The organism is Photobacterium salinisoli, from assembly GCF_003614885.1.
GTDB classification, from domain to species: Bacteria; Pseudomonadota; Gammaproteobacteria; order Enterobacterales; family Vibrionaceae; genus Photobacterium; species Photobacterium salinisoli.
The window spans coordinates 1-115,343 of record NZ_QZMS01000015.1 but is presented as its reverse complement, the minus strand read 5'-3'; the positions used below and the strand labels follow the sequence as shown (position 1 = coordinate 115,343).

Here is a 115,343-nt window from a genome sequence, read left to right as displayed (position 1 = left end):
GCTGATCCCACTGGTGATCGTGTTCGCCATTACCTCACTGGAAGCCATTGGCGATATCACAGCCACCTCGGAAACGTCTGAACAACCCGTCAGTGGCCCTGTCTATCTCAAGCGCATCAAAGGCGGTGTACTGGCCGACGGTATCAACTCGGCCCTGGCGGCAGTGCTGAACAGCTTTCCGAATTCCACCTTCAGCCAGAACAACGGCATTATCCAGCTGACCGGCGTTGCCAGCCGTTACATCGGCTATTTTGTTGCAGGCATGCTGGTTCTGCTTGGCCTGTTCCCGGCCGTGGCCGGCCTGGTTCAGCTGATCCCGGAACCTGTACTGGGAGGCGCCACCATAGTGATGTTCGGTACCATTGCCGCCTCTGGGGTGCGTATCATCTCCCGCTGCGAACTGGATCGCCGGGCGATTCTGATCATGGCGCTGTCTTTCTCGATGGGCTTGGGGATTGCGCAGAAACCGGAAATTCTTCAGTTCATGCCGGATGTTGTGAAAAGCATTCTGTCATCAGGTATGGCGGCCGGTGGTCTGACTGCGATTTTGCTGAACCTGATCCTGCCGGAAGAAAAGAAAGCCTGAGTCTTGTCGGACGATTCGTCCTTCCAGCCTTCTCCTTCTTAGCCTCCCCCTTTTCAAGGGGAGGCCAGGAAGGGGTTTACGGGCACAGTTCCAAATCCAGGCGCGCAGCACGAACCCCACCCTCACCCTCCCCTTGCCAAGGGGAGGGAATATTCGTGGTTTCAGCTAGTTCAGAATGATCCCTCCCCCTTTCCAAGGGGGAGGCCAGGTGGGGGTTTCAGGGTAAAGAGCTTAAGACTTCACACTCCGCTTGCCATTGTGTTTACCGGTTCGCACCGGCAGGCTGATCTGGACTTTCAGTCCGCCGCTGCTGCGGTTACTGAACTGAATATCGCCCTGGTGCTGATCCACAATACGCTTCACTATCGCCAGCCCAAGGCCGGTGCCTTCTGCGTCGCTGCCCCGGGCACTGTCGCCACGGGTCAGCGGCTGCATCATTCTGGCTACCTGATCCGGCTCAATGCCCGGACCATCATCCTCAACACAGAACCAGGCCATCTGGCGATCGGCCGTCATGCCGCTGGTCACCCGCACCCAGCCGTTACCGTAACGAAGCGCATTCACCAGCAGGTTACTGATCAGCCGCTTAATGGCCACCCCGTTGGCATACACTTTGCCATTGATGGTACCCAGTGACTGTTCAATCCCGCGCTCAATGCCCCCTTCGGCTTCAGCCACATCTTCAAGCAGTATGTTCAGATCGAGTAATTCCTGCTCCAGCAACTGGGTGGATTTCAGGTACTCCATAAACTGGCTGATAATGGCATTACACTCTTCGGTGTCCTTAATCATACTTTCAGCCAGATAAGCATCTTCAGGCGACATCATTTCGGTCGCCAGGCGGATCCGGGTCAGTGGCGTACGCAAATCATGACTCACACCAGCCAGCAGCAATGCTCTGTCGTCTTCAAGCTGCTTGATCCCTTCGCCCATGCGATTAAAGGCTTTCGTGACCGCCCGGATCTCCGAGGCTCCCTGTACATCCAAGTGTGGCGGAGAACCGCCTTTGGCCACTTCCAGTGCCGCCTGCTCCAGGGCCACCAGGGGACGGTTCTGGATACGGATAAACAGCCAGCCCCCCGCAATCACCATCACTGCAATAAACAGGCTGTAACCAAACAGCGGTGCAAAGTCTTCTTCCTGCAATTCCGACAACGGGACCCGCATCAGGTAGCCCGGCATCGCATCACAGTCGAGCCACAGCACATAGCTGTCTGTTCCCAGTACCAGACGCACCTCAGTCGGTGTGTTCAGCTCTCGGGTCATTTCCTCACTGAGATAATCAATGCGGGTCGCTTCCCTGAATTCAGCCGATTCCGGACTGTCATCGGCATGAAGGGTCACACCCAACTGCTCCAGCAACTGTCGGCGCAGTGGAGTATCAAGGTGAAACTTGTGGCCATCGGCCAGCTCCACGTCTTCCTTGAGCATCAGTTTGACTTCATAAGCCATGATGCGGTTGAACTGCTGCAGGCTGGGTAACAGCGCATAATTCAGCACGGCCAGATAGGAAAAAATCTGGCTGGCTATCAGCAAGCCAGCCAGCAGGATCAGGGTGCGGGTAAACGTTGAGCGCGGCGACAGGCGCATCGGCATGACTTACGCCTCGCTGCCGTCTGGGACAAACACGTAACCCAGCCCCCAGACGGTCTGAATATAACGCGGGCGGCTCGGATCTTCTTCAATCATGCGACGAAGACGCGAGATCTGTACGTCAATCGAACGTTCCATCGCAGAATATTCGCGGCCACGGGCCATATTCATCAGCTTATCGCGCGACATCGGCTCACGGGCGTTAGTCACCAGGGCTTTGAGCACCGCAAATTCGCCGGAGGTCAGCGGCATGGCTTCCTCCCCGCGGAACATTTCCCGGGTACCCAGATTGAGGCGGAAATCACCAAAGGTGATGATTTTGCCTTCCACACTCGGCGCCCCTGGTGCTTCGACCGTCTGGCGGCGCAGTACCGCACGGATACGGGCCAGCAGTTCACGTGGGTTAAACGGCTTGGGCAGATAATCATCGGCGCCGACTTCCAGACCGACAATCCGGTCCACTTCATCGCCTTTGGCAGTGAGCATCAGGATAGGCAGCATGTTGTTCGCATTACGCAGACGACGGCAAATCGACAGGCCATCTTCGCCCGGCAACATCAAATCCAATACCATCAGGTGGAAATTTTCCCGGGCCAGCAGGCGATCCATCTGTTCGCCATTGGCCACACTGCGCACCTGAAAGCCCTGCTCAGACAGATAACGCTCCAGCAACGCACGCAGGCGCATGTCGTCATCGACCACTAAAATCTTGAAATTGTCTTGCATCGTTCCACCTTATGCTTCGAACTCTGGATGTCGCCGAGGCGCTATTTTACGCGACCGCTGCCTTTTCTGACTGATACAGTAAGCAAATGATCACAGTGAAATTGTTACCGAGTGTGTCCTCACAACTGGCACGCCCTTAGCGCTTAGTCTGTGACGTAAGTTATCGTATTGATGAACCAGACTTTATCACCCTCTGGCGTGCGTACCACCACTTCATCATCCACTTCTTTTTTCAGCAAGGCACGCGCCATCGGCGAATCGATAGAAATATAATCCCGGCGCCCGAAGATCTCGTCATACCCGACAATGCGGAACTTTTTGCTGTCACCGGCTTCGTTTTCCACCTCGACCCAGGCACCGAAAAACACCTTGCCTTCCTGCACCGGGGAGTAATCGACAATTTTTACTTTCTCTAAGGTTTTGCGCAGGTAACGCACCCGGCGGTCGATCTCCCGCAGACGTTTCTTGTTGTACTGATAATCGGCATTCTCCGAGCGATCGCCCAGACTGGCCGCCCAGGTGACTTTTTTGGTGACTTCCGGCCGCTCTTCCTGCCACAGAAAATCCAGCTCCTGCTTGAGCCGGTTATACCCTTCCCGGGTGATCAATGGGGTTCTCATTCCGCCTGTCTCTGCTTGCTGATAATGGCTTGATTATATGACGTTGTAGGGCCAGACGGCGAGTCGTTCGCATACACTGGCCTGTACCGAGATCACACCTGTCCGCACGGCTGGCAAACTCCTGACATTTAGCGGGGGCTTGGGCGCTGACTGACGGGCGGAATTGTGGTTAGATGGTCGGCCTGAGAAAACTGTAGCCAAAGGAATTCTATGACCGCGAGTATCCATCACCTGATTGCGTCTGAACTGAACGTCAAAACGCAGCAGGTTGCCGCAGCCGTGGCGCTACTCGATGACGGCAACACCGTCCCCTTTATTGCCCGTTACCGTAAAGAAGTGACCGACGGGCTGGACGATACCCAACTGCGTAATCTGGAGTCCCGCCTGGGCTACCTGCGCGAGCTGGAAGACCGCCGTCAGGTGATCCTCAAATCCATTTCCGAGCAGGACAAACTGACGCCTGAGCTGAAAGCTGAAATCTTATCAGCCGACAGCAAAACCCGTCTGGAAGACTTGTACCTGCCGTATAAACCCAAGCGCCGCACCAAGGGACAGATTGCAATTGAAGCCGGTCTGGAGCCGCTGGCAGACCTGCTGTGGTCACAGCCGGACAAGGATCCGGAAGCCACTGCGGCAAGCTATGTGTCCGCCGACAAAGGTGTCACCGATACCAAGGCGGCACTGGACGGCGCGCGCGCCATTCTGATGGAGCGTTTTGCCGAAGATGCGGCCTTGCTGGATAAAATCCGCCGCCACCTGCAGAGCAATGCTGAGCTGACCGCCCGCGTGGTGGAGGGCAAAGAGCAGGAAGGGGCGAAGTTCAAAGACTACTTCGAGCACAACGAGAAACTGACTCAGGTGCCGTCACACCGCGCGCTGGCGATGTTCCGCGGCCGCAATGAAGGTGTGCTGCAACTGGCACTCAATGCGGATCCGAATCAGGAAGAAGGCGTGCGCGGCTCTTACTGTGAAGTCATCATTGCCGATCACTATGGCGTGAACCTAGGCACTAAACCGGCAGACAGCTGGCGCAAGCAGGTGATCAGCTGGGCCTGGCGCATCAAGATTCTGATGCACATGGAAACCGAGTTAATGGCCGCCCTGCGCGAGAAAGCCGAAGACGGCGCGATGCAGGTGTTTGCCGATAACCTGAAAGATCTGCTGATGGCTGCCCCTGCCGGACCGCGCATGACACTGGCGCTCGATCCGGGCCTGCGTACCGGGTGTAAAGTGGCCGTTATCGACAGCACAGGTAAACTGGTCGATACCGCCACCATTTATCCGCACCAGCCGCAAAAACAGGTGGCCCAGTCCGCCGCCACTGTGCTGGCACTGCTGAAAAAACATAACGTTGATCTGATTGCAATCGGTAACGGGACTGCTTCACGTGAAACTGACAGCTTTGTGGCGCAGCTGCTCAAAGACAGCAATCTGAAGATTCAGAGCGTGATGGTCAGTGAAGCGGGTGCCTCTGTGTATTCCGCCTCTGAACTGGCGGCCAACGAGTTCCCGAATCTCGATGTGTCGCTGCGTGGTGCGGTTTCCATCGGCCGTCGCCTGCAGGATCCGCTGGCAGAACTGGTAAAAATCGATCCCAAATCCATCGGTGTGGGCCAGTATCAGCACGATGTCAGCCAGAGCAATCTGGCAAAACGTCTGGATGCCGTGGTGGAAGACTGTGTAAACGCCGTTGGTGTGGACGTCAATACCGCCTCGCCTGCCCTGCTGACCCGCGTAGCCGGTCTGACACCGGCAATTGCCAGCAACATCGTGGCCTACCGTGACGAACATGGTCGCTTTGATGCCCGCACCACACTGAAAAAAGTGTCTCGTCTGGGGCCAAAGGCTTTTGAGCAGTGTGCCGGTTTCCTGCGGATCATGAACGGTAAAAACCCGCTGGATGCGTCCGCGGTTCACCCGGAATCCTATGATGTGGTCAAAGCCATTGCCGCGAAAAACGGCAAGCCGCTCGATGCCCTAATCGGCAACAGCGAGTTCCTGCGCGGTTTGAAAGCAGCCGACTACACCACAGCAGAAGTTGGCCTGCCGACTGTGACCGACATCATTCGCGAGCTGGACAAACCGGGCCGTGACCCGCGCCCTGAGTTCAAGACGGCCACCTTTGCTGAAGGCATTCACGAAGTGAAAGATCTGGTGCCGGGCATGGTGCTGGAAGGGGTGATCACCAATGTGACCAATTTCGGTGCCTTCGTGGATGTCGGGGTTCACCAGGACGGCCTGGTTCACATTTCGGCGCTGTCGGACAAATTCATCTCCGATCCGCGCGAAGTGGTCAAAGCCGGTGACGTGGTGAAAGTCAAAGTGATGGAAGTGGATCTGCCACGCAAGCGTATTGCCCTGTCAATGCGACTGAGTGATGAGCCGGGTCAGGAAGCCAGCCACAGACCGCAAGGCGGCCAGCGTCAGAGCGATCAGGCGCGCCGGGCGCCTCGCCAGCAACGTGACAGCCAGCCGGACAACAATGCAATGGGCGGCGCGTTTGCCGCTGCGTTTGCCAAAGCCAAGAAGTAAACGCGATAAGCTGAACGACAAAGGCGGGTTGATACCCGCCTTTTTCTCTTCAATACAGCCTTTCGCTCAAAATATCATCACTCAGACAATCTTCAGCATTTCAGTGGGCGGATTCGGTACTGTGGCCTGGGCATATTTATAGCGGATCACGCTGCGGATGCGTTCCATCTTGCTGATCTGCGCCAGTTCTTCAAGTAGCGACCTTGGCAAGCGGATGTGCATGCTGTAACCCAGCTCGCTGACATCTTTCATATAACTGTCTGCCGACAGTGCCAGCACCAGTTGTTCAAATTCCTGCTGATAGCCGTAGCTTTTTTGCTGGGCGGCATCCAGTGAGGCGTAATCGGGGTGCTCACTGGGATCCCAGCCAGGCCGGCGCATTTGTTTATCATCGCCTTTGAGCGAGGGTTCGCTGCCTGAAGGCAAACTGGCGCTAGCCGGACGCACTTTTTCACGGATCTTGTTATCCCGTGCAGCCTGCTCCGTCATCGGATTCACCGATGGCGCCAGTGTCGGTATACCGGCATTCAGGGGCGACACAATCATGTTAAGGCGACTCCTACAGACAACGCTTTGAGCCACAGGCTCTACGCTGACGCACCCGAGCAACGGCTATCGTGCGCCTCATGAAATACTGCAAAGATGGCAGAAACCTCTGCCGCTACACACTGATTATCGGCCAATAAAAGAGTTACTTTAATATTTCTGTGCATTCTGTCGCCAGCGCTGCCGGGGCTTCACCATCAATAAACACTTGTAATGAATGCAGAAAGTCATGTGGATGAGAAATAAAAGGCGCATGGGACGCTTTCGGAAAAACCACTTTCTCTGACTGCGGTGCCAGTTTGTCCATGTCGCTGGCGACTTTTACCGGCACCAACCCGTCAAGCCGGCCATACAGGCGTAACCAGGGCTGTTGAATCTGGGCCGACTGCCGACGCAAATCCACATCCGCCAACATGTCCAGACCGGCAGCCAGAGCCGACGGCGTCGGCTGGGGCCGTGACAGAACGGCCTGCTTGAGCTGCTTGATATCCTGCCTTGCTGTCGGACTGCCCATGGCCTGCAGCGCCATGAAGCGCTCAACCGTCAGGCTGAAATCGTCACTGAGCTGTTGCTGGAAATCACTCAGCACCTGGGGCTTGATGCCGCGCCAGCTATCCATCGCGGCAAAACGCGGCGAACTGGCCACAGTGATCAGCTTACTGACCCGCTCGGGCGCCAGCAGCGCTGCCTGTTTGGCCACCAGTCCACCCAGCGACCAGCCCAGCCAGACCGCCCGCTCGGGCGCACCAGCCAGCAAGGCTTGCGCCATGTCTTCGACCGACTGCGCCCCGACACCGGCACTGTAACCATAGCCCGGCATGTCAACGACATGCACCCGGTATTGCGCTTCCAGTTGCGGCACCAGATGCTGCCAGACGGCACCATTCATGCCCCAGCCATGAATGAGAACCAGATCGGAACCCTGAGCCGGGTTCTGACCAAATGCTTGCCAGTAGACAGATGCCGTCATGTACACTTCCTTCACTTCAAACCGGATGGCAAGGATGTTATCCCCTGTGGCTGTAAGATCAATCTTTCGTTGGCCAAATCAGCGATGTGCCTTGTGCCGTTTACCGCTGCGTGACGGTGATCACTACTGGTGTCAGCACTGTCTGACCAGCCTGCCTGCACCGCCTTATTGCCAGTGCTGCGGGGCCACCACACTTGAGACCGTCAGCCACTGCGGCTACTGCCTGCGTCAGCCACCGCCCTGGGATCGGCTGGTGCGCCTCGGTGAATATGGCTTTCCGCTCAACCGCCTGATCCAGCAATATAAATTTCAGGGCAAGTTCTGGCTCAGCCAGCCACTGGCCCGCTTGTTAGCCAAGCAGATCACTGAGCCTGCCCCGCTGCTGCTGCCTGTGCCGCTGCATCCCTGGCGACGTTTCTTCCGTGGCTTCAATCAAAGTGCGCTGCTGGCGGACGCCCTGGCAGAGATCACAGGCAGCGAGAGCGATAACCGGGTGTTGCAACGGACCCAGTGGGCCCGTCCGCAGCATCAGCTATCAAGAAAAGCGCGCCAGCAGAATCTCCAGCAGGCATTTATACTTAACAAAAGGGTGTGGCCGGATCACGTTGCCATCGTCGATGATGTGGTGACCACGGGCAGTACCGTCTCCGTATTGTCTCAGCTGCTCAGGAAGCAGCAGGTTGCCAGAATTGATGTCTACTGTCTGGCCTTTACACCACATTCTCGCTGAGCGGTGACGGCTTGTTGTGACTGTTCAAAAAAACCACACAAGATTCAGGGGTGCGAGTTCTTCCGCCAAAGAGTAGAATAGGTTTAACGCTTACTAAGTCAGGTATTACGTCGTGTCTATGATTACTATTTCAGAAAATGCACAGCAGCATTTCGTTAAGCTGCTGGCCCAGCAGCCGGAAGGCACCAACATCCGTGTCTTCGTGGTCAACCCGGGTACCCCAAATGCTGAGTGCGGCGTGTCTTACTGCCCGCCAGAAGCCGTAGAAGCCAGTGACACCGAAATTAAGCTCGGTATGTTTTCCGCTTATGTTGATGAGCTGAGCCTGCCCTTTCTGGCCGACGCTGAGATTGATTTTGTCACCGACAAAATGGGTTCACAGCTGACACTGAAAGCGCCCAACGCCAAAGTACGCAAAGTGTCAGACGATGCGCCATTGATGGAGCGCGTGGATTATGTGATTCAGACTCAGGTCAACCCTCAGCTTGCAGGTCACGGCGGCCATGTGTCCCTGTCTGAAATCACCGAAGATGGCGTCGCTATTCTGCAGTTCGGTGGCGGCTGTAACGGCTGCTCAATGGTGGATGTGACCTTGAAAGAAGGGATTGAAAAACAACTGCTGGCCGAGTTTGAGGGCGAGCTGAAAGGTGTTCGCGACGTGACTGAACACGCCCGCGGTGACCATTCTTACTACTGATTTGTGCCTGCGCGGGATTTCCTCCCTACTCCCGCGTACCGGGACAAGCCATAAAAAAAGCCGCATTCGCGGCTTTTTTCATTCTTGTCTGTGCTTAATGCCTATCAGGATAATCAGGCTTTCGTGCGATTATTCGGCTAGGTATTGTGCAGTATCAGGCTTTTAAAACTGTGATAGTCACAGCGCGTCGGCCCCAGTTTTTAGCAGCCCGGACATCCCGGCCCATGTAGATATCAATTTTCTTTGACCAGCGGTGATGCATCTTATCCAGCACCACATACTCACCAGGCAGGCCTGAGATTTTTACTTTAGAGCCGTGTTTGAGGCCCATTTTCAAAAGGTCTCGAGATACTGCGATTGCCTTCATTCCCGGCTTAAGTCTGTCTCCCCAGGCAGCAATTGACGGACTGCTGTCGGTCTGGGCGGGTACGGAATTATACGCCGTTGCCGTCACCCGAACTTTGGCACCCGGAGCCACTGCACTAGCATTAAAACACCATCCTAAACCCATAAAAAGCAATAAAAAAACACCGATTTTTTGTTTCATTTTCAACCTGCTCAACTCAAAAACAGGTCATATTTTAAACACTATCAATGAGAAAGGATAGGGTTATTGGCCGCCGCTGGCTTATTGAACAGCATAAAATATGATAACTATTTGTTAGAACAGGCCTCTTCAAGGAAAATATTTTTTTGCCATTGATACGCAAAAATAGCCGCTAATAACACCCCTCGCATGGCCAGAAAACCTAACATCGCCGCCCACAGTGCGTGGTTGCCAAACTGACTGAACAGCTGCCATATCAGGAAGAAACTACAGGTTGCGACAAACATGCTGTTGCGCATCTCCTTGCCTCGGGTCGCGCCGATAAAAATGCCATCCAGCAAAAAACACCACATCGCCACCAGAGGCACAGCCGCCAGCCAGGGCAGATAACGACTTGCTTCACGCTGCACTGCAGGGATATCGGAGATCAAGGCGATAATCGCATCACCGAACAGCGCAAAGGCCAGCGTCATCAGTAAAGCAATCACCACACTCCAGAACGTGGTGCTGATCAGCGTCCGGCTCAGGGCTTCACGGTTTCTGGCACCTATGGCTTTACCCACCATGGCTTCCATGGCGTAGGCAAAGCCGTCCATCCCGTAAGACACCAGCATCAGGAAACTCATCAGCACCGCATTGGCAGCCACCACGTTATCACCCAGGCTGGCGCCCTGAAACGTCATAAAACTGAATGCCAACTGCAGGCATAAGCTGCGCAGAAAGATATCCCGATTCAGGCGCAACAAGCGGCCGATGCCCTGTCCGACCTGATTGAGCTGGCTACGCCAGGGCGGCAAATTCAGGGTTTTCCACTGGCAGGCAACAAAATACAGACCCAGTATCATGCCGCTGTATTCGGCGATCACCGAGGCGGCTGCCGCGCCAGCTACCTGCCAGCCCAGCCCGATGACAAACAGGACATCGAGCAGGATGTTGATGCTGTTGGTGATAATCAGCAGCCACATGGGCAGGCGGGCATTCTGACTGCCCAGCAGCCAGCCCATAATGACAAAATTGGCCAAAGCCGCCGGCGCCCCCCAGATACGAATCGAGTAATATTGCTCCGCATAGGTTTTGACTGCATCGCTGGCATCACTGAAGGAAAACACCGCATCCGCTATCAGGCCATGACTGAGGATCAGCAGCGCCGCCAGCCCCCAGGCCAGCGCTATCCCCTGCAGTAGCACAGTCGCCTGCGAAGACTTATTACTGGCGCCGTAAGCCTGCGCGCACAGCCCGGTTGTTGCCATGCGCAGAAAACCGAGCAGCCAGAAGGTCACGCTGATCATGGTGCCACCGACCGCCACCCCACCCAGATACCAGGCATGCTCAAGATGGCCGATCACAGCCGCATCCACCAACCCCAGCAAAGGGACAGTGATGTTGGACAGCACCATAGGAAGCGCCAGAGCAAAAACCTGGCGATGGAGGGAAATATCTTTTAATGCGGCCAGCACAGTTTCAACCTTATGATTCACACGCTTAAGCCGCACAGTGTAACAGCAGGACCCATGACTGCCAGCTGTTAGCATTTATCGGCCTGTGTTACGCCAGCAGTATTCCCAGCCAGTGGTCAGCCAGCAACGCCACAAACAGACCCAGCAAGTGCCAGATAGAAAACTTGAACGTGGCCCAGGCATGGCCAGGTTCATCGGCAAATTTGAGCTTAAAGGCGTAACCGACAAAGCCCAGATTCAGCATCAGGCTGCCGGCCAGATACAGCGCCCCACTCATACCTGTCAGCCAGGGTAACAGGCCGATCAGCGTCAGAATCAGGGTATAAAGCAGTACCATGGTCTTGGTAAAGGCAATCCCGTGCGTCACCGGCAGCATAGGAATATCGGCTTTGGCATAATCATCGCGGCGATGTATCGCCAGTGCCCAGAAGTGCGGCGGAGTCCAGGCGAATACCAGCATCACCAGTAACAGGGCATGAGGATCAAACTGTCCGGTCACTGCCGCCCAGCCGAGCAAAGGCGGCGCGGCGCCGGCCAGACCACCGATGACGATATTCTGCGGAGTGGCATGCTTGAGCCACACAGTGTAAACCAGCGCATAACCGACCAGACTGGCCAGCGTCAGCCAGGCCGTCAACGGATTCAACTGCCACAGTAAAGCAAAGCCCACTATCATCAGCACAGTGGCAAAAATCACCGCGTTGACAGTCGGCACCCGTCCGCGTGCCAAAGGTCTGTGATGGGTGCGGGCCATTTTGGCATCTAATTGCCGGTCGAGCACATGATTAAAGGCCGCCGCAGACGCCGACTGCAAACCGATCCCCAGCAACCCCAGCACCACGGCTTTGACGGGCGGGATCCCCGGCACCGCCAGGCACATGCCCACCAGCGCCGTCAGCAGTAACATTGCCACGACTTTTGGCTTGGTCATCATCAGATAATCGCGCCCCAGCTGGCGCCAGCTTCGGCCTGAATACGTTATCTGGCGCTGTTCCAGTGACTGTGATTTAGCCATATCGCCTACCTCCCTGAATTAGCCTGACTTGGGTGTCATACGGCCAAAATGCGTTTGCCTTCCATGTGTGCCGGCCTGCTCCTGAATCAGTGCATGACGGACCGTTTTCACTCGCGGTATACGTGCAACCCGGCCGACACTCACCGCAGCTGGATTGCTAAACAAAGCCCAGCTCGCCGCCAGTACGCTGAGCAGTAAACTCAATCCCCCCAGATTATGAGCCACAGCCACGGGCAGTGGCAGGCTGGCCAGTACATTCGTCACACCCAGCGCGATCTGCACTGAGAGCAGTGCCAGTATCAGCCCGGCGTAGCGCCGCCAGCCGATATGCCACAGCCGCCAGACAAGCAGCAGGATCACCAGGGTTGTCAGCATAGCCCCGATGCGGTGCGCAGCATGAATAGACACCCGCTGGTCAAAATTGAGTACGCCATATTGATAAGTCTGATAACCCGGTTGCCAGGGTTCAAACGCCCTGATATCGAATTTGTCCACCCAGTCCACTTCGCAGACAGGCAGCTGAGTGCAGACCAGAGCAGCATAGTTAGCTGCCGTCCAGCCACCCAGTGCAATCTGGGCCGCCACCACTATCAGCCCGGCTACGGCTAAGCGCCTGACACTGAGCAACTGAGGACAGGAAGCAACCGCTGTCGCTGGTCGCTTTCTGTACCTCAACAGCATCCGCAACCAGAGCACCAGCAACAGGCTGGCTGTAGTAAAACCGCCCAGCAGGTGGCCCATCACTATCACCGGCTTGAGCGACATAGTCACAGTCCACATACCCAGCATCGCCTGAAAAACCACTAAAGCCAGCAATACCAGAGGCAAGCGGCGTGGCCTGTCATTACGACGACGGGCCACGACATTCAGGACAACAATCAGCAACCCAAGTGCACCGGCCATGTAGCGGTGGATCATTTCATTCCAGGCCTTATGCACTTCCACCGGATGATCCGGGAAAGCCTGCTGAGCCAGTGCATGCTGAACGTCAGTTTTGGGGACTGTCATGAAACCATAGCAGCCAGGCCAGTCCGGACAGCCAAGCCCTGCTTCTGTCAACCGGGTATAGGCCCCCAGAGCGATGACAGCAACGGATAATAAGAGAGTCAGTCCCACCAGCCAGGTAAAGCGCCGGTCGGCCTGCAGGTAACGGGAAGAAGCCATTGATAACATCGCCACTCCTTAGCGCATGCGATTTGCAACATCAGCCTATCTTGGAAACCTTGAGTAAACGTTTGAGATCCCTCAGCATGTCCTTACCCTGAGCCAGTACCTGCGTCTGCCCTTCCACCAGAGGATAAGCCAGCATGACATTGCCCTGCGGGTCAGAGATATAAATAGCCTGGGCACCGAACTCCAACGCGCGGATCTGATGAAGGACAGGATCCGGTGCTGCCAGTACTGTACTGCCGCCGGCCTGCACCTGCTCTGCCGGGGGCAAGCCTGTATCCCCCTGACCTGATACCAGTACCAGACTGGCAATGCGTTCCTGCTCGGCGCCCATGGCCTGAGGCACCTGACGCAAATTAAACAGGGCGCCCTGACAACGGGCATCACACTCTTCCGGCAGCAGATACACCAATTGCCATTTGCCATGCATCCCCAGCCAGTCTGTCACCACTGGCTGCTCCAGTAACTGCCCCCGGTTGATGACCCCTCCCTGATACCAATGGTTGTCCAGCACCAGCTTAGCCACCACCACGGGCAGAACAAACAACAGTAACAACAACACTAAATTGATGTGTTTTTTCATCCCTGACTCCTGCTTCTCAGTGCGTACTGCGTTTCAGCCACCACCAGGCCAGTCCGGCGACCGCCAATGCCAGCAAAAACCACTGCACGGCATAGGCATAATGCTTTTCCGGCCCCATCACTACGGCCTGCCAGTTCTGCTTAAGCGCCAGCGGGTCATCCGGCGCTATCTGTATGACCCAATCTGGCAAGGGCAATCCCGTTGCCTCTGCCAATTCTGCTGGCTTGATGTTTTGCACCCGCCTTGGCCAGCCGCTTTCTGTCCCTGCCTCGCTCAGTTCCGGTAACTGAGTCGAGGGTGCTATCATGCCCGTCAACATGACCTGACCATGAAATTCGGGCAACACAGGCAACTCATCCCGGTATTGCGGGGCAGGCAACCAGCCCAAGTTCACCAGCACCCAGGCGCCGTTCTCCGTCCGGAACGGGTAAAACAGGTGATAACCCGGCCGGCCGCGATCCAGCTGGTTATCCAGTAAAATCGCTTTGCTGTGATCATATTCGCCGCTTAACCTGACCCGGTACCACAAAGGATCATCCGGCAAACTGGCGATACTGTAAAAAGTCTGCTCTGCCCTGAGCGTCAGTGCCGCTGTTAGTGTTTCTTTTTCCTGTCCCCGTGAGATCTGCCACATTCCCAGCTTGACCAACACCGACAGGACCACCAAAGTAAAAAGAATAAAACCTGTCCGTCTCATCGCGTCCTGTGCCTCACCCCTGACGCCCTGATTCAGCCAACCACGGAGCTGTCATGCTGCTGAAAATCCTGATTGTCTGCCTACTGTTCTTTATCTTGTTTAATTTGTTCCGTGCCTTGCCAGTGATGTTGAAAGGCAAGCAAAGCAAGCCTATGTCTCACTACCTTGGCCGGCGCGTGCTGTTTTCTGTCCTGCTGTTTGCCCTGTTGTTGCTGGCACTGGCGACCGGGCTCATCGAGCCGCATCCCCGGCCGTTCTGATACCCTCTGACATCAGAGGATATAAACAAAGACAAACAGCCCCAGCCACACCACGTCAACAAAGTGCCAGTACCAGGCACCGGCCTGAAAGGCAAAATGGTGCTCAGGTGAAAAGTGCCCTTTCAGCACCCGCAGCCAGACGATAAAAAGAATCAGGGTGCCCAGCGTCACGTGCAGGCCGTGGAAGCCGGTCAGCATAAAGAAGGTATTGCCGTAAACCCCGGCATCCAACGTCAGATCCATCTCTTGATAGGCATGGATATATTCGACACCCTGCAGGTAGACGAACAAGCTGCCCAGCAGCACAGTTAACAGCAGATAAAGAGTCAGGCGCGGGCGGTTACCTTTTTCCAGCGCCACATGGGCAAAATGTACCGTCACAGAAGAAGTCAGCAGAATCAGGGTATTGTAGAGCGGCAGACCAAGCGGTCCCATGGCCTGGGTTTCTGTACCACCAGGTGTCATGATCAAAGGCCACTGTGCGACAAACTCCGGCCACAGCACTTCATGCGTCATGGCATTATTACTCGCCCCGCCCAGCCAGGGCACGGCTATCATACGAGCGTAAAACAATGCCCCGAAAAAGGCGGCAAAAAACATCACTTCCGAGAAGATGAACCAGCTCATCCCCTGACGAAAGGAGCGGTCCATCTGTGAGCTGTACAAGCCGGTCATCGATTCGCGGATCACATCGCGGAACCAGCCCACCAGCATGATCAGCAGCAGCCCCACCCCGCTCATCAAAATCCAGGGACCATTGCCGCCGAACAGCCCACCGACAGTGGCACCGGCGCCCATGGCGATCAAAAAGAGCGCCACAGCACCCACTATCGGCCAGGCGCTGGCCGCCGGCACATAGTAATGCTCATGGGAGGGTTTCAGGGACTGATCATGTTCTGTGTACGGATTCGCCATGGTCGACCTCATTGCGTTTGCGCCGCAGGTTCCGGCTGAGCGTTAAACAAGGTATAAGCCAGTGTCAGTGTATTGATATCCTCGGGCAGCTTGGGATCAATATAGAAGAGCAAAGGCAGCTCTGCTGACGCCCCGGCAGCCAGTGGCTGACGGTTAAAGCAAAAACATTCAATCTTATTAAAATACTGCGCCCCCATCCCCGGAGAGACGGACGGCACCGCCTGGCCTACTGTGGCGGTCTGCGTCAGGTTCTGAGCCGAATACAGCACTTTATAGGTTTCACCTGGATGTACCACCAACCGGGTCACTTCCGGTTCAAACCGCCAGGCCATGCCCGGGTTGATATAGGCCATAAACTCCACGGTAACGGTTCGTTTGTCGTCTACCTGTTCACTGGCAATGGCCGCCTGGTTGGATGTTTTGCCATTGATGCCCGTGACTTCACAAAACACGTCATAAAGCGGCACCAGAGCAAAGGCGAAGCCAAACATCCCCAAAGACATGGCAACGAGTGACAGCAGCGATTTCTTCTTGCCTTTTTCCTTATCAGCGTCAGCCATATCGCCTCCTTAATCCACCTTAGGTGGCGTGGAGAAAGTATGATGAGGCGCCGGGGAAGGAACTGTCCATTCCAGTCCTTCGGCACCGTCCCAGGGTTTCGCACCTGCCGGCTCCCCGCCACGCACACACTTCACCACGACCGCCAGAAAAATCAGCTGCGACAAACCAAAGAGAAAACCGCCAATACTGACGATGGCGTTCACATCAGCAAACTGCAGCGCATAATCCGGAATCCGTCGCGGCATCCCTGCCAGCCCCAGGAAATGCATTGGGAAGAAAAGGATATTGACCGATACCACAGAGCACCAGAAGTGCCATTTCGCCAGGCGCTCATCGAACATGTGTCCCGTCCATTTTGGCAACCAGTAATAAGCCGCGGCCATGATGGAGAAGATCGCGCCTGACACCAGCACGTAATGGAAATGTGCCACCACAAAATAGGTATCGTGATACTGGAAGTCTGCCGGGGTGATCGCCAGCATCAGGCCCGAGAAGCCACCTATGGTAAAGAGGATAATGAAGGCAATGGCAAACAGCATAGGCACTTCAAAGGTCAGTGACCCCCGCCACATGGTCGCCACCCAGTTAAACACTTTCACCCCGGTCGGTACGGAGATCAGCATGGTGCAGTACATGAAAAACAGCTCGGCGGCCACCGGCATCCCTGTCGTAAACATGTGGTGGGCCCACACCAGGAAACTCAGGCCGGCAATCGATGCCGTTGCATAGACCATGGAACTGTAGCCAAACAGTCTTTTGCGCGAAAACGCCGGGATAATCGCCGAAACAATGCCAAAGCTCGGCAAAATCATGATGTACACTTCCGGATGGCCAAAGAACCAGAAGATATGCTGGAACATCACAGGATCCCCGCCACCGGCGGCATCAAAGAAACTGGTGCCAAAGTATTTGTCGGTCAGCACCATAGTCACTGCCCCTGCCAGCACCGGCATCACGGCGATCAGCAGAAACGCCGTAATTAACCAGGTCCAGACAAACAGCGGCATCTTCATGTAAGTCATGCCAGGCGCACGCAAGTTCATGATAGTGACGATGACGTTGATGGCCCCCATGATGGAACTGATGCCCATGATATGAATAGAGAAAACAAACAGGCCAGTGCTCTGCGGGCTGTAAGTTGTCGAGAGCGGGGCATAGAAAGTCCAGCCAAAGTTCGGGCCGCCGCCTTCCATAAACAGCGACCCCAGCAGCATGGCAAACGCAAACGGCAGAATCCAGAAGCTCCAGTTATTCATCCGTGGCAGCGCCATGTCCGGCGCCCCTATCATCAGAGGCACCATCCAGTTAGCCAGCCCGGTAAATGCTGGCATCACGGCCCCAAATACCATGATCAGGCCGTGCACTGTGGTCATCTGATTGAAAAAGTTAGGCTCTACCAGTTGCAAGCCAGGCTGGAACAATTCAGCCCGGATCACCATGGCCATCGCCCCGCCAACCAGGAACATAGTGAAGCTGAAAATCAGATACAGGCTCCCGATATCCTTATGGTTGGTAGTAAACAGCCAGCGCTTGATACCACTTTGATGATGATGTGCATCATGCTCAGTATGACTGGTCTCTTCCACTGCCTGTTCACGCATCATGTCCGTCATGACCTGTTACTCCCTAAAGCTGCTCGCCTTTAAGAACGGCCTGCACTTCGGCAGCCTGAACCATATCACCGGTATTGTTACCCCAGGCATTACGCTCATAGGTAATCACAGATGCCAGCTCTTTCAGGCTCAGCTGCGGGCCGAACGCCTGCATTGCCGTACCGTTACGTCCATGGACCACAATGCTGATGTGTTCCAGTTTTTTGGCCGGATCAACCGAAACGCCTGTCCCGGCCAGTGCAGGAAATGCGCCCGGCAAACCCTGGCCATTCACCTGGTGACACACAGCACAGCGGGTGTTATAGACTGCCTCACCCATCGCCATCAGCTCATCCATGGGCATCTGCATATCCAGCAGACGCAGCTCTTCAGCTTTTGCCTCCCGCTGGGCGGTTTTGGTGACCTGAAGCCATTCCTCAAAATCGGCCTGCGGCTTGGCTATCACCACAATTGGCATAAAGCCATGATCCTTGCCACACAGCTCAGCACATTGCCCGCGGTAGATACCCGGCTTATCAATCTTGGTCCAGGCTTCGTTGATAAAACCGGGATTGGCGTCTTTCTTGACGGCAAACGCGGGCACCCACCAGGAATGGATCACATCTTGTGAGGTCATCAGGAACCGGATTTTTTGCCCGACAGGCACCACCAGCGGGTGATCCACTTCCAGCAGGTAGTTATCGCGCTTTTGCCGCTCATTGTTAATTTGCGCCCGTGAGGTAGCTAAATTGGAGTAAAATTCAACATCTTCGCCGAAATAGCGATAATGCCACTTCCACTGTGAACCGGTTATCTGAATAGTGATATCCGATTTCGAGGTATCTTCCATCGCCAGCAGGGTTTGGGTCGCCGGGATGGCCATTACGATCAGAATGACGAAAGGAATCAGGGTCCAGAGCAACTCAACCCGGGTACTCTCATGAAAGGAAGCCGCCACAGCACCCCGTGATTTTCTGTGATGAATAATGGCCCAGAACATCACGCCAAAGACCACGATACCAATCGCAACACAGATATAAAAAATCGTCATGTGCAGTGAATAGACCTGCTGACTGACCCCGGTGACACCCTGGGTCATATTCAGCGACATCGACTGGGTTTCTGCCCATGCGGGCAGACTCAGCAAGCCCACTAATCCATAAAACAATTGCCGCATCATTCCGTGGCTCCCTCCCTCAGTCACCCTGACAGCCAAGTGCCAGTTACCGTCCCACGCCGGAGACAACAGACACCTGTCTCAGCCAGGATTCCCTAATCAGCGCAAAATAGCCATAACAGCTTGTTTACATTTAACTTAGGACAGATTTGCCGGAATGAACAAAATTTTGAGTGAGAAATAGTCAACGCCCACCAGAAATGGGCGCTGGTAGACATAAGCGGGAAGAAAGAGAAAAACGGGAGTTTAAAAACGAAGGTGCGACACTATCGGTGTCAGTCTGTGCCCGAACGAAGGCAAATGCGACAGCCAACGCTGCCAGGGGCGCCAGCGTGGACAAGGCACAGTCAGTGGCGAATGGCAGGATACCTGCTCTGCCCAGGGCAGCCATTGCAGTAACTGGCGGGCAGGATCGTCAAAACCATGTGCATAGTCCTGCGTCCCTAATTTATGGCCCAGGCCGCTGTCACAGCGATCGCCGGCCAGCACAAGGCACAATTCCAGCTGATTGAAATGACAGCCTATTCGCTGAACAAATTTCGCCACATCCTGCGCAGAAATCTGCAACAAAGCCTGATCACAAACCAGCATAACCGGTGAAGAAAAAGAGGTCGGCAGCTGGGATAACCAACTCAGATCGGTCACAGAACCCGGCCGCATCCGATATCGCTCACTGGCGTGAAACAACTTTTGCCGCCACAACAGGTTCTCATTACAATCCAGCTCCAGCCAGCGGCACCGGCCATTATCTAACCGATAGAAACGGGTATCCAGCCCCGCACCCACATTGATGACATGGCCATTAGGAAAGCGCCGCAGAAAATGCTGTACCCGCTGATCGACCAAGAGGGTCAGGGTCGCGTGCAGCAACTGATGTTGATCAACATTACCCACCAGGCAATCGGGTGCCAGATGGCATTGCTGGCAAGCCGCTGCAGCCAAGGGGTCATAAATCAAGCCACCGTCAGCCAGACTCTCGCGGCTACGCAGCCAGAGCGGCTGCAAGAGTGCAGCCGGAATATGATAGCGGGCAGATTTAGTCATTATCGTCATCGTCTACAAGGTGATACCTTGATGATAATGACTATCATTAGCTATTGCAAAGAATTCGTCGATTCTTTACACGCAATCAGGCCTCAGCCCCAGTCGCCGTTGCGAATCACACCCACAGCAATGCCTTCAATGGTCAGGTGCTGCTGAGTCAGATCGACCACAATCGGTGCAAATGCATCGTTTTCGGCATGCAGATATACCTGAGAGCCTTTCTTTTCAAGACGTTTTACCGTCACATCGTCATCGACACGGGCAACCACCACCTGGCCGTTACGGACATCCTGGGTTTTATGCACCGCTAGCAAATCGCCATCCATAATCCCTATGTCTTTCATGCTCATGCCATTCACACGCAGCAAGAAATCAGCCTGCGGTTTAAACATTGACGGGTCGACATCGTAATGAGTTTCAACATGCTCCTGAGCCAGAATCGGCTCACCGGCGGCAACACGCCCGATGAGCGGCAGACCACGTTCCTGTGTATCCTCTTCATTCACCAGCAGGCGAATACCACGTGATGCACCCGGTACAATTTCAATCACCTGCTTACGAGCCAGCGCTTTTAAATGCTCCTCTGCCGCGTTGGCAGATCGGAACCCCAGTTCACGGGCAATTTCCGCCCGAGTCGGCGGCATGCCGGCTTCTTCAATTTTTGCTTTGATCAGATCAAAGACTTCTTGTTGGCGTGGCGTTAACGGCTTCATGACATACCCTGTCTTTTTATACAGTTCACTGTGAGTATATCCAGTGTTCATGGTTTTGAAAAGACTATATTCAATGAAATGCTGGCCTGACTGACCCTGCTGTAACGCCAGCGAACAAAATTTTACTCTTTGCTATCCTGTATCGTATTTTTCGCAGCAATACCCGGCGCGTTTTCTGCTATCCTTGCCACGCATTAAGATTTCGAGGCTCGTTATAAACATGTCAAGTTGGCAGAAATTTTCGCAAAGTCTTCTGAATTTGCCGCTTTCTTTACTGGTTAAGACCCGTACAATCCCGTCCGATCCTGTTACTGAACTGGAACTGGATCTCGACCGCCCAATTATCTACACCCTGCCTTTCAGCTCGCAGACCGATCTGCTGACCCTGAGTGCAGCGACCCAGGCCGTCGGGCTGCCCGATCCGCTTGAACCTGTCGTCATCAATGGCCAGGTGTTTCCCCGCTATGTCTTTGTTGCCAACAGCCCGAGCATTTTCGGCAGTGACGGCCAGTTACCGGCCAAATCCTTAACGCTGTTTACCGACTTGCTGGCAGCCCACAAAGCTGATCAGCAGCTGGATGTTCAGCTGTTGCCCGCTTCGATATTGTGGGGCCGGAAGCCCGGCACTGAAGGTGAGCAAAAACCGATACTGAAAGCCTTAAATGGCCCGGAAAAATGCTTCGCCGTGCTGGCGCAGGGCCGGGATTGTATGGTCCGCCTCAGCCCGACCATGTCATTGCGCTTTATGGCCGACAAGCACGGCACAGATAACGCCATTGCCAATAAGCTGGCCAGGGTGGCGAAGATCCACTTCTCCCGCCAGAAGCTGGCGGCGGCCGGCCCTCGTCTGCCACAACGTCAGGCGCTGTTTAACCGCTTGCTGGCTTCCAAGGCAATAGAAAAAGTGGTCCGCGAAGAAGCGGAAAGCCGCGATGTACCTTTAGAAAAAGTGCGCAAAGAAGCCATTGATATGATGGAAGAAATTGCGGCCGACTTCTCCTACAGCCTGGTTCGTCACGGTGACCGCTTCCTGAGCTGGTTGTGGAACCGCCTCTATAAAGGGATCAATGTCAGCAATGCCCAGCGAGTCAGGCAATTAGCCCAGGATGGCCATGAGATTGTCTATGTGCCCTGCCACCGCAGCCATATGGATTACCTGCTGCTGTCTTACGTGCTCTATCAGGAAGGCATGGTGCCGCCGCACATTGCGGCAGGGATTAACCTGAACTTTTTCCCGGCCGGGCCGATTTTTCGCCGCGGCGGCGCGTTTTTCATTCGTCGCAGCTTTAAAGGTAACCGTCTCTACTCGACTGTGTTTCGTGAATACCTTGGCGAGTTGTTTGCCAAAGGCTATTCGGTGGAATATTTCAGTGAAGGCGGGCGTTCCCGTACCGGCCGCCTGCTGGCGCCAAAAACCGGTATGCTGTCGATGACCATTCAGGCCATGCTGCGCGGCCTCAACCGTCCGGTTACCCTGGTGCCTGTGTATATTGGCTACGAACACGTGATGGAAGTGGCCACTTACGCCAAAGAGTTGCGTGGAAAACGAAAAGAAAAAGAAAGCCTGGGTCAGGTACTGCGCACCTTGCGTAAATTGCGCAACTTTGGCCAGGGCTACGTCAACTTCGGTGAGCCTATCCCGCTCAATCAGTACCTGAATGAGCAGGTGCCAGAGTGGCGTCAGCATATCGACCCGATTGAGCCGGCCCGTCCGCAATGGCTCAATCCTGTGGTCAACAACCTGGCCGATAAGATGATGACCCACATCAATGATGCGGCAGCGACCAACGGCCTGACCCTCTGTGCACTGGCATTGCTGGCCTCTCGCCAGCGCGCACTGAGCCGTGAAGAGTTGGAGCAACAGATTGACTGTTACCTGCAGCTGCTCCATAACACGCCCTACTCGTCGGACTGTACCCAGCCGTCGGATAGCGCGGCTGAGCTGGTTGAGAATGCCATCAGCATGGATAAATTCATGGTTGAGCGTGACAGCCTGGGAGACATAGTGTCACTGGATCGGCAGCAGTCGCTGCTGATGACCTATTACCGCAATAACATCATCCACCTGTTTGCGCTGCCTTCGCTGATTGCCCACATAGTCGTCTCGCACCAGCGCCTGAGCCGGACCGAAATGCATCGTCAGATCAGCCTGCTGTATCCGTTTCTTAAGGCCGAGCTTTACCTGCGTTTTGACTGGGCGGACTTACCAGAAGCGATTGATGCCCTGATTGATGAGCTGATCCGTCAGCGACTGATCCTGAGCGACGGCAATGAACTGTCGCTGAACAGTGCCCGCATCGGCCCGCTTCAGTTACTGGGCAATACCATTACCGAAACCTTGCAGCGCTACGCCATTGCCCTGACTCTGCTGCGCAGCGAACCTCAGCTGATGAAGAGTGATCTGGAGCAGCAAAGCCAGATGATGGCACAGCGACTGAGCCGTCTTCACGGTATCAATGCACCGGAGTTCTTCGATAAAGGCGTTTTCTCTGCCATGGTCAAAACCCTGCGCCAGGAAGGCTACCTGAATCAGGACAACCATGCCGTGTCTCGTCCGGTGGCTACCCTGGCCGATTTACTGGCCGACCTGGTGTCTCCGGAAGTGAAGCTGACCATTCAGGCAGTGATGAACCGGGAAGAGAAAAAAGAGCCGGGGCCGGATTCAGCTGACGGATAATCCGACCGCTTACAATAACAAACGCCCGCTAGATGCGGGCGTTTTTACAACCGGAGCAGACTCACCGCCTCAGAACATTAAACCCGCGGTCATCCCCAGCCACACCAGCATGCCGACATAGTTGTTGTTGAGAAAGGCCTTAAAACAAGGTTCACGTTCCCTGCCGCGAATGAGCATCTGCTGGTAAACAAACAGGGCCGCCGCGCCCAGCAGACTCCAGTAGTACAGCTGAGATAGGCCCATCTGCATACCCACCAGAATCAGCAATCCTAACGTGCCCAACTGCAACAGACCGATAATACGCTTGTCATTGCGGCCAAACAGGATAGCCGTGGATTTGATCCCGATTTTGACATCATCATCCCTGTCGACCATGGCGTACTGGGTATCATAGGCAATGGTCCAGAGTATGTTGGCGACAAACAGCATCCAGGCCACTGGCGGTAAAGCGCCAGACTGCGCGGCATACGCCATTGGAATCGCCCAGCCAAAGGCCATACCCAGCACCAGCTGTGGCAGGTGGGTATAGCGCTTCATAAACGGATAAGCGGCCGCCAGCAACAGACCAACCACAGACAACTGAATGGTCAGTGTATTCATGGTCAGCACTAACGCAAAAGACACTAGTGACAACACAGCAAAAAAGCCCAGCGCTTCGCGTTCGCTGATCAAACCGGCAGGCAAAGGACGCTGCGCGGTACGTTTTACATACCCGTCAAAATGCCGGTCGGCGTAATCATTGATGACACAGCCCGCCGCCCGCATCGAGAATACGCCGAGCACGAACACCACCAGCACCTTGAGATCCGGCATGCCATCTGCGGCCAGAAACAAGGCCCACAAGGTTGGCCACATCAGTAACAAACTGCCAATCGGGCGATCCATACGCGCTAACTGCCAGAATGCCCTTGCCTTGGTCATCTCCAAACCTTCACTCTCCTACTTTTGTTCGTAATGGACAGCTTTCTCGCTGCCCGGTAGCGCGGTAATATGCCGCTGAATCGCGCTGTTTTCCTGGTAAAGCGGAGCGGGTGCCAGAAACAGCTCAGCCACCAGCATCGGCTTTTCCTTTACCCACAGGCGAGAGCGACGCGCCCATAACGCATCGTTATTGACAGTCATACGGGCCAGCTGCAGGGCGTCACGGCGCGCACTCTGATCGGTAAACACCCGGTAACCCAGCGGCGACTCTCCCAGCCGGGCGATGTCCTGCTCCTCTCCTGTCATGGTCGGCACAGGGATCAGCGTACGGCCAAACACCCAGGGGACACCGTCGCCATGCAAGAGTACGGTACGCTCCAGGCAATCCACTGAGCCCAGCATCGCCTGCTCATCGGGCTGTAAGCTGCTGGCTGTGATTGGCTCCTGCGCCAGCAGAAGCACACTGAACTGATGACAGTATCGGGCAAAACGGCGTGACAGCGAGCCATTTTCCTGCAACCAGCTTTGCAGTTCCGGCTGATTGAGGTGTATGTTTTCCGTCAGTTGCCAGTCGGCATTGTCCAGAGCGGACTTATATATCTGCTTGAATTTCGACATCTTCCCAATTCAATTCCTAGAAAGGGTGATAGAATGTGGCCAATTGATAACACTGAATGATGCCCTATTGTAGCAAGCCGTCACGGACAGGAATATCATTCCTCACCAAAGTAGGCACTTGGGTAACAGATTTTTCCCTGATACAGATGGATAGCAAGATGAAATCTCTACTCCTGACATTGGCGATGGTGCTGATTACCCTGACTCAGCCTGCGCTGGCACAATCTGCGCCGGCAAAGACCCCTGAATACAGTTATTTCACCCTGACGCCGGATATCACCACCAACTATATTACCCAAGGTAAAAAGCTGGGTTATCTGCGCCTGCAGGTCGATCTCATGGTCGCCGACCCCGACTATATCCCTCTGGTTGAACACCATGCACCGCTTATCCGCGATGCCATCATCCAGATCATTGGCGAACAGCCGGAAGTGAAAATCAAGTCTCTGGCTGGCCGCGAAGCAATACGCCAGCAATGCCTGGATAAAGTCAATGATCTCTTGATTGCGGAGACCAACCAAAAGCTATTAACTGAGCTGCTGTTTACCAAATATCTGTATCAGTAACCCCGAAAACAATCACCACCGTCCTAGGTGGTGGTTCAAAATGACAAAAAAAGCGCCCGGTGGGCGCTTTGGTCTTTTTCCCGTATTTCATTACCGTGTATCAGGCGGCAACATGGGCCTTGGCATGTTTCGAGGCGATATACTCTGACACCGCCTGTTGCTGCTCAACGTTCAGATACAACCCCAGCTTGCTGCGCCGCCACAGCGCATCGTCTGCGCTGACAACAAACTCACGGCTGATCAGGTAATCGAGTTCTCTGGCGTAAAAACCTTCGCCAAAATGCTGCCCCATCTCCGCTTCACTGCTGACACCATCCAGTATCTGCCAGCTCATGACACCGTAATTGGTTGCCATGCGATCGGCGGTAAACGCGCTCATCCAGCTAAAACGGTTACGTAAATCAGCACTGAGATGCTCACGGTCAAAACCGACTTCCCCGCCGGGCAGACAGGCTTGCGCCGTCCAGGCCGGTCCCATGTCCGGGAAGAAAGGCGCCAGCTTGCGCAGTGCCGATTCGGCCAGCTTGCGATAAGTGGTCAGCTTGCCGCCAAACACAGACAGCAAGGGCGGCTGAGAGCCTTCCTGTTCCAGCTCCAAAGTGTAATCACGGGTCACGGCTTGTGGTGAATCTGACTCATCATCACACAGCGGACGGACGCCGGAGTAAGTCCATACCACATCCTGGCGTTGCAGTTTGCGCTTAAAGTGATCGTTGTACACTTTGAGCAGATAGCGAATTTCGTCTTCATCAATCGCTACCTTACGCGGGTCGCCGTGGTATTCCACATCTGTGGTGCCGACAATGGAAAATCTGTCCAGGTACGGAATCACAAATACGATGCGGTTATCTTCGTTTTGCAGTATGTACGCCTGCGGCTCATCGTGCACCCGCGGCACCACTATGTGCGAGCCTTTGATTAGACGAATATTACGCGGCGACGGGGTATCCAGGCTGGTGTCGAAAAAGGTTTTCACCCAGGGGCCGGCCGCGTTGACCAGCGCATGTGAGCGACGGATGAAACGCTCGCCGGTCTGACTATCGAACACAGTAACTTGCCACAGTTCGCCATCACGCTCGGCCTTTTCAACACGGCAGCGGTTACGCACCTCGCCGCCACGGGCCGCGGTTTCCATCGCATTTAAGATAACCAGACGGGCATCATCGACCCAGCAGTCTGAATATTCAAAGCCACGGGTAATTTCCGGCACCAGCGCGGAATCCGCGCCAAAGCGTAATCCTTTACTGGCAGGCAGAGTGGTACGTTTGCCTAAATGATCATACAAAAACAAGCCGGCCCGAATCATCCAGGCTGGACGCAGATGCGGCCGGTGCGGCAGGCGAAAACGCATTGGCCGGGCAATATGCGGGATCTTACGCAGCAGGACTTCTCGCTCTGCCAGGGCTTCGCCAACCAGACGAAACTCGTAATGCTCAAGATAGCGCAATCCCCCGTGGATTAGCTTTGAGCTGGCAGACGACGTCGCAGAAGCAAAATCATCGGCTTCAAACAGCGCCACTTTCAATCCGCGACCTGCGGCATCAGCGGCAATTCCCGCACCGTTAATGCCCCCCCCTACGACGATAATATCCAGAATCTCATTTGCTGCTGTCATGCCTTTCACCTGTGCCTTAACTGCGCTGCGCTCTTACCGTATGCATTGCCTCTCTTGCTTATATTAGGACATGCATTCGAAAGTGTTCACTTTGTATAAATGTTCGATATCGCTCAATATAGCCAATTAAAAAGCGAATATCATCCTTTTTATGTTCGAAAAATGACACCTATTTGATCATACGCACAAAAAAAGCTGCCATATCAGGCAGCTTTCCGGGAATACGCAGGCAGATTAATGCTCGCTGTAACCTTTAATGAGCGAAAACGCTCATTATCAGTTCTGTCAGTCGATGATGATTTCGAGGTGGGTATCCAGCTCTGCCATCCGCTTGGCCAACGGTTCTGGCGGTGTTTTATTAGTGAACAGCATATCAATCTGGCTGATATCACCCAGATTCACCATGGCATTACGGCCGAATTTAGTGTGATCGACACCCAGCATGACGCAGCGGCTGTTTTCAATAATGGCTTGTTTTACCCGCACTTCATGATAATCAAAATCCAGCAGGGAGCCATCCAGATCAATACCGCTGATCCCTATGATGCCAAAGTCCAGACGGAACTGGGAGATGAAATCCAGAGTCGCCTCTCCCACTATGCCGCCGTCACGATTACGCACTTCACCACCGGCCAGAATCACCCGGAAATCATCTTTACCAGTCAGAATACCGGCCACGTTCAGGTTATTGGTCACGATCCGCAAGTCGGCGTGATCCAGCAAGGCGCGTGCAACCGCTTCCGGCGTAGTCCCTATATCAATAAACAGCGTGGCGCCGTCCGGGATATGCTTGACCATCGCCTGAGCGATGCGGTCTTTCTCGGCCAGCTGCATCACTTTCCGGGTTGTGTATGAGGTATTGACCGAACTGGACGGTACAGTCGCCCCGCCGTGATGGCGCCGAATTTTATTTTCTTCGGCCAACTCATTGAGATCCCTGCGGATCGTCTGCGGGCTGACATTAAAACGGGCAACCAGGTCATCGGTACTGACATAGCCCTGAGTTTTCACGAGATCGATGATCTCCTGATGACGTTTGCTTTGCTTCACTGCTGTTACTGCTCCTGATTGACGAAGATCCAATGACCGTAGTGGCCCGCTTTCCGGGCGTGCTCATCTTACTGGGCAATCGGTCTGGTTACTAGGTAAGTGATCCCACTCCTGGCCGAAACCTTACTGCGCAGAATCCGCCGGCTGTCTCAAGTGCGCATCGACAAAGGCCAGCAGACATCCTGAGATCAGCCCGAACAAATGCGCCATATTGGCCACTTCAAACCCCATCACACCAACGAAACCTAATACCAGCCAGACCAGCATAAAGACGACATAGCCATTGGGAATAGTGAGGCCCCGCGCAGGTGCCAGCCAGCCCAGCCACCACAGGTAACCCATCAGCGCATAGACCACCCCGGATAAGCCGCCGAAATTAGGGCCGTGGAACCAGAACTGTGCAAGGCCGGATACCAGAGCGGAAACGATGAAGACTTCCAGTAACTTGCCGCTGCCGCTGTGCTGCTCCAGCCGCCCGCCCAGCACCCACCACCACAGGCAATTGAATACCACATGCAGTACGGAGAAATGGATCAGACTGTGAGACACATAACGCCAGACTTCCCAGCTGTCGCCCTGCATGGTCGGAAAATGCAGCCAGTAAAAAAGCGGTGCCTGCCAGCCCAGCAGCCAGCCGCCGTAAATGCCGACCGCCAGCACCAGCACCAGCAGGCAGACAGGCCCGGCCCCCGATTTTACCATGTCAATCATACTGGGACTGTCGTAGCGAAATGCAGGCTGCTTGCGGCGGTTAACCACCTGCCAGGAGGCGGCCTGGTATTTCTGATCGTCAGGACGGCGGATAAACTGCTGCCACTCGGCTTCGGTTTCTACCTGGTGTGCTGGATCAGACAACCAAATGGCAAACTGGCCGCCGGGTTCAGCGGCCAGGGTAAGTTCAATACCACGGGAGGCCATGTAATCTATGAAGGCCTGTGCCATTCGGGGGTTATTGAGCACGGCGATACGCTGCATCTCAGACTCCCTGTTGAAATATGTGCGCCGGCAGGCGCAGGATGATCACCTGGGCGAAATTACTGCTCAACACACGGATAGGCCTGACGACGCCACGCTTCAAAGCCGCCGTCCATGCTGTACACGGTTTCATACCCCTGATTAATCAGATACTGGGCAGCACCCTGAGAGCTGATCCCATGGTAGCACATCACGATCACCGGCTGCTCGAAGTCAACATCATCCATAAAACTGACCATAGAGTCGTTGGTCAGATGAAAAGCAGACTCCGGATGAGATAAAGCGTGGGATTGAGGATCGCGTATATCAACCAGTACCGCCTTTGTGTCGGACTGTTGTAATAATGCGTACGCTTGCTCAACCGAGATATGTTCAAACTGCTCCATGATGACCTCATTTATTAATTATCAACCGGGGGCCAGCACCTCGCTGCAGCACCCCCTCATCACACGATCTTACGCGACACACGATCTACGCAAAAATCAGCCATGGTTTGTGGCAATAGTATGCCTGAGGGATCCTGGCTCATTCAGCGCGGTATCCCCAATGCTTTCAATGCCAGCCAGTATACTCAGTTACTCACAGCTTTGAAAAAAATCTGGCTGCCTTTTGCGTGTGGGTTTTGCCGAATATCCTTACAGGATCGAGAGTTAGTCAGACTGGCTGTCCCAGCCGGTACCGCACTGATCATAGTTTCGCCAGCTGTGGAAAAAACTGTGAATAGCGTTGATAATGTGTTTCTGCCCAAAAGGATCCACTAGATATAGTAAAGATCCGATCAAAGACTGTGGATAACATTTTCAGTCTCAGCCAAGTCGTCCTGTGCTCACTGAGCAAACCGCCATTCCATAGGTGTTCAGGCATAAAAAAACCGGCTCAAAGCCGGTTTCTTCAATCAATAAGTTTGTGGATAGAAAATCCAGCGGTCCACAGGGATCCTCCCCCCATGATCCTGCACCATGCGGATCGTTACAGCGCGTCACCGACGGCATCTTTCAATTTGCGCATCGCGTTTTTCTCCAGCTGGCGGATTCGCTCGGCTGAAACACCATAATGATCAGCCAGATCCTGCAATGTGGACTTATCGTCCTCCAGCCAGCGTGAACGCACTATATGCTGACTGCGATCGTCCAGGTTCGCCAGCGCCAGTGACAAACGATTGTTAGCATGATCTTCCCAATTATTCTCTTCATAACTGAGCGCCACGTCAGACGTCTTATCTTCCAGAAAATACACAGGTGCTGTGTAGCTGTTATCCCGCTCGTCATCGTCGGCCGGCATATCAAAGGTGGCATCCTGCGCTGCAAGACGGGATTCCATCTCACGCACTTCACTGGTTTCCACGCCCAGTTGCTCGGCCACCATTTCAACTTCTTCGTTGTTAAACCAGCCAAGGCGCTTTTTCGCCTTACGCAGGTTAAAGAACAGTTTACGCTGAGCCTTGGTGGTCGCGACTTTCACGATCCGCCAGTTACGCAGCACATACTCATGAATTTCAGCCTTGATCCAATGGACAGCAAACGATACCAGCCTGACCCCTACTTCCGGGTTGAAGCGTTTTACCGCCTTCATCAGACCAATATTGCCTTCCTGAACCAGATCAGCCATTGGCAGGCCATAACCTGTATAGCCGCGGGCAACATGGACTACAAAGCGCAGGTGCGACAATACCAGACTGCGGGCAGCCTCAATATCACCGTCATAATGCAGACGCTCAGCTAACTCCCGCTCCTGCTCGGCTGTCAGCATAGGATGGCTGTTTACAGACCGGATATAGCCTTCCAGGCTATCAGCAGAAACTAAAGCTAATGAAGTCATCTCTTTTGTCATTCAAGTAACCCCTGTGGATGCTTTGCCAGAGCCAAATACCCTGGACTTTCACGTCAATCTGGCAGCATTACACTACCAGACCGATAATAATGCCTTCAATACTGCACAAAATGCAAGCATACATAACCAATAGGTAGAGTCTGATTCCTCATATTGGTTCAATTTCTTTTAAATGTCTGCCGGCCGAAAGACGGGCCGCCAGTATGCCCAGTAAAGCGGATAACACGATCAGCAACAGGCATTCGTCCCATGCCAGACCGGTTAAGTGGAAATCACTGCCATACAAAGCCGCCAGTTTATCAACCGCACCTTCCAGTATAAAGCTTACCACCGTAGTGAGCACTAACGCCGACACCGAGGCCAGTAAGCCATACCAGGCACCTGTGTACAAAAAGGGCCGCAGAATATAGGTATTGGTCGCCCCGACCAGCTTCATAACCTGAACCGCTTCTTTCTGATTTTGCAGCTGAAGACGCAGTGTATTACCCACAATAAGAAACACAGCCAGCAGCATCAGGCCAGCCATTATCATGGTCAGCGTGACACTGAGTTGTTTGATGGCATCAAGACGCTTCAGCCAGTCGCTGTCGAGCCGGACATCATCCACACCGGCCTGGTCACTGAGCTTGCGAGCCAGTATTTCCGCCTGACTGCCCGACTGCCATTGCACCGACGGTTTAATAATCAGTACCGCTGGCAGGGGGTTTTCATCCAGCAGGCTCAGTGCCTTGGCAAAACCGGCATGCTCGCGAAATTCATCCAGTCCCTGTTGAGGAGAGACATAATCCGCCGAACTGATTTCCGTCCAGCCTGCCAGATTCTCTCTCAATGTACGAGCGTCTGAATCGCCGGCGCCAGGCGCCATGTAGACAGTCAACTGAGTCGGGTTCTGCCAGGCCTGACTGACAATCGCAATATTCTTGGCTGCCAGATAAAAACAGGTCGGCAAAGTCAGGGCAAACGCCAGTACGGCCAGCGTCAGCACATTCCCCACCGGACGTCGCCATAAGTCAGTGAGCGCCTGCTTACCAACCTGACGCTGGACAGAGAACCAGCTTTGAGCTTCACGCGCCATACGCCACCTCACGCAAACTGCCCTGGTGTAAATCCAGTCGTCTGTAACTGTGACGACTTAATAAAGAGGTGTCGTGCGTGGCCATCAGTACACTCACCCCGACCCGGTTAAATTCGGCAAACAATCCCATCATCTGCTGGGACAGATCGGCATCGAGATTACCGGTCGGTTCATCCGCCAGCACCACCAGCGGCTTGTTGACCACAGCCCGGGCAATACCGACCCGCTGCTGTTCACCGCCGGACAGCTGGATCGGCAGGCATTGTGCTTTATCCAGCAGGCCGACTTTGTCCAACGCCGCTGACACCCGCCGCTTCACATCACCGGCCGGAGACTGAGCGATTTGCAGCGGCAGCGCCACATTGTCAAACACGGTTCTGTCCATCAGCAAGCGGTGATCCTGAAAAATCATCCCGATATGACGGCGAAGAAAAGGGATCTGATGGCTGTCTATCCGGGTGATGTCATGATCATTGAAAAAAATCCGGCCATCACTCGGCCGCTCAACCGCAGCAATCAGTTTCAACAGCGTGCTTTTACCGGCACCGGAATGGCCGGTGAGAAAAGCCATCTCACCTTTTCCCAGATGGAAATCCACTTTTTGCAGGGCTTGGCGACCACCCCGATATGCTTTACTGACCTGTTGAAACCGAATCACAGTTAATCCTCGTCGCTAAACAGAGCCTCGATAAATTCCTGGGCGGCAAAAGGACGCAAATCTTCAATCCCTTCGCCAATACCAATGTAGCGGATAGGAATGTTAAATTGATCCGCGATGGCAAAAATTACCCCACCCTTAGCCGTGCCATCCAGTTTGGTCAGTGTAATACCAGACACTGGTGCCACTTCACTAAACAGTTTGGCCTGGCTGATCGCATTCTGGCCGGTACCGGCATCGACTGTCAGCATGATTTCGTGCGGCGCCAGCGGGTCGATTTTTTGCATCACCCGAACAATCTTACGCAGCTCTTCCATCAGATTGCCTTTGTTCTGCAGACGGCCGGCGGTATCGGCAATCACCACATCGACATTGCGCGCTTTGGCTGACTCAATCGCATCGTAGATCACAGACGCGCTGTCGGCGCCGGTATGCTGGGCGACAACAGGCACGTTATTGCGATCGCCCCACACCTGCAGCTGCTCTACCGCCGCGGCACGGAAGGTATCCCCGGCGGCCAGCATCACAGACAGTCCCTGCTGCTGAAATTGCTTGGCCAGCTTGCCGATGGTGGTGGTTTTACCCACGCCATTAACGCCTACCATTAAAATGACATAAGGCTTGCGGCTGGTATCGATCACCAGTGGCTGCTCGACTTTTGCCAGCATCTCACTCAGCTCGTCTTTCAGCAGACCGTACAGGGCCTCGCCGTCTTTGAGCTGTTTGCGGTCGGCTTTCTCGGTCAGGTTTTCGATAATCTTGAGTGTGGTGTCCATACCGACATCCGCCACCAGCAGCTGCTCTTCCAGCTCTTCAAACAGATCATCATCGATCTGCTTACCCCTGAATAAACCAAAGAAACCAGCCCCCAGATTGTTGCGGGTTTTCTTCAGCCCTTTCATCAGCCGGGCAAAGAACCCCTCGCGCTGCGGTTTTTCCTGCACCGCCGGCTCCTCAGAAACAGGGGCCGGTTCAGCAGAAGCTTGCTGGTTTGCTGGCTGTGGGTCATCTTCAACCGGCCGGATCTGAGTATCCGCCTCGACATCAAGATGCGCACTCTGCTCCGGTAATTCGGGCTCGGCGTCGCGGTGCGTCAGCGGAGCGTCTGCATCTGCCATGTCCTGATGAGGTTGAACCGGTTCCTCTGCGCGAGCAGACTGGGTTTGTGTCTCAGTAGCGCCATCCTGAACCTGTTCCGGCTCTGTCGTCTCTTCTTGCGGCTTATGCTGTTCTTTTTGCCCGGTGTGCTCTTCTTCACCAAACCCCAGCCATGAAAATAATCCGCGCTTCTTTTTTTCTGCCATTGGCAAATCCTAGACATTGATTGGTACAATTTACGGCCTGAAAATAAAGGGCCTGTTTATCTTTGGGCTTGCCAGCTTAGTGTGCCTGACGGACATAGCAATTCCCCTCAGACGACAACGAACAAACACAAAGATAATCAGGCCCATGTATACTACCACTTTCTCTACGGTCGAAGAAATGTATGACTAGACGTAAGACGCATTCCGGACACAAAGCTAACCCGCCCAGCCAGGCAGGCTTTGTGCGTATCATCAGTGGCCGCTGGCGAGGACGTAAACTGCCGGTCCACGATGTGGCCGGGTTACGCCCGACAACCGACCGTGTCAAAGAAACCGTGTTTAACTGGCTTGCCCCGGATATTCACGGCTCGCGATGTCTGGATCTCTTTGCCGGCAGCGGCAGCCTTGGCCTTGAAGCCTTATCGCGTGGTGCGGAGCACCTGACGCTGCTGGAGCTCGACACGAAAGCGGCCAGTCAGCTGAAGCGCAATCTGGATACCTTGGGGACAGACAAAGCTGAGCTGCATCAGACAGACAGCCTGTCTTTCCTCAACAAACCGGGATCGGCGTTTGATCTGGTGTTTATTGATCCGCCTTTTCGGCGCGACATGCTGCCGGAGGTGATCCGCCTGCTGGAAGCCAATGGCTGGCTGACCCCGCAAGCTCTGATTTATCTGGAAGCAGAAAAAGAACTGGGACTGCCTGATACCCCCGAACACTGGCAGCTCATCAAAGAAAAATCGGCGGGACAAGTTTGCTACCGCCTGTATCAAAGAGAGGAATTATGAAAGCGCTGATTTTACTGGCGAAAGTGGCGATCGGATTTGTCTGGGCGGTACTTCTGCTGAACCTGTTCCACCCTTTCCCGGGTGTGGCGGCGATCGCACTGTACATCATGACGGCGTTTCTGCTGGCGATGCACGGACTGCAAATGCTGATTTTCCTTGGTGCGTTTGGTGACAAACTGTCTCTGAGTCGCTGGGAAAAATGGTCGATATTGATTTTCGGCATCTTTGCTTTGCTGGATATTCGCCGCAAACACATGGTCTAAACCGACACATTACAGGGGCGCCCGGCTGGCGCCCTTAGTGTAATCAGACGTTGGTCTCGGGTTTGTCGGTACCGCATTGCCAGCACCAGTCAAACTGCCCCTCGTTCTCTTCGCCACAGGACGCACATCGCCAGTGCCCTTGATTTCCCTTCTCGTACCCGGCAAGTAACTGGCGCGCTTTGTCCGCATCCTGTTCTGATACCCAGACTGTCACCTGCAGCACATCCGCCGGTAATTCCCCGGCAGCCGAGCCGAGATTTTCCCCGGTCAGACGCACCGCCAGACCGGCATGTTCCAGCAGGCCTTTCAGAGTGTGCGCTTCCAGGCTGTTACCCGCCCGGTAGATCTGTTGCCAGCCAGCGGCCATCATCAACCTCTTCTCTTTATCATCAGCGTAGCAGCACACTGACCACTATAAGGGACTGGGCAAGATAATAGGTGGTCATGATACTGCCGGTGGCTGCTCTGAAATGGCCTCTGAACCGATCCAGGGCCAGCAAGGTATCGGATACCAGAAACACCAGCGCCCCGGCAAAGGCGGCGAGGCCGGCACCTGTGCGGGTAGTCAGCCAGTATTCACCCGCTGCCCAGGTCATTTGCACAATCACCGCTATGTATACTCCGACCGGCAGAGCCAAACGGCCCAGAGATGGCAGCAGCAGCAGATAAACGATAATACCGGCCCCCATCAGTAAGGCTGGCAGCCACCATACAATCGAACCGGACAACTCATTCCAGAAGGCCAGTGAATACACTATGTGCGCCAGCAGAAAACTGCTCAGGCCCGGCACAAACTTGTCTTTGGGCAACATAAGGAAAATGTCCCCGGCAACAGAGCACAGCAAACCGGCAATGATCCATTGCTGATATCCGTCATTCTGACCAAACTGCAGGATCGCTGCCAGCAGCAAGATAATCGTCAGCGGCTTAAACAAATAAAACTGCCACTGAGGACCGCGGTAAGCGGCATTGATATGTAACAAAGCAGAAAAAGAGACGGCTAACCAGACCCACATACGTTCACCCGAGTTATCAAAGCTGTGACAGTGTAAAAAGCAAACACAGTTTGTCTAGCTCAGATAGACCAGAAACCCGGTCAATTCTCACCTCTGTGATCCATCACACTTTCATATAACTTATTCCTTTACCGCCACTTTATATTCCTTTTCGTTCAATGCTACGGCTGCGATTCCCATACTGGTAACAAAAACAGTGCGCTTCCCCGGCCAAAAGTGCCAGGCGCTGACGAACGCGATAAATACCGCGTTGGCTTGGCTGAAAAGAGCATATAACAAACAGAAAACCCGCTCAAAAAACAAAAACAAAAACTATTAAAAACAAAAAGATAAGACAAAAACACCATTCAATAACAGCTCAGAGCAACCTTAGACTCTTTTATCGCTTCCCCACGCATTTAGAGCACCTTGAATGTCGATAAGTAACGGAAATCGTATGCAAAAGTCAGCCAAAGCTGTATACCTGAAGCAGTTTTCTTTAGTTTTACAACGAAAAACAACGACAGGCACTCCCTGTCAGCCCCAGCCTACAAAAGAACAACCAGAGATTTATCACCAATTAAAAACAAAACACAACAACACAAAAAATACTTTATATTCATAACCTTAAGTTAAAATTAAAACTTAAGAACTCAATCAGAACGTTTTTTGACCTCGTCATTTTCAGCAGTAAAACATCATCAACAAAGGGATTTAATGACAACTAAAAGTAAATTTATTGCTAAATATCACACTCTTCCTTTGATCAAGCGATAAAAAAAGTGCTATTCTTTTCTTAACAAATTTCCCAGCAACATAACAGGAGCCTATAACTATGTTATCACCCTCTCAAAAACAAGGGCTTGTCATGATCGCCGTCGTCGCCGGTCTCATGTTGCTGCCTGTGCTTTATTAAGCAAAAGATAAAATTAACCAATAAAAAAGGTGCCTGAGGCACCTTTTTTATTTTGTCGCTATCCTGCGCCGTCCGTTACGGATCCAGCTTTATATGGTGCCAATTGTTTGAATAAAACCACAGCGCCAGAGCAGTCATGCCTAACACTAACAAAACGGCAACCGCCCACACCCGGCGCGCACTTCGGGGCGTCAGCTCTTTTTCGCACTCCTGACAGGCACGACGAAAACCACGACTGTCATCCAGGATAAATCCTTCCTCGTGCACCACTTTATTGCGTATGGTGGCCACATAACGCAAAGTCGGGATGATCTCATGCGGCAAACGCTCTTCACAGCTGGTAATTAACTGATGCAACCCTTTACCTTCCGCATGATAATGGTGCCGCAGCAAATGCTCGAGTCGCCGGCTCCGGCTCACCACTAATTCAATCTCTGACACCCATATTTCTCCTGCTACCTGCTCATCTTTAACCTTACAGGGAGATCTGCCAGTTGCAAATCTACCGGCCGCGATCTCACCATAACCGCATTTTGTCACAGACAACCCGATATACACTCAAGCATAATAGCGGGCAGTTACCTAAGGAGCCTGCTATGCCTGTTACCCTTGTTCTGATTCTGCTGGTGTTGCTAGTTGTTGCTGTCGCCTCATTCGTTTACATCTACCGCCGTCATCTGTCGGGCAATGCAGCGATAGAAAAGAAAATAGAGGTACTGATACTCGATAAACAGAGTGTCGCTGTCGACCACACTCAGCCCGGTGGCGACAGTGAAGAATACTGGCTTTATGTCCAGCCGGTAAAAGGCGGTCCTAAACGTGATTTTCAAATAGGTCCGCACTACTTCCACGCCCTCAATCCCGGAGACTCAGGTACTCTGACCTACCGGGGCCGTCTGTTTCTGCACTTTGCGCTGAAACGCTAAAGGCTCCCGCCGCCGTCTCTCAGAACATGTCATCAGGGGACCAGCCAGGCAGTCAGCCGGTGACGGCTGAGCAGCCAGCTCGCCAGCAAAGCAAGCCCCCCGGCCACCAGGGTCCAGAATGGGATCATCAGGACAGGATGAATAAAGTACCAATCAAATGCCCTGACCGGCCACAGAAAAATCGGGTGCAGCAGGTAAATACCCAGACTGTAGCGGCTCACGAAGGCCAGCTTGGCAAGCGTCTCTTCACTGAAACGGTCCGCAATATGACGGCACACCACAAATACCATCGCGGCAATGAGCACGGTATTCAGGGTTTTGTAAGACAACCAGCGGCCCACAGTGTATTCATCTGCAGCAAAGCTGCGACTGAGTACCATATAATCCGTCAGTAACAGAGCCGCTATCCCCAGAGGCAGTAACCAGCCCAGCGTCGGCCAGGAATAACGATAAAGGCAATAGCCCAGCAGTAAATACCCGCTGTATAGCACCAGCTGGTGGCTCCAGGGGCCGTCGATGTAAAACAAAAACAGAGCCGTCAGCAGCATCCATACCAGCGTCACTCCTTTCACTGCCGTCGGATCGGCCCGCTTCACCCATGCCTGTAAAAACGGTATCACCAGATACAAAGGCAGAAAGTAATAGAAAAAGCCCAGGTGATAATAGGTTTCGTGTTCCGGCATGTTAGCCAATGTTGCTATCGCGGTACTGCTCTGGTAGCCATCTGGCGTCAGACCTGAAAAAAACGCATAAAACACCGACCACACCAGGAAAGGGATCAATACCTTACCCAGCCGCCGCCGAACATAATAGTTCAGCTCAAACGGCCGGGTGTCTGTCAGCATGAGTGCGCCACTGATCATAATAAAGACAGGAACAGCCCAACGGCTGAAGCTGTTATAACTCACCGCGGTTATCCAGGCATGATCCGGGATCTGCCCGATAAGTTCACGGTAAGGCCCCAGCACATGAATCACAACCACAGCAGTGGCGGCAACACAACGCAGTAAGTCGAAAAAGACTATTTTTTCCCGCATGGGATCTCCTCCACTTGTTACGGCCCTCTTTCAATACTAAAGCGCCATGCGTGCCCGTTCAGAATTTGTGCATGCCTCACTGGCGTGCCGTCTTCGCAAACTAGCGGCAGTCGCTTATCAGTATGTTATCAAATTGATAATTTGAATGATGTTTTATTAAATTCACACCAAAACGAGATATTGATCACACTTATATGGCCGTCACAGGCAGGAGGCCAACCAAAAATGCGCCCTTTATTCTCTGAGCCACTCGAACAAATAATCAACAACAGGCATATAAAAAAGTAAAAGGGTCCACCGGCAACACAAAAACACACACAAAAAACCAAGTTAAGCGTCAAAATACAGTCATAAAACATACAATCGAAACATTTAGACACATTTTTATCTTGTTTATGGCGTTAACAATAGCGTAACCTCCCGCACCGATTAAGATGCCCATTGACGGGTACATGACGTAAGAATGGAGGTCGTGATGCATTCGAGTGCTTCACAAAAACAGTTGAATACCAAAAAAACGCTCTTTACGCGTTTTCTGGATACCGTGGAGTGGCTGGGTAACCTGCTACCGCACCCAATCACCCTTTTCGCCCTGTTCAGCCTGGTAATACTGATTGCTTCTGGCATTGCCGGCTACTTTGGCGTTTCAGTGCCTGACCCGCGCCCGGAAGGCGCCCCGGGCCGTGCTGCCGACGGCATGATCCACGTTATCAGCCTGATGAACGCCGAAGGTCTGCAAATGATCGTGGCCAATCTGGTGAAAAACTTCACTGGCTTTGCCCCACTGGGCACTGTGCTGGTCGCTATGCTGGGCGTCGCGATTGCAGAACACTCTGGTTTACTTTCTGCTGCAATGCGCGGACTGGTCATGGGCGCGTCGCGCCGTATGGTGACTCTGGTTGTGGTGTTTGCCGGTATTATTTCCAATACAGCTTCTGAGCTGGGCTATGTGGTGCTGATCCCGCTGGCCGCTATGCTGTTCCACTCGCTGGGTCGTCACCCGCTGGCGGGTCTGGCCGCGGCCTTTGCCGGTGTTTCCGGTGGCTACAGTGCCAACCTGCTGCTGGGCACAGTGGATCCCCTGCTGTCCGGGATTACCCAAACTGCCGCGCAAATGATCGACCCGACCTACCTGGTTGGCCCGGAAGTGAACTGGTACTTCATGTTTGCGTCCACGTTCGCGATCACCATCATGGGTGCCTTCGTGACCGAGAAAATTGTTGAGCCCAAGCTGGGCAATTACAATGTCGAGGAAGCCAGCGACGATCTGGGCAAAGACAAAATGGGCAAGCTGACAGATCTGGAAAAGAAAGGTCTGAAAGTGGCGGGACTGGCAGCCCTGGCCGTGTCTGCCCTGCTGGCGCTGACCATAGTGCCGGAAAACGGCGTCCTGCGTCATCCTGATACCGGTCTGGTGGCGGGATCGCCTTTCCTGAAAGGCATTGTGGCTTTCATCTTCGTGTTCTTCGCCATCCCAGGCTTTGCTTACGGTAAAGTCGTTGGCACCATGAAGACAGATCGCGACGTGATCAGCGCGATGTCGGCTTCCATGTCATCCATGGGTATGTATATCGTCCTGGTGTTCTTCGCCGCCCAGTTCGTGGCATTCTTCAAGTGGACCAACTTTGGTCAGGTCTTTGCCGTGGCGGGTGCAGATATGCTGCAATCCATCGGTCTGACCGGTCCTATGCTGTTCTTCGCCTTTATCCTGATGTGTGGCTTCATCAACCTGATGATAGGTTCAGCCTCGGCACAGTGGGCCGTTACCGCGCCTATCTTCGTACCTATGCTGATGCTGGTCGGCTATGCGCCGGAAACCATTCAGGCGGCCTACCGTATCGGTGATTCAGTCACCAATATCATCACCCCTATGATGAGCTACTTCGGTATGATTCTGGCGGTGGCAACCCGTTACCAGAAGAATCTGGGACTGGGTACTCTGATTGCCACTATGCTGCCATATTCCATGGTCTTTGTGGTCGGCTGGAGCCTGATGTTCTATGTCTGGGTGTTTGTACTGGGTATCCCGGTCGGTCCGGGTGCAGCAACCTATTACAACATTGGCGGCTAATCCTGCCTCCCCCTGAAACGACAAACCGGGCAAACGCCCGGTTTTGTTTTTCCTCTTTTCCCCCAGCGGGATACACAGCTTATTTCTGATACGGGATCTGATAGCTGGTCAGCCAGCGCAGCGTCTGGTGATACACATTCGCGACCTGAACTTCATTCATACCCAGCCGCTGGCAATAGCGGGCGGTACTTTCCCAGTCAGCCTTATCATAGGCATCCAGCAGATTCAGAATATCGCCCAGCGGCCCTTGCCGCAGCAGCAAAGCACTGTGGACTTCCTCAGACAGGGGTAACAGCTCGAGCAATTTAGGCAGCGGCTTATCGAGCAAAGCATCCAGCAGCGAAAACATCCCGGCCAGAAACGCCTGATCACTGTTCAGGGCAATGCCGCTTCCCCTGGCCAGCTCTTCGCACATTCGCGCCCGCTGCAGCGACAGAATATACAGCTCGCGCGGTTTGCGGATAGAAGCATGAGCTGCTGCCACCACAGAGACGAAAAGCTTAATTTTCTCCTCGCCCAGATACACCAGCGCCTGCTTAAAGTTGCCGATAGGCGATAAGGTTCTGTGCGCCGCGGAATTGACATAGCGCAGCAAGAGATAAGACAGAGAAACGTCGCTGGAAATAATGCGCTCGACACGGGGAAAATCGACCGGGGTGCGGCTGATTTCCCGCAGCAGCCTCAGAGTGGTCAGGGTTTCAGGGGTCACCTGACGATTTTTCAGCAGCTCAGGCTTACTGAAATAATAGCCCTGAAACAAATGAAAACCGGCAGCCCGGGCAGCTTCAAACTCTTCCCGGGTTTCTACTTTTTCGGCCAGAAACTTCAGGCGCCGGTTCTCATGCTGGGCAACGAAGTCGCAGGCACGCTGACAACCCAGTTTGATAAAATCGAGCTTGATCAAATGCACATAGGGCATGAATCGCTGCCAGGCCGGATGCATATCAAAGTCATCCAGCGCTATGGTATAGCCCTGCTTGTTCAGATGGCGTATTGCCGCAAACAGCTCATCATCCGGGGGGCAGGTCTCCAGCACTTCTATCACTACCTTGTGCCGCGGCAACAATAATGGCAGCAATCTCACCAGGCTGTCATAGGGGAAATTGATAAAGGTACGCTGACTGGCGGTGGCAAGATCATCACCGACAGCCATGTAGTTTTCCACCAGTAAACGGCTGGTTGCCGTATTGGCTTCGATGTCCGGAAAGGCATTCTGCTCCCCATCACGAAACAGCAGTTCGTAACCAACGGTTCTCTGCTGGCGGTTCAAGATAGGTTGACGAGCAACGTAGGCGTACATATTGGGGAAATTAGTGATCCTGTCCGGTGGAAGACAATAACAATAATAGAATGGCACCAGATTTTGTGCCGTATCCAAAACCATCAACACTTTACGTTATACTGGAACATATTACTAATTCCTTTATAACGCCATAAAGAGCGGACAAATGTTGGACAAGCTTCCCATGACTCAAGGATTTTCGTTTTCCCTCCCTGCCGGGGCGATCAGCATGGAGCCCGATTTTGCGGCCACCATGGCAGGACCGGTGGCCGAGTGCTGGGCCCAGCGCCGACAAAGCCAGTTCATCGGCGTCGGGGACGTGCCCATCGCCTGGATGAGCCTGACCGGGTTCAGCACCGACAAAGCCATAGTGCTGGTAAACGGCCGGGTTGAAACCTTTCATAAATATCAGGAACTGTGCTGGGAACTGACACGTCAGGGCTACGATGTGTATGCCCTGGACCACCGGGGCCAGGGCTGTTCCGGCCGCTTAACCCCGGACAGCCAGCTTGGCCATGTGGAAGAATTTGCCGATTACGTCAGTGATCTCCATACCTTTGTCGAGACCATAGTCAAACCGGCCGGTTACCAGCAGCTCTTTATGATAGGCCATTCGATGGGCGGCACAGTGACCAGCCTGTACCTGGCGCAGTACCCTGATGATATTAAGGCCGCCGTGCTGAGCGCCCCGATGCACGGCATCAAAGTCAGCCACTGGATGAAACCTATTGCCTCGCCGCTGGCCAGAGTCGCCGAGCAACTCCAGCGCCAGCCCGGTTATGCGCCAGGCCAGACCCCTTATTATCCCAAGCCTTTTGCCGATAATCCCCTATGCCAGAGCCAGTGCCGTTACGAGTGGTTCCGCAATCTGTATGAGGATCAGCCCGATTTAAAGCTCGGCGGTCCCAGCTCACGGTGGGTCTGGCAGGCATTGAGTGCAGCCCGCCAGTCGGTGGCCCTGGCCGGTCAGATCCGCTGCCCGGTACTGCTGCTGCAAAATGAGCAAGACACCATAGTCGACAACCGGGCGCAGAACATTTTTTGCCAGCAGATCAAGCAGGCCGGCGGTCAGTGCCAGGTGAAAGTCATCAAAGGCGCCCGCCATGAAGTCCTGTTCGAGCAAGACTTGCAGCGGGAGGAGGCGGTTACGGCTCTGTTGGCGCACTTTGCCCGCTTCAGCACTCCAGCGGCAGCCGACACCCCGCTGGTAGCCAACAGCCAGCCAGGCTGAACCCGGACTGACTGGAATAGCGGAAAAAACCGAGGCCGCAGATTAGCCTCTTTTCTTGATCTCAATCTGGTTTACACTGCCTGTGTAGGTAAATCACCCGGCTGGCCCGAACGGTGCAGCCAATCAAAGAAAGAGATGCGCCATGTATAAAATTGTTGCTTCTGATCTCGACGGTACGCTGCTGACACCAGATCATAAAATCGCCCCTTTCACTAAAGAGGTACTCCAGCAGTTACACCAGCAAGGCAAAGATTTCGTCTTCGCAACCGGCCGCCACCATGTTGATGTGGCCGAAATGCGCGAGCAACTGGGCATTCCGGCTTTCATGATCACCTCCAACGGTGCCCGGGTGCACACCTGTCAGGGTGAAGTGCTGTTCCAGCAAGATGTGCAACCTGAGGTGATCCAGGAGTTGATGGCGCTCACCAAAGACGAGCCGGATTTACGCATCCACATTTACCGCCATGATGACTGGCTGCTCAACATTGAAGATGCATACCTGCGTGATTTCCACGAAACCTTTACATACAAACTGTTCGACGTGAACAACCCGCCGCTGGATGGCGTGGCGAAGGTTTTCTTCACCCGTGATGATAAAGACCACGACAAACTGGTCGTGCTCGAGGATAAATTCCGCGCCGTGTTCGGCGAGCGTGCCAGCATCGCCTTTTCCACCCCTTGGTGCCTGGAAGTGATGGATGTCGGGGTGTCGAAAGGCCACGCCCTGGCCGCAGTTGCCGAAGCGAAAGGCTATGCGCTGACAGACTGTATTGCCTTCGGTGACGGCATGAATGATGTGGAAATGCTGAGCATGGCCGGTAAAGGACTGGTGATGGGTACCGCTCACCACAAGGTGATGGCCGCCCTGCCGGACAACGGCGTGATTGGCTCCTGTGCCGATGAAGCCGTGGCGCATTATCTGGCTGAACATCTGCTGTAAGCCGCTTTTCCCGAGTCCTTCTCAAGGGGGAAGCTAGGCGGGGGTTACTGAGCACAGGCACCAAATCCGTACTCGCCTCTCGAACCCCACCCTAACCCTCCCCTTGCCAAGGGGAGGGAATATTCAAACCATGAACCACAATACCGGAGCGTTAAAACTGCCCTGTCATGCGCAGCACTTCCTGCCACTGCTGTTCCGTGACTGGCATGATGCTAAGGCGGTTGCCGCGCTGTACCAGCGGCATCTCATGCAACGCATCATTAGCTTTGATGCGTTTTAGCGATACCAGGCGCAGATGGCGCACGTATTCAATATCCACCATCACCCAGCGCGGATTGGCCGGATCGGATTTCGGGTCGAAATACGGGCTGTCGGGATCAAACTGAAAATGATCCGGATAGGCCTCGCGCACCACCTTGGCGATCCCCACCACCCCAATGTCTTTGCACGAGGAGTGATAGATAAAGACCTGGTCACCCACTTTAACCTCATCACGCATCATGTTACGCGCCTGATAGTTACGAACGCCTTCCCAGCAAGCCACATTCATCTGCTTGAGGGTATCAATAGAGAAAGTATCGGGTTCCGTTTTGAATAACCAATAAGCCATATCGCATCCTGTTGTCGTGATTTTGTAGGACCAGAGCAGTAACATCTGAGCTAACAGACTCAAGAATACCATAAGCGATGAGAACCATGAGCGCCGAACCTGCTTCACCAGCGGTAACACCCTGCCCGAATTGCGGCTTTGTTCATAATTGTATCTGCCATGCCAAGGCAGACCTGCAGTCTCAGGCTGTGTTTGTCCTGCTGACTCACAGCAAAGAATTTGGCAAAAGTACCAATACCGGCGCCCTGATGGCCAGAACCCTGCCGCAGTGCCAGCGCGTGCTCTGGTCTCGCACCGAGCCGCCCGAGGCGCTGCTGGCACAGATAGCCAGCAAGGCGTTTCAACCCTGGCTGCTGTTTCCTGCCGACGACGCCCATCCCGCAGCGTCCTTTGTCCGCGAGACGGGCAAAACCCCTTTATTCATTCTGCTGGACGCCACCTGGCAGGAAGCACGCAAGATGGTGCGCAAAAGCCCGTGGCTGGCAAAGCTGCCCAGACTCAGCCTGAGTGTGGATCGCGACTCCTCTTACTCACTGCGCCGCAATCAGCAGACAGGCCATCTGTGCACCTGTGAAGCTGGCATTGCCTTGCTGGATCTGCTGGGAGAGCACAAGGATGCCAAGGCGTTACAACAGTATTTCGACGCTTTTCTGGCGGCCTTTCCGGCGGAAAAAAGCGGACATCCGCGTCGACGGACAGAACCATAATGGCGCTGCGCCTCACGAAATAGCATTTAAGTTTGCCGATTTCTTGCGCGAACCGCGGAGTCGCCCTATATTTAAACCGACTAGTCAGTCGGTTTATGGGAAAGCCAGCTGACATTCTCAGATACCTCACCGCGTGTAAGCGCTTCACTCTGTCAAAACAGGAGATAGGGATGACCTTTGCCACTGCGAGCCAAGACAGCCAGCAGATTTTCACCATGCAGCGACTGTTCCACGCGCAACGGAACGAGTACCTGGCTCAGACCATGCCGGACTACACCAGCCGGGTTGCCAAACTCAAACAGCTCAAAGCGGCATTGCTGGAGAACAAAGACGCCCTGTGTGACGCCCTGTCTGCCGACTTCGGCCACCGCAGTCACCAAGATACCCTGCTGAGTGACATCCTGCCCTGTGTTCAGCAAATCAACTACACCATCAAGCGCCTGAAAAAATGGATGCGGCCATCGCGGCGTCACGCCGGCCTGCTACTAATGCCGGCCAAAGTGGAAGTCATTTACCAGCCGGTCGGGGTAGTCGGGATCGTGGTACCCTGGAATTTCCCTGTCATGCTCAGCATCGGCCCGCTGATCCCAGCGCTGGCGGCCGGCAACCGTGCCATGATTAAGCTGAGTGAATTCACCCCGCGAACCAATCAGGTCATTATCGCCCTGCTGGCCGATATCTTTGCTGACACTGAGGTCGCCGTCATTGAAGGGGAAGCCGACATCGCGGCGGCCTTTACTGCTCTGCCGTTTGATCATTTGCTGTTTACCGGCTCCACCGCCGTCGGCCGTCATGTCATGCGCGCCGCGGCGGACAACCTCACCCCGGTCACACTGGAGCTGGGCGGTAAATCGCCAACCCTGATAGCCCCGGATGCCGATATGCCGCAGGCGGTTGAACGGATGATCTTCGGCAAGTGCCTGAATGCAGGCCAAATCTGCGTAGCGCCGGATTACGTCCTGGTACCGGAAGGCAAAGAAGATGTGTTCATTGCCGAGTTCAAAAAACAATTTACACAAATGTATCCGCAAGGCGTGCACAGTCAGGACTTTACCTCAGTCGTCAATCAGCGCCAGTTCGACCGCCTGACCCAGTGGCTGGCAGAAGCCGTGCAGAAAAATACCCGCATTGACACCGTCCACCCTGACGCCATCGACCCTGATGCACACCGCATGGTGCCGCATTTGCTGGTGAACCCGAGCGACAGCCTGACCCTGATGCAAGAAGAGATCTTTGGCCCCTTACTGCCGGTGATCACCTACAGCAACATCGACGAAGCCATCCAGTACATCCAGCAGCGTCCGCGTCCGCTGGCCTTGTACCTGATGACGCAGGACAAAGCCCTGCAGGCGCGCGTGAAGTCTGATGTCCACGCCGGTGGCATGGCGATTAATGATTCAGTGTTCCATGTCGCTGCCGACGACGCGCCCTTCGGCGGTATCGGGCCTTCAGGCATGGGCCATTATCACGGCAAGGAAGGTTTTCTGACCTTTTCCAAAGCCAAAACCGTGCTGACCAAAGGCCGTATCAATACCGCCAAACTGGCCGTACCGCCTTTCACCGGCTGGCGGGCCACAGTGCAAAAACTCATGATGGCTTTCTTCTTACGCTAAACCTGTATTATGCTGGCTCACCCCGATGAGCCAGTTTCTCACCCGACAGCGAGCTATGAGCCAGAATAAGAAGCAACAATTATTAGATGCCGCCCTCACCCTCTTCACCCAGCAGGGTATTCAGGCCACTGCCACCGCCAAGATTGCCAAAGCCGCCGGGGTGGCCAATGGCACGCTGTTCCATCACTTTGCCAGCAAGCAGGTGCTGGTCGAAACCCTGTATCTGAGCATAAAAACGGACATGGCATCGGCGCTGACACCACCGGACACCAGCCTGAGCGTGCAGGCGCAATTGCAGCATATCTGGCAAGCCGCCATCAGCTGGGGATTAACCCATCCGCAGCAATTTCAGTTCCTGCGCCAGATGGCCAACGATCCGCAGTACCTGCTCAGCCAGCAGCATGCCATGCTCAGTCAGGCACTGCCTTTTCTGCCGCAGCTGATAGAACAAGGGCAACAGCAAGGCGAACTGACAGACTGGCCGCAATCTCTGATGCTGAATACCTGCCACAGCCTGTTTTTATCCACCGTCAGCCTGTTTGCCGAACAACCGGCACTGGCGGCCGATCCCGCCTCACGTCAGGCAGCATTTGATATGTTGTGGCACGGCATGGCCCGGCAAACCTGAACACCAACACAATTGGCGATAAAAAAAGATTCTTTATCTCTACTTTTCATCGATTCCTGACGGGGATTTCACACTTGCTTCACGCTCTCTTCCTTATTCTTGCCAGATAGACAGCACGATGACAGCAGCAAATCGTTGCTCAGCAGTCAGACTGAAAACAGTCGTTGCTCCAATAAGCCCGATAACGGAGAACCCAGTCATGAAAAAAGTGATCTTCTTATTTGCCACGCTGGCCCTGCCCCTGACCGCGACCGCCGCTCAGGGCGGTTACACAGGACCGAATGAAACCCAGGGCGCCAGCGCAACCGTTGCCCAGGCAATGCAGGCCAAAGACGATACGCGCGTCACCCTGACCGGCCATATCATCGCGTCACTCGGCGATGAGGACTACCGCTTTAAAGACAGCACAGGCGAAATGATTGTCGAAATCGACAACCACCTGTGGGGCGATCAGCAAGTCGGCCCGGAAACTCAGGTCACCCTGATGGGCGAAGTCGACAAAGACCTCAACGGCACCACAGTCGATGTAGATAGCGTACAGATTGGGCAGTGAACGATAAGCCTAAACAACCAAGCCCCGCGATGCGGGGCTTGGTTGTCTCTTTGCTTTATGACCACATCAATAACTTCCCATTTATAACCTTATATATTTAGTTCGTTTAATCCGTTCAAGACAACTTTTAGATCATAAAACTAACATTTTTATTCACTAAGAAATAAAACCTGATATTATTATTTTTTCATAACATTAGGAAAAATATGATGAAAAAATTATTGCTGGCATTAACGTTTTTTATTTACCCAAATTTATCTCAAGCAGAAATTGTGGTAACCAGTACAGGTTTGATAACAGGAATATATAGTTGGGGTGTTGCCGAAGTCGTCCCTTCATTAGATGGTGATACTTTAATTACCATGCCGACAGGCCTTACTGAGTGCCCCGGCGGTGTATATATTAAAGATTCTGATTATGCAGATCGGCTACTTTCCATGGCTATGGCAGCATATGTAGCAAAACAAACTGTTCGATTTCAGGTCTGGAATGATACAGATAGATTTTGGAAGGGATCTGCCGATAATTACTGCCAATTAAGAAGTGTTCAACTAAGAAAATAAAGACTTAAGGCTATCTAATGAAAATTCTGATTCCACTCTTACTACTTTACTCTTTTTGTTCATTTGCAGAGCCTATTCATACCCCTACCGGCATCCCCAAAAACCTTCATGTATATGATATGAATGGTAATACATTTGTTGATGTAGTTGCTTATGGCTGTTCAGGTACCAGATATTATTTAACGCCTAATCACCCTAAATATGATGCGATCGTCTCTATTTTATTAACAGCACAAACCTCGAATAAACCCGTCATTATTCGCTTTGAGGACTGCACACTCCAAGGGCAAGGCAACATTGTTGGTGTATACCTCAAGTAAGGATTTCATATGAAAGTCAGGCACATTTTCTTTACAGCAATGCTCGCTCTTTTTTCTGTATCTTCATTTGCCAATGCTCCCGTTTACCGGGACGGCTGGCAATGGAACTCCAATGTAACCATTCAGTTCATGTACGGCTTTTGGAATAACAACAGTACACAGGTACGTTTCAGTAATGGTGAGTTCTGCTACATCAAATCTACGGAAAAAGAGCTGCTTTCCATTGTACTTGCAATGCGTGCTCAGAATGCTGTGGGTGATTTTGTTTGTGCGAAAGATGCAGACTCTACCGTTGACGGAAAAGATTCCCGTCACTTACACAGGGCTCGGTTTTAATAAAGGTACTGAATCAGATTAAAAATCTACTTCAATATTATTAATTCGCCCGTGAGTGATATTTACGGGCGAAATTGACTAACCACTAAGATAAAATACAAAATTTCCGTTTATTTAATCAATCCGATATAAACAGGTACAGGCGCACTGCCATACGAGGCCAATGTGCTGCAGTCGCCCGATCCTGGGTAATAAAATATCGCTTTGGCATACGACTTCTGAATGTTTTGTAACATGCTGGTCCACATCGCGCAGGTGGTGATCCCCACACCTTGTCTTTCTGTATTCAAATTACAAATATAGGTGTACTCATTTCTGCCGGAATGCAGCACATTCACACTGCCGTTTGCGTATACCAGCACGCGATTGACTTCAACTTCACAGCTAAATTCTGCCAACGCGGTTGTCGAAAACACCAGAGATAAAACCGCTATCATCTTTTTGAACATTCGTTTTTACCTCAGCCTCACGATTCTACGGTACACACTATTATTCGTACTCCACGCTTCACAGCCACCTACTTTGGTATAAGCAACTGTGATTGGTGTACCTGCTGTTTTTGCTGCTAATAACATCGAATACATTCTTGCTCTTGCCTCACTAGACAAGGTATTACTGATTGCAAACGCTTGTTTGTCAGAACATTCAGCGACGTCCTGGCCATTGTTATCCAAGAAAACCAGAACGGTTTCTGTGGTCGCATACGTTGCAATGTTCAATACTTTCCCTGTTGTATCAACCCAGTAGTTCGTTGATGAAAAAGCATTCGATGACAGACATAATGCAAGCAGTATTAAAATGTGTTTTCTCATCATATGTCCCTATCGGATATGTAAGCCTGTTGCTGTACATTTTTCACTATCGCTTCTCTTATAATAAACCCTGACAACCTTGAACCCAGCACTTTTCGCTGCTAGGACCTGAGAAAACATAGCTTTGCCCGATTCTGTAGAAAGGTCCAAATACATGAGATTCCACTTACACCCAGTTAAAACTTCCGCAGTAAAAAATCCTGCCGTCGTTGTACCTTCAGAGAATACCTGGGTAATAGTAAATGGTTCGTTAAATTCAGGATCAGCTTGTTCTGCAAACACAGAGAATGGCAATGCAATTATTACCATGAAACTTAACATTAATTTTTTCATATTATTCACAAAGTTTCCCAACATTCATTTTTATGAAAACCAAGTTTCATTAGTGAATATTTAATTATTAAAAATTTCTTTTAACCCATTACCTTATTGGTACTGGATCGCATAAAGATGACAATACTTACCTGTCGGTGATCCCGGCCACATTTCATCAGGTAATCCGTATACTATCACACGCGATTTCGCATGAAATGCCGCAATTGCCATCGACAAATTGGCATCAAAGCCAGGATCCGTTTTTCTTAACCAATATCCACTTGGACAAGATGTCGTCTCTGGATCTGCAAGCTTCAAATAAACATCCCCACCACCAAACTCAGAGTAAGAATGAATGATTTTTATGGTTGAAACACCTGAACCGACGAAATTCATATCCACGGCATAAGCTTTTACAGATGCAAAGACCATCAAAAAGACAAAGAGCTTCCTCATCATCATCTCCAAAAATTCATTATTTCTTTAGCTAATTACTATTAACCAGCCGGGTCAACCTGAATCACTAAACAGTATTGACCACCTGTTTCAATACCCGAGGTATACACAGTTGCGGCTCGGTTATTGGCAGCCCACTGTGCCAAAACCACAGAGACCATCGTGGTGTTTTCCTGCTTTATTTTCATCCAGTTGTAGTGTGTTCCAGCACAGTTTTCTGGAATGATTTGATTCTCGACTTTCACTAACAATGCGCCTTCAATCGCGGTAATGTTGGTGATTTTTCCTGACACGTAATTTTCTGCAGCCATCGACAATGGGGTTGAAAACAGGAAGAATAGCAAACCTGCAGATTTAAGAAACTTGGTCATTTACCGAATCCTTACTTTATACGGAGAAATACCATAATTTGTTTTTTCACATTCAATGCCACTGCTCAATGGAAAAGCCAGCATGACTTGTTTACCCGACGCATGTGCTGCAAGTACGATAGAGACTCGGCTGTCTAAAGCTGGTTCCAGATAAGTGCCCAGCTGTTTCCACCCTTGCCCTTCTAAATGCACTAACACATTCTCTGGCTGAACCTGAAGTTCAAGTACTTTGGTATACGGACAATAAATCGCATCTGTCGCGGTAGAATTCGCTGTCCAAAACAAAGATAATCACAGGAAAGTCAGCTTACACATCTGATTTATTTTCATTTTATACGCCTTTACATAAACATTCGGACATAACTGACTTCACAGTCTTCCGAGTTTTCAACAATCCGGACTGTAAGTTGCTTTTGAGTAGAAAGCGCAGTCAGTACTGTAGAATACATGGCATCAAACACAGGGTGAGTATTTTTTAACACCATAAAATGGCCTTCAACCAGTTTACAATTCAGCTTCTCTTTCCCTGCCGGAGCTTGTAAGTAAATATGCCCGGTATGATTAGGATAAACAGATAACAGCGCCTCTTTTCCAACGCCTATACATGCCGTTGGGATACATTCCGCCAGTACTGTCGGACTAAAGGCCATCAACAAAAATAAGAAATAGCGCATCCTTTGCCTAACCAGTATCAAGGGTTCATAGTCACATAAGAAACCTCACACTCAGGTGAGTTTTCCACAATTCGAATTTGTAAGTGCTTCTGTGCAGCAACTCCCGTCAGAATCGTCGAATAAATCTCTCTATATAGCAAATGATTCATTTTCAGAGTCATATATTCACCAGAATAAAGATCACATTTCAGATTTTCTTTACCCACAGGCGCACCAATATAGATATTACCACTGGACGACAAGTAGGTTCGTGTTAATACATCTTTGCCTACGCCGTAGCAGGCGATGTTGTTACATGCCGCCCATGTTGATGAAGCAAAAAACAACGTAATAATTACAAATAATCTCATAATAAAACCCATATTATCACTTTGGCATTAAATCTAATCTGCTTAAAACAGGAGCTTTATGTAAGCTATCACAGCCATTAACCCAGCCACCTACTTTAGTTCCTGCATGATATTCAGATAGCAATGAAGAATACATTTCAGCAAAATGCTGATTACCTCTATCTAGGACAAATCCCGATTTTTTCTCACAGTTCTCAACTGTATTTATACCATTATCTAAATACACTAACACTCTCCCCCAATCATGTAATATGATCTTGCTTACCTTACCAGGTGTAAACTCACTATTGGCAAAAGAAAGCACAGGAAAAAACATCATTAAAATACTAATTAATTTAATCAAATTCATAACAATCATCTCATTACCATATCGAACTTTTTTATTTATTCATTAACTGATTTCATGCTATTAAAAACATTTTCAGCATGGTTCTTTAGTGATGTAATACCAATATTTGGAATATAGTTTTCTAACACTTGAATTGCCTCTGGGTACTGGACAGACATTTGACTAAGATTGTCAATCAACTGTCGAATCACATATTCATTATTTTCGACTTTCAGTCTGTCTCTGTAGACATCAACAAATTCTGGGCCAGGAGTTGTGTAGCTCAGGCCAGTTGAAGAAATCTCTCGCATTCGACCATCATCATCGGAGAGATGTTTTAATAAGACACCTTGCGCTTCTGGTGTATTCACAAAACGTAATGCATCCAGCGCAGAGTATCGCACTTGCTTACTTTCATGCGATAAATACCCTGTGACCAACTCAGTTTGCTCTGTCAGCCCCATATTCCCGATTACACTCAATGCGTCTTCAATGTGCTGCTCATCACTGCTTGCAGCGAGCTGCTCTTTGACTTCGTCAAAAATTGCCAAGCTTCTGGCGCGATCGTCATCTTGTAAAAAACGGGCCATGCCTCCAAGAACCAGTTGCGCCTGCAGCCTTTTTTCTTCAGAAGGGAGTGACTTTGCCAGGTCACGGACAGCCGACTCACTTTCCAATGTCGGGTGATCCAGAAAAATCAACTTCAGCATGATTGCATTTTGCTTTTCTGGTGAGGATGAAGCCATAGCTTCCAGCAAAATATTTTGTGCTTCAGGACTCCCGATCGAGACCAGCAACGTGCTCAGCATCTGAAAAGCCGGATGATCCGCCTGATAAAGACTCAGCCAAAGTTTCACTTGTTCCAAACGAGATGGATCAAGTGCTACCCATGCTCTTAACTGATAGAACAGACTCGCCTTACCCCGGTTGTCCAGAGATGGTATTTGCCTAAGCCGGGTACTGAAGGTGGTGAGGTTTTCTGTCCCCACCGTCTGCTCATACATCTGCTTTTCAAGTAACTTTCGTTGATACTCGCCATTGAACGTATCGCGGATGAAAGTTGTGTCTGTATCACTGTCAGCTTCAGGCACATCAGTAACAGACAGAAATGCAGCCGAGAAGTGGGCTTTTTCCTCAGCCAGTTTACCGCTAGCAGAATAGGTTTCTTTACTTCGGTCCATGGCAATTTGGCTGATGCGCTTTGAGAATCGGCTGACATCAATGTCAACCACCTGCTCTAGTCGCAACAAAGCATTTTGAGGACGATAAGATTTATTCACGTGGACATCCCAGCTCGGAATAAACGCCTCGTCAATTTCATAATACACATCATAGGCAGATGAAAAGTCTGCTTCAATGGATTGCCAATTGGACTTTCCATGATTTGAAAGCGAAATCTGGAACTGTGCAATTATATCTTTTAACAAGGGAGAAAATTCTTCGTAATATGTCTCCTGAAATTTCAGTTCATTAAATAAACCATCTCGATTCAGATTGGCATAAACAACAACATCCTGCGGCCAGTGACTACTGGTGCTGCCATTCATTTCAGCAATAAATGACTGAGGCTGGAATCTGAATGCTAGTGTAAAACCCTGATCCGCTTGTTCAAGCACATCGATGAACATCTGCCCGGTATAGCTGTAATTCACCTTTAAATCTGGCTGATAAGAATGTCCCTGCCCCATGAGACTGGTCATGCCAGCAGCATGATTCTGGTACTTCACCTCATAGTGATAAGATCTGCCTGGCTCATATTGAATGACATACGCGCCACCTTTTACTTTGTATAAAAAAAGGAAAATAAAGCTCAAAATAATAATGCTACTCAAACCAAGTACGGCAGCTCTGTATTTCATGTATTACCTACATTTATCAGGGTTAACAATTACAACTAAAACAAGAATCCATGCAAGCTTCTCAGCACTGCGGCATCACTACTCTCTGCCTGCTGTTCCGAAGAAACACCAAGTGGATCACTACTGACACTGGAATCTGTTAACCATTCTGTGGTTACCATGCTCTTTTGCTTGGCTACCATCGTCCGCTGAGTACTATTTTCAATTGATGACAACAGCCAGGACTCATACTGCTCTATATTGTCTTGTGAATGCTTAAACTGAATTCTCAGCGCTGCATCTTTTTGCGGCAGTAGAGTCGTTGCCTCTGCATTCAAGGTATTTTTTACCAGATTAAAGACTTCATTAACTCGGGCTTCCGTTTTCTGACTGTAGTCTTCGAGAGCCAGGTGACGCTGATACAAATCAACTTTCCCTTGTAAAGCAGCTGCCTCTTTGCGATCCGTCTGGTCCAGCATCGATCCACTAACATGGACCCCCTGGTAACCATATGTCAGCCCCCAGTTCATGATCGACTTTTGCCAAGCATAGCCACCATACTTGTAAATGGATTTAGATTTTTTCTTTGTTTTAATACAAGGGTAAGGAATCTTAATGAATCCTACTTTTTTCTTACAGATTTTTATCCATGGGTACTCTACAAAAGCACTGATATCACCGTTCAATGCTCTGATTAACGCATCGGATGTCAAAGATAGTTTTAAGTACGGCTCACCACTTTGCGCAAAAAATAAACCCGCTTTACCACGAAGCGGCACTTGTAGATTCAAAACATCCACAGACCCCCTCACTCCGACAGATAGCACTTTCGCAACACCCACAGCCCCTTCTCCGAATGCACCTGCATTCGCAATTGGAACTAGCTCAGCATAGACTTGTGTAAATGTCAGGCCGACTCTCAACTTCGTATTTGCACTAGCATAAACACCTACGGAGACATACACAGGGATAGGACCTATTGCGAACTGTTGAGTATATTTGTAGTCATAGCTATAGCCGTCACCTCCCCCTAAAAGTTCAGCTTCATATGTCAATGGGTCTGTCGTGCTTCGTTTATTAATTTTATTGAGTTGCATACCCATGACTTGTATATCGGTATTAAACTCGACTAACTTAGGCCCTACTTCAGCTTGTGCATAAGCTCCAATCGCGTTATTGGTCTTCCCGAACACAAAAACATCAGCACGTCCGAGTGCGATACCCCATTGTATCTCTTCAGAACCCCGGATCTCATAATAGGCTTTTGCTTGCGCACCTAACACTTTACGGCTGCCTAAATCGAACCCATTCCAGTCCTTCCGTTTCTTAACTTTCAAACCTTCACGCGTTGGTGGCGTAAACGATTTATTAAATGAAATAACAGGAAATTCCGGCATTTTGAGATTTTGTGGTAAGTCTAAACCAAGCTCTGTGATTTTTGCCTTCAAAAATTCTGGCGAAGGTATCTTTAGTTTTACCTTAAATTCATCAATTTCAATTAGTTCAGAAGCCCAACTCATCGCTTCCTGCAACGGCGCCCATGATAAGATACTCTCACCACCAGGAATTGGTAACCCTAAACTTTTAAAAGCCAATGATATCTTTAAATCTAAAGAGTCAACAAGAGTTTGCAGTTCAAAGTCAATTCCAATCATGGCCAGAATACTATCTTCGTCAACCTTGGCTACACCATCCTCATAAACAATATTTAGCCCCATTGCACTCGGTAAATTATATCCTAAAGCACAAAGGATTTTATTTGTATTATTAATCCCTCGAATATACTCATCAAATTTCGTCAGATCACCACTTTTCAGGCGATATTTCTTATCTAGATTTATACCATTGCTTTGTGCCAAATCTCCTGCTTTCAGGTTAATTTTTTCGACCAATTTCTCCACATCAATTTGTGGACACTGACCTGGATCAATCGCATCTAAACGACGTAGCAGTTCTTCTTTTGCATATAGTTGCAAAGCATCCAGCAAGCGTTTTCTCATAGTCTCCGGATCGTTGAACAACTCGTATAAATCTACAGGAAGTTGCTCAAAGCTATCATCTCTCAAAGAATAACCAAATGGTGTAATTTGCTGCTCTAATTGATTCGCCATTTTTACATATTCATTTACTTCAACTTTAAATGGCTCTTTAAAATCTACAGTAGCGTCACCTTGAATACTCAAATCAATCAATAAATAGGTCACCCCATCTTCAACAATAACTGATAATTCATCATCAGGATTATCATCTGCTAATTTTTTTAATTCTTCAGGTGTGAATGGTTCATACGGCAACGGCGTTCGATCGCCTAAAACTAGCCGAATAACATCCTCTCCATCTTCAACTTTCTGGGTTGCAGCATGAGTCATTTGAACAGAGAGACAGCTGAAAACATAGAATAAAAACAGTCCATATCTTATCAATTTATTCACTGGCTTATCTCCGTATATGGCGCCTGAGGAACTCTTACTAACTGTTTATATAAATAACGCTGTTGCTCGAGAGTCATACTTTTGATCGAGTTTAAATCCAAACCAATTAAAGTCTTTAATAAGGCACAATTATACTTTGGATAATTGTCTTCAACTTGGCACCGTCTAACATAGATATTAAGTGTGTCCGTGTACTTTTTATACAAATGTGAGTAAGCACGAACCTGATTCATATCAAGCTGAGATTTTGCCTGTTGATACCGGTCATTTATAAAATCAATACCTGGCTGTTTCAGGCTATTATCCAGAGGACTGGATACAATCACCTTCATGTCTGTCTGATATTGTCTTTCAAACTGCTGAAAGCGTGTATCCGCTGCAAACCAGTCTCTTCTGGCATAAGCCTGAATAAATGCAGTGCTTCTGGAAGCATTATCCATTCGCGCTGACAGCAATTGGTCAACCGCAAATATATCATTCAATTTTTGTAATGCTGCGGTGAGCTCTGGAAACTCAAGCTTCGAGCGATTGATGAGTGCCTGGAGTACTTCTCTCGTCATAATCAATGCATCTTCTAGCCGCTTTAGATGCTGCTCAGAAAAGTCTGTGTTTAAACTTTCAAACGCTTGATAATTTAGTGCAATATTATCATTCAGCGCTACAATGACAGACTTTAGTTCCCGTATATAATTTTCCGGATAGGCAGGGATTCCCTCTAAAAGCTGTAAACCCGTTTTTGTCCGGTTGTATATTTTCTTTGCTTCTTCCTGAGACTGGAATAACTCGGTTATCAATGTCGATATCTGGCTTTTAAACATACCGGTATCTGATGCAGCTAGCTGTTGATGATTACTAATCGATCGCCTGAGCTGATCCATTTTTTCCAGCCATGCCACATGTTTCTGATACCAAACTTCAGCCATCGCAGCAGAGCCATCTTGCCCTAAATAATACTGCTCGCGAGCCAGGTCATATTTTGTTAAGGCGTCCAGCACCTCATCCAGCCGGTAATTAATCTGATTCAACTGATACTGCTGTTTATCCAGCATTTCAGGGGTGACATTCGCTGCAGATGATGTCCAAGGGATCATCATCATGCAGAAAGAGAACGAAAGCAGACGAAGTTTCATACCCTATCCCGGTGATAACTTAAAATATAAAATACAGAGCAATATCAGAGGGCAAGCTTCCCCTCTGATACCAAATTAAAAATCAAAGCTTTTCCAGTTTGCTTCTCAGCTCATTGAGCTTTTCGATTTCCTCTGCATCTGCAATAGAAGCAATATATAGGAAGTGTTCAATCACTGAGCTGATACTCTGAACTTTTTCCTGTTTGCTTTCTTTTAATGACTCAATACGTTGCACTAAGTCTTCGACCGTATTGTCATTATTTTCCCCATTGATCTGGCCGGATATATGAGAAAGCGCCACTATTGAATCCCAATTCGCCAAGAATTCATTAGAATACTTCTGATTACCATAATCATCATATAAGTAGCCAATCATGAAATTGAACAAACTATCAATTCCCAAAACCCCTTTTCCTTTTAGCTCTTCAGCCATTTCTGCCATGAGTGAAAAATTCGGGATAGACTGGCCATCAGGGCCCATAATACTCAGCTCTGTCTCCGAAACATAGGTGTTTTTATAAGCGTCACCCAGATAACGTTGAGGTACAGCACCAGAATTAAAGAAATCCTGTACCGTGACGGCATAAGCAATTTTTTGCCAGTTTGCAGTAATTTCCGCCTGAATGTCCTGCTTGATAGCATCCGCATTTAAGTTGATCTTCAATAATGTATTATTTTCAGCAATCACATAAATTGCATCATTCAGAATCTGTTCACCGAATCGCACCAGCTCATCAATATAATTTCCGCCCGTTCTTTCAAAGTTGAACGACCAATTTTCTGCTGCAATATCCTGATGGTTCACCAAGCTTAACCGGACATTGGTTGTACAATATTGCTTGAATATATTCAGCTTAGACTGATCAAACGCATTTATTAAAGCTCCACCCAAAAAGCCCACTTGGGTCATATTCTTATCCCTATACGTCAGACTGATAGTGACGGGATCAACCCTGGATTCACCTACACAAGTCAGTTCAAAATAAGGCGTTGGATTCACTGGTGAATCGATCGATCCAGTCCACAGTTGCTTATTCACCAAAGAAGTTTGCTTCCGATCTGTCACAGTACCTTTCACAAAAAACGTGATACCACCATTGGTCACCGGAATATAACCCTGCCGGTAAGACAACTCATTTTTCCTAGTAGTTTTCACAAGGTTGCCACTGTATTCTGCCACCGGCTGAATCTGGCTGATATCTGCTACGCCAGGTGTCAGCGTAAGCTTCGATGTATAACAGGTTTCAGTATTACCTGAAACAGAACAGTAATTACCGGAACCATAATAACTGGAAGGCGAAAAATCATTAGGCCCAGTCTTACATTCGATTGTTCCAGCGGTCTGACGGGTCTTTTTTCTAAAATTTTCGTAAACATCTTTACAATTTTGATAACGTTTACTCACCTCTAACACACTGTCATTCTGACGCAAAAGTAACTCACCCACCAAATCTTCAGGTTGCAAAAGCAAAGATGCTGAATTTGCTATATCAATCTGTCGAAGCTGAGTCGGCACTTGCTGATTTTTCACCCATTTTTCAAGATTACAGGCCCGATCCCGGTGAACGGGATAAATACTGTCGTTTAAGCAGAAGTCATCTGTTGTGCCCGCGATTACACTCAGTGGGGAGCCAACAAGAACACAGACGCTCAGTAAACTAAAATGCGTTCTTTTCATTATTTATCCTTACTGAACCAAATCAAACGTCTGAAGCTCATACGCGCCATTGACACATTCAGATGCGAAATGGACTTTCACTTGTGTTCCGGTAAACATTGCTGAACTCAAAACGGATATTAGCTGTTGCTTTTCAGCAGGTATAACGACTGCATTTTTCGTACATGATGTTGAGAAAATCGGTTTTTCGAAAGCCAGCTGACAATGCGATGCCTTGATATCACACTGAATACTTTGGATGGTATTCACTTCTTCCGCTGCATTGGCAGCTGCAACGGCAAAAGATAAAGAAAATAGCAGGCCAATTTTATGATTCATGCTCAGGCTCCTTCTTGTGCCGACTTCGCCAGAACTTCATACGATTTGAGTTGAGGCAGGCCGTTCTCGCCACAGAATGAGTCAAATTCAACAGCTACCTGATGCCTCGTCATCATTGCTGAAGACAGAAGTGCCACTGCCAGCTTTCCTTGGGTTGTCTCACTCGACCAACTGATTTTGGCCGAGGCACACTCAGAAGGTCCCAATTTTTCAATACCGAATGACAAAGCACACTGCTGGCTTTCCTGATCACAGCCAATTTGCTTAATCAATTGGGGGTCAGACACTTCAGCCTGAGCGACAGAGCAGAAAGCAGAAAGCGCAATAAATAACAAAGGGTTAATTTTCATCTTCCATCCTCAGTGAGCAAATTAGGTTTCATATTGAAGATCACCTTTCTCATTGAGGCTTCCTGACTCTACTTGAGCTACTTGGTCGGAAAAATGACTCAATGCAACCTTGATGTGAGTAATGACACACTTCAATTCCATTTGTTTGCTTGCAATTGCAGCTAACCGCAAAAGCTCGCCTCTCATATCGCAATGGTAGAAAGGCCCTCAATATGAACAACTGCGCATACTATACAACACTCATGAAAACTCAATGCATATGTTCGATTTTTTACTTACAATACATCACGCTTATATGAAATGGGATCGACTCTTCTTTAAATTAAATTCAGGTTAGAGAATTATGAAAAAATGCTTGTATCTCGTCGCACTTTTACTTCCTATCTCGTGTCAAGCAGACCCTTGGTCTAATCAAATACGAATTGACTGGCTTTAACAAATGGATAGAGGCTTAGTGTTTTCCACACAAGATTACTCTAATAAGGAACTAAGCAACTTCGATCATGAAACACGGTTTATCATCCCAGCGATACCGATAACTATGAGGTAAAAATCAGCTCTCTTATTACGGCATTCATGGCGGATAAAAGATTAGAATCAATATTGATGGTGATAATTTAAGCGGCTCAATTTGTGAACCTTCTGTAAATCGCTTCATCGTATATAAATAAAACATTTTCAGATAATACTTAGGATCTCCAATGAAAAAGTTACTCTTTATTTTTATTTTAGCTTTCTCATCTAGCACTCATGCCAAATGGCAATACTACGTACAACCTGTGGAATTGCTCTATGAAGGAGATAACTCCGGCTCCCGAGCCTACATCGTCTTTAAAGATAAGCTCCCTCTTGCTGACTGCGGAGATCAAGATGGTGGATATATCCGAATATATGGTGACACGCAGAAAGGCCAATACTTTATCAGTACACTGCTTGCAGCAATTACTGCCAATAAAAAAGTGTTCCCTGCTCTTGCTGGCTGTGATGATTGGGGACGCCCAGTGTTAACGGGCTTAAGAATTAGAGCCGGTATCTAAAAAACAGCCCCGCAATGCGGGGCTTTGTTGGTTCAAGGCATTCAATACAGCGCAGCTTAAACATGCTGTCCGGCGACAAAACCGGAGCTCCAGGCCCACTGAAAGTTATAGCCGCCGAGCCAGCCGCTGACGTCCATCACTTCGCCGATGAAAAACAGGCCGGGCACGGTTTTGGCTTCCAGGGTTTTCGAGGACAGGCCGTCGGTGTCGACGCCGCCCAGGGTGACTTCGGCGGTGCGGTAGCCTTCGGTGCCGTTGGGGGCGATCTGCCACTGGTGAAAATAGTCGTGCAGTGCCTGAATCTCTTTCGGGTTGAGCTGTTTGAGCGGCTTGTCTTCGATATCGCCGCGCGCAATCATGGCTTCTACCAGACGTTTGGGCAGCAAACGGGACAGTGAGTTTTTCAGGCTTTGGTTGGGGTGTTTGTCGCGCATCGCCTGCAGGGTCTCGTCGAGGCTCAGGGTCGGTAATAAGTCGATAGAGACCGCCTGGCCCGGCTTCCAGTACGAGGAGATCTGCAAAATGGCCGGGCCGGACAGGCCGCGGTGCGTGAACAGTATGTTCTCTTTGAAACTGGTGCCATCGGCGGCTGTCACCACAGCCGGAACCGCAATCCCGGACAGATCGGCAAAGGCGTCTTTATCTTCGACATGCAGGGTAAAAGGCACCAGACCGGCTGTGGTCGGCACCATTTTCAGGCCGAACTGCTCGGCGACCTGAAAGCCAAACGGGGTGGCGCCAAGCTTGGGCATCGACAGACCACCGGTGGCGATCACCAGAGATTCACAGGATACGGTGTCTGCGTTGATTTTCAGGCTAAAGCCGCTATCGGTTTTGCTGATGTCCAGAACATCACTGCGATAACGCTGTTGCACCGTCGGTAAATCGCATTCTTTGAGCAGCATCTCGACAATGTCTTTGGCTGAATCGAGGCAGAACAGCTGGCCGTGGTCCCGCTCTTCATAGGCAATATCATGCTTGGCAATCATGGCGATGAAGTCCCACTGGGTGTACTGCGCCAGCGCCGATTTGGCAAAGTGCGGATTGCGGCAGACATAATTGCTGGCCGTCACATCATAGTTGGTGAAGTTACAGCGGCCACCGCCGGAGATCAGAATTTTCCGGCCCGGCTTCTTGCCGTGTTCGACCACCAGCACAGATCGGCCGCGCTTACCGGCCTCTGCGGCACACATCAGTCCGGCGGCGCCAGCACCGATAATTACTACATCAAACTTTTCTGCCATTCTCTTATCCGCAATCCGACTCAGCGACAAAATAAAAAGGATGCGGTAATGACATGCATTACCCGGCATCCTTTTCAAGTGCGCGTATTTTACCCGTCTGCGGGCGGATTACCAAATCTGTCGGCAATAAACGGTTAAATACCCAGATAAGCGACGACAAAGATAGAGACCAGGAACACCATCAGGCTGGTGCTGGCAAGGACAAACAGCTTGCGTACCTTGTCGCACTTGGCCATGAACAGCTCGTCGTGGTGCTTATGGTATTGCTGGCTGCGAATATAATGAAAAAGCCGGATCTGCTTATTGACGTTTCCCTGAGAAGAGAAGAAGCCCCGGCCGTCTACCTGCTGGTAAAGCAGCGGATCGCAGTCACGCATCACTACCAACAAGGTTTTCAGCGTGCTGACATAACGAGAGATATTGACTACAGCCACCAGAAACAGGGCCATCAGAATTGCATCACCACTAAACATAACACCCTCCGAACAACGACCATGGTTCTTTGCTGGCCGGGAAGGGTTGGGTGCAAACAGCAGCGACACACTTTCGGAAAGGGGCGCCGCCGTGTATTTCCCAGAGCCTGTTAGCCGGCCTGCTGACCCATGACAGAGCTGGATTCCTGCTTCGCCATGGCAGCAAGATCTTTGTCGATAAAGAACAGTGCTTTTCCGTCTTCACCCACCAGTTCGATCTTATCCAGAATACCTTTAAACAACTTTTCTTCTTCGTGCTGCTCTGCAACATACCACTGCAGGAAGTTAAACGTTGAGTAGTCCTGAGTGGTAAACGCAACATGTGCCAGCTTGTTAATGCGCTCAGTGATCAGTCGCTCATGTTCGTAAGTGGCGCGGAACACTTCACCCAGAGAGCTGAATTCATGCTGTGGTGCTTCAATCGTCCCCAGAATCGGCAGCGCACCTGTCTCGCTGACATAGGTAAACAAACGTTGCATATGCTGCATTTCTTCTGTCGCATGAATGCGCAGAAACTCTGCCGCTCCTTCGAAGCCCTTATCCTCACACCATGCACTCATTTGCAGGTACAGGTTGGATGAAAAGAACTCCAGGTTAATTTGTTCATTCAGTTTCTCAACCATTGCTTGAGCAAGCATCGAACTACTCCTTCCTAATCAAGTGTAATAAACACATTGTCACTATGCATAACTGAGTTTGCAACTCATGCGTCAAGGTATCATGCTTAACCTGCCGGTAAGCAATAAAAATCACAAAACGATCCAACTGCTTACCCAAGCGTGTCACAGAATTTTCCGTCAGCGTAAGCAATGCGATCAGCACAGCATTTTTTACCTATACGCCATGCTAGCATATAAAAAACCTTACAGGAGAGCGGGTTATGACCTATCAACATATTCTGGTTGCGGTTGATTTATCTGAAGACAGTCACATTCTGGTCGGCAAAGGGGCCGCGCTGGCTGAGAAACTGGGGGCCAAGCTGTCTCTGATCCACATAGATACCAACTATGCTGAGCTGTATACCGGCCTGATCGATATCAACATGGCCGAGGCACAGTACCGCATGGCGGATAATGCCCAGGAGCAGTTGCAGGAGCTGGCTAAAAAAGCGAACTATCCTGTGACGCATACTTTTGTCGGCAGCGGCGATCTGAGCGATGAAATCTGCAATACCATCAAACAGTCGGATGTTGATTTGATGATCTGCGGTCACCATCAGGATTTCTGGAGCAAAATTCTGTCTTCAACCAAACAGTTAATCAATCACACACCGGTTGATCTTTTGATGGTGCCGCTGCACTGATTATCCCTCAGCGCCCATAGCCATTCTGGCTGGCCACTGTGAACGCCAGCCAGTCTCTGCTCAGAACAGACCAGCCTCCCATTGGCTAGAACAGAATTTCGGTTACACTAGTCGGCCAAAATTCAAAGGACATGTCACATGGGATACTTAACTGCGATTACGCTGCTCTGGGCGTTTTCCTTCAGCCTGATTGGAGTTTATCTGGCCGGACAGGTGGATGCCTGGTTCTCGGTACTGACCCGGGTAGCACTGGCCGCCCTGGTATTTTTGCCGTTTCTGCGTCGTCAGCACCTGACGATGAAACTGGCACTCAAGCTCATGGCGGTGGGGGCTTTTCAGCTCGGCATCATGTACTGTTTTTACTACCAGTCTTTCCTGTACCTGTCGGTCCCGGAAGTGCTGTTGTTCACCATCTTTACCCCCATTTATGTCACACTCATCTATGATTTACTGCAGCGCCGCTTTTCGGCCTGGTATCTGATCACCGCCGTCATTGCGGTATTAGGTGCCGCCGTCATCAAATTTGAAGGTATCAATGAAGACTTCATTCTCGGCTTCCTGATTGTGCAGGGCGCTAACCTGTGCTTTGCCATCGGCCAGGTGGGTTATAAAGTCATCATGGAAAAAGAGAAAGCCGATTTACCTCAGCACACGGTCTTTGGCCTGTTCTATCTCGGTGCCGTCTGCGTGGCCCTGCCGATGTTTTTACTGTTCGGCAACACAGAAAAACTGCCGACCACCGACACCCAGTGGGGCATTCTGGTGTATCTGGGTATCGTTGCTTCCGGTCTGGGCTATTTCATCTGGAACAAAGGCGCAACCCTGGTGAACGCCGGTGCGCTGGCCATCATGAACAATGCCCTGGTGCCGGCAGGTCTTATCGTCAATATCGTGATCTGGAACCGGGATGTCGACTACCCGCGCCTGATTGTAGGCGGTGCCATTATCCTGCTGTCGCTGTGGATCAATGAAACCTGGGTGAAGAAGCGCGTGGCCGCCGCTCACGCTTGATAACCTCATTCGCCAAACAATTACCACCGCCATAAACGGTGGTTTCAGAGTGGCAATAAAAAAGCCCCTGCCATCTGTTGATGCCAGGGGCTTTTGTTTTTAATAAAGACAATCAGATAAAGGCGTAGGCATCGGCAAACATCCGGTTGCGATCAGCGCCCTTCTCAGCCGTAAACTGTTCACGGGCCGCACCCGCCATCTCGAATCGGCCGCAAATATAAATGTCATAAGCAGACAGGCTGACAAAATCGTCATTGACCGCTTCGAGTACATTCCCCACTTTACCCTGCCAGGCGGGGGGCGCAGTTTCTACCACGGGGACATAAGTCAGGTTCGAGTGCCTGGCTGCCAGCGCCACAAGCTCGTCATGCGCATACAGCTGGCATTCATCGCGGCCACCCCAGTACACAAAAATCGGCTGCTTCATGCCACGACTCAGGCAGTTATCCAGCAGGCTGCGCACGTAGGAAAAGCCCGTGCCGCCGGCAATCAGCAGCAAAGGCTGATTGCTGTCTTCACGCAACCAGGCATCACCCAACGGGGCTTCCACCTCAAATGCACTGCCGTCTTTCATCGCCAGACGCATGGCGTCCACCACTTCCATGGCATAGGGATTGTGGTCCGCCGCCCCTATGTGCAGTTCCAGTTCGCCACTGCGGCAAGGGCTGCTGGCAATGGAGAATGCACGCTTGTCTTTTTCGCCCATCACCGCCAGCAAATACTGCCCGGCTTTAAAGTCTACCTGTTGCTTGGGTTGCAGCAGGATACGGTACGTATTACACGCCAGTGACTCGACTGACTTCACTTCACACTGAATCGACATTCTGTTCCTCTATTCCAAAGTCAGTACCAGATCGCTGCGGGCCATGGCCAGACAGGGAAATATCCATCCCTCAGCCTGCTCCTTCTCCGTCAGCACCGGTGCCAGCCGGTAAGTCACCTCACCCGCCAGCTTTCGGCATAAACAAGTGGCACACGCCCCGACCTGACAGCGGTGGGGAAAAGCCAGTCCCGCCCGCCGTGCTGCACTCAACAGGGTTTCCTCTTCCCCGGCGATGAACATAACGTCCTGCGGCAGCACCTGAACCTGATACATTGCGGTAAACCTTCTTGCTGAGTATCCGGCGCTATTTGGCCAGAATACCCAGTTCATCCCAAATGGCATCCACCTTAGCAACCACTTCCGGGTCTTTAATGATAGGTGTCCCCCACTCGCGCTGTGTTTCACCCTGCCATTTGTTCGTGGCATCCAGCCCCATCTTTGACCCCAGGCCAACCACAGGCGAGGCAAAATCCAGGGAATCGATCGGGGTGTTTTCTATCATCACAGTATCCCGCGCTGGATCCATGCGGGTAGTGATCGCCCAGATCACGTCATTCCAGTCACGGGCATTGACGTCATCGTCACAGACTATCACGAACTTGGTGTACATGAACTGGCGAAGGAAAGACCACACGCCCATCATCACCCGCTTGGCATGGCCCGGATACTGTTTTTTCATTGTCACGACGGCCATACGGTAGGAGCACCCTTCCGGCGGCAGGTAAAAGTCGACAATTTCCGGAAACTGCTTTTGCAGAATCGGAACAAAGACTTCATTGAGCGCCACGCCCAACACAGCCGGTTCATCAGGCGGACGGCCGGTATAAGTGCTGTGGTAAATAGGGTCTTTGCGCATAGTCACGTGCGTGACGGTAAATACGTGGTGGCTTTCCACTTCGTTGTAATACCCGGTATGGTCGCCGTACGGGCCTTCGTCTGCGTATTCATTGGGATCAATATAGCCTTCCAGCACAATTTCTGCGCTGGCCGGCACATCCAGATCGTTGCTGATACTCTTGACCACCTCGGTTTTGCTGCCGCGCAGCAGACCGGCAAAGGCATACTCAGACAAGGTATCAGGCACAGGCGTGACCGCCCCGAGAATCGTGGCCGGATCAGCGCCAAAGGCGACAGAAACCGGAAATTTCTCGCCGGGATGGGCCTGCATGAATTCCCGCATGTCCAATGCACCGCCGCGGTGAGCCAGCCAGCGCATGATCACCTTGTTCTTGCTCAGCTTCTGCTGGCGGTAAATGCCCAGATTCTGGCGTTTCTTTTCCGGGCCGCGGGTAATAGTCAGCCCCCAGGTCAGCAGCGGCGCCACATCGCCCGGCCAGCAACTCATGATCGGAATTTTATCCAGATCGACCTCATCACCCTGCCAGACAACCTGCTGGCACGGAGCTTTACTCAGACGCTTGGCAGGCATATTGAGGACCTGCTTGAAGACCGGCAGCTTGTCGATAGCATCACGGAAGCCTTTCGGCGGCTCCGGCTCTTTGAGATACGCCAGCAGTTTACCGACTTCCCGCAGCTCCAGCACATCTTCACGCCCCATGCCCATGGCAACCCGCTCGGTAGTGCCAAACAGGTTCGCCAGCACAGGGATATCATACCCCACCGGATTTTCAAACAGTAATGCCGGTCCGCCCGCCCGCAGGGTACGGTCGCAGATTTCAGTCATTTCATACCGGGGATCGATTGGCTGCTTGATGCGCTTAAGTTGCCCACGCTCTTCCAGGTAGGCGATAAAGTCGCGCAAATCATTGAGTTTCATTCCTGCACCCTATCTGTTTTGCTCGACCCGGCTTACGAACAGCCGGGATAAAAATAGGACACATTATATACTGAATCCCTGACAAGATGCTTGTGATGCACGTATTTATTGGTGATAAAACAAGGTACTGAAAAGACGGCGCCCGAACCGGCAGGCGCGCTGGCAGAGATCAAGGCATAGCTGCCGACAAGGCAGATTCCAGATTGCGCTTCAGGGTGTAGCTCTGCGTCCCCGCGGCGAGTTTGGTCAGCCAGTTAGAATGGCCCTGACTTGCCAGTTTACTGGCCACCAGCTCGCCGTCTTCTGGCTCAGACAACTTGCCTAACAGAAAGATTTCCACCTCGTCCGGCAGTGGCTTGAGAGTAGCCAGAGCCTGGTAAGCCTGGGCTTTCAGGGAAGGATTACGGGTTGCAGCCATCAGTTGAGCAACAGCCAGTTTGGCCGGCAGCGCATCTGCCAGCCGGTTCAGCTCGGCCCGGCTGTACTGATCAGTGCGACGACGCCACAATTGCTGATACAGGCCTTCATCCGCTGTTATCGCGGCCAGTTTGGCCAGCAGGCCGTTATCAGACAACCAAAGCAGCTGTCTGTCGGATAAAAACTGATCGGCGAGGTATCGAGTGCCCTTGTCGGACAGCGCGGGAAGCTGAGCCAGAGCAATATCGCGCCGGGTGCGCTGGGTATTGAGATCACCGGCCAGCCAGTCTGCCAGCACTAAATCACCGTCATCGACCTGACGGACAAAAGATTCGGCCAACTGCTCACGCTGCCAGCGCTGCAACAACTGGTGCGCCCGGGTGCCATAGGTAAATGCCGCCCGGGTAACCCGGTAGCCATCGCCCTGTTCTGTCAGGGTGAAACGTGATTTCCGGGCCGCTTGTGCTTCAAGCCAGGTGATTTTGTCTTCATCCAGTTTTTTGAAGGTATGGGCGTAATCCACCAGTGCCGAACGCAGTGCTTCCTGTTCCAGCACAGAGAAATCGGCCAGCTGATAATTGAGCTGGGCAATATCACTCTCCCGGTACAGGGTTTTGAGCGATTTTAATGCCGGTGTGATGTCCTGCGTTACCTGCCGGTATTCCTGCTGGCTGATTTCTTCAGACCTCAGGGGGAGTGACAGCAGCAGTAACCATAACCAGACCCACATGCTTCTTCCATGTTGCATGTTGCATACTCCGTGTCATTGCTGACTTGATTTATTGTTGGTTCCCGAGCCGCTGAGCATCAGGTGCATCTCGGCCCGCCTTCCTGGCAGACCGGTAAAGTCTGAAAGAGGATACACTCAATCGTCAATTGAATGCTGTTTCAAACAGCAGCTGATATTATCAGCAATAAAAAAACGCCACACAAGGTGGCGTTTATACAATCTGTGACATCAAGCCAGTGGAATCAGGACTTCTGACGACGCATCGCTTCGAAGAACTCGTCGTTGGTCTTGGTCATGCCCAGCTTGTCGATCAGGAATTCCATGCTGTCGGTTTCATTCATCGGGTGAACGATCTTACGCAGGATCCACATCTTCTGCAGCTCATCCGGCTTGGCCAGCAGCTCTTCACGACGGGTACCAGAGCGGTTGAAGTCAATCGCAGGGAATACACGTTTCTCGGCAATCTTACGCGACAGGTGCAGTTCCATGTTACCTGTACCTTTAAATTCTTCGTAGATCACTTCGTCCATCTTAGAACCGGTATCAACCAGTGCCGTCGCGATAATAGTCAGGCTACCGCCTTCTTCCACATTACGGGCCGCACCGAAGAAACGCTTCGGACGATGCAGGGCGTTGGCGTCGACACCACCGGTCAGTACTTTACCGGAAGATGGCACCACAGTGTTGTAAGCCCGGGCCAGACGGGTAATCGAGTCCAGCAGGATCACCACGTCTTTCTTATGCTCAACCAGGCGCTTGGCTTTTTCGATCACCATTTCGGCAACCTGAACGTGGCGGGATGCCGGCTCGTCAAAGGTAGAAGCGATCACTTCGCCTTTTACCAGACGCTGCATCTCGGTCACTTCTTCAGGACGCTCGTCGATCAACAGCACCATCAACTCACACTCAGGGTGATTGTAAGCAATGCTCTGTGCAATGTTCTGCAGCAGCATCGTCTTACCCGCTTTTGGCGGTGCAACAATCAGACCACGCTGACCCTTACCAATCGGTGAGGCCAGATCCAGTACACGTGCGGTAATGTCTTCAGTCGAGCCGTTACCACGTTCCATACGCATACGATCATTGGCGTGCAGCGGGGTAAGGTTTTCGAACAGGATCTTGTTGCGGGCGTTGTCTGGTTTGTCGTGGTTGACTTCGTTGACTTTCAGCAGGGCAAAGTAGCGTTCACCGTCTTTTGGTGGCCGGATTTTACCTGAAATGGTATCACCGGTACGCAGGTTGAAGCGGCGAATCTGGCTTGGTGAGACATAAATATCATCCGGGCCTGCCAGGTAAGAACTGTCTGCGCTGCGAAGGAAGCCAAAGCCGTCCTGCAGAATTTCCAGAACCCCGTCGCCAAAAATGTCCTCACCACTTTTCGCGTGCTGTTTGAGAATGGCAAAGATGATGTCCTGTTTTCTCAAACGCGCTAGGTTTTCGAGTCCTAAGCTTTCGCCGAGCGCAACCAACTTTGAGATAGGCTGGTTCTTCAGTTCTGTAAGATTCATAGTGGTGGGTTTCTTGTCAGTCAAATTAGGGGTTCTATGGTTAATTGAGAAAAGCTTCGACCAATGGGGCTGGTCAAGAAATGAACTGTCGTATAATTTACGTGCAATAACTTAGCACTAATGCCAGCATCCGTCTAGTGGCCTGAAAATGACACCGCGTACAAACGTCATTGTACGCGGTTTCGCGTTACTGTAGGCCAATTACAGGTTGGCGTCCAGAAACTCTTTCAGTTGTGACTTAGACAGGGCGCCGACTTTGGTCGCGGCCACATTGCCGTCTTTGAACAGCAACAGAGTCGGAATACCACGGATACCAAATTTTGGCGGTGTCGCGGCATTGTGATCTATGTTCAGCTTTCCGATAGTCAGCTTGTCTTGGTACTCGTCTGCGATTTCGTCAAGAATAGGCGCGATCATTTTACACGGTCCGCACCACTCAGCCCAAAAATCGACTAAAACTGGGCCTGCAGCGTTAATCACATCGTTATCAAAACTTGCGTCTGTCAGCTGCACAATCTTGTCGCTCATCTTCCACTCCAATGGTTGATTTTCAACGCTGATTCTATTTTAACCAGCAAATCGATGCCCTATTTGAATTGAATACGTTTCGTATTGCAACCCTAAGCTGATATTCTATACGAATGAAGACGACTCATATCACAGAGCAGAAATTTGCCGACCTGGGACTAAACCCCCTGGTTTTACAAGGACTGGAAGAAAAAGGGTTTCATAATTGTACCCCTATCCAGGCCCTGGCATTGCCGGTATTGCTCTCCGGCCGTGACATTGCTGGTCAGGCACAAACAGGGACTGGTAAGACCCTGGCTTTCCTGACAGCGACCTTTAACCATTTGATGCTGAACCCAGCATCCGAGGAGCGAAAAACCAATCAGCCCCGTGCAATTATTATGGCACCTACACGGGAACTGGCAATTCAGATTTACAATGATGCCGCACCATTACTGGCAAGCACTGGCCTGACAGCCGGTCTGGCTTATGGTGGCGAAGCGTACGAAAAACAGAAACAGCACCTGGAGAATGGTGTCGATATTCTGATCGGCACCTGTGGCCGTATCATCGATTTCTACAAACAGCGTGTCATCGATCTGCACAGCATTCAGGTTGTGGTACTGGATGAAGCCGACCGTATGTTCGATCTGGGCTTTATCAAGGATATCCGTTTCCTGTTCCGTCGTATGCCAAGCCCGAAAGCGCGCCTGAACATGCTGTTCTCTGCCACCCTCTCCTACCGGGTCAAAGAGCTGGCGTTCGAGCACATGAACAACCCGGAAAGCGTGGTGGTTGAGCCTGAGCAAAAAACCGGTCACCGTATCCAGGAAGAGCTGTTCTACCCGTCCAATCAGGACAAAATGCGTTTGCTGCAGACCCTGATCGAAGAAGACTGGCCGGATCGCGCGATCATTTTTGCCAACACCAAACACCGCTGCGAAGACATCTGGGCGCACCTGGAAGCCGATAACCACCGTGTAGGCCTGCTGACCGGTGATGTGCCGCAGAAAAAACGCGTACGCATTCTGGAGCAATTCACCCAAGGTGAAGTCGACATCCTGGTGGCAACCGACGTCGCGGCTCGCGGTCTGCACATTCCTCAGGTCACTCACGTATTTAACTACGATCTGCCTGACGATGCCGAAGACTATGTTCACCGTATTGGCCGTACCGGTCGTGCCGGCGAAAGCGGTCATTCCATCAGCTTTGCCTGTGAAGAATACGCAATTAATCTGACAGCGATTGAAACCTACATCGAGCACACGATTCCGCAGTCGAAATACGATGCCGAAGCGCTGCTGGATGATCTGCCGCCACCGGTAAAATTCCAGCGAGCACCTCGCCAGAGCGGTGGACGTCGCAACAGTGGTTCCCGTCAGGGACAAGGACAGGGACGCCAGCGCAATAATAACCGCCGTCGTTCACCACAGAAAACACAGTAACTGAAGAAGACGCTATGGAAAGTTGTGTCGTATCCCCGCTGTATGCAGCCATTGACCTTGGCTCTAACAGCTTTCACATGTGGATCGTGCGTGAAGTCGCAGGCAGTGTGCATACGCTGGCTAAAATCAAGCGCAAAGTACGGCTGGCTGCCGGCCTTAACGGCCAGAATGAACTGAGCCAGGAAGCCATGCAGCGCGGCTGGGAATGCCTGGCAATGTTTGCAGAGCGGTTGCAGGATATTCCGGCTGAACGGGTCCGTATTGTCGGTACCGCGGCACTGCGCACCGCCGTAAATGCCGAAGACTTTCTTTCCAGAGCCATCAGTATACTGGGCCACCCCATCGACATTATTCCTGGTGAAGAGGAAGCACGCATTATCTACCAGGGCGTTGCACACACCTCTGGCGGTCAGGGTAAACGCCTGGTCGTCGATATCGGTGGGGCCAGTACTGAAGTCATTATCGGTGAAGGTTTTGATGCCAAGGCACTGACCAGCCTGAAAATTGGTTGTGTCACCTGGCTGGAACGCTATTTCAAAGACAGATACTTATCAGCTGACAATTTCAGCTCGGCAATCCTGGCGGCAAAACAAGCCATTGCGCCTATCGTCGCCTCCTACCGCGAACTGGGCTGGGAGCACTGTGTCGGCGCCAGCGGCACCGTACAGGCGCTGCAGGAAATCATGGTTGCACAGGGCATGGATGAGCTGATCACCCTGTCTAAACTCAAGCGCCTGCAGCGTCAGGCCATGCAGTACGAACGCCTCGAAGATCTGGATATCGAAGGGCTGACCCTGGAACGGGCCCTGGTATTTCCGAGTGGTCTGTCGATTCTGATCGCTTTGTTTGAGTCGTTGGACATCCAAACCATGACACTGGCCGGCGGCGCCCTGCGCGAAGGCATGGTGTATGACATGATGAGCCAGATGCGCCACGACGATGTGCGAGCCAGAACTCTGAACAGTCTGCAATACCGTTTTCAGGTCGATACCGAACATGCCAATACCGTGGCCGACACCGCCCAGGCTTTACTGGCAGACTGCCAGCCCGTCTGGCAAACCGATGAGCAAACCCGCGCGTTACTCCAGTCCAGCGCTATCTTGCACGAAATCGGTACGGGTATCGGCTTTAAGCAAAGTGGCGATCATGCCGCGTACCTGATTCAGCACCTGGATTTACCCGGTTTTACCCGCGCCCAGAAGCACCTGCTGGGCGAGTTGCTGCGCAGGCACAGAGACAACCTGACCAGTCTGCCGGAGCAGCATGCCATCCCCGCAATTAACGCTGTGCGTATCTTGCGCCTGCTGCGTCTGGCCGTCATTCTCTGTCATCGGCGTGACAGCCAGCACCAGCCACCCGCGCACCTGACGGTGGATGACAATCAGCTCACCCTGATACTGCCGAAAGCCTGGCTGACGGCCAATCCGCTGACCGAGGCAGAACTGCAACAGGAAGCCCATCGCCAGACCGATCTCGGCTGGCCGCTGCAGATCAACGAAGCAGACTAACAACCTGCCGCACGCTAATGCCGCGCAATAAAAAAGCTCCCGATGGGAGCTTTTTCTGATCTTGCCTGTACGGGCATTAACCTGTGATACCGCTGTGGCGCAGCAAAGCATCAATGCTAGGCTCACGGCCGCGGAAGCGCTTGAACAAGTCCATCGGCTCCTCGCTGCCGCCTCGCTCCAGAATACAGGCCAGGAAATCTGCCCCGGTTTGCGGGTTAAAAATCCCTTCTTCCTCGAAACGGGAATAGGCATCGGATGACAGTACTTCGGCCCAGAGATAACTGTAGTAACCCGCGCTGTAGCCGCCGGCAAAGATATGGCTGAAACTGTGCGGGAAGCGACCCCATTCCGGGCTTGGCAGCACAGACACCTGACGCTTGATGGCAGCCAGCGTATCGAGCACTTGCGCGCCTGTTTCCGGATCGTAATTGGTGTAGAGTGAGAAATCGAACAGGCCAAACTCCAGCTGACGCAGCATGCCCAGCGCAGAGTGGAAATTCTTCGCTGCCAGCATTTTCTCCAGCAACTCGGCAGGCAAAGGCTCACCGGTTTCGTAATGACCGGAAATAAAGGCCAGTGCTTCTTCTTCCCAGCACCAGTTTTCCAGGAACTGGCTTGGCAGTTCGACCGCATCCCAGGGCACGCCATTAATGCCAGAAACCGAAGACTCATCGACCTTGGTCAGCATATGGTGAATACCATGGCCGGTTTCGTGGAACAGGGTGACCACTTCATCATGGGTAAACAGCGCAGGCTTACCACCGACCGGCTTGTTGAAGTTACAGGTCAGATACGCCACCGGATGCTGAAGAGTGCCGTCTTGCCGCACGCGACGCACAATACACTCGTCCATCCAGGCGCCACCGCGCTTGTTCTCGCGAGCATAGAGATCCAGATAGAAGCTGCCGCGAAGCTCACCGCTGGCATCAAAAATATCGTAGAAACGGACACTCGGATCCCAGACATCCACGCCTTCGCGCTCTGTCACCGTCATGCCAAAGACACGCTTGAGCACCTCAAACAAGCCAGACACCACTTTCTGCTCCGGGAAATACGGCCGCAGCTGCTCATCGGAAATGCTGTATCTGTGCTGTTTCAGTTTCTCGGCATAGTAAGGAATATCCCAGGGTTCCAGAGCATCGGCCCCGAACTCGCTGCGGGCAAATTCGCGCAGCTCTGCCACTTCGTGTTCACCCTGCGGCTTGGCGCGGGCGGCCAGATCATTGAGGAAACCCAGCACCTGATCGGTGGATTCCGCCATCTTAGTCGCCAGCGATTTCTCACTGTACGTATTAAAGCCCAGCAAACGCGCCAGTTCATGACTGAGTTTGAGTTTTTCGGCGATGATTTCACTGTTATCCCATTTGCCCGCGTTCGGGCCGCGATCCGATGCGCGGGTCACGAAGGCTTCATACATTTCACGGCGCAGCTCGCGATTATCGCAATAGCTCATGACAGGCAGATAGGAAGGGATCTCCAGCGTGAACAGATACCCCTGTTCACCTTTCTCTTCCGCTGACGCCGCCGCCGCTTGCAAGGCCGACTCCGGCAGGCCCGACAGCTCACTGGCATCGGTGATCAGCTTGCTCCAGCCCATAGTGGCATCAAGCACATTATTGCTAAAAGATGACGACAGTTCAGACAAACGCTTGCTGATTTCACCGTAGCGGTGCTGTTCGCTTGCAGGCAGGCCAATGCCCGACAGTTCGAACTCTTTCAGTGCGTCAGTAATGGATTTTTTCTGCGCCTGCGACAGAGTGGCAAACGTATCGCTGTGACGGATACTTTTATAGGCTTCATACAGCCCCTTGTGCTGACCCAGCCAAGTGCTGTAATCCGACAGCATTGGCAGACAGCTTTCATAAGCTTCACGCAGCTCAGGGCTGTTTTTGACACCGTTAAGGTGCCCCACCGGTGACCAGATGCGGCCCAGGCGATCATCGGTTTCCGCCAGCGGCGCACAGATGCTGTCCCAGCTGGGTGTCTCGCCGCTGGCCAGAACTTCTTCTACCTTGGCCCGGCAGTCTTTGATGGCCTGCTCAACCGCAGGAAAGATGTGTTCGGGTTTGATTTGCGAAAACGGGGGCAGATCCGTCATGGTCAGTAATGGGTTCGACATCAGCGTATCCTTTTAATGTAAGTTCCTGAAGAAATGCGTCTGCATAAGGTGATTTTCAATCCCTTGGCGCAATTTAGGCTCGCAGTTCACTCTATTTTAGTGGCCGTGAGGATGACAGACCACAATCCCGCTGCATAATCCGCCGGATTACGCCATAATAGCGCCCTTCGTCGACCACCACAGAGTAACCCATGCTGAGTTATCGCCACAGTTTTCACGCCGGCAACCATGCTGACGTGATCAAACACATAGTCCAAAGCCTGATCCTTGATGCGCTCAAGCAAAAAGAGAAACCTTTTGTGTATCACGATACCCACTCAGGTGTGGGCCGTTATGATCTGCAGGATGAACGCAGTGAAAAAACCGGCGAATACCTGCAAGGCATTGCGCGCCTGTGGCAGCGCGACGATCTGCCAGAAGCGCTGGCTTCTTACCTGGATGCCATCCGGGTACTGAATCAGGGCGACACCCTGCGTTACTACCCGGGTTCTCCCAAGGTGGCGCGCGCGCAGCTCCGTGAACAGGACCGCATGATCCTCACCGAGCTGCACCCGACTGATTTCCCGCTGCTGTTGCAGGAATTTCGCGGCGATCGCCAGGTGCGTATCTACAAAGAAGACGGTTTTGCCCGTCTCAAAGCCAGCCTGCCGCCCAAAGAGCGCCGCGGTCTGGTCTTAATCGATCCGCCCTACGAGCTCAAACATGAGTACATGGACGTGGTGAAAGCCATCGGCCAAAGCATCAAACGCTGGGCAACCGGTACCTATGCCGTCTGGTATCCTGTGGTGTACCGCAGCAATATCGACGCCATGCTGGAAGGACTCGAGAGTCTGGGGATCCGTAACATTCTGCAGATTGAACTGGGGGTCGAACCCGATACCGAAGAGCGCGGCATGACGGCCTCCGGCATGATAGTCATTAACCCGCCGTGGAAGCTGGAAAGTCAGATGGCTACCCTGCTGCCCTGGTTACAGTCTGTGATTGCGCCCACCCGCGGCCACACCACACTGCGCTGGGTGGTGCCGGAATAATCCCTGCTGTTTGCTGATATCCGGTGCACAGCCAGGCATGGCCTGTGCCGGATTAGCTTGCTCCCCCTGCGTCCCGGCATCAATATCCCCACCGATTCCACGGCAAAGACGTCAGTTTCGCCGAACCTAGCATCTGAAGGCGACTTAGGTATACACTGTCGTCCAGCTAAGATTTCACAGCATAGAGAGAAGAGTCATGGCAACGCATTTTGATTACATCTGTATTGGTGGCGGCAGCGGCGGGATTGCATCAGCTAACCGCGCAGCAATGTACGGCGCAAAAGTGGCGCTGATTGAAGCCAAAGCCCTGGGCGGCACCTGTGTCAACGTCGGTTGTGTACCGAAAAAAGTGATGTGGCACGGCGCTCAGATTGCAGAAGCCATGCATCTGTATGCCAAAGATTACGGCTTTGACGTGGACGTGAAAAACTTCAACTGGTCGACACTGGTAGAAAGCCGTGAAGCCTATATCGGTCGTATTCATCAGGCTTACGACAATGTACTGGGCAAAAACAAGATTGAAGTGATCAACGGCTTCGCTAAGTTCGTGGATGCCAAAACCATTGAAGTCAACGGCCAGCACTACACTGCCGATCATATTCTGATCGCCGTCGGCGGTGAGCCGACCATTCCGGACATCCCGGGTGCAGAGCACGGTATCGACTCTAACGGTTTCTTCGAGCTGACCGAACAACCCAAGCGCACTGCTGTTATCGGCGCCGGTTACATCGCGGTAGAAATCGCTGGTGTTCTGAGTGCACTAGGTACAGATACTCACCTGTTCGTGCGTAAAGAATCGCCACTGCGCAGCTTCGATCCGCTGATTGTCGATACCCTGGTTGAAGTCATGAACAGCGAAGGCCCGACCCTGCACACCCATTCAGTACCAAAAGAAGTGGTCAAAGAAGCCGATGGCACTGTGACGCTGCATTTTGAAAACGGCGACTCACACAATACCGACCTGCTGATCTGGGCCATCGGTCGCAACCCTGTGACACACAAAATCAACCTGGAAGCGACCGGTGTTGCAACCACAGGCAAAGGCTACATCAAAGTCGATGAGTACCAGCAGACCAACGTGCCGGGCATCTATTGCGTGGGCGACATCATGGACGGCGGCATTGAGCTGACCCCTGTGGCCGTCAAAGCGGGCCGTCAGCTGTCTGAGCGCCTGTTCAACAACAAGCCAGACGCCAAAATGGACTACAAGCTGGTGCCAACCGTGGTCTTCAGCCACCCGCCCATCGGCACCATCGGCCTGACGGAGCCGGAAGCCATTGCGCAGTACGGCGAAGAGAACGTGAAAGTGTACCAGTCCGGCTTTACCGCTATGTACACAGCCGTTACCAGCCACCGCCAGCCTTGTAAAATGAAGCTGGTCTGCGCCGGTCCGGAAGAAACTGTGGTCGGCCTGCACGGCATCGGCTATACCGTGGACGAAATGATCCAGGGCTTCGGCGTTGCCATGAAGATGGGCGCCACCAAAGCCGATTTCGACAGCGTAGTCGCTATCCACCCAACCGGCTCGGAAGAGTTTGTGACCATGCGCTAATCCGTAAGCTCACCTGCACGGCTCAGATACAAAAGACCAGCACAATTGCTGGTCTTTTTGTTTTCACGTGACCTCAGCGCTGTTCCAGCATGACGGCCGTTGAATTACTTTCATAGATTCCGGCAAAGAGACTATGTTGGTCATGTCGTGACATTCACTCGCATGAATCTTATGCCATTCTGAACGTTAATCTGCAAACTGAATGTATTGCTTCAACACTTTTTCAATATGAGGAAAGTCTGATGCCTTACATTGAAAACCAAACCAGTAGAGGTTATACAATTTCTGGTCATCAAAACTTGGAATATCGCACATCAATGTATAAATACCCCATTGATAAGTATCATCTAATTCAGAGCATGTATTTCGATAAGTAAAGCTTTCCAGGAACGGATACACTAATACCTTCGGTTGCTTATGAAACTCCGTCATTTTAAACGACAGCAAGGCAAAGGCCCCTGCACCAACAAAGGCCATCGGCCCGACCATCAGGGCAGCAATCACGCACACCAGAATACCGATATAGGCCATTCCCCGCGTCGCCTTGTAAAAAATGTCCGGTACCCGTTCTGTTTTCTGAATAATGATGCCTTTGGGGGTGATTTGGCCTTTGTAGTCGTAATCGGGATAGAACAGAAAATAACAAACGGGGAAAAACATCAATACCCCTCCGCCACACAGTAATAATAAAAAATCATTCGGATGTAGATAGTTCATCACACCAACAAATATGATTCCTGCACCACCTACAATCAAAGTGCCGAAAAGTTTAACTTTCGTTCGCAAGACACATTCCCACTAATGCACCACCTCAGCCTCCAGTACTTGCTGGTGTTGCTGCTGTTTATACTCTTCCGTGTATTCGGGTAAAGATGTTGTCGTCGCCATGATGAAATATCCTTACCGTAATGAACTGCGACCTTCAGTTACTTTCACCACATCAATATACTGGCGTAATATTTCATCTATTTCTGGCAATTGCTCATCAGTACAGCTAAATGCAACTTCATAGACACCATAAATCGGAGTTCTTAAAAAATCTTCCACGCCATACCCATGAGTACACACTGTGTATTGATAAAATGATTCGTACCCCATGTATCGGTATTTTTTGTCTCGAACAAATGAAATGACCTCAGTTTGAGCCTTTTTATGAAACCCTGTCATTTTAAACGACAACAAAGCAAAAGCCCCGGCGCCGACAAAGGCCAACGGCCCGACCATCAGGGCAGCAATCACGCACACGACAATGCCGATATAGGCCATGCCCCGCGTCGCCTTGTAGAAAATGTCCGGCACCCGTTCTGTTTTCTGAACAATGATGCCTTTGGGGGTGATTTGACCTTTGTAGTCGTAGTCGGCATCGAACAAGAAATAGCTGACAGGAACGAAAATCGCGACAAAAATAGGCCACATATATAAAAAGTTGGTATCGGTGCTCAAATAATACGAAATACCAAAAACAACACTAATCCCACCAACCATAAATAACGGTAAATGATGCTTATCCTGATGACGAAGCACACACTCCCATTCATGCACCACATCAGCCTCCAGCACTTGCTGGTGTTGTTGTTGCTTATACTCTTCCGTGTACTCGGGTAAAGATACTGTTGAAGTCATACGTCCTCTATTATTACTGAAATCAGTTGATGACCGAGCATATCGCTTGCCTGGCCATCTTTCATCACATCCGATTGTGCCTGGAGCTGCGGATGCACCTGATATTTATAAGACTGTGCCGTCTGCTGTGATTCGGCAAAGGGGTTATGGTTGTTCACCACAGTAAACACCATGATGGTATCAATACGCTCTACCCAGATAGGGATATCCAGTACCAGAGCCGGCACCTGGTGTTCATCCCATTCCCAGTCGCCCCGTGCGATATCCTGTTCGGTCAGCTGATAGGTAAAAGCATCAACTTTGGTAGTTTTGTAATAGCCCTCGTAGACCTCCCGCTCCCGCAGTCCAGAGACAGTAACGCCGACCTCAATACGCTGCCCGGGACGTTGCTGCGGAAAAGTGAGCTTCAACTGCTGCTGAAAAGTATAAGGTAAAGGCGCATAAGGGGAGGCAACTTTGCCCGGCAGTTGCCTGGCACTTTTGACCACCGCCTCAATTTGCGGCTGATTGAGAATTTGCAACAGCGCCTGATATTCCGTTTCTGCTGTCCAGTCGCCTTTGGGTTCTGCCCCCCAGATACTGTTGCGCAGCCAGTTTTCCAGCGGGGATTGTTGCAACGCATTGATGATCACGGACACGGCCAGGTAAGCGATCCCCAGCCAGAACCAGGCTGCCACCATCCAGCCTTGGAGTGCAGCCCCAATAGCGATTCTGTTAACTAAACCCCTTCCACTTTGAAAAGCTAACGCTAACCATGTAAAACCTTGAGCATATAAAATCACACTCTTCGTATACAGGAGACCTTTTTCCACCATGAAATCAGCTTTCTCAGCATCCTGCCAGGTTCGGTGGGCTTCCCACCCCGCCGCGACAACGCCCAGCATGCCTGCCAGCATGGAGCGCTGAAGATAGCTTTTAGCAAGCTTCCCGATATCAGCCCCATGATTAGAGTGAATATAAGATAAGGAGCGATTAAGAATTTCACTATGCTGCTTCACCCTATCAAACGCCAACCCGCGGAAGATCTCGCTGGTGGCATGCATCAGCCAGGCGGTGCTGAAGCCGACCACATGGCGCTGGGTATTGACATCGGCGTTAGGTGTCGAGGCAAGCGTCTCTTCCACTGCGTATTGTTGGGCGACCACGTTAATGGCATTAAGAAACGCCACAATAAAATCCAGCCGGCCGAGCCGACTGAACCCCTGATTGGCCCGGTCCAGAACACTGTTGAACGCCTGCAATTTTGCGCCGTTGAAACTCTCGTATACTCCAGGTGCCTCGGTGACCATCTGCGCGACCCGGGTTTCCATCTTCTGCTGTTTCAACTCCAGCGCTGTCCGGTTCGGAGAGTCGGCGGGCATTCGCTTGAGCTGCTCATCCAGCGACTGCCACTCTGAAACCGCCCCGCTCAAGCGCTGACGAAACGCCTGGCTGGTCTCCTCAAACGCCGGATTCAGGCCGATTTTGCCCTGAGAGATCTGCGCCAGACTCCAGGTCATCGCCGCGACATTGAAGCCACTGCGGAAACCACCTTTTTTCATGGCGATCCCTAAATAGGTAAAGTATCCCTTCTGAAATCCCATGCCGGCCGTTTTTTTCACCGCTTCAATGGCGCTGTCAATCAAACCGCCCAGCGGCACCACCATAGAGAGCGTTTTTTGATAGAGTGCCGAGTCTGTCCCCACGCCAAACCCCAGCACACTGTTCAGGCCGGCCACCACACCAGTTACAGGCACAGACTCACGCTGCAGATCCAGCACATCACTTTCTTTCACCAGTTCATCAGCTTTGGTGTAGAACTCCGCCGAGAAAAAGGACGTTGCCAGTGCCATCAGATTATCCGGTGTCTCCTGCACCAGCGCCTCGGCCAACTTCTGCTGCATAGCAACATCGCTGGCGCTGCTGTTGAGCGCCGGCAGGATCTCCCCGAAGAGCTCCATCAGATAAGCCATGTGATCGCTGTACAGCATGTCCAGCCCGAGACGCATCGGCTCAGTCCCCAGTCTGGGCAAAGCGGCTAACAGCCGGTCAAAGGCGCCGGGAATCGCCGCATACGCGCCCGCCTGCGACGCCAGATAGGCTTTATAAAAGGTATCCAGCCCGTCCCAGTTTACCTGTGAGTGAGCTTTTCGCCGTTCGGTATATTCCTGCACATAGTCTTCAACCCCGAAAAAGCCCATGGATTCCAGCTTGGCCTGCGCCTTGAGACTGGCCTGTTTGTATTGGTTAAGCAACTCAAGCCTGGCTGACAAAGTATTATCTGGTCCCGTATGCAGTATGGGGATCTGATACTGATATTCCAGACAGGTATCCAGTGCGCTTTCAAAATCAAGCCATTGCTCCGGCTGGATTGCCGGCATTTTATCTTGCGGGATCGACACCCGAACCATAGAGCGAATCGCTTCTGCCAGCACCACTTTGCGATGGGTTTGCTCGTCGGGCGTGGTGGTCAGTACAGGTTCCAGCAGGGCAAGATAGAGATCGCTCAGATCGGCCAGCGGGTCGTCCAGGGCCACAATCTGCTGCCCGTGCGCGGACGGTGCCTGATAGGTGTAACTGGCCAGTGTCTTTTTCGGCGGGACATGAATAAAGTCGTTCGGTTTGCCGGGCTCACCTGTCAGCGGCGCGCAGGTTCCGGCAAAGGGATCCTGCCCTTCGACGTTCACATCGGCAACAGCACATTCCACTATGGCGACATCAGCGCGATGACAGTGTGCGCCAGATGTAGTCAGATCGACCTTGCGCAGCCAGTTGTCGCGGGCTTGGGCGTCGGTGAGATAAAAATTGCAAACGCGATCTGTCCAGCGCTTCACAGAATAAGCCAGGTAATACAGGCTCGCCGTGGCGCAGAGAATATGGCTTTTGGGCGGCTGAGGTTCTGCCGCTGCGCGCGCTTGTGCCGTATGGCCTTCTACCCGGCGAAACTCCCCTTGCTCAATCTTGTACTCTTCCAGCTGCCACGCTTCCGATTCCGGCAACGGACGCAAGGCATACAGCCAGCCATCACGGATCTGCCGCAGAGTGTAGGGTGTCTCTGCTGACTGGAAAATCCCCCCGGAAAATACCTCTGTGTCCTGAATGGGGTGTAAGCCCTGCCCTTTTTCGTTCAGGGCATCAATGGCGTAACGCACCGGAGAAAGGGCCGTAAACTGACCTGCGTCCGCTTCCGCCACTTTCACCACAGGAAAATCGGCTCGCTGCTGGGACGCACTGATGGCGAATACACCGTCTGCCAGCATCATTGCCGCAGCCGGGTAGGCGACATCCTGTCCATGGTTGTAAATTCCCACAGATTCAAGGTAAAGCGCACTGCCAATACTCAATTGTGTTTCTTTACCGCGCCAGAATGGGTTGAGCGACAGTAACGTCTCCAGCGTCATCTGGTGCTGCTCTGCGATACCGGATAAGGTCTCTCCTTCCGCCACGGTGTGCTTTTGACGTTGCCTGCCATTTTCTGTCAGCGGGATAATTTGCTGCATGTCCAGCTTCACGCCATGCTGATCCAGAAATACGGTATCGACACTTTTGATGACGTCGTCGGTTAAGGCTTCCTGACTATAAAGCAGGTATTGATCCTGAACCGTCTGACCGTTTCGCTGCCACAAGGCGAGGATGAATTCCAGCGGACGATCAATCGCAGGCTCAGGATACATGGCTTCCGGACGACTCTGGGTGACCTGAAAGCGAGGATAAGTCTCCCCCATACAACGGTATTCGCTGATCAGTCTGCCTTCCAGAAAATGATAGAGGTAGCCTTTGGTCGGCAGCCCCAGCTGCTCTCCCATCTGAATCGCCGGGCGCACAGGTACAAAAGCTTCCTGAATCACTGCGGCAGACTTGTCGTGCGGCAGAACGCCATCCGCCCCGAGAGTGACCAAAGGACTGTCGCGCCAGCTCGCCCTGAATGTCTTCTCTTCCTGCTTGCTGACCTCACACGACACATGGGTATGCTGGCCCTGCGCTTTCTCAGACCATTGTGAACGCGTACCTTCTTCCGCCGTTTGATTCAGTTGCAGTGACAGATAAGGTTTGACGTATTGCCGATATAATTCCGCCCGACAGGCAAACGCCACAGAATAGGCATAGGCCGGCGCAGGATCTGTTTCTGCAACGGGTTCCGGCTTAGCGCTAAAAATAGAGGTATCTAATGGCTGATAAGCAGCTTTGATAAAACGTTTGGTCGGTTTGATATCAGACGGCATGACGAAAGCACCACGAACAAAAAGTCTCTATTTTAAGCGGCACACGGATTATGCGCATTTGGCATTATGTCGGAAACAACTATCAAAACCACAGCCAGCACTGGCAAAACAACTATTTATCTTGTTTTGCGCTCAACATCACAGTCTCTAACCGCGCTATCTGGTGCCGAAATAACACCATCGCCACCGTGACCCGAGCGCCGCAAGCCATTACAATCACCAAACCACTTTATCTTTATCAATCAGGTGTCTGCATGGCCCATCAGCTCGATACACTGGATCTCAATCTCATGCGCTTGCTCAAGGCGGTGGTTGATCACAAGAGTATTAAAGTTGCGGCAGCGCAGCTTGGGATATCTCAGCCCAGCGCCAGCCGTGGTGTGGCCCGATTGAAGACCACATTCAACGACCCGCTGTTTGTGCGTAAGCCTCACGGTGTGGAGCCCTCTCCTATGGCACTGCGCTTGGCTGAAGAGTTCGACAACATCCTGGCCCCCATTGCCAAGGTGCTGCACGAGTTTGAGGATTTCAGTGCGCTGGAGTATGACGGCCAGCTCTCGCTGGTCATCGACCCGTATCTGCTGGATGAGCAGGGAGCACGCTTGCTGAGCGGCTGTTACCGGGCCTTTCCCCGTGCAACCTTTTCCTTTTCCAGCTGGAACAGTAACAGTCAGGGGGAAATGCTCGAAGGCATGCATGATTACTGCATTCTGGATCAGGAAACCGAGCTGTCGAATGACATCTATATGCGCCCGCTGTTTACGGAAAAGCGCATGATACTGGCCCGGCATAACCACCCGAGCCTGTCGCTGGATAAAGACAGCAACGACTGGGAGGCGGTCGCGCAATTGCCGATTGTGTCTCTGCCGGCCCCCGCGTCATACAACCCGCTGTGTACCGTGGAGTCTGAATATCAGCGGATGGGCTATCAGCCGAATGTCTTGCTCAAAACCTACAGTTTACGCGTCGCTGCCGAGATGCTGCTCAATACCGACGCCATCATGTATGCCAGCAAAAGCTCCATCCGGCTTTTTCCGGATCTGGTGGCCTACCCTATGCCTGCGGTCAACCGGGAGTTCAGTGACTTTGTTATCTCCGGCGGTTTTTTACAGACCAACAGAAATCACCCCATGCATCAGCATTTACATCGTATTGTAAAGAACCTCTTCAAACACCCGCTCTGAGCTACCAAGAGATATTCAAAAATGAATATCTCAATTACCTGTCCAGACCCAGTGCCACGGGCTAAGCTAGCCTTACTCCATAACATTTTACTGCACAGTCAATAAAAGTACGGTTTCAGCGTTTTTCTCCCTGCTGGCGGGATGTCATGTCCTTCGATGTTATGCATTTAATTAAATTCATTTAAAGGTGAATGATGTTTCTTGCACGAATCTTTCTGCTGCTGGCGATTGCCTCTGAGGTCGCCGGTACAAGCACCATGAATCTCATCGGCCCGCAAGGTGCGCTCTGGGGCTATGCGGTTATGTATGTATTGATCACTGTGTCTTACTACTTCCTCTCGCTGGCGGCGAAAAAAATTGCCATAGGCGTGGCGTATGCGATCTGGGAGGGACTGGGCATTACCCTGATCACTTTGGTATCCCTCTTAGTGTTTAAGGCTGACTTGAACAGTCAGGAACTGCTTGGCCTGGGCCTGGCCGTGGCCGGTATTGTAATGGTGACGCTGGGTGAGGCAGAGTCAGGCAAGCGTGCCAGTCAGCCTGATACCTCAATGCCGCGCGCTGCCTCTGCCGCTACATCTGCCAGGAGTCGATCATGAATCAGTTCTTTACCCTGTCATTCGGTTTTGTGGTGCTGGCGGCGTTGGTCGACATTGCCGCCAACATGGCGCTGACCCGTTCGAACGGTTTTAAGCACAAGTTCTGGGGAGGCTTGTCCATCGCACTGGTCTTGTGTGCCTTTACGCTGCTGGCTCAGGCCGTGAAAGAGATTGATTTAGCGGTGGCTTATGCGTCGTGGGGTGCGATTGGAATTCTGGGCACAGCCATTGGTGGCTCAGTCTTATTTAAGCAGCGTCTGTCTCCACTCGGCTGGGCCGGTATTTTTGTGGTGATTGCTGCGGTGATTGTGATGAAAACCGCTTAAAGATGAAATGCTTGAATCAATAAAACCCAATAGCGAGCAATAATAATTCTCGCTATTGGGTGTTATCAAAAGTAATTAGGGTTGAACCGCAGTCACATAGGGGTCCCAGTTAATTTCTTTAATCAACTGATCATCTTTAAAAACTTGTACCCAGAATGTATACGCCGCTTTTTGCTGAGTGCCCGGATTCGGGCGGCCCGGTAGTGTGGCTGTCGCCTGAACATACGGCATGTAGGCGGTCTGGCGAACAAAGGGCACATTGACACTGTCGTTCATCGGAATGCCGTCTTCCTGATAGACATAGACTTGTGTATTGCCCTGATAAGCCGACCAGCCTTTGATCAGGGTACTATTCCATTCGTGTTCAGCATCAATCAGGACTGAATAATGGCTGCCATCTTCCGCGATACTCACTTTCGGAAACGCGGCCCAGCGAATCACATCGCCATTATTGACCTTGATACTCAGCTCATAAGAACCCTGTGAGTTATCGATGACCAGGCTGGGATCAGCAAACATCTGCACCGCTTGATAGCCTTGTGCACCATTTTCAATGGCTTCGCAATCGATGACAATTTCAACTTTATTAATACTAGCCATGACGTTGTTCCTCATATTTTAATGGTAACGTCCCTTTTCATCGCACGGAACAGAAGAATAAGTACGATAAAAAAATAGCGGGAACGATAAAATAAAGATCGACTCTTTATTTTTTTATTTCGCCGTTAAATGAAGATTCACTTCATTGCTTATGAGACTAGCTAAGATTCTGGGGAATTCTACCGAAGATAAATAAAGCAGTAATTATTTTTTTATTTCTTTTCAATTGATTATAAACACCCGCCAATATTGTTTTTATTTTTGGACTCAACACTAGCATTTCATGTAATAAATATATTTGTCATATACACAGCCCGCCAAATTGATGACGGGCTGCGCGTGATGCATTTCCGGGTGATTACATAGTAAAGCCGAACTGCAGGGCCGCACCGTAGTTATTGTCCTGGCCGTATTGCAGTGCCAGATCAACGGCAACGACGCCAAACGGACTCAGGCCGATACCGGCACTCATGGTATCTTCTGCCGCATCCGTCAGGCTCAGACTATAACCGGCACGGAACTGCACCCAATCCCAGCCGTTCAATTCCATACCCAGACGCGCATATTGCGTCGCCAAATCAAACTCTTTGAAATATTTCTGCTCCGTCAGATCCACGTCAGCGGCAGCGGTAAACCAGCTGTTGCTGTATGCCACACCCAGTGTGTACTTAGGCTCGACCAGTAATGTCTTGCTGGTAAATTTACCCGGCTGACCTGCTGGGGAATCCGGTGTGTTGGTTTCCAGCTCCTGCTTGAACAGATTACGGCCACTGAAACCTAGGGTTACCGTCGGGATCGGCTGATACGCCAGACCGATGTCCAGATTGAAGGCAGTATCATCCTGATATTCGTTTTCAAATTCGAAGTCACTGTTATCAAACTGGCTGACGGTATTTTGAAAGCTCACGGCAATCAGCTGCTGGATCTTAGGTGAGATGCCCACAGACACCTTCTGCTCCGGCAGGGAGACTGTGGGCAGTTCGAAAGATTTGCCCATGGTTAAACCGACATCGACAATGCCCCCGGCAATACCCAGCACATCAGACTGAAGATTGTCGAGATCCGGCGGATTCGAGCCATCCACGCCGGCCAAATCATCAGGATCTATGTTGGCCTGAGCCAGGCTGACGATCTGCGCCTGAGTGAACAAACTCATGCTCAGATGACGATTAGGAACAGCAACGGCTGCCCCGATACTGATATCGGCCTTAAGTTTGCCTTCGTCCATGGCCATCAATGCCGCTTTCCACTCATTGATCAGGGAATCAGACACCGGGCTGCCGCCACTATTATTTATCGCCATTTCCAGATCATCATTCACATCCTGGAAGTCCTCGACTTTCTGATTGAGGTCATCCGGATCATGAATACTGATGCCCACAGCGGGTAATAACACGCCAAAATCATCGGTCTGATTGTAATGGGCCACCAGCGCCGGATTATAAAAACTGGCCGTGAGATAATTCGCCGATGCCACGCCTGTGCCGCCCATGGCAACACTGCGTGCATCCGCACCGTTTACCGCCGCTTGAGCTGACAATGTACTGAATGACAAAGCCGTAGCCACTGCCAGTGTGAGTCCCTGCAATTTTATATTCATAAATATTAGTATTTTTCTGCCGTGAATTTGTCAAAAAAGTAATCAATAAGCGCACATTATATAAGCGACTATTCGCTTAACAATAACAACATCAATAACAGTGAAGTGCTGCACAAATCTTGCCAATGGCTAATACCAGCGAAAAATGTAATGCAAGATATATCATTGTTAAACGTGAGTAACTTATCATAACGTCTATTTTACAATGCATAATTAGATGATTCTTTCAGAGAAGTATTCCATTGCAGTGATAAAAAATGTAACCTTCGACTCGATTATATTAATAATAACTGCATGTTCATGCTGAGAATATTCACTCAACTCAGCATAAAACACGTTGTATCAGTTACTTAAAGGTCAATCATGTCAGAACAAGTGATAACTGGCGCAAAAAAACGTAAAGCGCCTTGGCTCATGTTTATTCTGCCATCATTCATCGGTGTGCTGCTGTTTATGGCACCAATCACCGTAGGTGGAGAGATAACCATCCCTATTGCCTTGATGGCAAAAGCAATCCAGAACCTGTTTGAAGGTAGCCTGACGGCCATCGTCACCACCGTCATAACTTTGACAGCACTGTGCTCGACTCTGGTCCGCCTCACCAAACCCCGTTTTATTGAACGTAAACCTTTTATTGCCAATCTGTTTAAGCCAAGCCTGCCTTGGTACATCGTTCAATTGCTGGGTGCCGCCTTTGCCATTCTGACGTTTTTTAAAGTCGGTCCGGCTGCTATTTTTGACGGCAATACCGGTGGTCTGGTGCTGAACGACCTGCTGCCCGTGCTGTTTGCGGTATTCCTGTGTGCGGGCTTTTTCCTGCCCCTGCTGACAAACTTCGGTCTGCTGGAATTCTTCGGAGCAATGCTGACCAAAGTGATGCGTCCGCTGTTCAACCTGCCGGGCCGTTCAGCGATCGACTGTCTGGCATCCTGGCTGGCCGACGGCAGTGTCGGTGTTCTGCTGACCAGCAAACAATACGAAGAAGGCTTTTATACCAAACGTGAAGCGGCGGTTATCGGGACTACCTTCTCTGCGGTTTCTATTACTTTCAGTCTGGTAGTGATCTCTCAGGTTAAGCTGGAACACATGTTCCTGCCTTTCTACGCCACTGTGTGTCTGGCGGGTGTGGTCGCTGCCATTGTTGTTCCGCGTCTGCCGCCTCTGAGCCGCAAGCGCAATGAATATGTGTGCGGTACACCGGCCGATGCCAATATGGATGCCCTGCCTGACGGCCATACTGTACTGAGCTATGGTCTGGAAAAAGCCTTTGAGCGCGCCAATAAAGTCACCAGCTTACGTAAAGTAGTGAATGACGGTGTCAAAGCAGCTGTCGACATGGTGTTCGGTGTCCTGCCTGTGGTTATGGCGATAGGTACCCTGGCACTGCTGATTGCCGAAAACACGCCTGTGTTTGACTGGCTGGGTAAGCCGTTTATCCCGTTACTGGAACTGCTGCAAATCCCGGAAGCTGCCGAGGCATCGAAAACCATAGTGGTTGGTTTTGCCGATATGTTCCTGCCGGCAATTCTGGCTGCGGACATTCAGAGTGATCTGACCCGTTTTGTGATTGCGGCACTGTCTGTCACACAGCTGATTTATATGTCTGAAATCGGTGCTCTGCTGCTGGGCAGCAAGATTCCGGTGAAAGCCTGGGAACTGTTCGTGATCTTCATTCTGCGTACACTGGTCACCCTGCCGGTTATTGCGCTGATGGCTCACCTGATTTTCTGAGATCCGTCTTAAACACGGCTCATGAAAAAGCGGCTGGAAACAGCCGCTTTTTTTATACCAGCATCGCAGAGCTTTTAATAAATCCTGTCTTCACTGTCCGGGTCGAACAGCACCGCTTTGCTCACATCGACCGCGAATAAGAACTCACGTCCTGATACAGGCTGACTTTCAGGGTCCAACCTTGCGGTTACCTCCTGATCATTGAACTGTGTGACCACCAGCGTGTCTGCCCCCGTCGGCTCCACCACGTCCAGCATATTACTGATATGTCTATGTCTTTCAAATGCAGCTGGCAGACTCGCCGTTGCCTGACGGATCTGCTCAGGACGCAGTCCCAGTATCACTTCGCGATTTACCCAGGCTGACAGATCTTTCCCTCTCTCCGGCAAAGGTATACTGACCCGCTCGCCGTCCCGGTTATGCAGCTCTATGGCAAAGCCGTCATTGAGTGCTCTCAGGTAGCTGCGGATAAAATTCATCGCAGGTGAGCCCATAAAGCCCGCCACGAACATATTGACCGGGTTGTTGTAAATCTGCTCCGGGCTGGCAAGCTGAAGCAAGACACCGTCTTTCATCACTGCAATCCGGTCGGCCAGTGTCATGGCTTCAATCTGATCATGGGTGACGTAAACTATGGTGGTTTTCAGCCGCTGATGCAGTTTCTTGATTTCTGTACGCATTTCCACTCTGAGTTTGGCATCCAGATTGCTGAGCGGCTCATCAAACAGGTATATCTGCGGCTCCCGGGCCAATGCACGCCCCATGGCAACCCGCTGGCGCTGACCGCCCGACAGCTCAGCTGGCTTGCGATCGAGCAGATGATCGATCTGCAGCATAGAGGCCACCCTGTCCACTTCGATGGCAATCTGAGCCTGAGGGACTTTTCGCATTTCCAAACCAAAGGCAATATTGCGACGCACCGTCATACTCGGGTACAGCGCATACGACTGAAAAACCATGGCGATGTCCCTGTCTTTGGGTGACAAATGTGTCACGTCCTGATCGCCCAACAGAATGGCACCTTCACTGATGCTGTCCAGTCCGGCTATGGTATTCATCAGGGTAGATTTACCACAGCCGGAAGGGCCGACCAGCACCAGAAATTCACCGCTGTCTATTTTGATATCAATATCTTTCAGCGCGTGATAATCGCCATAGTGCTTGTTTACGTCTTTAATATGTAAGCTCGACATCGTCATTATCCTTTGACTGCACCGGCAACCAGTCCACGCAGGAAGTACTTGCCGGAGATGATGTAGATAAAAATGGTAGGGATAGCGGCAATAATAGCGGCAGCCATATCCACGTTGTATTCCTTCACACCGTGACTGGTGTTAACCAGGTTGTTGAGAGCCACTGTTATGGGCTGAGACGCCGGGCCGGAATACACCACCCCAAACAGGAAATCGTTCCAGATATTGGTGAACTCCCAGATCAGAGTGACCACGATGATCGGGCCTGAAAGCGGCAGCACTATGTGATAAAAGGTCTGAAAAAAGCCGGCACCGTCCAGCTTGGCGGCAGAAATCAGCTCAGTGGGCAACCCCACGTAATAGTTACGGTAAAACAGCGTCGTGAACGGAATACCGTAAATGGTATGAACCAGAATCAAGCCGGGCACCGAGTTTGCCAGCCCGAGATACCCCAACGTCTGTGCCATCGGCAGTAATACGGCCTGAAAGGGAATAAAACAGCCCAGCAGCATCAGCGCAAAGAACACTTCACTGCCCCTGAAACGCCATTTCGAGAGCACATAACCGTTAATCGCACCTATGGCTGAGGCCAGCACCACCGCGGGTAAGGTGATCTTGAACGAGTTCCAAAAGTACGCAGAGACACCTTCACAACTCAGCCCGGTACAGGCGGATGACCAGGCTTTTTGCCAGGCCTCTGTGGTCGGGGCCTGTGGCGGCAGCACCAGATTCCCGGTCCGTATTTCTGCCAGTTCTTTCAGTGAATTAAACACCATCACCAAGAGCGGCATAATGAAATACAATGCAAAGATTGCCAGCACCAGATACGTTAAAGCCCGCCCGGCTTGCTGGCGCCAATTAGCCTTAACCATGCTTTTTCTTCCTCAGTTCGGAATACAGATAGGGGATCAGAATGGCAATGAAGCCCATCAGGGTGATCATGGCACTGGCCGAGCCAATCCCAATCTGATTACGGCCAAATGCGTACTGATACATGAATGTGGCCGGTAGGTCGCTTGAGTAGCCAGGCCCGCCGGCTGTCAGCACCACCACCAGATCGAAGCTTTTTATCGCCAGATGAGACAGGATAATGAAGCAGCTGAAGAAGATCGGCCGCATGATAGGCAGTATGATGCGGCGATAAATCGTCGGCATGGTCGCGCCGTCTATCTGTGCAGCCTTAATGATGGAATTATCCACCCCCCGTAATCCGGCCAGCATGATGGCCATCACGAAACCGGACGCTTGCCACACCGCCGCAATGACTATGGTGTAAATCGCCATGTCCTTATCCACCAGCCAGTCGAACTGAAAGCGGGTAAAGCCGATATCGTGCATCAGTTTCTCGATACCGATTTCAGGGTTGAGTATCCATTTCCAGGCGGTCCCTGTCACTATCAGGGAAAGCGCAAACGGGTACAGATAAATGGTCCGCAGTACACCTTCGGCCCGTATTTTCTGATCCAGCAATATAGCCAGCAGCGTGCCCACGCAAATGGCGATCACAATGAACAGAAAACCAAATATAAACAGGTTAGTGTAGGCTACCGTCCAGCGCTCCATGCTGAACAGCTTGCTGTAATTGCTCAGGCCGATGAAGTCATAGTTCGGCAGCATGCGGGAGTTGGTGAAAGACAGCACCAACGACCACACGATAAATCCATAGGTAAACACCAAAGTGATCACCATGGAGGGGGCAAGTACTATTTTCGGCAACACGGCTTGTAGCCTGTCAGCCAGACTTTCCCGTGACGGCGCGCCCGACAGTGGCTGAGCTTGAGTTCCAATCGTCATAACGAGGCTCTTGTCAAAATAGGCAGGAAAGCCGGTACTGCTGTACCGGCCTGTTTAACGGGATTACTGCGCCAGCTCGATGGCCGACACCAGACGCGATGTGGCCGCATCCGCCGTCATGTCGTTGTCATTAAAATAGTTGGTCACGACGTCATACACAGCGCCGCTGACGGCCGGCTCCATGGCCATGGCATGGGCGAAGCTCGGCACCAGTGAACCGGTTTTCGCACTGGCCTGAAAATCAGACATAGACTGCTTGGCGCAGCTGTCGTAACGGGCCAGCGACACATCAGGGCGCACCGGAATGGAGCCTTTTTTCAGGTTAAATTCTTCCTGAAATTCCTTCGACACCAGCAAGCGGGACAAATCCTGCTGGGCTGCCTGCGCCTCTTTGCTTTTCTGCGCAAACATCATGAAAGCATCGACATTGAAGTTGAACGCATTCTGCGTGCCCGGCACTGTGGCACAGACATAATCCTTGCCTGGCTGTTTACCGGCAGCGGCAAACTCCCCTTTTGCCCAGTCACCCATGATTTGCACAGCGGCTTTGCCGTCTATCACCATGGCGGTCGTCAGGTTCCAGTCACGCCCCGGCATGCCCGGATCCATGTAAGATTTGAGCTTTTTGAAGGTCGCAAAAGCCTGAGTCATAGTGTCAGAGCTCAGCGCCTGTTTATCCAGCGCCACAAAGGCCTGGCGATACCAATCATCGCCGCCGACTCCCAGAGCGACCTGTTCAAACACAGTGGCGTCCTGCCAGTCCTGTCCGCCATGGGCAAAAGCGACAAAGCCAGCCTGCTTGGCATTGTCCATAAAGGCGAAGAACTCATCCCAGCTTTGCGGTACTTTGCCGCCGTTCACCTGATCAAGGATCGGCTTGTTAATCCACATCCAGTTAATACGGTGGACATTCACCGGCGCCGCTACATAACTGCCCTGATATTTATGAATATCGGCCACGGCTTTGGGTAGCAAAGCGTCCCAGCGCTCACTGGTAGCTACCTCGTCCAGTTTCGCCAGTACACCCAGATCCCCCCACTGGGCAATTTCAGGGCCGGCTATCATGGAAGCGGAAGGCGGGTTACCCGAAATGGCACGCGACTTCAGCACTGTCATGGCCGTTTCACCGCCACCGCCAGCCACCGCAAAGTCTGTCCAGTTGTGGCCTTCGTCCTTCATCATCTTTTGTAGAATGCCAAGCGCTGCCGCTTCGCCGCCCGAGGTCCAGTAATGCAGGACTTCAACATTACCGGCATGTGCTTGTCCCGTGAGCAGTGACGCCAAAGTTGCCGCTATCAGTGTGTTGTTCAGACCTTTCACGTTTTATCCTCCCTGGATAACTATTATTGTCGTTGCCAAACAGCCGCATCCCGGCATCACTCACCCTGCTGGGCAGGTACGCGGATTGTTGCCGATTTGTTAACTTTTTGTTTCTTGATTATTCACTGGGAGAATGCCAAAAGTCACTGAATGCTTGGTAAGCACGTGTAAGCAGTTTGTATCTATTTGCTTACAATTCAAGGCACTGAAAAATAAAACAAAATTACGAAAGGCCGGCACATTGCTTTGATGTGTCGCTTTGAAGCATCGCAGAGGTGAAGGGCCAGACGCATTATGAGAGAAACAAAAAACCCCTGCCGAAGCAGGGGTTTTAAGCAAGGTTTGTGCAGTTAGTCAGATCTAGCCTTTGTAGACCTTAGGGTTAAAGACATCACGCAACCAGTCACCCAGCAGGTTGATCACCAGCACCAGCGTCACCAGCACAATGCCAGGAAACGCAGTGATCCACCAGGAACCCGAGAAGATGTAGTTAAAGCCGATGCTGATCAGCGAGCCCAGTGACGGCTGATCGACGGGCATCCCCAGTCCCAGGAAAGACAGTGCCGCTTCCGACATAATGGCATTGGCCACCTGCACGGTAGAAATCACCAGGATCGGCGACAGGCAGTTGGGCAGAATATGACGGAACATAATACGCAGTGATTTCAGGCCCATCACGCGGGATGCTTCAACATACTCTTTTTTCTTCTCTGCCAGTACAGATGCCCGCACAGTCCGTGCATACTGAGGCCATTCCGCAATACCGATAATCACCACCAGCATCACAATGGCGTACTGACTGTAAAAGTCACTGCCAAAGCTGGCTTTGAAAATCGCCGACACGATAATCGCCACCATCATAGTCGAGAAGGACAACTGGACATCGGCAATCCGCATCAGAAAGCTGTCAATCCGGCCACCGAAGTAACCCGCACACAGTCCGACTATGATGCCGATAAAGAGCTGCAGCGCGACGGCAAACAAGCCAATGGCCAGTGAGATGCGCAGCCCGTAGATAATGGTCGACAGAATATCACGGCCCTGGTCATCGGTTCCCAACAGGAAGCGGGAGTCGCCAAATTCCATCCATGACGGTGCCAGCTCTGAGTCCATAATATCAATGCTGTTCAGATCATAAGGATCCATTGGCGACAGCAGAGGGGCGAACAGTGCCGTCAGAACAAAGAGCAAAAACACCGTAAAGCTGGCAATGGCGACTTTGTCTTTCTTAAAGAAATAAATGAAATCTGAGTTGAGAAAACGCTGCCAACGTGAAGGCGCGTCAGTCGTCTTGGTCGTCATGATTACGCTCCTTTGCCGGTCAGGTTAACAGTTGGGTTGATGAGTCCATATAACAGGTCAACCAGGGTGTTGGTCACCACAAAGATCAGACCAACAAAAATGACATAAGCGGTAATCAAAGGGGTATCCACACGGTTAATGGCTTCCAGGAACAGGAAACCTGTCCCCGGCCACTGGAACACGGTTTCGGTCAGAATGGTGTAAGCCACCATGGTGCCGATTTGCACACCACCGACAGTGATCACCGGCAGCATGGTATTTTTCAGGGCGTGCTGATAATACACCTTATTCTGCGGCAGGCCTTTGGCACGGGCAAATTTTACGTACTCGGTACTCAGGGCTTCGAGCATTTCAGAGCGAACCAGGCGGATAAAGAGCGGCAACATAATAGACGCCAGTGAGATACTCGGCAGCACCAAATGCGCCAGACCGTCCAGCGTAAAGAAGCCTGAATGCCAACCGAATACATTCGCCGTCTCACCACGGCCGAACGAAGGCAGCCAGCCTAATTCTATTGAGAAGACATACATCAGCATAATGGCGGTCAAAAAGACCGGAATGGAGATACCGACTATGCTAAAGCCCATGATCACTTTCGTCAGGGCGCTGTTGGGGTGGATGGCCGAATATACGCCTAAGGGGATCGACACCACAACAATAATCAGTGACGCGGCAAACACCAGTTCCAGTGTTGCTACCAGCTTGTCCAGAATCACGTCAACAACCGGACGTTTGAAGAAATAAGAGTTTCCTAAATCCCCCTGAACAGCTTTCGAAATAAAGCGGCCGTACTTCACCATGAAGGGATCGTTGAGGCCCATTTCAGTCCGCAGCGCATCTCGCTCGGCTTCGGACACAGACTGTCCCACCAGCTCACGCAGGGGATCGCCTAAATTGTCCTGGATAGCAAACGCCACCAGACTGATCACAAACATCACTACCAGTGCCTGCACCAGGCGCTTGACCAAAAACGTAAACATTTCTTGCCTCTTTAGACATCCGTAATCAGGCCCCGGCCAGCGCCGGAGCCTGCATTACGAAAGGTATTACTTGATAACCAGATCGCCCAGGTACGGGAAGTCCATACCGTTGACGATAGGTTTGATATCCACATTCTTCTTGGCAGCCCAAGACGGGTCTTGCCAGTACAGTGGAACAAAGGCGGCGTCGTTGTACAGCAACTCTTCAACCTTCTTCAGCATAGTGCTGCGTTTTTCCAGATCGGTTTCCGTGTTAGCGGCTTCAACCAGCTTGTCGACTTCTGCGTTCGAGTAATGACCACAGTTGTACTGACCTTTACCTGTGTCAGCGTTACGGGTCATGGTCAGGAACTCAGTAAAGTTCGCAGAATCTTCGGTGTCCGGGTGCCAGCCGATCATCAGCATGCCCGCTTCACACTTATCAAACTCCGGCCAGTACTGGGCTTTTGGCATAGTTTGCAGGTCGACTTTGATCTTGATTTTCGCCAGCATAGCCGCCACAGCCTGCGCGACTTTTTCGTCGTTCACATAGCGGTTGTTTGGCGCAATCATAGTGATAGAGAAACCGTTCTCATAACCGGCATCTTTCATCAGCTGCTGGGCTTTTTTCAGATCATAGCGCGGAGTCAGCGATTCGTTGTAACCGGCATAACCCACAGGACTCTGCTGGCCGGCAGGTGTTGCCGCGCCTTTCATGATCTTCTCAGCAATACCTTCGTTGTTGACCGCGTACACAATCGCCTGACGGACACGTGCATCACGCAGCGGCTCGGCCACTTTCTGGTTCAGCTGGAAGGTGATGACGCGGGTACCCGGCATAGTCACCAGCTCCAGCTTATCGTTACTCTTGATACGCTGATAATCATTCGGCGACACAGGCGCAATCATATCAACATCACCCGACAGCAGCGCAGCCACACGGGTCGCGTCTTCTTTGATAGGACGCAGCGTGATGTTATCGACATTACCTTCGCTGTCTTTGTCCCAGTAATCAGCAAAACGTTCGAACTCAACCTTTACGCCCTGCTCACGGCTGACCACTTTGAACGGACCAGTACCAGAGATATTGGTAGAGGCAAACGTTGAACCGTTTTTCTTCAGTTCAGCCTTGTCTTTGCCGTCAGCTGTCTGGCCCGTATAGAACTTGCTGTCCATCGGGAATACATAGGTCATGACGTTTTCAATCAGTGGATAGGTACCGTCAGTGATCACGTCAACTGTATTGGCATCCACTTTTTTGATATCAACGATAGGAGTGAAGATACCTTTGAAGTCAGCAGAAGACTTCAGACGCTTGAACGTCCAGACCACATCATCGGCGCTGAAGGTGTTGCCGGAGTGAAATTTCACACCTTCACGCAGCTTGAAACGCATAGTGCTGTTATCAACTCGCTCCCAGGACGTTGCCAGGCGAGGTTCAAACTCCATCGACTGGGTAAAACGGATCAGCGGATCAAAAGTCATGTGAGAAAGTTGCAGCGTGCCGCCGGACAATTGCTCATGTGGATCCATAGAGACCGGGTCAGCATCATAAGCCAGATTCAGATTGGCAGCCGCCGCACCGAAGCTCAGACCAGCAGCCATTAACGCAACGGCTATCTTGCTCTTGAAGGTTTTCATTTGCATAGCTCCTTTATGCAGGGAGAGAACTCCCAGATGGTTATGTTTGCTTATTATTGGTTTAGGTAAGCAACAACAGCCCGACTCGCAGAACGAGCCGTGCCGGCAACCAATGTCACCGGCGGGTAAACGGGTTCCGTATCAGGCCAGCTTCAGGCCTTCCTGACTCATTCCTTTGAATTCAGGCATCAAAGAAATCAATTGCTTGCTGTATTCGTGCTGCGGCGCAGTGAACAACTGCTCGGTTGGCGCCACTTCCAGCAAGGTGCCTTTCTGCATCACGCCGATGCGATCACACATCTGGCGGATAACCGGTAAGTCATGGCTGATAAACAGCATAGTCAGGTTCAGTTCATCCTGCAGATCTTTGAGCAGGTTGAGGATTTGCGCCTGAACTGACACATCCAGCGCCGAGGTCGGCTCATCACAAATCAGCAGACGGGGACGAGTAGCCAGGGCACGGGCGATAGAAATACGCTGACGCTGGCCGCCCGAAAACTCATGAGGATACTTCACGCCAGCTGCACGGCCCAGACCCACATGGTCGAGCAAGTCAGCAACGATCTGCCGCACCTGAGACTCACTGCTGGCCAGTTTGTGAAAACGAATCGGCTCAGCAATGATGTCGAAAATCTTCATCCGCGGATTCATGGAGGAATACGGGTTCTGGAACACCATCTGCATCTGACGGCGCATAGGACGGCGCTCACTCTCGCTCTTGAGCGCTGTCAGATCGATACCCTCAAATACCACTTTGCCTGAGTTAGGCGGGTACAGACCGGCAATCACGCGCGCAATGGTTGACTTGCCTGAACCGGATTCACCGACTAGGCCAAAGGTTTCGCCTTCAAACACCTCAAAGCTGACATTGTTCGAAGCCTGCACATACTCGCGGCGGCTTTCAAAAAAAGAATCTTTCGTCACAAAGCGCAGATTGACATTCTCGACCTGCAATAAGGCGCCCGTGTACTGACGCTCGTCCTGACTCTGACCCAGCCAGTGATTTTTCACATCCAGCTGCGTGGTTTCACCCGCTTCTTCGATATAGCTCACCAAAGGGAAGCGAGCCAGTTTGATATCCGAGCGCGGCACCGCAGAAATCAGGCTCTTGGTGTAAGGGTGATTAGGGTGACCCAGCACCTGTGCTGTCGGACCGATTTCAACCAGATCGCCACGGTACATCACAGCAACACGATCGGTGACGTTGGAGACCACCCCCATGTCATGCGTTACCAGCATGCAACCCACGTTTTTCTTCACACACAGTTCACGAATCAGGCTCAGAATCTGATCCTGAATCGACACATCCAGCGCTGTGGTCGGTTCATCGGCAATGATTAAATCCGGTTCGCCAGCCAGGGCGATCGCAATCACCACACGCTGACGCATGCCACCGGAAAACTGATGCGGATACTGTTTAATGCGAATTTCCGGCTGAGGGATCCCAACTTGTTCCATCAGCTTAATCGCACGGCGAACCGCTTCTTCTTTACCGACATTCAAATTGGTAATAATGGTTTCCGTCAACTGGCGTTCGACGGTATACAGAGGGTTCAAAGAGGTCATCGGATCCTGGAAAATAAAGCCGATTTTTGCTCCGCGTACTTTTCGCATCGCTTCCGGTTTTAAACCTGAAATTTTCTGACCGTCCAGGTAGACATCGCCGCTGGCAATATTGCCAGGGGGACTCAACAGGTCGATTACGGCATTACCTACCGTCGATTTACCCGCCCCGGATTCCCCGACGACACCGACGATCTCACCGCGCTCTATGGTGAACGACAGCGATTTCACCGCAGCGTGGATACCGTGACGAGACGGGTATTCAATACGAAGGTTTTTAACTTCCAATAATGCCATGCTCAGACCTCAACAACCTGGCAGCGACTCTGCCTGTCTGCAAATGATTCCATTCTAATGAACCGATAAAAATATCGGCCACGTAAAGTGCCAACAATCTGGCAAAGATTTCACTAAAAATCAACATTTCATACTATAAAACTGTGCTACCGCACAAAATCAGCATAAATAATCACTAAAACCTCAACTTAAAACAAACATAACCCTTATAAAGTAACGTAGACAAACTCCGGAAAACCCACCCAAAAACAGCTAACAATTCTATTTTTTAGCATTTATATTCAAAAGCAACTAAAACAGCCCTCTGCATAAAACACCAGACAAAACAAAACATTTAATTAACATGGTGTGATATTAGACCACTAAAAACAAAAGTATCAGTGTATGAGTCCATCAAGATCATGCTCAGCAGTATTAACAACCGCCTCTCCTTCAGGAAATAGCGCAGAAGGGCATGAATAAGCATGATTTTTCATCCGCTATCCGTACTATGAACTGTGATTCACTAACAAATATGGCACAAAGAAATCAAGTTGGCTCTCTGCCATAACACATCCCATAACGGGCACACCTCAGGAAGGCATCACCAACACAGGCAGGGGCTTAGAAGGATGGTCATAAAAAAACCCGCTCAATGAGCGGGTCTTCAAAAGTGACCGGTGAAAAGGGATTCGGACGCGACGGGCTTCCGTGCGGCGGGCTTCCGCCCCCGACCCGGCTGCCTTTCCTTTGTTCCAAACAAGCAAACAATAAAATACAGATATAAAAAAACCCGCTCAATGAGCGGATTTTTAAAGGTGGTCGGTGAAGAGAGATTCGGACGCGGCGGGCTTCCGCACCCGACCCGGCTGCCTTTCCTTTTTCCAAACAAGCAAACAGTAAAATACAGATATAAAAAAACCCGCTCAATGAGCGGGTCTTTAAAGGTGGTCGGTGAAGAGGGATTCGAACCCCCGACCCTCTGGTCCCAAACCAGATGCGCTACCAAACTGCGCTATTCACCGATAATACTTTCTTGTTGCTTGTCATCCAGCCATACATGGCTGAAAAACGTTATATGGGGTGGCTAACGAGACTTGAACTCGCGACAACCGGAATCACAATCCGGGACTCTACCAACTGAGCTATAGCCACCATTGTAACTTGGTCGTAAAAAGGGATTGAACACGGCGGATTTCCGCACCGGTGCAATACACTTCTTTTCCTAACCTGTAGGTTTGCTCATCGGGCAAACTTACTGTAAGTGGTCGGTGAAGAGGGATTCGAACCCCCGACCCTCTGGTCCCAAACCAGATGCGCTACCAAACTGCGCTATTCACCGATAATCTTTTCTTGCCGGAGATACACGACTTGCGCTATCTGCCGCTAAGCACCGAGCTTGTTACAAGCTCCATACTCAATTATATGGGGTGGCTAACGAGACTTGAACTCGCGACAACCGGAATCACAATCCGGGACTCTACCAACTGAGCTATAGCCACCATAATTTACACGCCAACAGTGCCATCCTGACTTTCCGGAGTGGCGCGCCCGACAGGATTTGAACCTGTGACCTTTGGCTCCGGAGGCCAACGCTCTATCCAGCTGAGCTACGGGCGCCTTGCCCTATCGGCGGTGGTGAATATTACGGATCAGCATGCTTCTCGTCTAGTCTTTTTTGCAAAATTTTTTGTATTCGCTTTATTTATAACCATCTCTGGGTTGATTAGCGTCATACAAACAAAGCCGCTCTGTTTAATACCACTTCGTTAAGGGATATAATCATTGCGTTTTTTACCAAAAAACCACTGGTTAATTACTCACAGCTCCGTCTCATTACGCAACATTTACAATAACTTATACAAGACAGCTGTGATATTCGAGCAAATAATCTGGGAGTGTTAAGGTGAGCTCAATGGAATTTTCTCTTCGACAACTAATGGTCGCTGCAGTCGCAACCGTCGCCATCAGCGGCTCAGCCGTAGCGGCAGATATGTCTGGCGAAGCGATCGCAGAACGCATCAAGCCTGTTGGCTCTGTATATAAGGAAGGCGATGCACCAGCTGCTACAGCCGCCGCTTCCGGCCCTCGCTCAGGCGATCAGGTCTACGGCACTTTCTGTGTGGCTTGCCACAGCAGCGGTGTTCTGGGCGCACCAAAAACTGGCGATGCCGCTGACTGGGGACCGCGGATTGCTCAAGGTATGGATACGCTGACCAACCATGCAATCAATGGTTTCAATGCCATGCCGGCAAAAGGCACCTGTATGGACTGCAGCGATGAAGAAATCGTGGCGGCGATCAATCACATGATCGAGGGGCTGTAACTCAGCCCCCCTCCGAATCCCTGAAAAAAAGGTTAGCGATATTAGCTAACCTTTTTCTTTTCCGCGGATCTTCTCAGCGTTATTTCTTATTAAACATAGAGCGGATGTTGGCAATGTGTGCCTGACCGCGCTGCATACGTTCTTCTGCCGTTACCGGTTTACGCTCAGTTTCCCAATCCAGATCATCCTGGGGCAATTCATAGAGAAAACGGCTGGGCTCAGGTTTGAGCAGCTCGCCATACTGCCGGCGTTCCTTGCATAAGGTAAAGGTCAGTGTTTTCTGGGCCCGGGTAATACCGACATACGCCAAGCGCCGCTCTTCTTCCACATTGTCTTCATCAATGCTGGTTTGATGGGGCAAAATACCCTCTTCGGCACCTATCAGATACACATGGGGGAATTCCAGCCCTTTAGAGGCGTGCAGCGTCATGAGCTGCACCTGATCGGCATCATCATCCTCTTCACCCCGCTCCATCATGTCGCGCAGTGTCATGCGCTGAACCACTTCTTTCAGGGTACGGACTTCGTTATCGTAATTATCACCTTCCAGGTCTGCGGTAATCCAGCTGTATAAATCGGACACGTTTTTCATCCGCATTTCCGCCGCTTTCGGGCTGGCGGAAGTTTCAAACAACCAGTCCTCATAATGGATATCACGGATCATCTGGCGCACGGCCGCTACGGCATCGCCCCGCTCGGCGTTATCGGCCAGCTCAACAATCCAGCGCGTAAACTGGCGCAGACTGTCCAGCCCGCGCCCTGACAGGTGCTGCTCCAGGCCAAGCTCAAAGCTGGCTTCAAACAAACTCTTACCCCGCATATTGGCGTAGGTGCCCAGTTTCTCCAGAGTGACCGGGCCAATCTCGCGCCGCGGGGTATTGACGATACGCAAAAAAGCGTTGTCATCATCCTGGTTGGTGAGCAAGCGCAGGTAAGCCATGATGTCTTTGATCTCGGTGCGTGAGAAGAAAGAGGTACCGCCAGAAATTTTATAAGGGATCCGGTTCTGCATCAGGGCTTTTTCAAACAAACGCGACTGATGGTTGCCGCGGTACAGAATCGCGTAATCTTTGTAATCAGTGTTGTTGAGAAAACGGTGGGCAATCAGCTCCCCGACCACTTTCTCGGCTTCATGCTCTTCATTTTTGGCCGTCAGGACCTTGAGCATCTCGCCATCAGGGATTTCTGAGAACAACGCTTTTTCAAACAAATGCGGGTTATTGGCGATCAGAATATTGGCGCTGCGCAATATCCGGCTGGTCGAGCGGTAGTTCTGCTCCAGCTTGATCACTTTGAGGGTCGGGAAATCTTTATTGAGCAGGGCCAGATTCTCTGGCTGCGCCCCCCGCCAGGAATAAATAGACTGATCGTCATCCCCCACCACAGTGAATTTTGACCGTTCGCCCACCAGCAGCTTCACAAACGCATACTGACTGGTGTTGGTATCCTGGTACTCATCCACCAGGAGATAGCGGATCTTATTCTGCCAGCGCTGCCGCACTTCTTCATTATCGCGCAGCAAGAGCACGGGCATCAGGATCAGATCATCAAAGTCCAGCGCGTTGTAGGCTTTCATCTGACGCTGATATAACTCGTAGCAATGGGCAAACAGCTGATCACGCTCACTTTGCGCCTGCGCTTTCGCCTGAGCGGGCGACATCATGGCGTTCTTCCAGTTTGAAATCGATGACAGCAGCATTTTGAGCAAGTCTTTATCACCGTCGAGCTGCTCTTCCGTCAATTCTTTGAGCAGCGCCATCTGATCCTGATCGTCAAACAGAGAGAAACTCGCTTTCAGCCCCAGTACTTTGTACTCACGGCGAATGATATTCAGGCCCAGCGTGTGGAAGGTCGACACCATCAGCCCTTTGGCTTCCTGGCGACCCAGGGTCTGCCCGACCCGCTCTTTCATTTCCCGCGCCGCTTTATTGGTAAATGTCAGCGCAGCAATATTGCGGGCTTTGTAGCCACATTGCTGTACTAAGTAAGCGATTTTATTGGTGATGACCCGTGTTTTGCCTGAACCTGCACCGGCCAGAACCAGACACGGTCCAGCAACAAAACGTACTGCCTCATTTTGTCTCGGATTAAGTTTCATTCATTTGCCCTATGAGTCATGTTTTATTCAGCTGCCGCATTGTAACCTGATCTCGTCTCGTGTCTATTTCAGACACCCTCCCGCGTTTTTCACAGAAAAATAAAGGTAACAGATGAGTTGCATACTAATAAAGCATCTACAATAATGAATGAACGTTCATTCACTTTGTGATCAACAATGACTGACAAAAAAGAACGTATCTTGCAGGCAACCGAAGAATTGCTGGCAAAACATGGTTTTCACGGTCTGTCGATGAACATGGTGGCCAAAGAAGCCAAAGTCGCGACAGGGACCATCTATCGCTATTTCAGTGATAAAGAGGATCTCCTGTATCAGCTTCATGACCACATACTGACGATTGTCGCCAGGAAAATCACTCAGAACGTTTCCGATGCCATGCCCTTAGAACAGCAGTTTCGTACTATGTGGTTAAACATCTGGAACATGGCTACGGATAATGAAGCGCCGCTGATTAACCGTGGTCAGTTCGAAAACATGCCGCACCGAGGTAAGCAATACAAGATCGCGTTAGAACAAACGCTCTTTGCCCCTGTCCACAGGATGTTTGACACGGGTAAAGCTCAGGGGCTGTTTAAGCCTTTAGACAACGAGATATTAAGCGCACTCAGCCTTGAACCCAGCGCCTGTCTGGCCCGCAAGCACCTGAGTGGTACGTTTACGGTAAGTGATGAGGCACGGGATGCTGCCATTAAAGCTTGCTGGGATGCTGTAATTACACATTGAATTAGCATTAACTTAAGACTCCGGAGCAAAGATAATGAAAAAATGGGTAGCATGGATAGTCATGCTCATCATCGTTGCCGTGCTGTTTGGCACGCTTTTTACGTCCAAGTACTTTGAAATAAAAGGAAAGATGGCTTATTTCGCTAACATGCCTGAACCGGATTATCCGGTGACTGTCGTGGAGGCAAAACCGACCAATTGGGTACCGGCCATTGAAGCGATTGGTTTCATCGAACCCAACCAGGGTGTGACTGTCACCACGGAAGTCGCCGGTGTGATCAAATCGCTGGAGTTCGACTCAGGCATGTCGGTGAAAAAAGGCCAGCGTCTGGTGGTACTGGACTCCGATGTTGAGGAAGCCAACCTCAAGAGTTCCCAGGCTCGTCTGCCGGCCGCCAAAGCCAAATTCATCCGCTATCAGGATCTGTACAAAAAAGGCTCTATCTCTAAGGAAGCTTTTGACGGCGCGCAAGCAGATTATTTCTCTCTGTCTGCTGATATTGAGAGCCTGAAAGCCACCATCGACCGTCGCATTATTAAAGCCCCGTTTGCCGGTGATGTCGGTCTGCGCAATGTGTTCCTGGGTGAGTATATTCAGCCCGGCACTGACATAGTGCGTCTGGAAGATACATCCCTGATGAAACTGCGCTTCACCATTGCGCAAACCGATCTGTCTGATATCCACATCGGACAGGAAGTCGATATCGCCGTTGATGCTTACCCGGATGCCAAATTCAAGGGCAAGATCAGCGCGATTGAACCTGCAGTCAATTATCAGAGCGGCTTAATTCAGGTTCAGGCGGACATTCCAAATAACGCCGGCCGTCTGCGCAGCGGTATGTTTGCCCGTGCCAACATCATTCTGCCGACCCTGGAAAATCAGGTTGTCCTGCCGCAGTTTGCCATCACCTATACCCTGTATGGCGATAATGTGTATGTGCTGTACGAAGATGACGAAGGCGTTACCCGCGTCCGTCAGTCCGTGGTGAAAACCGGTGAACGTAAGCGCGATATTATCCACGTCCTTGATGGCGTTAAACCGGGAGACCGCGTTGTTACCACAGGCCAGGTGCGCCTGAGTAATGATGTTAAAGTCCGCATCGTAGAAAACGATGCCCTGAAAACCCCGGCTGAAACACCGATGCTGTGATTCGGAGGTTAAATGCGCTTTACTGATATATTCATAAAAAGGCCGGTCCTGGCAGTGTCGATCAGTATTCTGATTGCCCTGCTTGGTTTTCAGGCTATTTTCAAAATGCAGGTCCGGGAATATCCCGAGATGACCAATACCGTAGTCACTGTGACGACCAGTTATTACGGTGCCAGTGCCGATCTGATCCAAGGCTTTATTACTCAGCCGCTGGAGCAGGCCATCGCGCAGGCAGACAATATTGATTACATGACGTCGTCATCGGTACTGGGTTCCTCGACAATTACCGTCAACATGAAACTCAATACCGATCCCAACGCGGCCCTGTCTGATGTACTGGCAAAAACCAACTCGGTGCGCTCTCAGCTTCCCCGTGAAGCGGAAGACCCGACTGTAACTATGTCGACCGGCTCTACCACGGCGGTTATGTACATCGGCTTTACCAGTGACGAGCTCAATTCCAGCCAGATCACCGATTACCTGGAACGGGTATTCAACCCGCAGCTGTTCACAGTGAACGGCGTATCCAAAATCGATCTTTATGGCGGGATGAAATTTGCGCTGCGGGTATGGCTGGATCCGGCCAAGATGGCGGCATACAACCTGACTGCCAGCGACATCATGACAGTGCTGAATGCCAATAACTATCAGTCGGCCACGGGTCAGGCTACGGGCGAGTTCGTGCTGTATAACGGCACGGCAGATACCCAGGTCAAAACCACAGATGAGCTGAAAAAACTGATTGTCTCGACGCAGAAAGGTCAGGTGATCCGCTTAGGTGATATCGCCAAAGTCACCCGGGCAAAAAGCCACGACATTTACCGTGCAACAGCAAACGGTGAGGAAGCCGTAGTCGCTGCAATCAATGCGGCGCCAAGCGCGAACCCGATCAATATTGCCGCCGATGTGCTGGATCTGCTGCCTGAAATTCAGCGCAACATGCCAAGCAACATCAAGATGAACGTCCTGTACGACTCAACAGTTGCCATTAACGAGTCGATTCAGGAGGTTATCAAGACTATCGGTGAAGCAGCGCTGATTGTACTTGTGGTGATCACCCTGTTCCTGGGTTCGTTCCGCGCGGTACTCATCCCTATCATTACCATTCCGCTGTCGCTGATTGGGGTGGCCATGGTAATGCAGGCCTTCGGTTTCTCCTGGAACCTGATGACGCTGCTGGCCATGGTACTGGCCATCGGCCTGGTGGTCGATGATGCCATCGTGGTACTGGAAAACGTCGATCGTCACATCAAACTCGGCGAGTCACCGTTCCGGGCAGCCATTATCGGTACCCGTGAAATTGCGGTGCCTGTTATCGCCATGACCCTGACGCTGGGCGCGGTATACGCACCTATCGCACTGATGGGCGGCATTACCGGCTCACTGTTTAAAGAGTTCGCCCTGACGCTGGCGGGGTCGGTCTTTATCTCAGGGATTATCGCGCTGACACTGTCGCCGATGATGTGTTCTAAGATCCTGAAAGCACACGATAAGCCAAACCGCTTTGAAGATACAGTGCACAGTGTTCTGGATCGCATGACCAGCCGCTATGAAAAAATGCTGACCACAGTGATGAAATCACGCCCTGTGGTGATTGTGTTTGCGATCATTGTCTTTGCTATGCTGCCGGTTCTGTTCAAGTTCATTCCCAGTGAACTGGCACCGGCTGAAGATAAAGGCGTACTGATGATGATGGGTACCGGCCCGTCTACCGCTAACCTGGATTACATTGAAAACTCCATGAGCGAAGTGAACGAAATGCTGAGTAATCAGCCTGAAGTGGCTTTTGCTCAGGTGTTCTCCGGTGTACCGCAATCCAATCAGGCATTCGGTATCGCTTCTATGGTGCCCTGGAGTCAGCGCGAAGCCAGTCAGGCAGAAGTGGTCGGCCGTGTCACTACCCTGGTTAACGATGTCCCTGGTATGGCGGTAACGGCTTTCCAAATGCCGGAACTGCCGGGTGCGGGTTCTGGTCTGCCCATCCAGTTTGTCATAACGACTCCCAACAACTTTGAAAGCCTGTTTCAGGTGGCCGGTTCGATTCTGGATGATGTCAGCAAAAATCCGATGTTTGTGTATTCAAACTTGGATCTGAACTTCGACTCCGCCACCATGAAGATCAGCATAGACAAAGACAAAGCAGGGGCTTATGGCGTCACTATGCAGGATATCGGTATCACCCTGAGCACCATGATGGCCGACGGTTATGTCAACCGCATCGACCTCAATGGCCGTTCTTACGAGGTGATTCCGCAGGTAGAACGTAAGTACCGCCTGAATCCTGAATCGCTGAACGCCTTCTATGTTCGTGCAGCTGATGGTAATTCTGTGCCCCTGGGCAGCCTGATCACTATTGATGTTGTGGCTGAGCCTCGTGCACTGCCGCACTTCAACCAGCTGAACTCAGCAACCATAGGTGTGGTGCCTATGCCAGGGACCGCCATGGGTGACGCTATCGACTGGTTCCGTACCGAAGCCGTCAGCCAGCTACCATCTGGCTATCAGTATGACTTCATGGGCGAGGCTCGCCAGTACGTGACCGAAGGCAATGCCCTGTTTGCAACATTCGGTCTGGCATTGGCGGTGATCTTCCTGGTGCTGGCTATCCAGTTCGAATCACTGCGCGACCCTATGGTGATCATGGTATCGGTACCGCTGGCTATCTGTGGCGCGCTGGTCTCGCTGGCCTGGGGCGCGGCTTCGATGAACATCTACTCACAAGTAGGTTTGATCACCCTGATTGGTCTGATCACCAAACACGGGATTCTGATCTGTGAAGTCGCAAAAGAAGAGCAGCTCAATCACCAGAAAGACAAAATGTCTGCGGTAATGGAAGCCGCCAAAGTGCGTCTGCGTCCAATTCTGATGACCACCGCGGCGATGATTGCCGGTCTGGTTCCTCTGCTGTACGCCACCGGGGCAGGTGCTGCCCAGCGCTTCAGTATCGGTATCGTTATCGTATCCGGTCTGGCGATAGGCACACTCTTTACCCTGTTCGTGCTGCCGGTGATCTACACCTACCTGGCAAGTACTCATAAACCGCTGCCGGTTTTTGTGGAGGACAAGGATCTGGAAAAGTTAAAACGGGCTGACGAAGCGAAACTCGCGCTGAAAGCCCGGGAAAGTTAATCCGCAACTTTCTATCAGACTAAGGCCGCGCAAGCGGCCTTTTTTTCAGCCCACCTTACCCAATCTGGCCAAGGATTCCTGCCTGCCACAGAAATTTTTGGTGTACACTAACGGCTAAAAGTATCCCATTAACCTCATGGAGTTAAACCCGCGTATGTTTGATCCAAAGAAACTTGAGCAGGTTGCCAAGCAAATTCAGGAAGCCATGCCTCAACCGGTCAAAGCGCTTGGTCAGGATGTGGAACAGAAAGTGCGTCAAACCATCCAGGCACAACTGAGCAAGCTGGATGTGGTGAATCGCGAAGAGTTCGATGTGCAGACCCAGGTCCTGCTGCGCACGCGCCAAAAGCTGAACGAGCTGGAAAAAAAGGTTGCCCAGCTGGAAGCTATGCTGGCAGATAAATCCGAATAATTGGTTTCATTACAGACATGAAAAAGCCCGGCAAATTTTGCCGGGCTTTTAACTAACCAGGAAGGATGATGACTTAGTCGCCGACAGCGATACGTTTCATATCTGTCATATAACCTCGCAGTTCGTGACCAATCTGCTCTACAGGGTGATTACGCAGCGCTTCATTCACATCAATCAGCTGCTGGTTATCAACATGGTTACTGGTAACAGCCAGGCCTTTGCCGATAACATCTGTGCTGACTTTCGGCATGAACTTTTCACGCAGCAATGGCGTAGCCACATTAGCAAACAGGTAGTTACCATATTCTGCCGTATCAGAGATCACCACGTTCATCTCGTACAGACGCTTACGGGCAACTGTGTTGGCAATCAGAGGCAGTTCATGCAAAGACTCATAGTAAGCCGACTCTTCAATAATGCCTGAGGCTGTCATGGCTTCAAACGCCAGCTCAACACCAGCACGAACCATAGCCACCATCAGAATGCCGTTATCAAAGTATTCCTGCTCAGCAATTTTGGCATCAGTTTGCGGGTAGTTTTCAAACGCCGTCTCCGCCGTTTCTGCACGCCAGCCCAGCAGTTCTGCGTCATCGTTCGCCCAGTCGGCCATCATAGTCCGTGAGAACTCACCTGTGATGATGTCGTCCATGTGCTTGTTATACAGCGGACGCATCAGATCTTTCAGCTCTTCAGACAACTCAAATGCTTTGATCTTGGCCGGGTTCGTCAGACGATCCATCATATGAGTGATGCCGCCAAACTTCAGGGCTTCAGTTATGGTTTCCCAGCCGAACTGCAGCAGCTTACCGGCATAGCCAGGCTCGACGCCTTCAGCAATCATCTTCTCGTAACACACGATAGAGCCTGCCTGCAGCATACCGCACAGAATCGTCTGCTCACCCATCAGGTCAGATTTCACTTCAGCAACGAAAGAGGATTCCAGCACACCGGCACGGTGGCCACCTGTTGCTGCCGCCCAGGCTTTCGCAATTTCCAGGCCTTCACCTTGCGGGTCATTTTCCGGGTGAACGGCGATCAGCGTTGGTACACCAAAACCACGCTTGTATTCTTCACGTACTTCAGTACCCGGACACTTAGGAGCGACCATCACAACAGTCAGGTCAGGGCGAATCTGCATCCCTTCTTCAACAATGTTAAAACCATGGGAGTAACCCAGCGCAGCACCTTGCTTCATCAGAGGCATCACAGTGGTCACAACATCGGTGTGCTGTTTGTCAGGTGTCAGGTTGATAACCAGATCGGCCTGAGGGATCAATTGTTCATAGCTACCCACTTCAAAACCATTGTCTTTCGCATTACGGAAAGAAGCACGCTGCTCATCAATCGCAGCCTGACGCAGTGCATAAGCAACATTCAGACCTGAATCACGCATGTTCAGACCCTGGTTCAGGCCCTGTGCACCACAACCTACGATAACGACCTTCTTACCTTTCAGGTAATCCGCTTCCTGAGCAAACTCGCTGCGATCCATAAAACGGCAACGGCCCAGTTGATCCAGTTGCTGACGTAAATTTAAGGTATTGAAATAGTTAGCCATAACAAGTTACTCCGTGAATTCTAATCCTTGGTCGGCACTTCACTGCCGAATAACCTGATAGTAGATCAGGCTTGATGTTGTCTAAAGTGATATATTCACAACATCATATTGCAAATGGTGCAACATAAACCATGAACATAAAATCACTCCAACTCTTTCTTCATCTGTGTAACAGCAAGAACTTTAGCCAGACGGCACAGAAGATGCACATCAGTCCGTCCGCGCTCAGCCGGCTTATTCAGCGACTGGAGCAGGAGTTGTCTCAGCCCCTTTTCATTCGCGACAACCGCAGTGTGGAACTGACCACCTCAGGCCGTAAACTGCTACCGGTTGCCAGCCGCATTGTTGCCGAATGGCAACAACTGCAGCAAGAGCTGACTGAACAGGATCAAATGCTCAAAGGTAAACTCACCCTGTTTTGCTCAGTGACTGCCAGCTACAGCCATCTGCCCAATGTGCTGAATCAATTCAGACAACATTACCCTCAGGTAGAAATTCAGCTTGTTACCGGCGATCCGGCTCAAGCCGTGAATAAAGTCCTGCACGATGAAGCTGATTTTGCCATTACTGCCCTGCCTGCCAATCTACCCAATAAACTCACTTTCATTTACTTGGGTAATGTCTCAATGTCGTTAATCAGCCCATTAGTCACACCACCCGGTCTTCAGGCATTGCTTTCTCCGGACATTCAGTGGGACAAGCTCCCCTTCATTCTGCCTGAGTATGGAACGGCGAGAGAGAATGCTGACAAGTGGATGAAATCACAAAAAATAAAACCCAACATTTATGCTCAAGTTGCTGGGCATGAAGCTATTGTTAGTATGGTAGCATTGGGATGCGGCATCGGAATTGCGCCAGATATCGTTATAGAAAACAGTCCGATTCGCGATCAGATTCAAAAGCTGCCAGCAGCAGCCGTCGAACCATTAACATTGGGATTGTGCTGCAAACAAAGTCGACAGCAAGAGCCTCTTTTTCAGGCATTGCTGACGTTATTCAAATAGCAGGTCGGTTATGACGTCAACGCATACTTTAACGCACAGCTACTACTCCGCTTTCTATGCAGAAAAAGGTTATCGATTTTTAGAACAGATTGCACAAACTCATACGATGCCGAATGATCTCGTTGTTTTCTCTGTCATGCATTGCTATGAAGGCTCTCTGCCGTATCTCAACGTGCTGTGTAAACTTGCTGACCGTGTCATTTTCATTCCCAAACAAGCGACTTTTTGCAACAACGGCACACTGCTAAATACCATCCGATCCATTCCAAACTGTGATGTCGTCGCACCCGGCTTTGACAAAATCGCGTTAAGAGATCCGATACGTTGCTTGGAACTTATTCAGCAATACACCCAGCAAGGTCAGGCGTTTCTGATTCTGGATCACGGTGGCTATTTTGCCCAAGGCGTTGAAGCTATCTTTGAGGCGTATGATGAACAATGCGTGGGGATTGCTGAGTTAACCGCTAATGGCATCGCCAAATATCGCAACCGGCATCTAGTCAAACCCTTGGTATCGGTTGCTCATCTGAGCATCAAGACCCCAGCCGACTACGAGGCTTCTGAGTGTATCGTGCATTACACAGATCAAATCCTGCGCGAGTCATTTGGCCTGAAATTGAACAACCTCGGTTTTCTCACTATCGGGGTGATAGGTAGTGGTAATCTGGGCCGGGGGATCTGTAAGACACTACAAGGTAAAGGTATCCATGATATCTATGTCAGTGATCAGGATCCCAGACAACTCACCGCCTTACCCAGAAATGGCATACAGGTTTGCTCAACCGAAACCATGCTAGAGCACTGTAATCTCATTTTCTGCTGCACCGGAAATGGCGCACTTCACTCGGCTCACATCCAGTCCAGACGCGAGAATTTATTCATAGCTACAGTCACCTCTGCCGACGATGAACTCAATCTCCCCGATCTCGTACAACAAGGGATTTTGCAGTATGTAGGGGGAAATCAACTGGTGACAGAATATCAAAATCGGCACGGTGCCAGTATCTACCTAATAGCCGGTGGAGAATCTGCAAATACCCCTTTCAAAACAGGCATGGGTGATCCTACTTTGTACCTGTTTGAAGCCGCGCATTTACTAGCTGGTCTGCAGTTAAGCAGTCAGTCTCACAGCTATGCACCAGGCATTCAGGCTTTATCGGCACAAGATGAAATTTTCATTGCTGAGCAATGGCTGCGTTTTTTCTACGGTTACGCTTAATTGACCAGGCACTGCCCTCCGGACGAGTGGAGTTGTATGGCACCGGAACTCGTCTGACCGAAGAAAGATACCCAATCCCGTCTATGACAGCACAAACGTAAAAAAGCCCCAGTCTTTCGTCGGGGGACGCCCAGTCTGAGGCATTCAAGAAGTGGCGGACGGCTGGGGTCGCACACGACCGGGACGCGATGGTCCGGCATTCCGGCCCGCGACCAAAGTGCAGCGCACTTTTGGGGCGATCAGCCTGAGGGATCCATCAGTGACCAACAACCGACGACACTGCAATCGCCAGACAGCAAAAAACCCAGCCATTGCTGACTGGGTTTCTCTGATAAGTGGCGGAGCGGACGGGACTCGAACCCGCGACCCCCGGCGTGACAGGCCGGTATTCTAACCAACTGAACTACCGCTCCACACGGTCGAAACCAGACTGGGTCTGCTTTCTGAATAGGGA

Annotated in this window: 110 protein-coding genes, 6 tRNA genes and 1 pseudogene (1 of these 117 running past the window's edge); 39 read left to right on the top strand and 78 right to left on the bottom strand. The window is 51.5% G+C overall.

Going from position 1 to position 115,343, the window contains the following annotated elements:
- Positions 1-586, top strand: partial view of a uracil-xanthine permease family protein gene (locus D6M16_RS20245; protein ID WP_120513704.1) — the 3' portion only. It extends 788 nt beyond the left edge of the window; only the last 586 of its 1,374 coding nucleotides appear in the window; its start codon lies beyond the left edge, outside the window; its stop codon occupies positions 584-586.
- A gap of 231 nt (positions 587-817) precedes the next feature.
- On the opposite strand, the gene envZ is transcribed toward D6M16_RS20245, so the two are convergent.
- The 3 genes from envZ to greB all read right to left on the bottom strand — a co-directional run bounded on the left by envZ (position 818) and on the right by greB (position 3,525).
- Positions 818-2,176: a two-component system sensor histidine kinase EnvZ gene (envZ, locus tag D6M16_RS20240; RefSeq protein ID WP_120513821.1), complete on the bottom strand. Its 1,359-nt coding sequence runs from the start codon at positions 2,174-2,176 to the stop codon at positions 818-820.
- Positions 2,177-2,185: 9 nt separating this feature from the next.
- Positions 2,186-2,905, bottom strand: a complete 720-nt coding sequence (ompR, locus tag D6M16_RS20235; protein ID WP_120513703.1) for an osmolarity response regulator transcription factor OmpR — start codon at positions 2,903-2,905, stop codon at positions 2,186-2,188.
- A gap of 143 nt (positions 2,906-3,048) precedes the next feature.
- A complete protein-coding gene (gene greB / locus D6M16_RS20230) occupies positions 3,049-3,525 on the bottom strand; it encodes a transcription elongation factor GreB (protein ID WP_046220413.1) in 477 nt (158 codons plus the stop codon).
- A 210-nt stretch (positions 3,526-3,735) separates the two neighbouring features.
- Here greB and D6M16_RS20225 point away from each other — a divergent pair, with 210 nt between their 5' ends.
- Positions 3,736-6,057, top strand: coding sequence for a Tex family protein (locus D6M16_RS20225; protein ID WP_120513702.1), 2,322 nt, complete (start codon positions 3,736-3,738; stop codon positions 6,055-6,057).
- Positions 6,058-6,138: 81 nt separating this feature from the next.
- Here the strand turns inward: D6M16_RS20225 and D6M16_RS20220 are convergent, their stop codons facing one another.
- Entirely contained in the window at positions 6,139-6,603 is a 465-nt protein-coding gene (locus D6M16_RS20220) for an ATP-dependent Lon protease (protein WP_120513701.1), read from the bottom strand.
- A 145-nt stretch (positions 6,604-6,748) separates the two neighbouring features.
- The gene (gene bioH, locus D6M16_RS20215) at positions 6,749-7,573 is read right to left on the bottom strand and encodes a pimeloyl-ACP methyl ester esterase BioH (RefSeq protein ID WP_120513700.1); all 825 of its coding nucleotides are present in this window, start codon (positions 7,571-7,573) and stop codon (positions 6,749-6,751) included.
- Positions 7,574-7,619: 46 nt separating this feature from the next.
- Here bioH and D6M16_RS20210 point away from each other — a divergent pair, with 46 nt between their 5' ends.
- Positions 7,620-8,303 (top strand): ComF family protein, encoded by a 684-nt coding sequence (locus D6M16_RS20210; RefSeq protein ID WP_240435668.1) that lies wholly within the window; start codon positions 7,620-7,622, stop codon positions 8,301-8,303.
- A 118-nt stretch (positions 8,304-8,421) separates the two neighbouring features.
- Positions 8,422-9,000, top strand: a complete 579-nt coding sequence (nfuA, locus tag D6M16_RS20205; RefSeq protein WP_120513698.1) for a Fe-S biogenesis protein NfuA — start codon at positions 8,422-8,424, stop codon at positions 8,998-9,000.
- Between the two features lie 154 nt (positions 9,001-9,154).
- On the opposite strand, the gene D6M16_RS20200 is transcribed toward nfuA, so the two are convergent.
- The 6 genes from D6M16_RS20200 to D6M16_RS20175 all read right to left on the bottom strand — a co-directional run bounded on the left by D6M16_RS20200 (position 9,155) and on the right by D6M16_RS20175 (position 14,469).
- Positions 9,155-9,547: a 3D domain-containing protein gene (locus tag D6M16_RS20200; protein WP_046220419.1), complete on the bottom strand. Its 393-nt coding sequence runs from the start codon at positions 9,545-9,547 to the stop codon at positions 9,155-9,157.
- Positions 9,548-9,654: 107 nt separating this feature from the next.
- Entirely contained in the window at positions 9,655-11,004 is a 1,350-nt protein-coding gene (gene dinF, locus D6M16_RS20195) for an MATE family efflux transporter DinF (RefSeq protein WP_120513820.1), read from the bottom strand.
- 88 nt (positions 11,005-11,092) lie between these two features.
- A complete protein-coding gene (gene cyoE / locus D6M16_RS20190) occupies positions 11,093-12,019 on the bottom strand; it encodes a heme o synthase (RefSeq protein ID WP_120513697.1) in 927 nt (308 codons plus the stop codon).
- Positions 12,020-12,037: 18 nt separating this feature from the next.
- Positions 12,038-13,192: a COX15/CtaA family protein gene (locus D6M16_RS20185; RefSeq protein WP_240435667.1), complete on the bottom strand. Its 1,155-nt coding sequence runs from the start codon at positions 13,190-13,192 to the stop codon at positions 12,038-12,040.
- A 31-nt stretch (positions 13,193-13,223) separates the two neighbouring features.
- A complete protein-coding gene (locus tag D6M16_RS20180) occupies positions 13,224-13,772 on the bottom strand; it encodes a cytochrome oxidase (protein ID WP_120513696.1) in 549 nt (182 codons plus the stop codon).
- A 16-nt stretch (positions 13,773-13,788) separates the two neighbouring features.
- Positions 13,789-14,469 (bottom strand): SURF1 family protein, encoded by a 681-nt coding sequence (locus D6M16_RS20175; protein WP_120513695.1) that lies wholly within the window; start codon positions 14,467-14,469, stop codon positions 13,789-13,791.
- A gap of 53 nt (positions 14,470-14,522) precedes the next feature.
- On the opposite strand from D6M16_RS20175, the gene D6M16_RS20170 reads away from it, so the two are divergent.
- Complete coding sequence (locus tag D6M16_RS20170) at positions 14,523-14,729, top strand: DUF2909 family protein (protein ID WP_027250530.1); 207 nt, start codon at positions 14,523-14,525, stop codon at positions 14,727-14,729.
- Between the two features lie 12 nt (positions 14,730-14,741).
- Here D6M16_RS20170 and D6M16_RS20165 read toward each other — a convergent pair whose 3' ends face one another.
- The 6 genes from D6M16_RS20165 to lexA form a co-directional block, all read right to left on the bottom strand.
- Positions 14,742-15,644 carry a cytochrome c oxidase subunit 3 gene (locus D6M16_RS20165; protein ID WP_120513694.1) on the bottom strand — a complete coding sequence of 301 codons (903 nt, stop codon included), beginning with the start codon at positions 15,642-15,644 and terminating at the stop codon, positions 14,742-14,744.
- An 8-nt stretch (positions 15,645-15,652) separates the two neighbouring features.
- A complete protein-coding gene (locus D6M16_RS20160) occupies positions 15,653-16,204 on the bottom strand; it encodes a cytochrome c oxidase assembly protein (RefSeq protein ID WP_120513693.1) in 552 nt (183 codons plus the stop codon).
- A gap of 9 nt (positions 16,205-16,213) precedes the next feature.
- Positions 16,214-17,818 (bottom strand): cytochrome c oxidase subunit I, encoded by a 1,605-nt coding sequence (ctaD, locus tag D6M16_RS20155; protein ID WP_120513692.1) that lies wholly within the window; start codon positions 17,816-17,818, stop codon positions 16,214-16,216.
- Positions 17,819-17,831: 13 nt separating this feature from the next.
- The gene (gene coxB / locus D6M16_RS20150; protein ID WP_476704100.1) at positions 17,832-18,974 is read right to left on the bottom strand and encodes a cytochrome c oxidase subunit II; all 1,143 of its coding nucleotides are present in this window, start codon (positions 18,972-18,974) and stop codon (positions 17,832-17,834) included.
- 246 nt (positions 18,975-19,220) lie between these two features.
- The gene (locus D6M16_RS20145) at positions 19,221-20,018 is read right to left on the bottom strand and encodes a class I SAM-dependent methyltransferase (protein ID WP_120513690.1); all 798 of its coding nucleotides are present in this window, start codon (positions 20,016-20,018) and stop codon (positions 19,221-19,223) included.
- A gap of 92 nt (positions 20,019-20,110) precedes the next feature.
- A complete protein-coding gene (gene lexA / locus D6M16_RS20140) occupies positions 20,111-20,731 on the bottom strand; it encodes a transcriptional repressor LexA (RefSeq protein WP_120513818.1) in 621 nt (206 codons plus the stop codon).
- A 220-nt stretch (positions 20,732-20,951) separates the two neighbouring features.
- Here lexA and plsB point away from each other — a divergent pair, with 220 nt between their 5' ends.
- The gene (plsB, locus tag D6M16_RS20135) at positions 20,952-23,408 is read left to right on the top strand and encodes a glycerol-3-phosphate 1-O-acyltransferase PlsB (protein ID WP_120513689.1); all 2,457 of its coding nucleotides are present in this window, start codon (positions 20,952-20,954) and stop codon (positions 23,406-23,408) included.
- Positions 23,409-23,477: 69 nt separating this feature from the next.
- On the opposite strand, the gene ubiA is transcribed toward plsB, so the two are convergent.
- Together ubiA and D6M16_RS20125 are read right to left on the bottom strand one after the other, a co-directional pair.
- Positions 23,478-24,335, bottom strand: a complete 858-nt coding sequence (gene ubiA, locus D6M16_RS20130; protein WP_162941121.1) for a 4-hydroxybenzoate octaprenyltransferase — start codon at positions 24,333-24,335, stop codon at positions 23,478-23,480.
- Positions 24,336-24,347: 12 nt separating this feature from the next.
- Positions 24,348-24,947 (bottom strand): chorismate--pyruvate lyase family protein, encoded by a 600-nt coding sequence (locus D6M16_RS20125; protein WP_120513687.1) that lies wholly within the window; start codon positions 24,945-24,947, stop codon positions 24,348-24,350.
- 158 nt (positions 24,948-25,105) lie between these two features.
- On the opposite strand from D6M16_RS20125, the gene D6M16_RS20120 reads away from it, so the two are divergent.
- Positions 25,106-25,513: a flagellar basal body-associated protein FliL gene (locus D6M16_RS20120; protein ID WP_120513686.1), complete on the top strand. Its 408-nt coding sequence runs from the start codon at positions 25,106-25,108 to the stop codon at positions 25,511-25,513.
- Between the two features lie 100 nt (positions 25,514-25,613).
- Here D6M16_RS20120 and glpD read toward each other — a convergent pair whose 3' ends face one another.
- The 8 genes from glpD to ftsY all read right to left on the bottom strand — a co-directional run bounded on the left by glpD (position 25,614) and on the right by ftsY (position 34,020).
- On the bottom strand, positions 25,614-27,128 hold the full coding sequence (gene glpD / locus D6M16_RS20115; protein ID WP_120513685.1) for a glycerol-3-phosphate dehydrogenase: 1,515 nt from the start codon (positions 27,126-27,128) through the stop codon (positions 25,614-25,616).
- A gap of 285 nt (positions 27,129-27,413) precedes the next feature.
- Complete coding sequence (locus D6M16_RS20110) at positions 27,414-28,178, bottom strand: DeoR/GlpR family transcriptional regulator (RefSeq protein WP_120513684.1); 765 nt, start codon at positions 28,176-28,178, stop codon at positions 27,414-27,416.
- A gap of 123 nt (positions 28,179-28,301) precedes the next feature.
- Complete coding sequence (gene glpG, locus D6M16_RS20105) at positions 28,302-29,153, bottom strand: rhomboid family intramembrane serine protease GlpG (protein WP_120513683.1); 852 nt, start codon at positions 29,151-29,153, stop codon at positions 28,302-28,304.
- A 59-nt stretch (positions 29,154-29,212) separates the two neighbouring features.
- Positions 29,213-29,539, bottom strand: coding sequence for a thiosulfate sulfurtransferase GlpE (gene glpE, locus D6M16_RS20100; protein ID WP_120513682.1), 327 nt, complete (start codon positions 29,537-29,539; stop codon positions 29,213-29,215).
- A 583-nt stretch (positions 29,540-30,122) separates the two neighbouring features.
- A complete protein-coding gene (gene rpoH / locus D6M16_RS20090) occupies positions 30,123-30,983 on the bottom strand; it encodes an RNA polymerase sigma factor RpoH (protein ID WP_120513680.1) in 861 nt (286 codons plus the stop codon).
- A gap of 148 nt (positions 30,984-31,131) precedes the next feature.
- On the bottom strand, positions 31,132-32,058 hold the full coding sequence (gene ftsX, locus D6M16_RS20085) for a permease-like cell division protein FtsX (protein WP_120513679.1): 927 nt from the start codon (positions 32,056-32,058) through the stop codon (positions 31,132-31,134).
- A complete protein-coding gene (ftsE, locus tag D6M16_RS20080; RefSeq protein WP_027250514.1) occupies positions 32,048-32,716 on the bottom strand; it encodes a cell division ATP-binding protein FtsE in 669 nt (222 codons plus the stop codon). The genes ftsX and ftsE overlap by 11 nt, the downstream gene beginning before the upstream one ends.
- 2 nt (positions 32,717-32,718) lie before the next feature.
- Positions 32,719-34,020: a signal recognition particle-docking protein FtsY gene (ftsY, locus tag D6M16_RS20075; protein ID WP_120513678.1), complete on the bottom strand. Its 1,302-nt coding sequence runs from the start codon at positions 34,018-34,020 to the stop codon at positions 32,719-32,721.
- A 182-nt stretch (positions 34,021-34,202) separates the two neighbouring features.
- Between ftsY and rsmD the strand changes: the two genes are divergently transcribed.
- Together rsmD and D6M16_RS20065 are read left to right on the top strand one after the other, a co-directional pair.
- A complete protein-coding gene (gene rsmD / locus D6M16_RS20070) occupies positions 34,203-34,808 on the top strand; it encodes a 16S rRNA (guanine(966)-N(2))-methyltransferase RsmD (protein WP_120513677.1) in 606 nt (201 codons plus the stop codon).
- On the top strand, positions 34,805-35,071 hold the full coding sequence (locus D6M16_RS20065) for a DUF1145 domain-containing protein (protein ID WP_027250511.1): 267 nt from the start codon (positions 34,805-34,807) through the stop codon (positions 35,069-35,071). Before rsmD ends, D6M16_RS20065 begins: the two co-directional genes overlap by 4 nt.
- A 43-nt stretch (positions 35,072-35,114) precedes the next feature.
- Here D6M16_RS20065 and D6M16_RS20060 read toward each other — a convergent pair whose 3' ends face one another.
- A complete protein-coding gene (locus D6M16_RS20060; protein ID WP_338048229.1) occupies positions 35,115-35,441 on the bottom strand; it encodes a putative signal transducing protein in 327 nt (108 codons plus the stop codon).
- A gap of 19 nt (positions 35,442-35,460) precedes the next feature.
- The gene (locus tag D6M16_RS20055) at positions 35,461-36,087 is read right to left on the bottom strand and encodes a lysoplasmalogenase (RefSeq protein WP_120513676.1); all 627 of its coding nucleotides are present in this window, start codon (positions 36,085-36,087) and stop codon (positions 35,461-35,463) included.
- Positions 36,088-36,523: 436 nt separating this feature from the next.
- Between D6M16_RS20055 and D6M16_RS22350 the strand changes: the two genes are divergently transcribed.
- Positions 36,524-36,691, top strand: coding sequence for a hypothetical protein (locus D6M16_RS22350; RefSeq protein ID WP_162941120.1), 168 nt, complete (start codon positions 36,524-36,526; stop codon positions 36,689-36,691).
- Between the two features lie 366 nt (positions 36,692-37,057).
- Here the strand turns inward: D6M16_RS22350 and D6M16_RS20050 are convergent, their stop codons facing one another.
- The gene (locus tag D6M16_RS20050) at positions 37,058-37,423 is read right to left on the bottom strand and encodes a DUF4145 domain-containing protein (RefSeq protein ID WP_120513675.1); all 366 of its coding nucleotides are present in this window, start codon (positions 37,421-37,423) and stop codon (positions 37,058-37,060) included.
- 155 nt (positions 37,424-37,578) lie between these two features.
- On the opposite strand from D6M16_RS20050, the gene D6M16_RS20045 reads away from it, so the two are divergent.
- Positions 37,579-37,908, top strand: a complete 330-nt coding sequence (locus D6M16_RS20045) for a DUF2500 domain-containing protein (protein WP_120513674.1) — start codon at positions 37,579-37,581, stop codon at positions 37,906-37,908.
- Between the two features lie 32 nt (positions 37,909-37,940).
- On the opposite strand, the gene D6M16_RS20040 is transcribed toward D6M16_RS20045, so the two are convergent.
- Complete coding sequence (locus D6M16_RS20040) at positions 37,941-38,945, bottom strand: acyltransferase (protein WP_120513673.1); 1,005 nt, start codon at positions 38,943-38,945, stop codon at positions 37,941-37,943.
- Positions 38,946-39,420: 475 nt separating this feature from the next.
- On the opposite strand from D6M16_RS20040, the gene D6M16_RS20035 reads away from it, so the two are divergent.
- Positions 39,421-41,016, top strand: coding sequence for an AbgT family transporter (locus D6M16_RS20035; protein ID WP_120513672.1), 1,596 nt, complete (start codon positions 39,421-39,423; stop codon positions 41,014-41,016).
- Between the two features lie 79 nt (positions 41,017-41,095).
- Here D6M16_RS20035 and D6M16_RS20030 read toward each other — a convergent pair whose 3' ends face one another.
- Entirely contained in the window at positions 41,096-42,316 is a 1,221-nt protein-coding gene (locus D6M16_RS20030) for an EAL and HDOD domain-containing protein (RefSeq protein ID WP_120513671.1), read from the bottom strand.
- Positions 42,317-42,464: 148 nt separating this feature from the next.
- Between D6M16_RS20030 and D6M16_RS20025 the strand changes: the two genes are divergently transcribed.
- Both D6M16_RS20025 and D6M16_RS20020 read left to right on the top strand, forming a co-directional pair.
- Entirely contained in the window at positions 42,465-43,529 is a 1,065-nt protein-coding gene (locus D6M16_RS20025) for an alpha/beta fold hydrolase (RefSeq protein ID WP_338048227.1), read from the top strand.
- A gap of 142 nt (positions 43,530-43,671) precedes the next feature.
- Positions 43,672-44,469, top strand: a complete 798-nt coding sequence (locus D6M16_RS20020; protein ID WP_120513670.1) for a Cof-type HAD-IIB family hydrolase — start codon at positions 43,672-43,674, stop codon at positions 44,467-44,469.
- 151 nt (positions 44,470-44,620) lie between these two features.
- Here D6M16_RS20020 and D6M16_RS20015 read toward each other — a convergent pair whose 3' ends face one another.
- Positions 44,621-45,079, bottom strand: a complete 459-nt coding sequence (locus D6M16_RS20015; RefSeq protein WP_120513669.1) for an EVE domain-containing protein — start codon at positions 45,077-45,079, stop codon at positions 44,621-44,623.
- A gap of 86 nt (positions 45,080-45,165) precedes the next feature.
- Here D6M16_RS20015 and D6M16_RS20010 point away from each other — a divergent pair, with 86 nt between their 5' ends.
- The 7 genes from D6M16_RS20010 to D6M16_RS19985 all read left to right on the top strand — a co-directional run bounded on the left by D6M16_RS20010 (position 45,166) and on the right by D6M16_RS19985 (position 49,799).
- Positions 45,166-45,786, top strand: coding sequence for a tRNA-uridine aminocarboxypropyltransferase (locus D6M16_RS20010; RefSeq protein ID WP_120513668.1), 621 nt, complete (start codon positions 45,166-45,168; stop codon positions 45,784-45,786).
- 170 nt (positions 45,787-45,956) lie between these two features.
- A complete protein-coding gene (locus D6M16_RS20005) occupies positions 45,957-47,399 on the top strand; it encodes a coniferyl aldehyde dehydrogenase (protein ID WP_120513667.1) in 1,443 nt (480 codons plus the stop codon).
- Between the two features lie 25 nt (positions 47,400-47,424).
- Entirely contained in the window at positions 47,425-48,027 is a 603-nt protein-coding gene (locus D6M16_RS20000) for a TetR/AcrR family transcriptional regulator (RefSeq protein ID WP_120513666.1), read from the top strand.
- A 199-nt stretch (positions 48,028-48,226) separates the two neighbouring features.
- Entirely contained in the window at positions 48,227-48,580 is a 354-nt protein-coding gene (locus tag D6M16_RS19995) for a NirD/YgiW/YdeI family stress tolerance protein (protein WP_046220494.1), read from the top strand.
- 206 nt (positions 48,581-48,786) lie between these two features.
- Positions 48,787-49,143, top strand: coding sequence for a hypothetical protein (locus D6M16_RS19990; RefSeq protein ID WP_205576948.1), 357 nt, complete (start codon positions 48,787-48,789; stop codon positions 49,141-49,143).
- A gap of 17 nt (positions 49,144-49,160) precedes the next feature.
- Entirely contained in the window at positions 49,161-49,463 is a 303-nt protein-coding gene (locus D6M16_RS22345; RefSeq protein WP_162941119.1) for a hypothetical protein, read from the top strand.
- A 9-nt stretch (positions 49,464-49,472) separates the two neighbouring features.
- Positions 49,473-49,799, top strand: a complete 327-nt coding sequence (locus D6M16_RS19985; RefSeq protein WP_120513664.1) for a hypothetical protein — start codon at positions 49,473-49,475, stop codon at positions 49,797-49,799.
- 110 nt (positions 49,800-49,909) lie between these two features.
- Here D6M16_RS19985 and D6M16_RS19980 read toward each other — a convergent pair whose 3' ends face one another.
- From D6M16_RS19980 to D6M16_RS19910, 14 genes are all read right to left on the bottom strand, one after another.
- On the bottom strand, positions 49,910-50,248 hold the full coding sequence (locus D6M16_RS19980; protein WP_120513663.1) for a hypothetical protein: 339 nt from the start codon (positions 50,246-50,248) through the stop codon (positions 49,910-49,912).
- A gap of 6 nt (positions 50,249-50,254) precedes the next feature.
- Positions 50,255-50,611: a hypothetical protein gene (locus D6M16_RS19975; RefSeq protein ID WP_120513662.1), complete on the bottom strand. Its 357-nt coding sequence runs from the start codon at positions 50,609-50,611 to the stop codon at positions 50,255-50,257.
- A gap of 9 nt (positions 50,612-50,620) precedes the next feature.
- Positions 50,621-50,953, bottom strand: coding sequence for a hypothetical protein (locus D6M16_RS19970; RefSeq protein ID WP_162941118.1), 333 nt, complete (start codon positions 50,951-50,953; stop codon positions 50,621-50,623).
- An 84-nt stretch (positions 50,954-51,037) separates the two neighbouring features.
- Positions 51,038-51,388, bottom strand: a complete 351-nt coding sequence (locus D6M16_RS19965; RefSeq protein ID WP_240435666.1) for a hypothetical protein — start codon at positions 51,386-51,388, stop codon at positions 51,038-51,040.
- A 35-nt stretch (positions 51,389-51,423) separates the two neighbouring features.
- Positions 51,424-51,753, bottom strand: a complete 330-nt coding sequence (locus D6M16_RS19960) for a hypothetical protein (RefSeq protein WP_120513660.1) — start codon at positions 51,751-51,753, stop codon at positions 51,424-51,426.
- 341 nt (positions 51,754-52,094) lie between these two features.
- Entirely contained in the window at positions 52,095-52,427 is a 333-nt protein-coding gene (locus D6M16_RS19950) for a hypothetical protein (protein WP_162941117.1), read from the bottom strand.
- Positions 52,428-52,444: 17 nt separating this feature from the next.
- On the bottom strand, positions 52,445-52,777 hold the full coding sequence (locus D6M16_RS19945) for a hypothetical protein (protein WP_162941116.1): 333 nt from the start codon (positions 52,775-52,777) through the stop codon (positions 52,445-52,447).
- Between the two features lie 16 nt (positions 52,778-52,793).
- Positions 52,794-53,126 carry a hypothetical protein gene (locus D6M16_RS19940; RefSeq protein WP_120513656.1) on the bottom strand — a complete coding sequence of 111 codons (333 nt, stop codon included), beginning with the start codon at positions 53,124-53,126 and terminating at the stop codon, positions 52,794-52,796.
- A 35-nt stretch (positions 53,127-53,161) separates the two neighbouring features.
- Positions 53,162-54,964 (bottom strand): HEAT repeat domain-containing protein, encoded by a 1,803-nt coding sequence (locus tag D6M16_RS19935; protein ID WP_120513655.1) that lies wholly within the window; start codon positions 54,962-54,964, stop codon positions 53,162-53,164.
- 35 nt (positions 54,965-54,999) lie between these two features.
- Positions 55,000-57,375 (bottom strand): hypothetical protein, encoded by a 2,376-nt coding sequence (locus tag D6M16_RS19930; protein WP_120513654.1) that lies wholly within the window; start codon positions 57,373-57,375, stop codon positions 55,000-55,002.
- Entirely contained in the window at positions 57,372-58,505 is a 1,134-nt protein-coding gene (locus D6M16_RS19925; RefSeq protein ID WP_120513653.1) for a hypothetical protein, read from the bottom strand. The genes D6M16_RS19930 and D6M16_RS19925 overlap by 4 nt, the downstream gene beginning before the upstream one ends.
- An 82-nt stretch (positions 58,506-58,587) precedes the next feature.
- On the bottom strand, positions 58,588-60,183 hold the full coding sequence (locus D6M16_RS19920; protein ID WP_120513652.1) for a hypothetical protein: 1,596 nt from the start codon (positions 60,181-60,183) through the stop codon (positions 58,588-58,590).
- Positions 60,184-60,192: 9 nt separating this feature from the next.
- A complete protein-coding gene (locus D6M16_RS19915; protein ID WP_120513651.1) occupies positions 60,193-60,501 on the bottom strand; it encodes a hypothetical protein in 309 nt (102 codons plus the stop codon).
- A 2-nt stretch (positions 60,502-60,503) separates the two neighbouring features.
- On the bottom strand, positions 60,504-60,851 hold the full coding sequence (locus D6M16_RS19910; protein ID WP_120513650.1) for a hypothetical protein: 348 nt from the start codon (positions 60,849-60,851) through the stop codon (positions 60,504-60,506).
- 701 nt (positions 60,852-61,552) lie between these two features.
- Between D6M16_RS19910 and D6M16_RS19905 the strand changes: the two genes are divergently transcribed.
- Entirely contained in the window at positions 61,553-61,888 is a 336-nt protein-coding gene (locus tag D6M16_RS19905) for a hypothetical protein (protein ID WP_120513649.1), read from the top strand.
- A gap of 56 nt (positions 61,889-61,944) precedes the next feature.
- Here D6M16_RS19905 and D6M16_RS19900 read toward each other — a convergent pair whose 3' ends face one another.
- The 3 genes from D6M16_RS19900 to ftnA form a co-directional block, all read right to left on the bottom strand.
- Positions 61,945-63,132: a BaiN/RdsA family NAD(P)/FAD-dependent oxidoreductase gene (locus D6M16_RS19900; protein WP_120513648.1), complete on the bottom strand. Its 1,188-nt coding sequence runs from the start codon at positions 63,130-63,132 to the stop codon at positions 61,945-61,947.
- Positions 63,133-63,266: 134 nt separating this feature from the next.
- On the bottom strand, positions 63,267-63,605 hold the full coding sequence (gene uspB, locus D6M16_RS19895; RefSeq protein ID WP_046220460.1) for a universal stress protein UspB: 339 nt from the start codon (positions 63,603-63,605) through the stop codon (positions 63,267-63,269).
- Positions 63,606-63,715: 110 nt separating this feature from the next.
- Positions 63,716-64,243, bottom strand: a complete 528-nt coding sequence (ftnA, locus tag D6M16_RS19890) for a non-heme ferritin (RefSeq protein WP_046220461.1) — start codon at positions 64,241-64,243, stop codon at positions 63,716-63,718.
- 242 nt (positions 64,244-64,485) lie between these two features.
- Here ftnA and D6M16_RS19885 point away from each other — a divergent pair, with 242 nt between their 5' ends.
- On the top strand, positions 64,486-64,908 hold the full coding sequence (locus D6M16_RS19885; RefSeq protein ID WP_120513647.1) for a universal stress protein: 423 nt from the start codon (positions 64,486-64,488) through the stop codon (positions 64,906-64,908).
- Between the two features lie 138 nt (positions 64,909-65,046).
- Positions 65,047-65,919 (top strand): carboxylate/amino acid/amine transporter, encoded by an 873-nt coding sequence (locus D6M16_RS19880; protein ID WP_120513646.1) that lies wholly within the window; start codon positions 65,047-65,049, stop codon positions 65,917-65,919.
- A gap of 112 nt (positions 65,920-66,031) precedes the next feature.
- Here D6M16_RS19880 and fre read toward each other — a convergent pair whose 3' ends face one another.
- The 6 genes and pseudogenes from fre to trxA form a co-directional block, all read right to left on the bottom strand.
- The gene (gene fre, locus D6M16_RS19875) at positions 66,032-66,742 is read right to left on the bottom strand and encodes an NAD(P)H-flavin reductase (RefSeq protein WP_120513645.1); all 711 of its coding nucleotides are present in this window, start codon (positions 66,740-66,742) and stop codon (positions 66,032-66,034) included.
- A 9-nt stretch (positions 66,743-66,751) separates the two neighbouring features.
- Positions 66,752-67,015, bottom strand: a complete 264-nt coding sequence (locus D6M16_RS19870; RefSeq protein WP_120513644.1) for a 2Fe-2S iron-sulfur cluster-binding protein — start codon at positions 67,013-67,015, stop codon at positions 66,752-66,754.
- 52 nt (positions 67,016-67,067) lie between these two features.
- Positions 67,068-68,519, bottom strand: a pseudogene (ubiD, locus tag D6M16_RS19865) (4-hydroxy-3-polyprenylbenzoate decarboxylase); the annotation flags it as partial.
- Positions 68,520-68,688: 169 nt separating this feature from the next.
- On the bottom strand, positions 68,689-69,666 hold the full coding sequence (locus D6M16_RS19860; RefSeq protein ID WP_120513642.1) for a hypothetical protein: 978 nt from the start codon (positions 69,664-69,666) through the stop codon (positions 68,689-68,691).
- 242 nt (positions 69,667-69,908) lie between these two features.
- A complete protein-coding gene (rho, locus tag D6M16_RS19855; protein WP_046220468.1) occupies positions 69,909-71,174 on the bottom strand; it encodes a transcription termination factor Rho in 1,266 nt (421 codons plus the stop codon).
- 201 nt (positions 71,175-71,375) lie between these two features.
- Positions 71,376-71,702, bottom strand: a complete 327-nt coding sequence (gene trxA, locus D6M16_RS19850) for a thioredoxin TrxA (RefSeq protein ID WP_046220469.1) — start codon at positions 71,700-71,702, stop codon at positions 71,376-71,378.
- A 113-nt stretch (positions 71,703-71,815) separates the two neighbouring features.
- Here trxA and rhlB point away from each other — a divergent pair, with 113 nt between their 5' ends.
- Positions 71,816-73,126, top strand: coding sequence for an ATP-dependent RNA helicase RhlB (gene rhlB, locus D6M16_RS19845; protein ID WP_120513641.1), 1,311 nt, complete (start codon positions 71,816-71,818; stop codon positions 73,124-73,126).
- Positions 73,127-73,140: 14 nt separating this feature from the next.
- Complete coding sequence (gppA, locus tag D6M16_RS19840; protein WP_120513640.1) at positions 73,141-74,634, top strand: guanosine-5'-triphosphate,3'-diphosphate diphosphatase; 1,494 nt, start codon at positions 73,141-73,143, stop codon at positions 74,632-74,634.
- A 76-nt stretch (positions 74,635-74,710) separates the two neighbouring features.
- On the opposite strand, the gene prlC is transcribed toward gppA, so the two are convergent.
- Entirely contained in the window at positions 74,711-76,753 is a 2,043-nt protein-coding gene (gene prlC / locus D6M16_RS19835) for an oligopeptidase A (protein ID WP_120513639.1), read from the bottom strand.
- 191 nt (positions 76,754-76,944) lie between these two features.
- Between prlC and D6M16_RS19830 the strand changes: the two genes are divergently transcribed.
- Both D6M16_RS19830 and gorA read left to right on the top strand, forming a co-directional pair.
- The gene (locus D6M16_RS19830) at positions 76,945-77,784 is read left to right on the top strand and encodes a 23S rRNA (adenine(2030)-N(6))-methyltransferase RlmJ (RefSeq protein ID WP_120513638.1); all 840 of its coding nucleotides are present in this window, start codon (positions 76,945-76,947) and stop codon (positions 77,782-77,784) included.
- A gap of 196 nt (positions 77,785-77,980) precedes the next feature.
- Positions 77,981-79,336, top strand: coding sequence for a glutathione-disulfide reductase (gene gorA, locus D6M16_RS19825; RefSeq protein ID WP_120513637.1), 1,356 nt, complete (start codon positions 77,981-77,983; stop codon positions 79,334-79,336).
- A 186-nt stretch (positions 79,337-79,522) separates the two neighbouring features.
- On the opposite strand, the gene D6M16_RS22745 is transcribed toward gorA, so the two are convergent.
- The 3 genes from D6M16_RS22745 to D6M16_RS19810 form a co-directional block, all read right to left on the bottom strand.
- On the bottom strand, positions 79,523-80,122 hold the full coding sequence (locus D6M16_RS22745; protein ID WP_120513636.1) for a hypothetical protein: 600 nt from the start codon (positions 80,120-80,122) through the stop codon (positions 79,523-79,525).
- Positions 80,123-80,236: 114 nt separating this feature from the next.
- Entirely contained in the window at positions 80,237-80,959 is a 723-nt protein-coding gene (locus D6M16_RS19815) for a hypothetical protein (RefSeq protein WP_120513635.1), read from the bottom strand.
- Positions 80,956-85,161 carry a LysM peptidoglycan-binding domain-containing protein gene (locus D6M16_RS19810; RefSeq protein WP_120513634.1) on the bottom strand — a complete coding sequence of 1,402 codons (4,206 nt, stop codon included), beginning with the start codon at positions 85,159-85,161 and terminating at the stop codon, positions 80,956-80,958. Before D6M16_RS19810 ends, D6M16_RS19815 begins: the two co-directional genes overlap by 4 nt.
- Positions 85,162-85,415: 254 nt before the next feature.
- Here D6M16_RS19810 and D6M16_RS19805 point away from each other — a divergent pair, with 254 nt between their 5' ends.
- From D6M16_RS19805 to mdtI, 3 genes are all read left to right on the top strand, one after another.
- A complete protein-coding gene (locus D6M16_RS19805) occupies positions 85,416-86,345 on the top strand; it encodes a LysR family transcriptional regulator (protein WP_120513814.1) in 930 nt (309 codons plus the stop codon).
- A 194-nt stretch (positions 86,346-86,539) separates the two neighbouring features.
- Entirely contained in the window at positions 86,540-86,944 is a 405-nt protein-coding gene (locus D6M16_RS19800) for an SMR family transporter (RefSeq protein WP_120513633.1), read from the top strand.
- Complete coding sequence (gene mdtI, locus D6M16_RS19795; protein ID WP_120513632.1) at positions 86,941-87,270, top strand: multidrug/spermidine efflux SMR transporter subunit MdtI; 330 nt, start codon at positions 86,941-86,943, stop codon at positions 87,268-87,270. Before D6M16_RS19800 ends, mdtI begins: the two co-directional genes overlap by 4 nt.
- 75 nt (positions 87,271-87,345) lie before the next feature.
- Here the strand turns inward: mdtI and D6M16_RS19790 are convergent, their stop codons facing one another.
- Positions 87,346-87,870, bottom strand: coding sequence for an AidA/PixA family protein (locus D6M16_RS19790; protein WP_162941115.1), 525 nt, complete (start codon positions 87,868-87,870; stop codon positions 87,346-87,348).
- 358 nt (positions 87,871-88,228) lie between these two features.
- A complete protein-coding gene (locus tag D6M16_RS19785; protein WP_120513630.1) occupies positions 88,229-89,470 on the bottom strand; it encodes a conjugal transfer protein TraF in 1,242 nt (413 codons plus the stop codon).
- A gap of 363 nt (positions 89,471-89,833) precedes the next feature.
- On the opposite strand from D6M16_RS19785, the gene D6M16_RS19780 reads away from it, so the two are divergent.
- The gene (locus D6M16_RS19780) at positions 89,834-91,201 is read left to right on the top strand and encodes a YjiH family protein (RefSeq protein ID WP_420812267.1); all 1,368 of its coding nucleotides are present in this window, start codon (positions 89,834-89,836) and stop codon (positions 91,199-91,201) included.
- A 74-nt stretch (positions 91,202-91,275) separates the two neighbouring features.
- On the opposite strand, the gene D6M16_RS19775 is transcribed toward D6M16_RS19780, so the two are convergent.
- The 13 genes from D6M16_RS19775 to D6M16_RS19715 form a co-directional block, all read right to left on the bottom strand.
- Positions 91,276-92,394, bottom strand: a complete 1,119-nt coding sequence (locus tag D6M16_RS19775; protein ID WP_120513629.1) for an ABC transporter ATP-binding protein — start codon at positions 92,392-92,394, stop codon at positions 91,276-91,278.
- 5 nt (positions 92,395-92,399) lie between these two features.
- Positions 92,400-93,266, bottom strand: a complete 867-nt coding sequence (locus D6M16_RS19770) for a carbohydrate ABC transporter permease (protein WP_120513628.1) — start codon at positions 93,264-93,266, stop codon at positions 92,400-92,402.
- On the bottom strand, positions 93,259-94,188 hold the full coding sequence (locus D6M16_RS19765; protein ID WP_120513627.1) for a carbohydrate ABC transporter permease: 930 nt from the start codon (positions 94,186-94,188) through the stop codon (positions 93,259-93,261). The genes D6M16_RS19770 and D6M16_RS19765 overlap by 8 nt, the downstream gene beginning before the upstream one ends.
- Before the next feature lie 63 nt (positions 94,189-94,251).
- Entirely contained in the window at positions 94,252-95,508 is a 1,257-nt protein-coding gene (locus tag D6M16_RS19760; protein WP_120513626.1) for an ABC transporter substrate-binding protein, read from the bottom strand.
- 360 nt (positions 95,509-95,868) lie between these two features.
- Positions 95,869-96,810, bottom strand: coding sequence for an ABC transporter permease (locus D6M16_RS19755; protein WP_120513625.1), 942 nt, complete (start codon positions 96,808-96,810; stop codon positions 95,869-95,871).
- Between the two features lie 2 nt (positions 96,811-96,812).
- Complete coding sequence (locus D6M16_RS19750) at positions 96,813-97,790, bottom strand: ABC transporter permease (RefSeq protein ID WP_120513624.1); 978 nt, start codon at positions 97,788-97,790, stop codon at positions 96,813-96,815.
- A gap of 66 nt (positions 97,791-97,856) precedes the next feature.
- Positions 97,857-99,410, bottom strand: a complete 1,554-nt coding sequence (locus D6M16_RS19745) for an ABC transporter substrate-binding protein (protein ID WP_120513623.1) — start codon at positions 99,408-99,410, stop codon at positions 97,857-97,859.
- Between the two features lie 141 nt (positions 99,411-99,551).
- Entirely contained in the window at positions 99,552-101,270 is a 1,719-nt protein-coding gene (locus D6M16_RS19740; protein ID WP_120513622.1) for an ABC transporter ATP-binding protein, read from the bottom strand.
- 927 nt (positions 101,271-102,197) lie between these two features.
- A tRNA-Pro gene (locus D6M16_RS19735) sits at positions 102,198-102,274 on the bottom strand.
- A 54-nt stretch (positions 102,275-102,328) separates the two neighbouring features.
- Positions 102,329-102,404: transfer RNA gene (locus tag D6M16_RS19730), tRNA-His, on the bottom strand.
- Positions 102,405-102,514: 110 nt separating this feature from the next.
- A tRNA-Pro gene (locus D6M16_RS19725) sits at positions 102,515-102,591 on the bottom strand.
- Between the two features lie 84 nt (positions 102,592-102,675).
- Positions 102,676-102,751 (bottom strand) — tRNA-His (locus D6M16_RS19720).
- Between the two features lie 41 nt (positions 102,752-102,792).
- A tRNA-Arg gene (locus D6M16_RS19715) sits at positions 102,793-102,869 on the bottom strand.
- 295 nt (positions 102,870-103,164) lie between these two features.
- Between D6M16_RS19715 and D6M16_RS19710 the strand changes: the two genes are divergently transcribed.
- Positions 103,165-103,575: a c-type cytochrome gene (locus tag D6M16_RS19710; protein WP_082095883.1), complete on the top strand. Its 411-nt coding sequence runs from the start codon at positions 103,165-103,167 to the stop codon at positions 103,573-103,575.
- A 79-nt stretch (positions 103,576-103,654) separates the two neighbouring features.
- Here D6M16_RS19710 and rep read toward each other — a convergent pair whose 3' ends face one another.
- A complete protein-coding gene (rep, locus tag D6M16_RS19705) occupies positions 103,655-105,673 on the bottom strand; it encodes a DNA helicase Rep (protein ID WP_120513621.1) in 2,019 nt (672 codons plus the stop codon).
- A 177-nt stretch (positions 105,674-105,850) separates the two neighbouring features.
- Between rep and D6M16_RS19700 the strand changes: the two genes are divergently transcribed.
- From D6M16_RS19700 to ubiK, 4 genes are all read left to right on the top strand, one after another.
- The gene (locus tag D6M16_RS19700; protein ID WP_120513620.1) at positions 105,851-106,417 is read left to right on the top strand and encodes a TetR/AcrR family transcriptional regulator; all 567 of its coding nucleotides are present in this window, start codon (positions 105,851-105,853) and stop codon (positions 106,415-106,417) included.
- Between the two features lie 34 nt (positions 106,418-106,451).
- A complete protein-coding gene (locus D6M16_RS19695) occupies positions 106,452-107,567 on the top strand; it encodes an efflux RND transporter periplasmic adaptor subunit (protein ID WP_120513619.1) in 1,116 nt (371 codons plus the stop codon).
- 12 nt (positions 107,568-107,579) lie between these two features.
- Complete coding sequence (locus tag D6M16_RS19690) at positions 107,580-110,696, top strand: multidrug efflux RND transporter permease subunit (RefSeq protein WP_120513618.1); 3,117 nt, start codon at positions 107,580-107,582, stop codon at positions 110,694-110,696.
- Positions 110,697-110,850: 154 nt separating this feature from the next.
- Entirely contained in the window at positions 110,851-111,108 is a 258-nt protein-coding gene (gene ubiK / locus D6M16_RS19685) for a ubiquinone biosynthesis accessory factor UbiK (protein ID WP_120513617.1), read from the top strand.
- Positions 111,109-111,181: 73 nt separating this feature from the next.
- Here the strand turns inward: ubiK and ilvC are convergent, their stop codons facing one another.
- On the bottom strand, positions 111,182-112,666 hold the full coding sequence (gene ilvC / locus D6M16_RS19680; RefSeq protein WP_120513616.1) for a ketol-acid reductoisomerase: 1,485 nt from the start codon (positions 112,664-112,666) through the stop codon (positions 111,182-111,184).
- A gap of 131 nt (positions 112,667-112,797) precedes the next feature.
- Between ilvC and ilvY the strand changes: the two genes are divergently transcribed.
- Together ilvY and D6M16_RS19670 are read left to right on the top strand one after the other, a co-directional pair.
- A complete protein-coding gene (gene ilvY / locus D6M16_RS19675) occupies positions 112,798-113,670 on the top strand; it encodes an HTH-type transcriptional activator IlvY (protein ID WP_120513615.1) in 873 nt (290 codons plus the stop codon).
- Positions 113,671-113,680: 10 nt separating this feature from the next.
- Positions 113,681-114,889: an NAD(P)-binding domain-containing protein gene (locus tag D6M16_RS19670; protein WP_120513614.1), complete on the top strand. Its 1,209-nt coding sequence runs from the start codon at positions 113,681-113,683 to the stop codon at positions 114,887-114,889.
- Between the two features lie 336 nt (positions 114,890-115,225).
- Here the strand turns inward: D6M16_RS19670 and D6M16_RS19665 are convergent.
- Positions 115,226-115,302 (bottom strand) — tRNA-Asp (locus D6M16_RS19665).
- Between the last annotated feature and the right edge of the window lie 41 nt (positions 115,303-115,343).

Bases quoted from the DNA above. Each gene is read 5' to 3' on its own strand.
- D6M16_RS19700 (WP_120513620.1), top strand. From the start codon at position 105,851: ATGACTGACAAAAAAGAACGTATCTTGCAGGCAACCGAAGAATTGCTG.
- D6M16_RS19935 (WP_120513655.1), bottom strand. From the start codon at position 54,964: ATGAAATACAGAGCTGCCGTACTTGGTTTGAGTAGCATTATTATTTTG.
- gppA (WP_120513640.1), top strand. From the start codon at position 73,141: ATGGAAAGTTGTGTCGTATCCCCGCTGTATGCAGCCATTGACCTTGGC.
- D6M16_RS20185 (WP_240435667.1), bottom strand. From the start codon at position 13,192: ATGTTATCAATGGCTTCTTCCCGTTACCTGCAGGCCGACCGGCGCTTT.
- D6M16_RS19885 (WP_120513647.1), top strand. From the start codon at position 64,486: ATGACCTATCAACATATTCTGGTTGCGGTTGATTTATCTGAAGACAGT.
- D6M16_RS19915 (WP_120513651.1), bottom strand. From the start codon at position 60,501: ATGAATCATAAAATTGGCCTGCTATTTTCTTTATCTTTTGCCGTTGCA.
- D6M16_RS20010 (WP_120513668.1), top strand. From the start codon at position 45,166: ATGAGCGCCGAACCTGCTTCACCAGCGGTAACACCCTGCCCGAATTGC.
- D6M16_RS19940 (WP_120513656.1), bottom strand. From the start codon at position 53,126: ATGAATTTGATTAAATTAATTAGTATTTTAATGATGTTTTTTCCTGTG.
- D6M16_RS19965 (WP_240435666.1), bottom strand. From the start codon at position 51,388: ATGATGATGAGGAAGCTCTTTGTCTTTTTGATGGTCTTTGCATCTGTA.
- D6M16_RS19695 (WP_120513619.1), top strand. From the start codon at position 106,452: ATGAAAAAATGGGTAGCATGGATAGTCATGCTCATCATCGTTGCCGTG.
- trxA (WP_046220469.1), bottom strand. From the start codon at position 71,702: ATGAGCGACAAGATTGTGCAGCTGACAGACGCAAGTTTTGATAACGAT.
- D6M16_RS20000 (WP_120513666.1), top strand. From the start codon at position 47,425: ATGAGCCAGTTTCTCACCCGACAGCGAGCTATGAGCCAGAATAAGAAG.
- mdtI (WP_120513632.1), top strand. From the start codon at position 86,941: ATGAATCAGTTCTTTACCCTGTCATTCGGTTTTGTGGTGCTGGCGGCG.
- lexA (WP_120513818.1), bottom strand. From the start codon at position 20,731: ATGAAGCCGTTAACGCCACGCCAACAAGAAGTCTTTGATCTGATCAAA.
- D6M16_RS20005 (WP_120513667.1), top strand. From the start codon at position 45,957: ATGACCTTTGCCACTGCGAGCCAAGACAGCCAGCAGATTTTCACCATG.
- glpD (WP_120513685.1), bottom strand. From the start codon at position 27,128: ATGACAGCAGCAAATGAGATTCTGGATATTATCGTCGTAGGGGGGGGC.
- D6M16_RS19785 (WP_120513630.1), bottom strand. From the start codon at position 89,470: ATGAATATAAAATTGCAGGGACTCACACTGGCAGTGGCTACGGCTTTG.
- D6M16_RS19925 (WP_120513653.1), bottom strand. From the start codon at position 58,505: ATGAAACTTCGTCTGCTTTCGTTCTCTTTCTGCATGATGATGATCCCT.
- D6M16_RS19985 (WP_120513664.1), top strand. From the start codon at position 49,473: ATGAAAGTCAGGCACATTTTCTTTACAGCAATGCTCGCTCTTTTTTCT.
- D6M16_RS20020 (WP_120513670.1), top strand. From the start codon at position 43,672: ATGTATAAAATTGTTGCTTCTGATCTCGACGGTACGCTGCTGACACCA.
- D6M16_RS20015 (WP_120513669.1), bottom strand. From the start codon at position 45,079: ATGGCTTATTGGTTATTCAAAACGGAACCCGATACTTTCTCTATTGAT.
- D6M16_RS19920 (WP_120513652.1), bottom strand. From the start codon at position 60,183: ATGAAAAGAACGCATTTTAGTTTACTGAGCGTCTGTGTTCTTGTTGGC.
- D6M16_RS20145 (WP_120513690.1), bottom strand. From the start codon at position 20,018: ATGACTAAATCTGCCCGCTATCATATTCCGGCTGCACTCTTGCAGCCG.
- D6M16_RS20175 (WP_120513695.1), bottom strand. From the start codon at position 14,469: ATGAGACGGACAGGTTTTATTCTTTTTACTTTGGTGGTCCTGTCGGTG.
- D6M16_RS19990 (WP_205576948.1), top strand. From the start codon at position 48,787: ATGATGAAAAAATTATTGCTGGCATTAACGTTTTTTATTTACCCAAAT.
- nfuA (WP_120513698.1), top strand. From the start codon at position 8,422: ATGATTACTATTTCAGAAAATGCACAGCAGCATTTCGTTAAGCTGCTG.
- gorA (WP_120513637.1), top strand. From the start codon at position 77,981: ATGGCAACGCATTTTGATTACATCTGTATTGGTGGCGGCAGCGGCGGG.
- D6M16_RS19755 (WP_120513625.1), bottom strand. From the start codon at position 96,810: ATGACGACCAAGACGACTGACGCGCCTTCACGTTGGCAGCGTTTTCTC.
- D6M16_RS19980 (WP_120513663.1), bottom strand. From the start codon at position 50,248: ATGTTCAAAAAGATGATAGCGGTTTTATCTCTGGTGTTTTCGACAACC.
- plsB (WP_120513689.1), top strand. From the start codon at position 20,952: ATGTCAAGTTGGCAGAAATTTTCGCAAAGTCTTCTGAATTTGCCGCTT.
- rep (WP_120513621.1), bottom strand. From the start codon at position 105,673: ATGAAACTTAATCCGAGACAAAATGAGGCAGTACGTTTTGTTGCTGGA.
- D6M16_RS20180 (WP_120513696.1), bottom strand. From the start codon at position 13,772: ATGAAAAAACACATCAATTTAGTGTTGTTGTTACTGTTGTTTGTTCTG.
- D6M16_RS19860 (WP_120513642.1), bottom strand. From the start codon at position 69,666: ATGTGGGTCTGGTTATGGTTACTGCTGCTGTCACTCCCCCTGAGGTCT.
- D6M16_RS20225 (WP_120513702.1), top strand. From the start codon at position 3,736: ATGACCGCGAGTATCCATCACCTGATTGCGTCTGAACTGAACGTCAAA.
- D6M16_RS20220 (WP_120513701.1), bottom strand. From the start codon at position 6,603: ATGATTGTGTCGCCCCTGAATGCCGGTATACCGACACTGGCGCCATCG.
- D6M16_RS20165 (WP_120513694.1), bottom strand. From the start codon at position 15,644: ATGGCGAATCCGTACACAGAACATGATCAGTCCCTGAAACCCTCCCAT.
- D6M16_RS22350 (WP_162941120.1), top strand. From the start codon at position 36,524: ATGCAAAAGTCAGCCAAAGCTGTATACCTGAAGCAGTTTTCTTTAGTT.
- D6M16_RS19790 (WP_162941115.1), bottom strand. From the start codon at position 87,870: ATGGCTAGTATTAATAAAGTTGAAATTGTCATCGATTGCGAAGCCATT.
- D6M16_RS20170 (WP_027250530.1), top strand. From the start codon at position 14,523: ATGCTGCTGAAAATCCTGATTGTCTGCCTACTGTTCTTTATCTTGTTT.
- D6M16_RS20125 (WP_120513687.1), bottom strand. From the start codon at position 24,947: ATGTCGAAATTCAAGCAGATATATAAGTCCGCTCTGGACAATGCCGAC.
- D6M16_RS19750 (WP_120513624.1), bottom strand. From the start codon at position 97,790: ATGTTTACGTTTTTGGTCAAGCGCCTGGTGCAGGCACTGGTAGTGATG.
- ctaD (WP_120513692.1), bottom strand. From the start codon at position 17,818: ATGACGGACATGATGCGTGAACAGGCAGTGGAAGAGACCAGTCATACT.
- ilvY (WP_120513615.1), top strand. From the start codon at position 112,798: ATGAACATAAAATCACTCCAACTCTTTCTTCATCTGTGTAACAGCAAG.
- D6M16_RS19710 (WP_082095883.1), top strand. From the start codon at position 103,165: ATGGAATTTTCTCTTCGACAACTAATGGTCGCTGCAGTCGCAACCGTC.
- D6M16_RS20035 (WP_120513672.1), top strand. From the start codon at position 39,421: ATGCATTCGAGTGCTTCACAAAAACAGTTGAATACCAAAAAAACGCTC.
- D6M16_RS19780 (WP_420812267.1), top strand. From the start codon at position 89,834: ATGTCAGAACAAGTGATAACTGGCGCAAAAAAACGTAAAGCGCCTTGG.
- D6M16_RS20200 (WP_046220419.1), bottom strand. From the start codon at position 9,547: ATGAAACAAAAAATCGGTGTTTTTTTATTGCTTTTTATGGGTTTAGGA.
- rsmD (WP_120513677.1), top strand. From the start codon at position 34,203: ATGACTAGACGTAAGACGCATTCCGGACACAAAGCTAACCCGCCCAGC.
- cyoE (WP_120513697.1), bottom strand. From the start codon at position 12,019: ATGGCTAAATCACAGTCACTGGAACAGCGCCAGATAACGTATTCAGGC.
- D6M16_RS19960 (WP_120513660.1), bottom strand. From the start codon at position 51,753: ATGACCAAGTTTCTTAAATCTGCAGGTTTGCTATTCTTCCTGTTTTCA.
- D6M16_RS20055 (WP_120513676.1), bottom strand. From the start codon at position 36,087: ATGTGGGTCTGGTTAGCCGTCTCTTTTTCTGCTTTGTTACATATCAAT.
- D6M16_RS20120 (WP_120513686.1), top strand. From the start codon at position 25,106: ATGAAATCTCTACTCCTGACATTGGCGATGGTGCTGATTACCCTGACT.
- D6M16_RS19975 (WP_120513662.1), bottom strand. From the start codon at position 50,611: ATGAGAAAACACATTTTAATACTGCTTGCATTATGTCTGTCATCGAAT.
- bioH (WP_120513700.1), bottom strand. From the start codon at position 7,573: ATGACGGCATCTGTCTACTGGCAAGCATTTGGTCAGAACCCGGCTCAG.
- D6M16_RS20060 (WP_338048229.1), bottom strand. From the start codon at position 35,441: ATGATGGCCGCTGGCTGGCAACAGATCTACCGGGCGGGTAACAGCCTG.
- D6M16_RS20040 (WP_120513673.1), bottom strand. From the start codon at position 38,945: ATGCGGGAAAAAATAGTCTTTTTCGACTTACTGCGTTGTGTTGCCGCC.
- ftsY (WP_120513678.1), bottom strand. From the start codon at position 34,020: ATGGCAGAAAAAAAGAAGCGCGGATTATTTTCATGGCTGGGGTTTGGT.
- prlC (WP_120513639.1), bottom strand. From the start codon at position 76,753: ATGTCGAACCCATTACTGACCATGACGGATCTGCCCCCGTTTTCGCAA.
- rho (WP_046220468.1), bottom strand. From the start codon at position 71,174: ATGAATCTTACAGAACTGAAGAACCAGCCTATCTCAAAGTTGGTTGCG.
- D6M16_RS20160 (WP_120513693.1), bottom strand. From the start codon at position 16,204: ATGGCTGACGCTGATAAGGAAAAAGGCAAGAAGAAATCGCTGCTGTCA.
- fre (WP_120513645.1), bottom strand. From the start codon at position 66,742: ATGTCGATTCAGTGTGAAGTGAAGTCAGTCGAGTCACTGGCGTGTAAT.
- ftnA (WP_046220461.1), bottom strand. From the start codon at position 64,243: ATGCTTGCTCAAGCAATGGTTGAGAAACTGAATGAACAAATTAACCTG.
- D6M16_RS20030 (WP_120513671.1), bottom strand. From the start codon at position 42,316: ATGTACGCCTACGTTGCTCGTCAACCTATCTTGAACCGCCAGCAGAGA.
- D6M16_RS19950 (WP_162941117.1), bottom strand. From the start codon at position 52,427: ATGCGCTATTTCTTATTTTTGTTGATGGCCTTTAGTCCGACAGTACTG.
- D6M16_RS19810 (WP_120513634.1), bottom strand. From the start codon at position 85,161: ATGCCGTCTGATATCAAACCGACCAAACGTTTTATCAAAGCTGCTTAT.
- D6M16_RS19670 (WP_120513614.1), top strand. From the start codon at position 113,681: ATGACGTCAACGCATACTTTAACGCACAGCTACTACTCCGCTTTCTAT.
- D6M16_RS19995 (WP_046220494.1), top strand. From the start codon at position 48,227: ATGAAAAAAGTGATCTTCTTATTTGCCACGCTGGCCCTGCCCCTGACC.
- D6M16_RS19805 (WP_120513814.1), top strand. From the start codon at position 85,416: ATGGCCCATCAGCTCGATACACTGGATCTCAATCTCATGCGCTTGCTC.
- D6M16_RS19910 (WP_120513650.1), bottom strand. From the start codon at position 60,851: ATGAAAATTAACCCTTTGTTATTTATTGCGCTTTCTGCTTTCTGCTCT.
- D6M16_RS19870 (WP_120513644.1), bottom strand. From the start codon at position 67,015: ATGTATCAGGTTCAGGTGCTGCCGCAGGACGTTATGTTCATCGCCGGG.
- rhlB (WP_120513641.1), top strand. From the start codon at position 71,816: ATGAAGACGACTCATATCACAGAGCAGAAATTTGCCGACCTGGGACTA.
- glpE (WP_120513682.1), bottom strand. From the start codon at position 29,539: ATGGAGCAGTTTGAACATATCTCGGTTGAGCAAGCGTACGCATTATTA.
- D6M16_RS19740 (WP_120513622.1), bottom strand. From the start codon at position 101,270: ATGGCATTATTGGAAGTTAAAAACCTTCGTATTGAATACCCGTCTCGT.
- ubiK (WP_120513617.1), top strand. From the start codon at position 110,851: ATGTTTGATCCAAAGAAACTTGAGCAGGTTGCCAAGCAAATTCAGGAA.
- D6M16_RS19815 (WP_120513635.1), bottom strand. From the start codon at position 80,959: ATGACTTCAACAGTATCTTTACCCGAGTACACGGAAGAGTATAAGCAA.
- greB (WP_046220413.1), bottom strand. From the start codon at position 3,525: ATGAGAACCCCATTGATCACCCGGGAAGGGTATAACCGGCTCAAGCAG.
- D6M16_RS20025 (WP_338048227.1), top strand. From the start codon at position 42,465: ATGTTGGACAAGCTTCCCATGACTCAAGGATTTTCGTTTTCCCTCCCT.
- uspB (WP_046220460.1), bottom strand. From the start codon at position 63,605: ATGTTTAGTGGTGATGCAATTCTGATGGCCCTGTTTCTGGTGGCTGTA.
- D6M16_RS19900 (WP_120513648.1), bottom strand. From the start codon at position 63,132: ATGGCAGAAAAGTTTGATGTAGTAATTATCGGTGCTGGCGCCGCCGGA.
- D6M16_RS19905 (WP_120513649.1), top strand. From the start codon at position 61,553: ATGAAAAAGTTACTCTTTATTTTTATTTTAGCTTTCTCATCTAGCACT.
- ompR (WP_120513703.1), bottom strand. From the start codon at position 2,905: ATGCAAGACAATTTCAAGATTTTAGTGGTCGATGACGACATGCGCCTG.
- D6M16_RS19770 (WP_120513628.1), bottom strand. From the start codon at position 93,266: ATGGTTAAGGCTAATTGGCGCCAGCAAGCCGGGCGGGCTTTAACGTAT.
- D6M16_RS19690 (WP_120513618.1), top strand. From the start codon at position 107,580: ATGCGCTTTACTGATATATTCATAAAAAGGCCGGTCCTGGCAGTGTCG.
- rpoH (WP_120513680.1), bottom strand. From the start codon at position 30,983: ATGACAAAAGAGATGACTTCATTAGCTTTAGTTTCTGCTGATAGCCTG.
- ilvC (WP_120513616.1), bottom strand. From the start codon at position 112,666: ATGGCTAACTATTTCAATACCTTAAATTTACGTCAGCAACTGGATCAA.
- envZ (WP_120513821.1), bottom strand. From the start codon at position 2,176: ATGCGCCTGTCGCCGCGCTCAACGTTTACCCGCACCCTGATCCTGCTG.
- D6M16_RS19945 (WP_162941116.1), bottom strand. From the start codon at position 52,777: ATGAGATTATTTGTAATTATTACGTTGTTTTTTGCTTCATCAACATGG.
- D6M16_RS19800 (WP_120513633.1), top strand. From the start codon at position 86,540: ATGTTTCTTGCACGAATCTTTCTGCTGCTGGCGATTGCCTCTGAGGTC.
- glpG (WP_120513683.1), bottom strand. From the start codon at position 29,153: ATGCAGCGTATCGCCGTGCTCAATAACCCCCGAATGGCACAGGCCTTC.
- D6M16_RS20065 (WP_027250511.1), top strand. From the start codon at position 34,805: ATGAAAGCGCTGATTTTACTGGCGAAAGTGGCGATCGGATTTGTCTGG.
- D6M16_RS19775 (WP_120513629.1), bottom strand. From the start codon at position 92,394: ATGTCGAGCTTACATATTAAAGACGTAAACAAGCACTATGGCGATTAT.
- D6M16_RS20045 (WP_120513674.1), top strand. From the start codon at position 37,579: ATGCCTGTTACCCTTGTTCTGATTCTGCTGGTGTTGCTAGTTGTTGCT.
- D6M16_RS19745 (WP_120513623.1), bottom strand. From the start codon at position 99,410: ATGAAAACCTTCAAGAGCAAGATAGCCGTTGCGTTAATGGCTGCTGGT.
- D6M16_RS22345 (WP_162941119.1), top strand. From the start codon at position 49,161: ATGAAAATTCTGATTCCACTCTTACTACTTTACTCTTTTTGTTCATTT.
- D6M16_RS19765 (WP_120513627.1), bottom strand. From the start codon at position 94,188: ATGACGATTGGAACTCAAGCTCAGCCACTGTCGGGCGCGCCGTCACGG.
- D6M16_RS19880 (WP_120513646.1), top strand. From the start codon at position 65,047: ATGGGATACTTAACTGCGATTACGCTGCTCTGGGCGTTTTCCTTCAGC.
- D6M16_RS19830 (WP_120513638.1), top strand. From the start codon at position 76,945: ATGCTGAGTTATCGCCACAGTTTTCACGCCGGCAACCATGCTGACGTG.
- coxB (WP_476704100.1), bottom strand. From the start codon at position 18,974: ATGCGGCAATTGTTTTATGGATTAGTGGGCTTGCTGAGTCTGCCCGCA.
- ftsX (WP_120513679.1), bottom strand. From the start codon at position 32,058: ATGGCGCGTGAAGCTCAAAGCTGGTTCTCTGTCCAGCGTCAGGTTGGT.